At 59.8% G+C, this 114,465-nt stretch carries 111 protein-coding genes and 1 tRNA gene (2 of these 112 only partly in view); 62 read left to right on the top strand and 50 right to left on the bottom strand.

Going from position 1 to position 114,465, the window contains the following annotated elements:
- Positions 1-1,160, bottom strand: partial view of a sensor histidine kinase gene (locus tag JFT85_RS21860; RefSeq protein ID WP_069553474.1) — the 5' portion only. It extends 877 nt beyond the left edge of the window; only the first 1,160 of its 2,037 coding nucleotides appear in the window; its start codon is at positions 1,158-1,160; the stop codon falls past the left edge of the window.
- Between the two features lie 46 nt (positions 1,161-1,206).
- Positions 1,207-2,124, bottom strand: coding sequence for a putative 2-dehydropantoate 2-reductase (locus tag JFT85_RS21865; RefSeq protein WP_069553481.1), 918 nt, complete (start codon positions 2,122-2,124; stop codon positions 1,207-1,209).
- Positions 2,125-2,246: 122 nt separating this feature from the next.
- Here JFT85_RS21865 and JFT85_RS21870 point away from each other — a divergent pair, with 122 nt between their 5' ends.
- Together JFT85_RS21870 and JFT85_RS21875 are read left to right on the top strand one after the other, a co-directional pair.
- Positions 2,247-2,732 (top strand): YajQ family cyclic di-GMP-binding protein, encoded by a 486-nt coding sequence (locus JFT85_RS21870; protein WP_053257767.1) that lies wholly within the window; start codon positions 2,247-2,249, stop codon positions 2,730-2,732.
- 136 nt (positions 2,733-2,868) lie between these two features.
- The gene (locus tag JFT85_RS21875) at positions 2,869-3,711 is read left to right on the top strand and encodes a mechanosensitive ion channel family protein (protein WP_053257766.1); all 843 of its coding nucleotides are present in this window, start codon (positions 2,869-2,871) and stop codon (positions 3,709-3,711) included.
- Between the two features lie 190 nt (positions 3,712-3,901).
- On the opposite strand, the gene JFT85_RS21880 is transcribed toward JFT85_RS21875, so the two are convergent.
- Entirely contained in the window at positions 3,902-5,200 is a 1,299-nt protein-coding gene (locus JFT85_RS21880) for an OprD family porin (RefSeq protein WP_053257765.1), read from the bottom strand.
- 743 nt (positions 5,201-5,943) lie between these two features.
- Here JFT85_RS21880 and JFT85_RS21885 point away from each other — a divergent pair.
- Together JFT85_RS21885 and JFT85_RS21890 are read left to right on the top strand one after the other, a co-directional pair.
- Entirely contained in the window at positions 5,944-6,369 is a 426-nt protein-coding gene (locus JFT85_RS21885) for an HIT domain-containing protein (protein WP_053257764.1), read from the top strand.
- 3 nt (positions 6,370-6,372) lie between these two features.
- On the top strand, positions 6,373-6,579 hold the full coding sequence (locus tag JFT85_RS21890) for a SlyX family protein (RefSeq protein WP_053257763.1): 207 nt from the start codon (positions 6,373-6,375) through the stop codon (positions 6,577-6,579).
- Positions 6,580-6,648: 69 nt separating this feature from the next.
- On the opposite strand, the gene JFT85_RS28560 is transcribed toward JFT85_RS21890, so the two are convergent.
- Positions 6,649-7,251, bottom strand: a complete 603-nt coding sequence (locus JFT85_RS28560) for a cold-shock protein (protein WP_053257762.1) — start codon at positions 7,249-7,251, stop codon at positions 6,649-6,651.
- Between the two features lie 440 nt (positions 7,252-7,691).
- Between JFT85_RS28560 and JFT85_RS21900 the strand changes: the two genes are divergently transcribed.
- From JFT85_RS21900 to JFT85_RS21990, 20 genes are all read left to right on the top strand, one after another.
- Positions 7,692-8,165, top strand: coding sequence for a Dps family protein (locus tag JFT85_RS21900; protein ID WP_053257761.1), 474 nt, complete (start codon positions 7,692-7,694; stop codon positions 8,163-8,165).
- A 181-nt stretch (positions 8,166-8,346) separates the two neighbouring features.
- Positions 8,347-8,688 carry a ribbon-helix-helix domain-containing protein gene (locus tag JFT85_RS21905; protein ID WP_053257760.1) on the top strand — a complete coding sequence of 114 codons (342 nt, stop codon included), beginning with the start codon at positions 8,347-8,349 and terminating at the stop codon, positions 8,686-8,688.
- 171 nt (positions 8,689-8,859) lie between these two features.
- The gene (locus JFT85_RS21910; RefSeq protein ID WP_017139808.1) at positions 8,860-9,081 is read left to right on the top strand and encodes an FmdB family zinc ribbon protein; all 222 of its coding nucleotides are present in this window, start codon (positions 8,860-8,862) and stop codon (positions 9,079-9,081) included.
- Between the two features lie 107 nt (positions 9,082-9,188).
- Positions 9,189-10,964, top strand: a complete 1,776-nt coding sequence (aspS, locus tag JFT85_RS21915; RefSeq protein ID WP_078827235.1) for an aspartate--tRNA ligase — start codon at positions 9,189-9,191, stop codon at positions 10,962-10,964.
- A 136-nt stretch (positions 10,965-11,100) separates the two neighbouring features.
- Positions 11,101-11,847 carry a YebC/PmpR family DNA-binding transcriptional regulator gene (locus JFT85_RS21920; protein ID WP_053257758.1) on the top strand — a complete coding sequence of 249 codons (747 nt, stop codon included), beginning with the start codon at positions 11,101-11,103 and terminating at the stop codon, positions 11,845-11,847.
- A gap of 157 nt (positions 11,848-12,004) precedes the next feature.
- Entirely contained in the window at positions 12,005-12,529 is a 525-nt protein-coding gene (gene ruvC / locus JFT85_RS21925) for a crossover junction endodeoxyribonuclease RuvC (RefSeq protein WP_016975450.1), read from the top strand.
- Positions 12,530-12,596: 67 nt separating this feature from the next.
- The gene (gene ruvA, locus JFT85_RS21930; protein ID WP_053257757.1) at positions 12,597-13,208 is read left to right on the top strand and encodes a Holliday junction branch migration protein RuvA; all 612 of its coding nucleotides are present in this window, start codon (positions 12,597-12,599) and stop codon (positions 13,206-13,208) included.
- Entirely contained in the window at positions 13,209-14,267 is a 1,059-nt protein-coding gene (gene ruvB, locus JFT85_RS21935) for a Holliday junction branch migration DNA helicase RuvB (RefSeq protein WP_053257756.1), read from the top strand.
- A gap of 151 nt (positions 14,268-14,418) precedes the next feature.
- Complete coding sequence (gene ybgC, locus JFT85_RS21940) at positions 14,419-14,874, top strand: tol-pal system-associated acyl-CoA thioesterase (protein WP_201230401.1); 456 nt, start codon at positions 14,419-14,421, stop codon at positions 14,872-14,874.
- A 1-nt stretch (position 14,875) separates the two neighbouring features.
- Positions 14,876-15,571 carry a protein TolQ gene (gene tolQ, locus JFT85_RS21945; protein ID WP_024077143.1) on the top strand — a complete coding sequence of 232 codons (696 nt, stop codon included), beginning with the start codon at positions 14,876-14,878 and terminating at the stop codon, positions 15,569-15,571.
- 23 nt (positions 15,572-15,594) lie between these two features.
- Positions 15,595-16,047, top strand: a complete 453-nt coding sequence (gene tolR / locus JFT85_RS21950; protein WP_161793227.1) for a protein TolR — start codon at positions 15,595-15,597, stop codon at positions 16,045-16,047.
- Entirely contained in the window at positions 16,047-17,120 is a 1,074-nt protein-coding gene (gene tolA / locus JFT85_RS21955; protein WP_053257754.1) for a cell envelope integrity protein TolA, read from the top strand. Before tolR ends, tolA begins: the two co-directional genes overlap by 1 nt.
- Before the next feature lie 17 nt (positions 17,121-17,137).
- A complete protein-coding gene (tolB, locus tag JFT85_RS21960) occupies positions 17,138-18,418 on the top strand; it encodes a Tol-Pal system beta propeller repeat protein TolB (protein ID WP_169875597.1) in 1,281 nt (426 codons plus the stop codon).
- 55 nt (positions 18,419-18,473) lie between these two features.
- Positions 18,474-18,974, top strand: a complete 501-nt coding sequence (pal, locus tag JFT85_RS21965; RefSeq protein ID WP_003209827.1) for a peptidoglycan-associated lipoprotein Pal — start codon at positions 18,474-18,476, stop codon at positions 18,972-18,974.
- 6 nt (positions 18,975-18,980) lie between these two features.
- Positions 18,981-19,817 carry a tol-pal system protein YbgF gene (ybgF, locus tag JFT85_RS21970; protein ID WP_201230403.1) on the top strand — a complete coding sequence of 279 codons (837 nt, stop codon included), beginning with the start codon at positions 18,981-18,983 and terminating at the stop codon, positions 19,815-19,817.
- 164 nt (positions 19,818-19,981) lie between these two features.
- The gene (gene queE, locus JFT85_RS21975) at positions 19,982-20,629 is read left to right on the top strand and encodes a 7-carboxy-7-deazaguanine synthase QueE (RefSeq protein WP_053257751.1); all 648 of its coding nucleotides are present in this window, start codon (positions 19,982-19,984) and stop codon (positions 20,627-20,629) included.
- A 1-nt stretch (position 20,630) separates the two neighbouring features.
- Entirely contained in the window at positions 20,631-21,308 is a 678-nt protein-coding gene (queC, locus tag JFT85_RS21980; protein ID WP_096236742.1) for a 7-cyano-7-deazaguanine synthase QueC, read from the top strand.
- Positions 21,309-21,371: 63 nt separating this feature from the next.
- Positions 21,372-21,447, top strand: a tRNA-Lys gene (locus JFT85_RS21985).
- A gap of 501 nt (positions 21,448-21,948) precedes the next feature.
- On the top strand, positions 21,949-22,419 hold the full coding sequence (locus tag JFT85_RS28505) for a hypothetical protein (protein WP_242486548.1): 471 nt from the start codon (positions 21,949-21,951) through the stop codon (positions 22,417-22,419).
- 23 nt (positions 22,420-22,442) lie between these two features.
- Entirely contained in the window at positions 22,443-22,853 is a 411-nt protein-coding gene (locus JFT85_RS21990) for a hypothetical protein (protein ID WP_242486549.1), read from the top strand.
- Between the two features lie 148 nt (positions 22,854-23,001).
- Here JFT85_RS21990 and pstB read toward each other — a convergent pair whose 3' ends face one another.
- From pstB to JFT85_RS22025, 7 genes are all read right to left on the bottom strand, one after another.
- Positions 23,002-23,781 (bottom strand): phosphate ABC transporter ATP-binding protein PstB, encoded by a 780-nt coding sequence (pstB, locus tag JFT85_RS21995; RefSeq protein WP_053257749.1) that lies wholly within the window; start codon positions 23,779-23,781, stop codon positions 23,002-23,004.
- Positions 23,781-24,653, bottom strand: coding sequence for a phosphate ABC transporter permease PstA (pstA, locus tag JFT85_RS22000; RefSeq protein ID WP_053257748.1), 873 nt, complete (start codon positions 24,651-24,653; stop codon positions 23,781-23,783). The genes pstB and pstA overlap by 1 nt, the downstream gene beginning before the upstream one ends.
- Positions 24,650-25,618, bottom strand: a complete 969-nt coding sequence (pstC, locus tag JFT85_RS22005; protein ID WP_371850818.1) for a phosphate ABC transporter permease subunit PstC — start codon at positions 25,616-25,618, stop codon at positions 24,650-24,652. Before pstC ends, pstA begins: the two co-directional genes overlap by 4 nt.
- Before the next feature lie 82 nt (positions 25,619-25,700).
- Entirely contained in the window at positions 25,701-26,717 is a 1,017-nt protein-coding gene (gene pstS, locus JFT85_RS22010; protein WP_078827231.1) for a phosphate ABC transporter substrate-binding protein PstS, read from the bottom strand.
- Positions 26,718-26,888: 171 nt separating this feature from the next.
- Positions 26,889-31,832, bottom strand: coding sequence for a hemagglutinin repeat-containing protein (locus JFT85_RS22015; RefSeq protein ID WP_201230405.1), 4,944 nt, complete (start codon positions 31,830-31,832; stop codon positions 26,889-26,891).
- A gap of 105 nt (positions 31,833-31,937) precedes the next feature.
- Positions 31,938-33,653: a ShlB/FhaC/HecB family hemolysin secretion/activation protein gene (locus JFT85_RS22020; protein ID WP_073638171.1), complete on the bottom strand. Its 1,716-nt coding sequence runs from the start codon at positions 33,651-33,653 to the stop codon at positions 31,938-31,940.
- Between the two features lie 303 nt (positions 33,654-33,956).
- Positions 33,957-35,915: a hybrid sensor histidine kinase/response regulator gene (locus tag JFT85_RS22025; RefSeq protein ID WP_169875665.1), complete on the bottom strand. Its 1,959-nt coding sequence runs from the start codon at positions 35,913-35,915 to the stop codon at positions 33,957-33,959.
- A gap of 430 nt (positions 35,916-36,345) precedes the next feature.
- On the opposite strand from JFT85_RS22025, the gene JFT85_RS22030 reads away from it, so the two are divergent.
- Both JFT85_RS22030 and nadA read left to right on the top strand, forming a co-directional pair.
- Positions 36,346-37,923 (top strand): lactate dehydrogenase, encoded by a 1,578-nt coding sequence (locus JFT85_RS22030; protein ID WP_242486550.1) that lies wholly within the window; start codon positions 36,346-36,348, stop codon positions 37,921-37,923.
- 230 nt (positions 37,924-38,153) lie between these two features.
- On the top strand, positions 38,154-39,212 hold the full coding sequence (nadA, locus tag JFT85_RS22035; RefSeq protein ID WP_053257742.1) for a quinolinate synthase NadA: 1,059 nt from the start codon (positions 38,154-38,156) through the stop codon (positions 39,210-39,212).
- A gap of 138 nt (positions 39,213-39,350) precedes the next feature.
- On the opposite strand, the gene JFT85_RS22040 is transcribed toward nadA, so the two are convergent.
- The 12 genes from JFT85_RS22040 to arcD (JFT85_RS22095) form a co-directional block, all read right to left on the bottom strand.
- Positions 39,351-39,839, bottom strand: a complete 489-nt coding sequence (locus tag JFT85_RS22040) for an RDD family protein (RefSeq protein ID WP_053257741.1) — start codon at positions 39,837-39,839, stop codon at positions 39,351-39,353.
- Positions 39,840-39,933: 94 nt separating this feature from the next.
- Positions 39,934-40,146, bottom strand: a complete 213-nt coding sequence (locus JFT85_RS22045) for a cold-shock protein (RefSeq protein ID WP_017139143.1) — start codon at positions 40,144-40,146, stop codon at positions 39,934-39,936.
- A 391-nt stretch (positions 40,147-40,537) separates the two neighbouring features.
- Positions 40,538-41,662, bottom strand: coding sequence for a glycine cleavage system aminomethyltransferase GcvT (gcvT, locus tag JFT85_RS22050; RefSeq protein ID WP_053257740.1), 1,125 nt, complete (start codon positions 41,660-41,662; stop codon positions 40,538-40,540).
- 39 nt (positions 41,663-41,701) lie between these two features.
- Complete coding sequence (locus JFT85_RS22055; protein WP_053257739.1) at positions 41,702-43,078, bottom strand: L-serine ammonia-lyase; 1,377 nt, start codon at positions 43,076-43,078, stop codon at positions 41,702-41,704.
- A 162-nt stretch (positions 43,079-43,240) separates the two neighbouring features.
- Positions 43,241-46,081, bottom strand: coding sequence for an aminomethyl-transferring glycine dehydrogenase (gene gcvP / locus JFT85_RS22060; RefSeq protein WP_053257738.1), 2,841 nt, complete (start codon positions 46,079-46,081; stop codon positions 43,241-43,243).
- A gap of 10 nt (positions 46,082-46,091) precedes the next feature.
- Positions 46,092-46,475, bottom strand: coding sequence for a glycine cleavage system protein GcvH (gcvH, locus tag JFT85_RS22065; RefSeq protein ID WP_053257737.1), 384 nt, complete (start codon positions 46,473-46,475; stop codon positions 46,092-46,094).
- Between the two features lie 404 nt (positions 46,476-46,879).
- A complete protein-coding gene (locus JFT85_RS22070; RefSeq protein ID WP_053257736.1) occupies positions 46,880-48,388 on the bottom strand; it encodes a sigma-54-dependent transcriptional regulator in 1,509 nt (502 codons plus the stop codon).
- 180 nt (positions 48,389-48,568) lie between these two features.
- Positions 48,569-48,931, bottom strand: a complete 363-nt coding sequence (locus JFT85_RS22075) for a DUF5064 family protein (protein WP_053257735.1) — start codon at positions 48,929-48,931, stop codon at positions 48,569-48,571.
- Between the two features lie 18 nt (positions 48,932-48,949).
- Complete coding sequence (gene arcC, locus JFT85_RS22080) at positions 48,950-49,879, bottom strand: carbamate kinase (RefSeq protein WP_053257734.1); 930 nt, start codon at positions 49,877-49,879, stop codon at positions 48,950-48,952.
- A 169-nt stretch (positions 49,880-50,048) separates the two neighbouring features.
- On the bottom strand, positions 50,049-51,059 hold the full coding sequence (locus tag JFT85_RS22085; RefSeq protein WP_015885593.1) for an ornithine carbamoyltransferase: 1,011 nt from the start codon (positions 51,057-51,059) through the stop codon (positions 50,049-50,051).
- Positions 51,060-51,128: 69 nt separating this feature from the next.
- Positions 51,129-52,385, bottom strand: a complete 1,257-nt coding sequence (gene arcA / locus JFT85_RS22090) for an arginine deiminase (protein ID WP_053257733.1) — start codon at positions 52,383-52,385, stop codon at positions 51,129-51,131.
- A gap of 23 nt (positions 52,386-52,408) precedes the next feature.
- Complete coding sequence (gene arcD, locus JFT85_RS22095) at positions 52,409-53,836, bottom strand: arginine-ornithine antiporter (protein ID WP_053257732.1); 1,428 nt, start codon at positions 53,834-53,836, stop codon at positions 52,409-52,411.
- Between the two features lie 447 nt (positions 53,837-54,283).
- Here arcD (JFT85_RS22095) and arcD (JFT85_RS22100) point away from each other — a divergent pair, with 447 nt between their 5' ends.
- A complete protein-coding gene (arcD, locus tag JFT85_RS22100) occupies positions 54,284-55,711 on the top strand; it encodes an arginine-ornithine antiporter (RefSeq protein WP_053257731.1) in 1,428 nt (475 codons plus the stop codon).
- The gene (locus JFT85_RS22105; RefSeq protein ID WP_201230407.1) at positions 55,708-56,571 is read left to right on the top strand and encodes an AlkA N-terminal domain-containing protein; all 864 of its coding nucleotides are present in this window, start codon (positions 55,708-55,710) and stop codon (positions 56,569-56,571) included. Before arcD (JFT85_RS22100) ends, JFT85_RS22105 begins: the two co-directional genes overlap by 4 nt.
- A 114-nt stretch (positions 56,572-56,685) precedes the next feature.
- On the opposite strand, the gene JFT85_RS22110 is transcribed toward JFT85_RS22105, so the two are convergent.
- From JFT85_RS22110 to JFT85_RS22140, 7 genes are all read right to left on the bottom strand, one after another.
- Complete coding sequence (locus JFT85_RS22110) at positions 56,686-58,035, bottom strand: CoA transferase (protein WP_201230415.1); 1,350 nt, start codon at positions 58,033-58,035, stop codon at positions 56,686-56,688.
- A gap of 40 nt (positions 58,036-58,075) precedes the next feature.
- Positions 58,076-59,419 (bottom strand): sensor histidine kinase, encoded by a 1,344-nt coding sequence (locus JFT85_RS22115; protein WP_053257728.1) that lies wholly within the window; start codon positions 59,417-59,419, stop codon positions 58,076-58,078.
- A gap of 67 nt (positions 59,420-59,486) precedes the next feature.
- Positions 59,487-59,951 carry an LTXXQ domain protein gene (locus tag JFT85_RS22120; RefSeq protein WP_053257727.1) on the bottom strand — a complete coding sequence of 155 codons (465 nt, stop codon included), beginning with the start codon at positions 59,949-59,951 and terminating at the stop codon, positions 59,487-59,489.
- Positions 59,952-60,096: 145 nt separating this feature from the next.
- The gene (locus JFT85_RS22125; RefSeq protein WP_053257726.1) at positions 60,097-60,774 is read right to left on the bottom strand and encodes a response regulator transcription factor; all 678 of its coding nucleotides are present in this window, start codon (positions 60,772-60,774) and stop codon (positions 60,097-60,099) included.
- Positions 60,775-60,781: 7 nt separating this feature from the next.
- A complete protein-coding gene (locus JFT85_RS22130) occupies positions 60,782-61,189 on the bottom strand; it encodes a translation initiation factor 2 (RefSeq protein ID WP_053257725.1) in 408 nt (135 codons plus the stop codon).
- Between the two features lie 120 nt (positions 61,190-61,309).
- The gene (locus JFT85_RS22135; RefSeq protein ID WP_073638163.1) at positions 61,310-61,609 is read right to left on the bottom strand and encodes a YciI family protein; all 300 of its coding nucleotides are present in this window, start codon (positions 61,607-61,609) and stop codon (positions 61,310-61,312) included.
- 1 nt (position 61,610) lies between these two features.
- On the bottom strand, positions 61,611-62,207 hold the full coding sequence (locus JFT85_RS22140; RefSeq protein WP_053257723.1) for a septation protein A: 597 nt from the start codon (positions 62,205-62,207) through the stop codon (positions 61,611-61,613).
- 87 nt (positions 62,208-62,294) lie between these two features.
- On the opposite strand from JFT85_RS22140, the gene JFT85_RS22145 reads away from it, so the two are divergent.
- The 6 genes from JFT85_RS22145 (at position 62,295) to rluB (ending at position 67,312) form a co-directional block, all read left to right on the top strand.
- Entirely contained in the window at positions 62,295-63,158 is an 864-nt protein-coding gene (locus JFT85_RS22145; RefSeq protein WP_073638162.1) for a PHP domain-containing protein, read from the top strand.
- Positions 63,159-63,171: 13 nt separating this feature from the next.
- Positions 63,172-63,801, top strand: coding sequence for an L-threonylcarbamoyladenylate synthase (locus JFT85_RS22150; RefSeq protein WP_053257721.1), 630 nt, complete (start codon positions 63,172-63,174; stop codon positions 63,799-63,801).
- Between the two features lie 120 nt (positions 63,802-63,921).
- Positions 63,922-64,620, top strand: a complete 699-nt coding sequence (locus tag JFT85_RS22155) for a segregation and condensation protein A (protein WP_169875663.1) — start codon at positions 63,922-63,924, stop codon at positions 64,618-64,620.
- A 12-nt stretch (positions 64,621-64,632) separates the two neighbouring features.
- A complete protein-coding gene (gene scpB, locus JFT85_RS22160; RefSeq protein ID WP_053257719.1) occupies positions 64,633-65,607 on the top strand; it encodes an SMC-Scp complex subunit ScpB in 975 nt (324 codons plus the stop codon).
- Positions 65,608-65,734: 127 nt separating this feature from the next.
- Entirely contained in the window at positions 65,735-65,926 is a 192-nt protein-coding gene (locus tag JFT85_RS22165) for a DUF1289 domain-containing protein (RefSeq protein WP_005790815.1), read from the top strand.
- Positions 65,927-66,070: 144 nt separating this feature from the next.
- Positions 66,071-67,312, top strand: a complete 1,242-nt coding sequence (gene rluB, locus JFT85_RS22170; RefSeq protein WP_053257718.1) for a 23S rRNA pseudouridine(2605) synthase RluB — start codon at positions 66,071-66,073, stop codon at positions 67,310-67,312.
- A gap of 194 nt (positions 67,313-67,506) precedes the next feature.
- Here rluB and JFT85_RS22175 read toward each other — a convergent pair whose 3' ends face one another.
- Positions 67,507-68,466: a leucyl aminopeptidase gene (locus JFT85_RS22175; protein WP_187601446.1), complete on the bottom strand. Its 960-nt coding sequence runs from the start codon at positions 68,464-68,466 to the stop codon at positions 67,507-67,509.
- Between the two features lie 73 nt (positions 68,467-68,539).
- Positions 68,540-68,677 (bottom strand): hypothetical protein, encoded by a 138-nt coding sequence (locus JFT85_RS22180; RefSeq protein WP_003175756.1) that lies wholly within the window; start codon positions 68,675-68,677, stop codon positions 68,540-68,542.
- A 647-nt stretch (positions 68,678-69,324) separates the two neighbouring features.
- Here JFT85_RS22180 and JFT85_RS22185 point away from each other — a divergent pair.
- From JFT85_RS22185 to arfB, 3 genes are all read left to right on the top strand, one after another.
- Positions 69,325-70,746: an amino acid permease gene (locus tag JFT85_RS22185; protein ID WP_069552076.1), complete on the top strand. Its 1,422-nt coding sequence runs from the start codon at positions 69,325-69,327 to the stop codon at positions 70,744-70,746.
- Between the two features lie 106 nt (positions 70,747-70,852).
- A complete protein-coding gene (locus JFT85_RS22190; RefSeq protein ID WP_053257715.1) occupies positions 70,853-71,536 on the top strand; it encodes a pentapeptide repeat-containing protein in 684 nt (227 codons plus the stop codon).
- Between the two features lie 12 nt (positions 71,537-71,548).
- A complete protein-coding gene (gene arfB / locus JFT85_RS22195) occupies positions 71,549-71,962 on the top strand; it encodes an alternative ribosome rescue aminoacyl-tRNA hydrolase ArfB (RefSeq protein ID WP_053257714.1) in 414 nt (137 codons plus the stop codon).
- Here arfB and JFT85_RS22200 read toward each other — a convergent pair.
- From JFT85_RS22200 to JFT85_RS22210, 3 genes are all read right to left on the bottom strand, one after another.
- The gene (locus JFT85_RS22200; RefSeq protein ID WP_053257713.1) at positions 71,959-73,155 is read right to left on the bottom strand and encodes an MFS transporter; all 1,197 of its coding nucleotides are present in this window, start codon (positions 73,153-73,155) and stop codon (positions 71,959-71,961) included. The genes arfB and JFT85_RS22200 overlap by 4 nt on opposite strands.
- 102 nt (positions 73,156-73,257) lie before the next feature.
- Positions 73,258-73,452, bottom strand: a complete 195-nt coding sequence (locus JFT85_RS22205; protein WP_073638157.1) for a hypothetical protein — start codon at positions 73,450-73,452, stop codon at positions 73,258-73,260.
- A gap of 397 nt (positions 73,453-73,849) precedes the next feature.
- Positions 73,850-74,161, bottom strand: a complete 312-nt coding sequence (locus JFT85_RS22210) for a DUF962 domain-containing protein (RefSeq protein WP_053258034.1) — start codon at positions 74,159-74,161, stop codon at positions 73,850-73,852.
- Positions 74,162-74,321: 160 nt separating this feature from the next.
- Between JFT85_RS22210 and JFT85_RS22215 the strand changes: the two genes are divergently transcribed.
- Positions 74,322-75,380 (top strand): AraC family transcriptional regulator, encoded by a 1,059-nt coding sequence (locus JFT85_RS22215; RefSeq protein WP_169875586.1) that lies wholly within the window; start codon positions 74,322-74,324, stop codon positions 75,378-75,380.
- On the opposite strand, the gene JFT85_RS22220 is transcribed toward JFT85_RS22215, so the two are convergent.
- The 7 genes from JFT85_RS22220 to JFT85_RS22250 form a co-directional block, all read right to left on the bottom strand.
- Positions 75,337-76,791 carry a TrkH family potassium uptake protein gene (locus JFT85_RS22220; protein WP_053257710.1) on the bottom strand — a complete coding sequence of 485 codons (1,455 nt, stop codon included), beginning with the start codon at positions 76,789-76,791 and terminating at the stop codon, positions 75,337-75,339. The two genes, JFT85_RS22215 and JFT85_RS22220, sit on opposite strands and share 44 nt — an antisense overlap.
- A 248-nt stretch (positions 76,792-77,039) precedes the next feature.
- Positions 77,040-78,374: an imelysin family protein gene (locus JFT85_RS22225; protein WP_053257709.1), complete on the bottom strand. Its 1,335-nt coding sequence runs from the start codon at positions 78,372-78,374 to the stop codon at positions 77,040-77,042.
- A gap of 127 nt (positions 78,375-78,501) precedes the next feature.
- Positions 78,502-80,553 carry a putative bifunctional diguanylate cyclase/phosphodiesterase gene (locus tag JFT85_RS22230; protein WP_053257708.1) on the bottom strand — a complete coding sequence of 684 codons (2,052 nt, stop codon included), beginning with the start codon at positions 80,551-80,553 and terminating at the stop codon, positions 78,502-78,504.
- A 172-nt stretch (positions 80,554-80,725) separates the two neighbouring features.
- The gene (locus tag JFT85_RS22235) at positions 80,726-80,974 is read right to left on the bottom strand and encodes a hypothetical protein (protein WP_146100458.1); all 249 of its coding nucleotides are present in this window, start codon (positions 80,972-80,974) and stop codon (positions 80,726-80,728) included.
- Positions 80,975-81,050: 76 nt separating this feature from the next.
- Positions 81,051-81,647 (bottom strand): superoxide dismutase, encoded by a 597-nt coding sequence (locus JFT85_RS22240; protein ID WP_003212997.1) that lies wholly within the window; start codon positions 81,645-81,647, stop codon positions 81,051-81,053.
- A gap of 178 nt (positions 81,648-81,825) precedes the next feature.
- Positions 81,826-82,425 carry a LysE/ArgO family amino acid transporter gene (locus JFT85_RS22245; RefSeq protein WP_069552070.1) on the bottom strand — a complete coding sequence of 200 codons (600 nt, stop codon included), beginning with the start codon at positions 82,423-82,425 and terminating at the stop codon, positions 81,826-81,828.
- Positions 82,426-82,430: 5 nt separating this feature from the next.
- Positions 82,431-82,832, bottom strand: a complete 402-nt coding sequence (locus JFT85_RS22250; protein ID WP_053257706.1) for an ACT domain-containing protein — start codon at positions 82,830-82,832, stop codon at positions 82,431-82,433.
- A 100-nt stretch (positions 82,833-82,932) separates the two neighbouring features.
- Here JFT85_RS22250 and JFT85_RS22255 point away from each other — a divergent pair, with 100 nt between their 5' ends.
- The 10 genes from JFT85_RS22255 to JFT85_RS22300 all read left to right on the top strand — a co-directional run bounded on the left by JFT85_RS22255 (position 82,933) and on the right by JFT85_RS22300 (position 93,977).
- Positions 82,933-83,826, top strand: a complete 894-nt coding sequence (locus tag JFT85_RS22255) for a LysR family transcriptional regulator ArgP (RefSeq protein WP_053257705.1) — start codon at positions 82,933-82,935, stop codon at positions 83,824-83,826.
- 52 nt (positions 83,827-83,878) lie between these two features.
- A complete protein-coding gene (locus JFT85_RS22260; RefSeq protein ID WP_053257704.1) occupies positions 83,879-84,877 on the top strand; it encodes an NAD-dependent epimerase/dehydratase family protein in 999 nt (332 codons plus the stop codon).
- 127 nt (positions 84,878-85,004) lie between these two features.
- Entirely contained in the window at positions 85,005-85,829 is an 825-nt protein-coding gene (locus JFT85_RS22265) for a hypothetical protein (protein WP_053257703.1), read from the top strand.
- Positions 85,830-85,944: 115 nt separating this feature from the next.
- Positions 85,945-87,204: a D-mannose isomerase gene (locus tag JFT85_RS22270; protein WP_069552069.1), complete on the top strand. Its 1,260-nt coding sequence runs from the start codon at positions 85,945-85,947 to the stop codon at positions 87,202-87,204.
- Between the two features lie 104 nt (positions 87,205-87,308).
- Positions 87,309-88,595 carry an ABC transporter substrate-binding protein gene (locus tag JFT85_RS22275; protein WP_053257701.1) on the top strand — a complete coding sequence of 429 codons (1,287 nt, stop codon included), beginning with the start codon at positions 87,309-87,311 and terminating at the stop codon, positions 88,593-88,595.
- A gap of 92 nt (positions 88,596-88,687) precedes the next feature.
- Positions 88,688-89,596 carry a carbohydrate ABC transporter permease gene (locus JFT85_RS22280; RefSeq protein ID WP_053257700.1) on the top strand — a complete coding sequence of 303 codons (909 nt, stop codon included), beginning with the start codon at positions 88,688-88,690 and terminating at the stop codon, positions 89,594-89,596.
- The gene (locus JFT85_RS22285; protein WP_069552068.1) at positions 89,589-90,434 is read left to right on the top strand and encodes a carbohydrate ABC transporter permease; all 846 of its coding nucleotides are present in this window, start codon (positions 89,589-89,591) and stop codon (positions 90,432-90,434) included. The genes JFT85_RS22280 and JFT85_RS22285 overlap by 8 nt, the downstream gene beginning before the upstream one ends.
- Positions 90,435-90,436: 2 nt before the next feature.
- Positions 90,437-91,597 (top strand): ABC transporter ATP-binding protein, encoded by a 1,161-nt coding sequence (locus JFT85_RS22290; protein WP_053257698.1) that lies wholly within the window; start codon positions 90,437-90,439, stop codon positions 91,595-91,597.
- A gap of 85 nt (positions 91,598-91,682) precedes the next feature.
- Entirely contained in the window at positions 91,683-93,029 is a 1,347-nt protein-coding gene (locus JFT85_RS22295) for a carbohydrate porin (RefSeq protein WP_053257697.1), read from the top strand.
- Between the two features lie 102 nt (positions 93,030-93,131).
- A complete protein-coding gene (locus JFT85_RS22300) occupies positions 93,132-93,977 on the top strand; it encodes a D-hexose-6-phosphate mutarotase (RefSeq protein ID WP_053257696.1) in 846 nt (281 codons plus the stop codon).
- Positions 93,978-94,107: 130 nt separating this feature from the next.
- Here the strand turns inward: JFT85_RS22300 and JFT85_RS22305 are convergent, their stop codons facing one another.
- Positions 94,108-94,968 carry a MurR/RpiR family transcriptional regulator gene (locus JFT85_RS22305; RefSeq protein ID WP_169875662.1) on the bottom strand — a complete coding sequence of 287 codons (861 nt, stop codon included), beginning with the start codon at positions 94,966-94,968 and terminating at the stop codon, positions 94,108-94,110.
- Between the two features lie 219 nt (positions 94,969-95,187).
- Here JFT85_RS22305 and zwf point away from each other — a divergent pair, with 219 nt between their 5' ends.
- From zwf to JFT85_RS22320, 3 genes are read left to right on the top strand one after another with little or no spacing between them, the layout of a single operon-like run.
- On the top strand, positions 95,188-96,654 hold the full coding sequence (gene zwf, locus JFT85_RS22310) for a glucose-6-phosphate dehydrogenase (RefSeq protein ID WP_069552067.1): 1,467 nt from the start codon (positions 95,188-95,190) through the stop codon (positions 96,652-96,654).
- Positions 96,641-97,354 (top strand): 6-phosphogluconolactonase, encoded by a 714-nt coding sequence (pgl, locus tag JFT85_RS22315; RefSeq protein ID WP_053257694.1) that lies wholly within the window; start codon positions 96,641-96,643, stop codon positions 97,352-97,354. Before zwf ends, pgl begins: the two co-directional genes overlap by 14 nt.
- Before the next feature lie 17 nt (positions 97,355-97,371).
- Positions 97,372-98,037 carry a bifunctional 4-hydroxy-2-oxoglutarate aldolase/2-dehydro-3-deoxy-phosphogluconate aldolase gene (locus JFT85_RS22320; RefSeq protein WP_201230417.1) on the top strand — a complete coding sequence of 222 codons (666 nt, stop codon included), beginning with the start codon at positions 97,372-97,374 and terminating at the stop codon, positions 98,035-98,037.
- A 218-nt stretch (positions 98,038-98,255) separates the two neighbouring features.
- Here the strand turns inward: JFT85_RS22320 and JFT85_RS22325 are convergent, their stop codons facing one another.
- Both JFT85_RS22325 and JFT85_RS22330 read right to left on the bottom strand, forming a co-directional pair.
- A complete protein-coding gene (locus tag JFT85_RS22325; protein WP_069552066.1) occupies positions 98,256-99,431 on the bottom strand; it encodes an aminotransferase class V-fold PLP-dependent enzyme in 1,176 nt (391 codons plus the stop codon).
- 11 nt (positions 99,432-99,442) lie between these two features.
- Complete coding sequence (locus tag JFT85_RS22330) at positions 99,443-99,679, bottom strand: DUF3820 family protein (protein WP_003213031.1); 237 nt, start codon at positions 99,677-99,679, stop codon at positions 99,443-99,445.
- A 204-nt stretch (positions 99,680-99,883) separates the two neighbouring features.
- Between JFT85_RS22330 and JFT85_RS22335 the strand changes: the two genes are divergently transcribed.
- Positions 99,884-100,351 (top strand): ferritin-like domain-containing protein, encoded by a 468-nt coding sequence (locus JFT85_RS22335; protein WP_053257692.1) that lies wholly within the window; start codon positions 99,884-99,886, stop codon positions 100,349-100,351.
- Between the two features lie 149 nt (positions 100,352-100,500).
- Here the strand turns inward: JFT85_RS22335 and JFT85_RS22340 are convergent, their stop codons facing one another.
- Complete coding sequence (locus JFT85_RS22340; protein WP_024077080.1) at positions 100,501-100,971, bottom strand: MaoC family dehydratase; 471 nt, start codon at positions 100,969-100,971, stop codon at positions 100,501-100,503.
- Positions 100,972-101,042: 71 nt separating this feature from the next.
- Positions 101,043-101,987 (bottom strand): alpha/beta hydrolase, encoded by a 945-nt coding sequence (locus JFT85_RS22345; RefSeq protein ID WP_069552065.1) that lies wholly within the window; start codon positions 101,985-101,987, stop codon positions 101,043-101,045.
- A gap of 222 nt (positions 101,988-102,209) precedes the next feature.
- Here JFT85_RS22345 and fadD2 point away from each other — a divergent pair, with 222 nt between their 5' ends.
- Both fadD2 and fadD1 read left to right on the top strand, forming a co-directional pair.
- Complete coding sequence (gene fadD2 / locus JFT85_RS22350; RefSeq protein ID WP_069552064.1) at positions 102,210-103,898, top strand: long-chain-fatty-acid--CoA ligase FadD2; 1,689 nt, start codon at positions 102,210-102,212, stop codon at positions 103,896-103,898.
- 383 nt (positions 103,899-104,281) lie between these two features.
- Entirely contained in the window at positions 104,282-105,973 is a 1,692-nt protein-coding gene (gene fadD1 / locus JFT85_RS22355; protein ID WP_053257689.1) for a long-chain-fatty-acid--CoA ligase FadD1, read from the top strand.
- A gap of 104 nt (positions 105,974-106,077) precedes the next feature.
- Here fadD1 and JFT85_RS22360 read toward each other — a convergent pair whose 3' ends face one another.
- Positions 106,078-106,455, bottom strand: coding sequence for a hypothetical protein (locus tag JFT85_RS22360; RefSeq protein ID WP_053257688.1), 378 nt, complete (start codon positions 106,453-106,455; stop codon positions 106,078-106,080).
- A gap of 199 nt (positions 106,456-106,654) precedes the next feature.
- On the opposite strand from JFT85_RS22360, the gene JFT85_RS22365 reads away from it, so the two are divergent.
- The 3 genes from JFT85_RS22365 (at position 106,655) to def (ending at position 108,514) form a co-directional block, all read left to right on the top strand.
- The gene (locus tag JFT85_RS22365; RefSeq protein WP_069552063.1) at positions 106,655-106,840 is read left to right on the top strand and encodes a CsbD family protein; all 186 of its coding nucleotides are present in this window, start codon (positions 106,655-106,657) and stop codon (positions 106,838-106,840) included.
- Positions 106,841-107,020: 180 nt separating this feature from the next.
- Entirely contained in the window at positions 107,021-107,971 is a 951-nt protein-coding gene (locus tag JFT85_RS22370) for a YihY/virulence factor BrkB family protein (RefSeq protein WP_053257686.1), read from the top strand.
- Positions 107,972-107,974: 3 nt separating this feature from the next.
- On the top strand, positions 107,975-108,514 hold the full coding sequence (gene def / locus JFT85_RS22375; protein ID WP_201230418.1) for a peptide deformylase: 540 nt from the start codon (positions 107,975-107,977) through the stop codon (positions 108,512-108,514).
- A gap of 138 nt (positions 108,515-108,652) precedes the next feature.
- Here def and JFT85_RS22380 read toward each other — a convergent pair whose 3' ends face one another.
- Positions 108,653-109,471: a class I SAM-dependent methyltransferase gene (locus JFT85_RS22380; RefSeq protein WP_201230421.1), complete on the bottom strand. Its 819-nt coding sequence runs from the start codon at positions 109,469-109,471 to the stop codon at positions 108,653-108,655.
- Positions 109,472-109,537: 66 nt separating this feature from the next.
- Positions 109,538-109,969 carry a GNAT family N-acetyltransferase gene (locus JFT85_RS22385; protein ID WP_078827215.1) on the bottom strand — a complete coding sequence of 144 codons (432 nt, stop codon included), beginning with the start codon at positions 109,967-109,969 and terminating at the stop codon, positions 109,538-109,540.
- A gap of 301 nt (positions 109,970-110,270) precedes the next feature.
- Between JFT85_RS22385 and JFT85_RS22390 the strand changes: the two genes are divergently transcribed.
- The 5 genes from JFT85_RS22390 to JFT85_RS22410 form a co-directional block, all read left to right on the top strand.
- A complete protein-coding gene (locus JFT85_RS22390) occupies positions 110,271-111,200 on the top strand; it encodes a fatty acid desaturase (protein WP_053257682.1) in 930 nt (309 codons plus the stop codon).
- Between the two features lie 9 nt (positions 111,201-111,209).
- Entirely contained in the window at positions 111,210-112,001 is a 792-nt protein-coding gene (locus JFT85_RS22395; RefSeq protein ID WP_053257681.1) for a phosphate/phosphite/phosphonate ABC transporter substrate-binding protein, read from the top strand.
- A 108-nt stretch (positions 112,002-112,109) separates the two neighbouring features.
- Positions 112,110-112,619 carry a sigma-70 family RNA polymerase sigma factor gene (locus JFT85_RS22400; RefSeq protein WP_053257680.1) on the top strand — a complete coding sequence of 170 codons (510 nt, stop codon included), beginning with the start codon at positions 112,110-112,112 and terminating at the stop codon, positions 112,617-112,619.
- Positions 112,620-112,680: 61 nt separating this feature from the next.
- Complete coding sequence (locus JFT85_RS22405; protein ID WP_053257679.1) at positions 112,681-113,694, top strand: ABC transporter substrate-binding protein; 1,014 nt, start codon at positions 112,681-112,683, stop codon at positions 113,692-113,694.
- Positions 113,694-114,465, top strand: partial view of an aliphatic sulfonate ABC transporter substrate-binding protein gene (locus JFT85_RS22410; protein ID WP_053257678.1) — the 5' portion only. Its footprint extends 155 nt past the window's final position; 772 of the gene's 927 nt are visible here — the first part of the coding sequence; the start codon lies at positions 113,694-113,696; the stop codon falls past the right edge of the window. The genes JFT85_RS22405 and JFT85_RS22410 overlap by 1 nt, the downstream gene beginning before the upstream one ends.

Below are 114,465 nucleotides of genomic sequence, written 5' to 3' on the forward strand. Positions count from 1 at the left end.
ACGCCGCGCCCGGCGCCGCCCATCAATGGATAGAAGGTCAGGGCGTAATGCTTGGGCTCGTCATCCTTGATCCACGTGACGCGCTCAATGCGTTCCACCGTGTGTTGCTCGACCGTCGCCTTGATTTGCGGCAGGTACGGCTTGAGCGGCTGGAAGGCGAGGAAGATCGGCTGATTCAACGCTTCATCCAGGCGCGTGCCGGAAAGGGCCGTCGCTTCCTGGTTCCACTGGGTGACATACAGCTGTTCGTCCAGCGCGATCAATGCCGAGGGCATCGAGTCGATGATGCTGTTGAGGTAGTTCTGGAACCCGGTGAGTTTTTTCTCGATCTTGCTGCGAACCTGCACTTCGAGTTCCAGCTTGCGGTTGGTGTGACGCGTCTCCTCAGCCAGGCCTTGGGCCTGATCGTACGCAGCCTGTGAGTCATCGCGCGCGCGTTTGAGCTGCTGCTCGCGAGCCTCGATACGCGACAACATGGTATTGAACGCTTCGGCCAGGCTGCCGATTTCATCATGGTTGCCGCGTCCGGCGCGCAGGGCGTAGTTCTCCTCGCGGGTCACCTGGCGCGAGAGTTCTTCCAGTTCATGGATTGGGCGCGTGATCAGGCGTTTGATCTGCCGAGCGATGACCAGCCAGAGCAGCACACTGAAAATCAGAATGCCCAAGCTGGCGGTCAGCGTGCCGGTATAGAAGGCCACCGGCAGCTCACTGCTGGCCACCAGCAGTAAATGCCCGGAGGGCTGGCCGGCGCGGGGCAGGGTGATGACCTGGTTGCTGCGAAATTCGGTCAGGCGCCACGCCTCGATCTGCCGGTAGTTGTCTGGCAGATGCAGGCGATTGCCGTGTTGCATCTGCGCCAGGCGGGTGCCCTCGCCGTCGTACAGCGCCGCCGCGCGCAACGGCGAATAGCTGGTCAGCTCATTGAGCAGGGCGTCGGCCTTGGCTGGCGACTCAAGGGCTTCGGCGGCAAGTGACGGGCTGGAAACCAGCCGACCAATGGCCTGCAATGCCTGCGGCGCCATGCTTTCCTGGGAGATCCAATAGGCGGCACTGATAAACGTCAGGTTGGCCACCAGCAATACCGTGGTCAATAGCACCAGCAGGGCGGCCAGCAGTTTCTGCCCTACCGGTAGGTTTTCAAGACGCTGGCGCAGTGGCATCAGGGTTTTTCCAGGTGATAGACAGGTAGGCAGGGTAGCGCGTGCCTCAGTCGCTGGCCAATCCGCGTGCTTGCAAGTAGTCGACCAGGCGCGCCTGCACCTGTTGCAGATGCGGCAGTACCAATTGATGGCGGGCAGCGGCCAGGCAGGCATAGCCCAGCAGGTAGCTGATTTCAGTGCGCCGGGCGTTGGCCACGTCCTGATACATGGAGGAGTAATTGGCGGCAGTGGCCTGGATCACCCTTTGCACTTCGCTGTGCAGATCCTCGGCGGCGGCCGGTTGACCGCAGCACTCAAGCAACTCGGCCAACTCGGCGCACAGGGTTGCGACTTCACACTGATGGGCTTGCAAGCCGCCGTTGCGGCACTGGTAAAGCACGGTCAACGGGTTGATCGCGCAGTTAAGGGCCAGCTTGCGCCACAGCCGAGTGAGGATGTCAGTGCTCCATTCGTGGGGGATGCCGGCGCTGTGCAGGTCTTCCAGCCATAGCGGCGCAGTCGGGTGGCCAACGTCCCCCAGCCAGGTGTAGCCATGGCCGGCAAACACTACGCGCCAGTCGCCATCGCGAAATGCGCCCTCGGTGCTGGAGGCAAAGACGCAGCGCGCCTGGGGCAGTTGCGCGGCCACCGCGTCCTGGCTGCCGAGGCCGTTTTGCAGCAGGATCAGTTCGGCGTCTGGCACCAATCGGTGTTGCAACTGTGCGATGGCGCTCTGGGCATCGTAGGCTTTGCACGCCACCAGTAGGCGATGAATCGGCTCGGGGCTGTCAGGTGTTTCGCCGCTCACTGGGTAGGTGCTTTCTATTCCTTGCTCCACCAGGGTCAGGCCTTTCGCCGTCTGATAGCTGGCCAGGCGCGTTGTGTCGCGCAGGATCAGCCTGACCGGCACGCCCGCGCGCGCCAGGCGCGTGGCCCAGAGTGTGCCCAGGCTGCCGGCGCCGAGAATGTGCCAGGTGGTCGACATGAGTTTGTGCTCCGTAGGGTCGCTCACGGTGAACGGGGCGAAAGAACCGCTATAATGCCAGCGCATTTTAGCTCGGGCGCGCTCCATCTCTACTGAGCCCCCCCTTATATTGGAGAAATGACATGCCTTCGTTCGACGTGGTATCCGAACTGGACAAACACGAAGTCACCAACGCCGTCGAGAACGCCGTCAAGGAACTGGACCGTCGCTATGACTTGAAAGGCAAGGGCAGCTTCGAATTCAAGGAAAAGGAACTGACCGTCAACCTGACCGCTGAAGCCGATTTCCAGCTGGAAGCGATGATCGAGATCCTGAAGCTGTCTTTGGTCAAGCGCAAGATTGATGCGCAATGCCTTGAAATCAAAGAGGCCTACGCGTCCGGCAAGCTGATGAAGCAGGAAGCGGTCCTCAAGGAAGGTATCGACAAAGAGCTGGCGAAGAAGATCGTTGCCCATGTCAAGGATGCCAAGCTGAAAGTCCAGGCCGCCATCCAGGGTGAGCAGGTTCGCATCACTGGCAAGAAGCGTGATGATTTGCAGGAGGCAATTGCTGCCCTGCGCGCGAAGACCTTCGACATGCCGCTGCAGTTCAATAACTTCCGCGACTGATGGCACTTTGGGGAACCTGTGGGCGTTTTTGACGTCCCACGCCCCAGACTCTGTGCCTACACTTGAGCCCTACGGGGCTCATTTGCGTTTTTAGGCAGTCAATAAAGCCGCACATCCGCGCAACAGGAGAAGATAGATGGATTTAAACGCTGAAGTGGATCACCTGGTCAAGGCCTCGCAGACCTGGATCCCGATGATTATGGAATACGGCAGCCGCGTATTGCTGGCGGTGGTCACCCTGGCCATCGGCTGGTGGTTGATCAATAAATTGACCCATAAGATGGGTCGTCTGTTGGCCATGCGTAACGCAGACCTGGCGCTTCAGAGCTTTGTTACCAGCATTGTGAACATCGTGCTCAAGATCATGCTGGTGATCAGCGTGGCGTCGATGATCGGGGTGGAGACCACGTCGTTCGTTGCGGCGATCGCAGCGGCAGGCTTTGCCATCGGCATGGCACTGCAAGGCAGCCTGACCAACTTCGCTGGCGGCGTACTGATTCTGTTGTTCCGTCCGTTCCGCATCGGTGACTGGATTGAAGCCCAGGGCACTTCCGGTACCGTCGACAGCATCCAGATCTTCCATACCGTGTTGCGTACCGGTGACAACAAAACCGTGATCGTGCCAAACGGCATCCTCTCAAACGGCATCATCACCAACACCAACCGTCAGCCGACCCGTAAGGTGGTGTTCGACGTGGGTGTCGACTATGAAGCTGACCTGCAGAAAGCCCGTGAAGTGCTGCTGGAACTGGCGAAAGACCCACGCGTGCTGGCTGACCCGGCGGCTGTCGCCGTGGTGTCGACCCTGGGCGATAGCTCGATCACCGTGTCTTTGCGTTGCTGGACCAAGACGGCTGATTACTGGGACGTTATGTTCATGCTGAATGAACTGGCGCGTGACCGCCTGAAAGGCGCGGGAATTGATATTCCGTTCCCGCAGCGAGTGATTCGCGTGATGCAGGAACCGGTTGCGAAATAACTAAGTGGCGGGGCGTCGAACTTGGCCGACAGGTCAGGTTCGATGCAAGCATTTAATCTCGTTAGTTAGCTTGCTAGTTATTTCGTCATTGAAATAAAACTGCAATAAAAAAGCCGCTCCTTTGCATGCAAGGGAGCGGCTTTTTATTTAAGGCCGAAGCCTTAACTCATCGTTGTAATCAAACTGGCGATTACAAGATGTTCAGCGGGTATTGCGCGATCAGACGCAGTTCGTCGATAGACGCCGAACCGTAGTACACGCCGTCAGACGAACGATAGGTCGCTTGACGTACGCGCAGGCTCAGGTCTTTCGCTGGGCCGCTCTGGATCACGTATTTGGCTTCGATATCACGTTCCCATTCTTTGGCATTGGTCGTGGTGCCGTTGTCGGCGCCGCTGCCAGTCACATAGCGGGTCATGAAGCTCAGGCCTGGAATGCCGAATTTGGCCATGTTCAGGTCGTAGCGAGCTTGCCAGGATTTTTCACCCTCGGCGTTGAAGTCGGAACGTGCAACGGAGTTAGCCAGGAAGATCGAACCGCCGCCGTCTACGCCGTAGCCGTAGTCGCCATCACCGCTAACCTTCTGGTAGGCCAGGGTAAAGGTGTGAGCGTCGACGGTGTACGCGCCTTGCAAGCTGTAAGCACGGTTGTCGAGCTTGGTGGTGTTGTCTTTTTCAGCACGTTGCAGACCGGCGCCATCGCTTTTGGTGTCGTAGATGTTGAAGTCTACGGCGACCGACTGGTTGTCGGTAAGCGCGTGGGTCCAGTTCACGTTGGCGTAGAGTTTCTTCCAATAGTCTTCGACTTTCGAGTAGTAGAGGCTAGTGGTGAGCTCTGGGGTCCAGGCGTAAACGCCGCCCACGAAGTTAGCCGCTCTCAGGCCGCGACCGGTGTTGGGTTCGGAGCTGCTGATACTGTCTTTGTAGGTGTGATCCTGGGCAACGATCGAGGTGAAGTGACCGGCCTCAAGTTTCAGGTCTTTGATTTCGTTGCTGGTCAGCGAGAAGCCTTGCGGCAGCTCTGGAAGCAGACGGCTGTCATCGGAGGCGAACACCGGTGCGGTGGTGTATTGATCACCGACTTTCAGCACAGTGTTGGAAATACGGAACTTAACCGCAGCGCCGCCTTTGGAGTAGTCGTCTTCCGAGCGACCGTCAGAACCGGTAGGGAACAGACCGGTACCGGCGCGGCCCTTGCCGCTGTCGAGCTTGACGCCCAGCAGGCCAATGGCATCAACACCGAAACCAACGGTGCCTTGGGTAAAGCCGGATTGGTACAGGCCGTTGAAGCCCAGACCGGTTTCTTCGCTGCGGCTTTGGCCGGTGTCGTTATTGCGCTTGTCACGGCTGAAATACAGCAACCGGGTGTTGATGCTGAAAGTGCTGTCTTCAACAAAACCCTTGGCGTCGTCTTGTGCGGACGCCATTGCGTATTGCGAGGTGCCTGCTGAAACAGCCAGGGCGATCATGCTCCACTTCATCACGCGCATCGTGATTTGCTCCTTTGGTTTTAGGAAGAGTACTGCCGTCCCACCTGTATTTTTATCTGGGCGGCTCTTTCTTTTTTGTGTCGGCGCAAAGTTATATCACGCAGACCCTATTGACGATACTTACCCATCTATCCTTTCAGCTTCTTTACGAGGCTGTCGTAAATTGCTAGTTCCATGTCGCAAATTCACAGCCCGATGTAACAGGGCTGACAACTTAAGTGCTGTTTTCAGACCGCTTTCGAAGTTTGAAGTCGTCCTTGGTGCGCACTCAAACGCTGCTGTTTTTTATCGCGAAACACCTGCTTCCAGGCGGGTGCCCTTGTCGACTATACGAGTGTCAATGCAACAAGCGTGCACAAAGCGGTAACCGAATGTCATTTTTTCGTGAAAACCGTTACGGCAGTGTAAAAACCGCATAAGCACGGGCTTCTTACGTCGTTTACTTTGGGCTTGACGCCCGGGTGTGTCACCTGTGGGGTGGTACACAAAACCTGTGCCAGGGTAAAACGTTACCGGTTCACCCCCTTGAGTGGGTAGTTGGCGGATCTCTTTGAAGCACAGGTGGGTCATTTTGGTGCATCCCGTTCAGGCCCGAATCAGCGTAGCTCAAATATTCGGCTGCCTCGAAAAGGTGCAGCTTTTTTATCCGGTTGCCTCACGGCTCCCCTGCATTGGCCGTGAAGCCTCACGCATTCAAAGGTATGCTGGGCACCTGATATCGACCTGCCGAACGGAGTGCCCGCGTGTTCGCCTTAGATCAACGCCTGCAACAAGACACACTGGCCATTGGGGACTTTCCGCTCTGTCGCCTGCTGCTGTCCAACGACTCGAACTACCCCTGGTTTATCCTGGTGCCGCGCATCAAGGGTATCAGTGAAGTGTTTCAACTGGATGTCGCAGATCAACAAACACTGTGGAAAGAAACGACGGCCTTGGCGCAACTGCTTAATGAAGGCTTCGTGGCCGACAAGATGAACATTGGCGCTTTGGGTAACGTTGTCAGCCAGCTGCATGTGCATGTGATCGTGCGCAAACGGGATGACGCTGCCTGGCCCGCACCGGTCTGGGGCAAACACCCGGCCCAGCCTTATACCGAGGAGCAAGTGGCGGCGATCCGCAGCCGACTGCGCGTGTTATTGCCTGCCGGCTTCATCTTTACCCAGGACTGAATCATGGACCTGCAAGAACGCGTCACCGACCTGGAAAGCCGTCTGGCCTTTCAGGACGACACCATCGATACCCTCAATGGCATCCTCGTCGCCCAGCAGCGTGCGGTTGAACGGCTGCAACTGCAGATGATGGCGCTGCTCAAACGCCAGGAAGAAATGGGTGGCCAGTTCGAGTCATCCGAAGAAGAGGCCCCACCGCCTCACTATTAATGAGCACGCAATAAAAAACCGCGACCCAGCCAAGCTGGATCGCGGTTTTTTTTGCGCTGCGGGTGGGAATCAGCGACGCGGCAATGCCGCGATCACGTCTTCGGCCTGCAGGCCTTTGTCGCGGTTCATGACGGAGAATTCCACGCGCTGGCCTTCGACCAGGACGCGATGGCCTTCGCCACGGATAGCCCGGAAGTGGACGAAGATATCGTCGCCCGAATCGCGGGAAATAAAGCCGAAGCCTTTAGAGGTGTTGAACCACTTGACGGTCCCGGTATCCCGGTTGGTCATGTCGTAGCTTTGCGACGCGGCGGCGGGGGACGAACGGTAGAAGCTGATGGCCAGGTGAAGAACGATGGCGACCACAGCAATCACCAGGCTGAGCAGTATGGCTGGGTGGCCGCCTACTTCAGGCATCGGTGCCAGGAGGGTGAGGGTTTGAACGACAACGGTCAGCACCAGCAACGCACTGACCAGGTTTTGCAGTTGATGACGCGTGCCTTTGTTCCAGTAAGGGATTACCGGTACCAGCGTCAGGTTAAGAAGGCCGAACAAGGCCAGGTACAGAGCGTCGTGTTGTTCCAGGTAGGGAGGGCTTCCCTGTTGCAAGCTCGGTATAAAGGACAGCAGCAAAGCTGCAACGCCCGTTAGCAGGTGGACGATTTTCAACATTTTGATTAACTCACGTTAAGAAGGATCACAAGGAAGAGCTGACTGGCACGGTTCGCTTCTGAACAATGGGAGGCGTTGAGCACGTGCGCGGGTATCAGCCTATGTGGCGGCCGCAGAAATAAACGGCGAACCACACGATGTCTATTTAACAGCAAAGGCTGTGCCTACTCAAATCAAGCATTTCGGGGCGTTAAAGCCAGCAGGGCATTTCTGCATCAAACGCTTGTCCTAGACAGGTGCGGGCTTTTCGGGCGACATTTTGAATGTTTTCTGACCTGCGCAAAGCTTGTCCGCCGGTCGCGGGCGAGTGACAGCCTTGGGGGAGAGCGGGGCGATTTGTCGCATGGCACCTGCGTGAGGCGGGCTGCACACCGGCGGCACTCTTGCTAGAGTGGTCCTGCACCTGATCAATGAATATTCGTCAATTGAAGGGGAAAAACATGGCAATCGATATTGGTATCAGTGAAGAAGATCGTAAATCCATCGTCGATGGGCTTTCACGGCTTCTGTCCGATACCTATGTACTGTATTTGAAAACCCACAACTTCCATTGGAACGTCACGGGCCCCATGTTTCGTACGCTGCACTTGATGTTTGAAGAGCAGTACACCGAACTCGCCCTGGCAGTGGACTCCATTGCCGAGCGCATCCGCGCCCTGGGCTTCCCGGCACCGGGTGCCTATTCGATCTACGCCCGCCTGTCGTCCATCAAGGAAGAGGAGGGTGTGCCAAGTGCCGAAGAAATGATCAAGCAATTGGTGGCAGGCCAGGAAGCGGTGACACGTACCGCGCGCGGGATCTTCCCCTTGCTCGACAAGGTCAGCGATGAGCCGACGGCGGACTTGTTGACCCAGCGCATGCAAGTCCACGAGAAAACCGCGTGGATGCTGCGTTCCCTGCTCGAAAATCAATAAGCTTCGTGCCTGAGCGGCGCCTTCCTGGCGCCGCTCGCTTGTTTCTCTGCGCTTCCTGGCGTTGTCCTACGATTATCGACTCCCCGTCTTCTGGCTGCCCCTCTCGTCCTGCTGTTTTATAGGCCTACTGTCCAATGGGAGAAACCCATGGGCTGCTGTTTGGCAATGGAGTGTCAGGTGTATGTCACGTGGAGTGAGTAATGGAGTGATGGAAACCTGTGGTTTTCATAAGATAAAGGTCGACCCCTTTGCAAAAGGGTTCGACATGGGGCTGGCCAAGCCGTTGTCCCGGTCGGTCAGGCTCAATGGGTTCTCGACCTGCCTGCGGCTTGAACAGATCTATTGGAATATCCTTACGGAGATAGCCGGGATCAATGCCTGCTCAGTCAGTGCGTTGCTGTCTTACGTCGACCGGGAAGTGCATTTAAGGTACGGAGGGGTGAAGAACTTCAGTGGGCTGGTCAGGGTGGTGTGCGTGGTTCACGTACTAAAAGGACGTATCAGCGCCCTTAACCCCGATTAATCCGGCAGTTGCGAAGCGGGCCCTCCGTCAAGGCGGGCCAGGCTTCGGGCAGAAAGCCGGCTGCACTGCCTCGATTTACCAGATATAATCCCGCGCTTTGCTGCGCACGCCTTGGGTTTATCCACAGGGCCGGGCGTGGCGCAGTAACGATCTGATCGCCGAGACATCTCCATGCCCATGTACGACTATCAATGTGCTTCCTGTGGTCATCAGTTGGAAGCCATTCAGAAGATCAGCGCAGCGCCGCTGGTCGATTGCCCTGCCTGCCAGGCTCCTGAGCTGAAGAAGATGTTGTCCATGCCGGGCTTCCGCCTGAGCGGCGGCGGCTGGTACGAGACCGACTTCAAGACCGGCGCCAAGAAAAACCTGGCGGGCGGCGACAAAGCAGACTGAGTTGAACTCTACGCGCAGGCTCCTGCATTATCCGTCCCCTGCTTAACTGTACGGTGACGAGGCGAGCCTCCACCGAATTTCGAATTACGAGAAGTGAAACCACTACCATGATGCGCAGCCACTATTGCGGCCAACTGAACGAGACCCTGGATGGTCAGGAAATCACCCTTTGCGGATGGGTTCACCGTCGCCGCGACCACGGCGGGGTGATTTTCCTCGATATCCGTGATCGTGATGGTCTGGCCCAGGTGGTGTTCGATCCGGACCGCGCCGAGAGCTTCGCCGCCGCCGACCGTGTGCGCAGCGAGTACGTTGTGAAGATCACCGGCAAGGTTCGCCTGCGTCCGGCCGGTGCCGTGAACGCCAACATGGCGTCCGGCGCAATTGAAGTGCTGGGTTACGAGCTCGAAGTGCTGAACGAGTCGGAAACCCCGCCGTTCCCACTCAACGAGTATTCCGACGTTGGCGAAGAAACGCGCCTGCGCTACCGCTTCCTCGACCTGCGTCGCCCGGAAATGGCCGAGAAGCTGCGTCTGCGTTCGCGCATGACCACCAGCATCCGTCGCTTCCTCGACGAGAACGGCTTCCTCGACGTCGAAACGCCGATCCTGACCCGGGCCACCCCGGAAGGCGCGCGTGACTACCTGGTGCCGAGCCGTACCCACGCCGGTTCCTTCTTCGCCTTGCCGCAATCGCCGCAGCTGTTCAAGCAACTGCTGATGGTGGCTGGCTTCGACCGTTACTACCAGATCGCCAAGTGCTTCCGCGACGAAGACCTGCGTGCCGACCGCCAGCCAGAATTCACCCAGATCGACATCGAGACCAGCTTCCTCGATGAAAAAGAGATCATGGGCCTGACCGAGCAAATGATCCGCAACCTGTTCAAGGAAGTGCTGGATCTGGAATTCGGCGAATTCCCGCACATGACCTTCGAAGAAGCCATGCGCCGCTACGGTTCCGACAAGCCAGACCTGCGTATTCCGCTGGAACTGGTGGACGTGGCCGACCAGCTCAAAGCAGTCGACTTCAAGGTGTTCAGCGGCCCGGCCAACGACCCTAAATGCCGTATCGCTGCCCTGCGTGTACCCGGCGGCGCGAGCATGCCGCGCAAACAGATCGACGACTACACCAAGTTCGTCGGCATCTACGGTGCCAAAGGCCTGGCGTACATCAAGGTCAACGAACGCGCCAACGGTGTTGATGGTCTGCAATCGCCGATCGTGAAAAACATCCCGTTGGACAACCTGAACGCGATCCTGGATCGCGTTGGCGCGGTCGACGGCGACATCGTGTTCTTCGGCGCCGACAAGGCCAAGATCGTCAGCGAAGCGCTGGGCGCACTGCGCATCAAGCTCGGTCACGACCTGGACCTGCTGACGTGCAAGTGGGCGCCGATGTGGGTCGTCGACTTCCCGATGTTCGAAGAGAACGACGACGGCAGCTTCAGCGCCTTGCACCACCCGTTCACCGCGCCGAAGTGCTCGCCTGAAGAATTGGAAGCCAACCCGGCCGGCGCTTTGTCCCGTGCCTATGACATGGTGCTCAACGGCACTGAGTTGGGTGGCGGTTCGATCCGTATCCACCGCAAAGAGATGCAACAAGCGGTCTTCCGCCTGTTGGGCATCAACGAAGCGGAACAGGAAGAGAAGTTTGGCTTCCTGCTCGACGCCCTGAAATACGGCGCGCCGCCGCACGGTGGCCTGGCGTTCGGTCTGGACCGTCTGGTGATGCTGATGACCGGCGCCCAGTCGATCCGTGAAGTGATTGCCTTCCCGAAAACCCAGAGTGCTGCGGACGTGATGACCCAGGCTCCGGGCGTGGTGGATGCCAAGGCGCTGCGCGAGCTGCATATCCGTCTGCGCGAGACGCCTAAGGCTGAGTAAGGCTGCGGCGTGAAAGCGCAATAAGGTTTTACGCAGTCAAAAAGGCGCATCTTCGGATGCGCCTTTGCGTTTAAAAGAGGGAATTCCTGCCTGGGGCGGGATTGATAAGGTTTCTAGAGAATTTCGGAGTTGTGTTATGGCTGGCCATTCCAAGTGGGCGAACATCAAGCACCGCAAAGAGCGTCAGGATGCCAAGAAAGGCAAGATCTTCACCAAGTGGATTCGCGAACTGACCGTCGCCGCCCGCCAAGGCGGTGGTGACCCAGGCTCCAACCCGCGTCTGCGCCTGGCGCTGGACAAGGCCTTGGGCGCCAACATGAGCCGCGACATCATCGACCGCGCTGTGGCCCGTGGTGCCGGTGCGGCCGACACCGACGACATGGTCGAGCTGAGCTATGAAGGCTATGGCCCAGGTGGGGTGGCGGTAATGGTCGAGTGCATGACCGACAACCGCAACCGTACGGCGGCAGCGGTGCGCCATGCATTCAGCAAATGCGGCGGCAACCTGGGCACCGACGGTTCGGTGGCCTACCTGTTCGAGCGCAAGGGGCAGATCTCCTTCGCGCCCGGTACGGATGAAGACGCGTTGATGGAAGCCGCCATGGAAGCGGACGCCGACGACGTAGTCACCAACGAAGACGGTTCCATCGATGTATTCACCTCGTTTGCCGGGTTCTATGCCGTGCGTAATGCACTGGAAGCGGCCGGTTTCAAAGGCACTGACGCGGAAATCGTGATGCTGCCGACTACCAGCGCCGAGCTGGACCTGGACGGCGCGCAGAAAGTGCTGAAGATGCTCGATATGCTCGAAGACCTGGACGATGTGCAGAACGTTTATTCCAATGCCGACATTCCAGAAGAAGTCGCAGCACAGCTAGTCTGAAGAATGATGTAAATCAACATGTGGGAGCTGGCTTGCCTGCGATAGCATCACCTCGGTTTAGAAGACGCACCGAGGTGCCTGCATCGCAGGCAAGCCAGCTCCCACAGTTGATCGATGTTGGCCGCAAGAATTGTGTTCCCCCCAACCCGCAGGCGTTATGACTTTAATCCTAGGTATCGACCCCGGTTCGCGCATTACCGGTTTTGGCGTGGTGCAACAGACCCCGCGTGGCTGCGTCTACGTCGCCTCGGGCTGCATCCGCACCGGCGCGGGCGAGTTGGCCGAGCGCCTGCAGATCGTCTATCGCGGCGTGCGTGAAGTGATCCAGACCTACGGGCCGGTCACGATGGGCATCGAAAAGGTCTTCATGGCCAAAAACGCCGACTCGGCCCTCAAACTCGGCCAGGCCCGTGGCGCCGCCATTGTCGCCGGTGCGGAGGAGGGCATGGAAATCGCCGAATACACGGCGACCCAAGTCAAACAGGCCGTAGTGGGCACCGGTGCGGCAAACAAGGAGCAGGTGCAGATGATGGTCATGCACATGCTCAAGCTCACCTCAAAACCGCAAATCGACGCCTCCGACGCCCTGGCTATTGCCATTTGCCATGCCCACACGCGCTCCAGTCTGTTGCCGCATGGCCTGGGCACGGCACGCAGTCGTGGCGGGCGGCTGCGTCTCTGATAGCATCAGCGCAATCGTAATTTCCGGTCAGGCCGTGTTCTGACCCCAAGCTTTAAGGATCTGAACCGTGATTGGACGCTTGCGCGGCACCCTGGCTGAAAAACAGCCGCCGCACCTGATTCTGGATGTAAATGGGTTGGGGTATGAGCTGGAAGTGCCCATGACCACCCTCTATCGCCTGCCATCGATCGGAGAGCCGTTGACCCTGCACACTCACTTGGTGGTGCGCGAAGACGCGCAATTGCTCTATGGTTTCATTGGCAAGCGTGACCGCGACTTTTTCCGCGAACTGATTCGCCTCAATGGCGTGGGGCCCAAGCTTGCCTTGGCGTTGATGTCGAGCCTGGAAGTGGATGAATTGGTACGCGCTGTTTCGGCCCAGGACACCTCCGCGCTGACCAAGGTGCCGGGGGTCGGCAAGAAAACCGCTGAGCGCCTGCTGGTGGAGCTCAAGGACCGCTTCAAGGCCTGGGAAGTCGTGCCGAGCATGTTTGCCCTGGTGCCGAACCAGCCGGATATGCCGGTGGGGCAGCTTGCAAGTGCCGAAAGCGATGCCGTCAGCGCGTTGATCTCCCTGGGCTACAAGCCGCAGGAGGCCAGCAAGGCAGTGTCGGCCATCAAGGACAAGAACCTGAGCAGCGAAGACATGATCCGCCGAGCCCTGAAGGGAATGATTTAAGTGATTGAAGCAGATCGTCTGATTGCGGCCACCGGCCCGCGCGACCGTGAAGAAGTCCAGGACCGGGCCATCCGCCCGCTGAGCCTGGCTGAATATATCGGCCAGCCGACCGTACGCGAGCAGATGGAGTTGTTCATCCAGGCCGCGCGCGGGCGCAATGAGTCCCTGGACCACACGTTGATCTTCGGCCCGCCGGGGCTGGGTAAAACCACCCTGGCCAATATCATCGCGCAGGAAATGGGCGTGTCGATCAAGTCCACCTCCGGCCCGGTGCTGGAGCGTCCGGGTGATCTGGCGGCGCTGCTGACCAATCTTGAGCCCCACGACGTGCTGTTTATCGACGAGATTCACCGGCTGTCGCCGATCGTCGAAGAAGTGCTGTACCCGGCCATGGAAGACTTCCAGCTCGACATCATGATCGGCGAGGGCCCGGCGGCCCGCTCGATCAAGCTCGACCTGCCGCCTTTCACATTGGTCGGCGCAACGACTCGCGCGGGCATGCTGACCAACCCGCTACGAGACCGTTTCGGCATTGTTCAACGTCTAGAGTTCTATAGCACCGCTGACCTGGCGACCATCGTCAGCCGGTCGGCGAGCATTCTCGGCTTGCCCCTGGACCCGGAAGGCGCCTTTGAAATCGCCCGCCGGGCCCGTGGCACGCCACGGATCGCCAACCGTTTGTTGCGTCGCGTACGCGATTTTGCCGAGGTGCGGGCCAAGGGGCATATCACCAAGGCCGTGGCCGACCTGGCGTTGAACCTGCTGGATGTGGACGAGCATGGCTTCGATCATCAGGATCGACGTCTACTCTTGACCATGATCGAAAAGTTCGACGGTGGGCCGGTGGGCGTGGACAGCCTGGCGGCCGCCATCAGTGAAGAGCGCCATACCATTGAGGATGTGCTGGAGCCGTACCTGATCCAGCAGGGCTACATCATGCGTACGCCACGGGGGCGAGTGGTGACGCGCCACGCCTATTTGCACTTTGGGTTAAACATTCCGTCACGATTGGGCGAGATGCCTGTAGTAGACGAATTCCTCGATGCAGTGGACGATTAAAAAGATCACGCCAGTCGATTTATCTTAAGTTTGTGCTGTCCTAGTGGCTGGTGTCGTCATTCAGTCGTTATAAATATTCTCGAGAACCCAGAGCGAGAATGAAAAAACAGTTGCGAGCCGGATTGGCAACCTGAGGAGTAAGCACTAGAGTATGCGCGCGCAAAACGGGGATCAGTCGTTCGCACATCGCTGTCGCGTTTATTACGAGGACACCGATGCTGGCGGCATCGTGTATTACGTCAACTACCTCAAGTTCATGGAGCGGGCTCGAACCGAGCGGCTACGGGAGTTGGGCTTTGCCCAATCGACGCTTGCGGGGGAGGACCTGTTGTTTGTCGTGCATTCCAGCGAGGCGCGTTACCACGCGCCGGCGCGGCTGGACGATGAACTGCTGGTCAGCGCGGAAGTAATCGAATTGAACCGTGTCAGCCTGCGCTTTAAACAGCAAGTCAGGCGGGCAACGGATGCAACGCTGCTCTGTGAGGGGCAGTTCCTGGTGGCGTGTGTGCGCACCGATAGTTTGAAACCCCGGGCCATTCCCGAAGCTCTACGTGCGGCCTTTGCCGGCGTAAGCGGCGCGGGTAAACAATCAAAGCAGGAGATTTAGCGTGGAACCTACCGTCGTCGACCATTCCTCCATGTGGAGCCTGGTCAGCAATGCCAGTGTTGTGGTTCAACTGGTGATGCTGATCCTGGTAGCCGCATCGGTTACCTCTTGGGTCATGATTTTTCAGCGCAGCAACTTGCTGCGTGCCGGTCGACGTGCCCTGGAGAGCTTCGAAGAGCGCTTCTGGTCGGGTATCGACCTGTCCAAGCTGTACCGTCAGGCGGGCAGCAACCCGGACCCGGATTCGGGCGTCGAGCAAATCTTCCGCGCCGGTTTCAAGGAGTTCTCGCGCCTGCGTCAGCAGCCGGGCGTCGACCCTGAAGCGGTCATGGAAGGTGTGGCCCGTGCCATGCGCGTCGCGATTTCACGCGAAGAAGAGAAACTCGAGCAGAGCCTGCCGTTCCTCGCTACCGTCGGCTCCGTCAGCCCGTACATCGGTCTGTTCGGCACCGTGTGGGGGATCATGAACTCCTTCCGTGGCCTGGCTCAGGCCCAGCAAGCCACCCTGGCCACTGTGGCCCCGGGTATCGCCGAAGCCCTGGTCGCTACCGCGATCGGCCTGTTCGCTGCTATTCCAGCAGTAATCGCTTACAACCGTTTTGCCGCACGCGGCGAAACCTTGATCAGCCGTTACTACACCTTCGCCGACGAGTTCCAGGCGATCCTGCACCGTAAAGTGCACACCAGCGAAGAATAAGCAGGTATTTCCCAATGGCTTTAATCGCTCGAGCTCGCAAAAAGCGCAAGCCGGTCGCCGAGATGAACGTAGTGCCCTACATCGACGTGATGTTGGTGCTGCTGGTCATCTTCATGGTGACCGCGCCGATGCTCAATCAGGGCGTGAAGGTTGATCTGCCCAAGGTTTCCAGCGAAGCCTTGCCGCAAGACAACAACACTCAGGTCCTGACCATTTCGATCAAGGCTGACAAGACCTATTACTGGAACCTTGGCAGCGAAGTCGACACTCAGAAACAGCAGGACAAGGCCTTGACCTTGCCGGCCATGACTGACGCGGTGACCAAGATCATTCGCTCCGGCAATGAAGGCGGCAAGCACACCCAGGTCTTTATTCGCGGCGACAAGTCGGTTGACTATGGCTCCGTCATGGGCGCCATGGGCGGGCTGCAGAAGGCCGGCGTCGGTAACGTTGGCTTGATCACCGAGGCGCCCTGATGCACCAACAGCGAGAGCCGTCCGCCTCGGAAAGCTACTTCTGGCCTAGCGTCTGGGCAATTGCCCTGCACGTCCTGGTGTTTGGCATGCTGTTCGTCAGCTTTGCCATGACACCGGACCTGCCGCCAGCCAAGCCGATCGTGCAGGCGACCCTGTATCAGCTGAAATCGAAAAGTCAGGCCACCACCCAGACCAATCAGAAGATTGCGGGTGAGGCCCAGAAGTCGGCTGCGCGCCAGACCGAAGTCGAGCAGATGGAACAGAAGAAGGTCGAGCAGGAAGCGGTGAAGGCTGCTGCGGAACAAAAGAAAGAAGAGGCGGCTCAAAAGGCCGAGGAATCGAAAAAGGCTGACGAAGCCAAGAAAGCTGACGAGGCGAAAAAGGCTGATGAAGCCAAGAAAGCCGAGAAAGCTGCCGAAGCCAAAAAGGCCGAAGAGAAACAATTGGCTGATATAGCCAAGAAGAAGTCTGAAGAAGAAGCCAAAAAAGCTGCCGAAGAAGAGGCCAAGAAAAAGGCCGCTGAAGAGGCCAAGAAAAAGATAGTCGAAGACGCGAAGAAAAAAGCCGCCGAAGACGCCAAGAAAAAAGCTGAAGCAGACGAGGCGAAGAAAAAGATCGCCGACGACGCGAAGAAGAAAGCTGCCGCCGATGCCACCAAGAAAAAGGCCCAGGAAGCAGCACGTAAGTCCGCCGAAGAGAAAAAGGCCCAGGCCTTGGCAGATTTGCTTTCCGACACGCCGCAGCGTCAGCAAGCCTTGGCCGATGAGCGTGGTGATGAAGTCGCGGGCAGTTTCGACGACCTGATTCGGGCACGGGCAGCGGAAGGTTGGACGCGTCCACCTTCGGCACGTAAAGGTATGACAGTAGTGCTGCAGATCGGCATGTTGCCGGACGGCACGGTGACTTCGGTCAGCGTTTCCAAGTCCAGTGGTGACGGTTCGTTCGACAGTTCGGCGGTTGCCGCGGTCAAGAACATTGGCCGGTTGACCGAGATGCAGGGAATGAAACCAAGCGACTTCGCTCCCTATCGTTCATTCAAGATGACATTCACACCTGAGGATCTAGCCTTGTGAGAAACCTTCTTCGAGGAATGCTTGTCGTTATTTGCTGTATGGCAGGGATAGCGGCGGCGGATGAAAAGAACATCCTGGTCACCAGCGGTAGTGATCGGGCCACCCCGATCGCGGTTGTACCGTTCGGCTGGCAGGGCGGCAGCGTGCTGCCGGACGACATGGCCCAGATCGTCAGCGACGACCTGCGCAACTCCGGTTACTACGCGCCGATTCCGAAAGGCAACATGATCAGCCAGCCGAACCAGGCCAGCGAAGTTGTGTTCCGTGACTGGAAGGCCGTCGGCGCCCAGTACCTGATGGTCGGCAACATCGTGCCGGCCGGCGGTCGCCTGCAAATCCAGTACACGTTGTTCAACGTGGCTACCGAGCAGCAGGTCTTGACCGGCAGCGTATCGGGCACCGCCGAACAACTGCGGGACATGGCGCACTACATCTCGGACCAGTCGTTTGAAAAACTCACCGGTATCAAGGGTGCGTTCTCGACACGCCTGCTTTATGTAACGGCTGAGCGTTTCTCCGTAGACAACACGCGTTACACGCTGCAGCGTTCGGACTACGACGGCGCGCGCGCCGTGACCTTGCTGCAGTCCCGTGAGCCCATCCTGTCGCCGCGCTTCGCGCCGGACGGCAAGCGTATTGCCTACGTGTCGTTCGAACAGCGCCGTCCGCGTATCTTCGTCCAGCACATCGATACTGGCCGTCGTGAGCAGATCACCAACTTTGAAGGCCTCAACGGTGCGCCAGCATGGTCACCGGATGGTTCGCGCCTGGCATTCGTACTGTCCAAGGATGGCAACCCGGATATCTACGTGATGAACATGGCTTCGCGCCAGATCAGCCGTGTTACCAGCGGCCCGGGCATCAACACCGAACCGTTCTGGGGTAAGGATGGGTCGACCATCTACTTCACCTCCGACCGTGGCGGCAAGCCTCAAATCTACAAAACAAGCGTAGGTGGCGGTGGCGCAGAACGCGTGACCTTTATTGGTAACTACAATGCCAACCCTAAGCTTTCGGCTGATGAAAAGACGTTGGTGATGATTCACCGTCAGGATGGTTTCACTAATTTCCGGGTTGCGGCCCAGGATTTGCAGCGTGGAACGGTAAAAATCCTCACAGACACCAACCTTGATGAGTCAGCTACTGTTGCGCCCAACGGCACCATGGTAATCTACGCCACCCGCCAGCAGGGCCGGGGAGTCTTGATGCTCGTGTCCATTAATGGACGCGTAAGGCTCCCGCTTCCTACCGCACAAGGCGAAGTCAGAGAACCGTCCTGGTCCCCTTACCTGAACTGACGCGGCGCTACAAAAAGATTTGCTTAACACACTGGGGTTCATTAGGAGTTTCACGATGGAAATGCTGAAGTTTGGTAAGTTTGCTGCTCTGGCTCTGGCTCTGTCCGTAGCCGTTGGTTGCTCGTCTAAAGGCGGCGACAATGCCGGTGAAGGCGCAGCTGTTGATCCAAACGCTGGTTACGGCGCTAACACTGGTGCAGTTGACGGCTCCCTGAGCGAAGAAGCTGCTCTGCGCGCTATCACCACTTTCTACTTCGAATACGACAGTTCGGACCTGAAGCCAGAAGCCATGCGCGCTCTGGACGTTCACGCGAAGGACCTGAAAGCTAACGGCGCTCGCGTTGTTCTGGAAGGTAACACTGACGAACGTGGTACTCGTGAGTACAACATGGCACTGGGCGAGCGTCGTGCGAAAGCCGTTCAGCGCTACCTGGTACTGCAAGGTGTTGCTCCAGGCCAACTGGAACTGGTTTCCTACGGTAAAGAGCGTCCAGTTGCTACTGGCCACGACGAGCAGTCCTGGGCTCAAAACCGTCGCGTCGAACTGCGTAAGTAATTCGTCATGCGAACGTGCCGTCGTGCTCTAACTGTATTGGCTCTCAGCTTCGCACCGCTTGCGGTGTGGGCTGCGGTTCCTGTGGAAGATAGCAACTCTGGCTATAACAATAGCGGGAGCAGTTATCCGCCAGCGGGTTATGGCACGAACGGCGCCTATGCTGGGGGGGCGGCTACGTCCGCCCCCTCGGCACAGGGCGAACTGTTCAACCAGCTGCAACGCATGCAGGATCAATTGTCGCAGCAACAAGGCACGATTGAAGTACTGCAGAATCAAGTGAACCAGCTGAAGCAAGAAGGCCTGGAGCGTTACCAGGATCTTGATCGACGCATTGGAGCCGGCGTAACACCTGCCGCAACTCCTGATAATTCTTCTGCCGGTGGTGCGCCAAGCGCTGCCGCCGGTGTTGCCGCAGCAGGGGCAGCGGCGGCTAGCCAAGCCCCTGCCGCCAGCAGCGAACCGGGTGATCCAGCGAAGGAAAAACTGTATTACGATGCAGCCTTCGACCTGATCAAAGCCAAGGATTTCGATAAGGCCAGCCAGGCTTTTACCGCATTCCTGCGCAAGTACCCAAACAGCCAGTACGCGGGCAATGCCCAGTACTGGTTGGGTGAGGTCAACTTGGCCAAGGGTGATTTACAAGCAGCAGGCCAGGCTTTTGCCAAGGTCAGCCAGCTGTACCCAAAGCACGCCAAGGTGCCTGATTCCCTGTACAAATTGGCCGACGTAGAACGCCGCCTGGGTCATACCGACAAGGTCAAAGGCATTCTGCAGCAAGTGGTTGCCCAGTATCCGGGTACCTCTGCTGCTCAGTTGGCCCAGCGGGATCTGCAACGCTTGTAAGCGATGTCGCCCGTTTAGAAGAAACCCGCGCCTGGCGCGGGTTTTTTCGTTAGAATCCACGCCCTTTTATGAAACACGCTCCTTGGGGTTGACGCGTTGGCGCAATCCCTTGAAGTGCCTGACGGAGGCGGACAGCCTGTTTAGCTGTTACGCCCGTGGCGACTATGCAAGACACATTACGTATTACCGAAGTTTTTTACTCGTTGCAGGGTGAAACGCGAACCGCTGGCCTGCCCACCGTATTTGTACGGTTGACCGGTTGCCCTTTGCGTTGCCAATACTGTGACAGCGCCTACGCCTTCAGTGGCGGCACCGTGCGCACGCTCGACGACATCCTTGAGCAGGTTGCCGGCTTCAAGCCGCGCTACGTCTGCGTGACCGGTGGCGAGCCTCTGGCCCAGCCCAATGCCATCCCGTTGCTCAAGCAACTGTGTGATGCAGGTTACGAAGTCTCGCTGGAGACCAGCGGAGCGCTGGACATCTCTGCCGTGGATTCGCGCGTAAGCCGAGTGGTCGATCTGAAGACCCCAGGCTCCAAGGAAGCGCACCGTAACCTGTACGAGAACATCGATCTGCTGACGGCCAACGACCAGGTCAAGTTCGTGATCTGTTCGCGCGACGATTATGACTGGGCGGCTTCCAAGCTGATCCAATACGGCCTCGACCGTCGTGCCGGCGAAGTATTGTTCTCGCCGAGCCATCATGACTTGAACGCCCGCGACCTGGCCGACTGGGTCGTGGCGGACAACCTGCCGGTGCGCCTGCAATTGCAGTTGCATAAATACCTGTGGAATGACGAGCCGGGGCGCTGACATGACGGGTCAAAAGCGCGCAGTCATCTTGCTGTCCGGCGGCCTCGACTCCGCCACCATGGTTGCCATGGCACAAGCGCAGGGCTACCTCTGTTACACGATGAGCTTCGACTACGGTCAACGCCACCGCGCCGAGCTGGACGCCGCCGTGCGTGTCGCCCGTGACTTGAGTGTGGTCGAGCACAAGGTGATCGGACTCAACCTCAATGGCATCGGCGGGTCAGCCCTTACCGACAGCAGCATCGAGGTGCCCGAGGCGCCCAGCGAAGGCATCCCGTTGACCTACGTGCCGGCGCGCAACACCGTGTTTCTGTCCCTGGCTCTCGGTTGGGCCGAAGTACTCAATGCCCGTGACATCTTCATCGGCGTCAACGCACTGGACTACAACGGTTATCCGGACTGCCGTCCAGAGTATGTCGAGTCATTCGAGCGCATGGCCAACCTGGCGACCAAGGCGGGTGTGGAAGGGCAGGGCTTTCGTATCCAGGCCCCGCTGCAGAACATGACCAAGGCAGACATTGTGAGGGCTGGCGTAGGACTTGGCGTGGATTACGCGCTGACTGTTTCCTGCTACCAGGCAGACGATGCTGGCCGTGCTTGTGGGAAATGTGACGCTTGCCGACTGCGTGCAGAAGGCTTCCAAACGGCCGGAATTACAGACCCAACGCGTTATTTCTGATTTATTTCAAATAAGGTGTTGAATAATCCTTAGAAATCAGTATTATACGCGCCACCACACAGCGGGTCGTTAGCTCAGTTGGTAGAGCAGTTGGCTTTTAACCAATTGGTCGTAGGTTCGAATCCCACACGACCCACCATTTTTGGCGGTTTAGAAAATCCGGAAGGCCCACGCAAGTGAGGATTTCCGGGTTTTTTTTTGCCTGGGATTTGGTTGAGAAGTAGAGCCTGGGTGAGGGGTTACCACTAAAGCCGGTGCAGGGGGCGTGCCGTCGCGGCGTTCGCTACGCGAGGTTTCAATAGAATGTCTTGAGTGATGGGCAACTCAGATATATCTCCCGCAATTGTCAGTTATAGACCTTATCTGCTTTAGGAAAAGTCCACGCCGTCCGAGCGCTCTTTCTGATAGCGCGGTTTGGTGTCAGCCATTTACTGTCATATCGTGAAATGTGCGTACAAGTCGTCAGTTGCCTTGATCGAAATCAGCAATTATTTACAGCCGACAATGACGCCTTTCAGACCGCTAGGGCATTCATCGGTGTCAGCACTATTGATGCGTGTGAGGCCTTATAACCATGGCTATGAACGGGCATTGCATTGATGCCTATTGATGGCTATTCCAAAAGAGGGCTGTGGTTGTTATGAATATCTACCGTTCGCAACTTTCTCCACAAGCAATACATGTTCAACTGCCAACACAATCGCCAGCGAGTGTGACGGTAATAAAATCTGAAGACAGTGCTTCACCTACTCCGCTTATTTCCGATGCCTCAGTGCTCAATAAAGTAAGCGATCCAAAATTTGAAATGAAGAAAGAGTTCACATCTCCCAACGGATTGTTTGGTGTGAAGTACTCGCTTGCCGCTCCGAGCCCTGGGTTGAGCAACATTACGTTCCCTATCATTATCGACGAAGGTCTTCAAAAAAAGGCTGATAAGGACGCAGGGATTTACTACGCGATGATGTTCGGCGTCAATACTGAGAAAGGTACAGCCCTTGGTCGTGGCTATATCGGGATGCAACCCCGAGGGGATGGCAAGGCGCTGATTATTTTTCCGGATATGGCCCGCATTTCAATGCGCCCAAAGGGCGTGCTGAATTTGATGGGGTAACAGGCGCGAGCAATAGCACCTTGGTGGACTTTAAGTTTGGCAATAAGTATGAACTTACTGTCGAACGAGACCCCGCAGACCCGCGAATTTTGAGCGCCTATGTTCAGGATGTTACGGATCCTGATAACCCTGGGCCAAAACAACATGTCAAAGATATACACGTCGATCAGAATGTTGCGCTAGCGGGTAGTGACGCTGGCTTCGTCGAACAATACGGCGCGAAAATAAATAAAAGCTCGCAGATAGCGCCTACCCGCGGTAGTTTTTTTGCACCCTTTACTACTGATGACAAGGGGGATGTAAAGGTGGGTGAAATCATGAGCACAGGTCTGTACGGCAGGTATAAAAATTCGACGGTAGGTAAACAGCATATTGTCAAAGAACAGGGCGTAGGTAAGGAGTTGGAGTTCTCTTTGCAAGGTGTTGGCTCTTAGGCGCAAACTGACGGCTGGCAGTATAGGTAGTGTTTTCGAAGGGCCTGTAAAACTTTATTCCCACCGCCTTATGGCGGTTTAGAAAATCCGGACGGCTCGCGCAAATGAGGCGTTCCGGATTTTTTGGTTAAAGAGTATTGGCGTCCGCTCAACCAAACCGCCCGGTAATATAGTCCTCCGTTTGCTTCATCTGCGGCTTGGTGAAGATCTCGTCCGTATTCCCATACTCAATCAATTCCCCCATGAACATGAACGCGGTGTTGTCCGACACCCGCGCGGCTTGCTGCATGTTGTGGGTCACGATAATCACCGTGTATTGCGCCTTCAACTCTGTAATCAACTGCTCGATACGCCCGGTCGAGATGGGGTCGAGTGCAGAGGTCGGTTCGTCCAGCAGCAATACCTGCGGTCGCAGGGCAATCGTGCGCGCGATGCACAGTCGCTGTTGCTGGCCACCCGAGAGGCTCTGTGCGCTCTGGTTGAGTTTGTCTTTCACTTCATCCCACAGGGCGCCGCCGCGCAAGGCTTGCTCGACGCGGTCATTCATTTCGCGCCGGGACAATTTTTCATGGTGACGCACCGCGTAGGCGATGTTGTCGAAGATCGACATCGGAAACGGCACGGGCTTCTGGAACACCATGCCCACATGGCTGCGCAGGCGGTTCATCGAATAGCCGGGGGCGAGAATGTTTTCGCCATTGAGCAGCACTTCGCCACGCGCTTCTTGCTTGGGGTACATCGAGTAGATGCGGTTGAACACCCGCAGCAAGGTGGACTTGCCGCAGCCTGAGGGACCGATGATGGCCGTGATGCGCTTTTCCGGAATGTCGATGTCGATGGATTTCAGGGAACGTTGATTGTTGTAGAAAAACTCCAACCCGCGCACCTGGATTTTGGTTTTTTCGTGAGCAATGCCGGTGGCGTCCATCAGTGAGACCTATTGCGTAAAAGAATCAGGCGGGATGCCAGGCTGAGTACCAGCACGAACAGCGTGAGCACCAATGCACCGGCCCACGCGAGCGCATGCCAGTCGTCGAACGGGCTCATGGCGTACTGGAAAATAACCACCGGCACGCTGGCAATCGGCTTGAGCAGGTTGCTGCTCCAGAACTGATTGCCGAAGGCGGTGAACAGCAGCGGCGCCGTTTCCCCGGTAATCCTGGCCAGCGCGAGCAGGATGCCGGTGACCACGCCGGCTTTGGCCGCCCTCAACACGATCTGCAGTGTCAGCTTCCACTGCGGCACACCCAGTGCCAGGGCCGCTTCGCGCATGGTCGAGGGTTGCAGCTGGAGCATTTCATCGGTGGTGCGTACCACCACCGGGATTACCAGCAGGGCCAAGGCCAATGCCCCCGCGATGGCAGAAAATCCGACCTGGTGATTGGTCAGCAGGTTCAGCGGCAGAATGACGCCGGTGTAGATGAACAGCCCCAGCACAATGGATGGCGCGGACAGCAGGATGTCGTTGATGAACCGCACGGTAGTACCCAGGCGCGAGTGTCGTGCGAACTCTGCCAGCCAGATGCCCGCCATCAGCCCGATGGGGGTGCCGATCAGCAATGCGATAGCGGACATCAGTGCGCTGCCATAAAACGCATTGGCCAGGCCGCCTTCAGTGCCGGGCGGTGGGGTCATCTGGGTAAACAGGCGCAGGTTCAACGCCTGGAAGCCATTGACGATGGTCGTCACTAATATCCATGCCAGCCACAGCAGGCCAAAGGCCGTAGCGCCGCAACTGAGGCACAGGGCTACGCCGTTTTTAAGCGCGCGTTTTCGGTAGAGGCGTTCGTTGGCGTTCATAGCCCTTCCTTACGCGACAGGCGCATCAGCATCAGCCGCGCCAACGCCAGCACGACGAAGGTCACGATAAACAGCAGGAAGCCCAGGGCGATCAGCGCCGAGCGATGCAGATCGGTGTAGGCCTCGCTGAACTCGTTGGCGATGACCGACGCGATCGAGCTGCTGGGCATCAGCAGTGAGGCGGAAAACTGCTGGGCGTTACCCAGTACGAAGGTCACGGCCATGGTCTCGCCGAGGGCACGACCCAAGCCGAGGAAGATGCCGCCGACCACCGCCGAACGGGTGTAGGGCAACACGATGTCCCACACCACTTCCCAAGTGGTGCTGCCCAAGGCGTAGGCGGATTCTTTCAACTGTGTCGGCACACTGCGAAACACCTCATGCATCACCGACGTGATGAACGGCATGATCATCACCGCCAGCACGATGCCGGCGGTCAGCATGCCAATCCCCAGTGGCGGGCCCTGAAACAGCGAGCCGACCAAGGGCAGGGCGCCCAGGTAGTCATTGATCAACGGCGACAGGTGTTCGGCCATAAACGGCCCGAACACGAACAGGCCCCACATGCCATAGATGATCGATGGAATACCGGCGAGCAATTCAATCGCTGATGCGACCGGCATCTTCAGCCAGGGCGGCGCGACTTCGGTGAGAAAAATCGCGATGCCGAAACTGACCGGGACTGCAATCAGCAAGGCCAGAAACGAGGTCACCAGGGTGCCGTAGATCGGCACCACGGCGCCAAAGTGGTTATTGACCGCATCCCACTCGGTGCTGGTGATGAAGTCGAAACCAAAGGTCTTGAACGCCAGCCCGCCGCCCCAAAGGGTCGAGGCTGCAATGGCTGCCAGCAGCAGTAGCACCAACATGGCTGCGCCGAACAGTGTGCGTTTGAACCACAGATCGTGGCGTTGATCGCGGGCCGCGCGGCTGTCGCTGCGTGTGTCGCCCGCGTGAGTTGTCATAACCAGGGTTTGGACGCTGTCGTTCATATCAGATGTGCTCACCGCCTTCCTCAAGCGATGAGGAAGGCGGTCATAAGGCGAATCAGTTGGTGAAGTCAGACTTCCAGTAACCTTCGATTCGCGTCACCAGAGAGTCCGGCAATGCTACGTAGTCCAGTGCCGCAGCCTGTTGCTGACCTTTTTCCAGTGACCACTTGAAGAAGCTGAAGGCGGCCTGGCTTTGCTCCGCGTTCTTGGGCTGCTTGTACATGATGATCCAGGTGGTGGCTGTGATCGGCCATGCGCCTTCGCCTGGCGCGTTGGTCATGATCAGGTTGAAGTCTTTGGCGTGGGCCCAGTCGGCGGTGTCAGCGGCGGCCTGGAACGCTTTGGCGTCAGGTTTGACGAATTTCCCCGAAGCGTTCTTCAACTGGGTGTACGTCATCTTGTTCTGCAACGCGTAGGCGTATTCCACAAAGCCAATGGAGTTTTTGATCTGCTTCACGTAGGCAGAAACCCCTTCGTTACCCTTGCCACCCACGCCGACCGGCCAGGGCACGGTGGTGCCGAAGCCGATCTTGGTTTTCCAGCTATCGCTGACTTTGGACAGGTAGTTGGTGAAGTTGTACGAGGTGCCCGAGCCGTCGGAGCGGTGCACTACGGTGATGTTCGCCACCGGCAGGTTCAAGCCGGGGTTGAGCGCGGCGATTGCCGGGTCGTTCCAGGCCTTGATGTCACCGAGAAAGATCTTCGCCAGCACATCACCGTCGAGTTTCAACTGACCTGCGGCCACACCTTCGACGTTCATCACCGGCACGATGCCGCCAATTACGCTGGGGAACTGGCCCAGGCCGCCGGCTTTGAGTTCATCGGCGGACAGCGGCGCGTCCGAGGCGCCGAAGTCAACGGTGGCTGCCTTGATTTGGGCGATACCGCCGCCGGAGCCGATGGACTGGTAGTTGATGCGGTTGCTGGAGTTCTTACTGTAGTCCTGTGACCACTTGGACAGCACCGGGTAGACGAAGCTCGAACCGGCACCGGTAACGTCAGTGGCGTGGGCCACACCGCTCAGGCACAGGGCGGTCAACAAAACGGACAGACTTTTTTTGCTCGGCAACATCACGACAACACCTCAAGGAAGGGGTAAGTGGATAGGTCCACCTGTCTAAGACGTGACGATTTAATTCCTGAGATGTGTCGGTTTAATGACGGTTTGGGTTTATGAAGAAACATTTAGAAATGATTGCCCCGGTGGAAATCGACTGACTCGTTTCCACCGGGGCATGACTGCTTAGTTGATCTCCTGATCAATTCCCGCCTGCCATTGCTGGCTGTCACTGTGCCCGCCTACCCGCAGCGGCCCGAGGTTGAAGGCTTGATCCTGACGGGTCGCGTCGTCCTGTTTCTGGGTTAATTCGTCCTTGGCGCCCAACACCAGGTTGACCGGCGATTTTGAAACGTTCAGCCCGACATCGACGCGATAATCGCTGCCTGCCAACGTCGTGGCCTTCACCTCGGAACCGCCCAGCTCGACGGTGCCCCCCTGCGCGCTGATCCGTGCGCCGGTCAGATGCGTTGCACCGCTTACCTGCAGATTGACGCCCTGAGTACCCTGGATGCCAGACGCTTGAGTAACGCTGTCTTTGGCGACACGGCTGACATCCAGGTTCAAGGTCGGGGTGTAGCTGGTTTTACCGCTCTTGTCACCGAACAGCACGCTTTCTGCGGTATCCGCCACCGAGCTGCCGGTGGTGTGCTTGCCGCTGACGGCAAGGTTGTCACTGGTTTTTGGCCAAACCTTATCCTTGAGGTTTGACAGGTGAGTGCCCAACGCATCCTTCTTGTCCGCGAGGTACGTCCTGGCCTTGTCGACGCGGGTACCGAAGGCGCCACGCGGCTCCGGGTTCACCTCATAGCTGGCGCTGCGGGTGAGTTTCTCGCCCAGGCGCTCCTTGGCGCTGGCCAGGTTTTCCTTGGCCGAAGCGAGGTGTTCGGTGCCCTTGTCGACAGCGTTCTCGAGCTTTTCACGGTGCTTGTCGAAGGCGCCCTCGGCCTTGGCTTGCACTTTGTCCTTGAGCGGGCCGGTGGTTTTGGCCAGTTTGTTGACCACGCCGGGCTGGTTTTTCTCGACGTCGAGCTTGGCATCGACGTTGACCTGGGTGCTGCTGATGTGGTCCTGGCGACTTTCAACCACCAAGTCCCCGCCCACCTTGCCGCTCACCTGATCCGCTTCGATCCGTGCGCCAGCCAGGTGGGTATCGCGGGCACTGTTGAGCGTTACGCTGTCTGCCTTGATCAGGCTGTCGCGCTGCGCAGTGCTTTGCAGGTGATCCACGTCGACCTTGGCCCGGGCATTGATGCCAAGTTGGGTCTTGGGTGTGTCGTGCTCCCCGGCATCGGCCAGGGTGGTCTTGCCGCCACTGCCGCCCGCGCCGAGGGTGACGCCCCAGCTGTCATGGGCCTGAGTGGACTGCGCCGACTCTTGCAGGATGCCGCCTTGTTGCGCGTCGAGTTTGACGCTGGCAGCGGTGACCTGTGTGCCTTGCAAGTGGATGGCATCCTTCGCATCCGCGCCGCTGGCGAGGCTGACCTTGCCGTTGCTGTGCAACTGCCCAACGACGGCGGCCTGATCGTTTTCGGCGACCTTGCCGATGTTGAAGTTGGCGCTCAGGCTGCCGGTCTTGCCGCTGCTTTCGGCACTGCTGGTCTTGCCGGCACCGACGGTCAGGCCGCCGCCCAGGTTGCTGCCGTTACTGACGTGGGTATCGGTTGCCGCTTGCAGGTCCAGCTTGCCGCCGGAAGTCAGGCTGATATCGCCGGTGTTGGCGGTGCGGCTACCGACCTGAGTGCCTTGCAGGGTCATGTCGCCGCCGCTGCTGAGCGCGATGGGCCCGCTGCCCTGAAGCGTCGCGACACGCGCCTGGCTGTCGCGGGTGTCCAGTTGCTTATGGTCCAACTGTGCACCGGCACCGAGGTTGACGTTTGTGCCGTTCGCGCCGGGCGCCGTGCCCACGGTCAATGAACCATTGCCGCGCAGACTGCTGCGGGTGTCGCTCTGGGTATCGTTGGCCTGATTGAGCGCCAACTCACCCCCCGCCTTGAGGTGGATGCCTGCCTGGCCACCGTTGAACTGGCTGCCCTCATAACCTGCATCGCCCTTGGCCTGGAAGTTCACGCCTTGGGTGGCGGCGTAACTGCCGACCACCGCCGTGCTGGCGGTTTGGCGCACGTCGCTGCTGCCGCCCGTGCCGCTGCCACGTACGTTGAGGTCTTCACCGGTGTTGGTGTAGACCCGCACGCCCGCCTTGGCGTCCACGCCTTGCTCGCTGCTGCTGTGGGTGTTGGCCGCCGCCGTGGCGAGATGCTCGCCGGCAGCGATCTTCAGGCCGCCATCGGTGGCGCGGTATTGACTGCCTGCATCCTGCAACGTGCCAGCGACATTGACCTGCACCGTGGCACCACTGAACTGGCTGACCACCGCCGTGCTGTCCTGCTGTGTGCGACTTTTTTTGGTATGACCGACCTCCACATCCAACCCGACATTGGGTTGCTCGAAGGCATCGAGCAAACCTGGCTGATGGAATTTGGCTTGGGCCATGCCTTCGAGCGCTTTTTCGATTGGCCGGGTGACGCCTTTGTATTCGACATTGGCGCCGACATCGGCGGTCCAACCATTCTCCTTGTGGGTGCTGGTCTCGCTGTTATGCGTCGCCTGGTTATCGACCTGACCCGCATTGACCTGTAACTCGCCACCCGCCTGGACCTGCGCGCCCTGGCTGGTGAGGGTGTTGCCGGCGTTGAGGGTCAGTTTGCCGGCCGCCGCGACGTGGCTGGTTTGTGCGGTGGTGGTACTGCGGGTGTCGTGACTGTTCTGGTGGCTGAACTGCGCGCCGTTGCCAGCGCGGTCAAGGCCTGCGGTGTAATAGACGCCGCCGCCGGTGGTGGTTTTGTCAGTGTCGCTGTGACTGCTGTCATGGGCCGACAGCAGTTCGACGTTTTTGCCGCTCAAGGTCGCATCGCCCTCGGTGGCCTTGAGGTCGGAGCCCTTGAAGCTTACGTCGCCACCGGCCGTGACGGCCACGCTGCCGCCGCTGAGGCTGGACGCCTGCTGTTGCGTGGTGTCGGTCTTGTTGGTGTGCTGCTGGTCTTCGTAGCTCACGCCCGCGCGGTACTGGCGGGTGCCATCGGCGGTTTCCCTGGCGTAGCCCTCGAAGCCTCGGGTGTGGGTGCTGGTGGTGTTGTGGAAGGTGTTTTCAGCAGCAGTGACCTTGATATCACCCTTGGCATCCGCCTGCAGTTCACCGGTGGCGGACACCTGTGAGCCGCTGACGTGGATGTCCTTGGCGCTTTGCAGCTTGAGGTTGCTGTCCGAGCGCAGGTTGCTGGCAACCACGGTACTGTCCTTGAGGTTCTGGCGGCTTTCATCCTTGGCGATGCCGAAGAATTTGCTGTCCTTGCTGTAGCTATTGTCGTGGGACGTGTCTTGTACGCCGTCGATCACCAGCGAACCTTTGTCGCTGATCACGCTGGCCTGTTTGCCGCCACGGGCCTGGCTGCCGCTGATGCGCACCTCATCCGCCTGGACGATCAGCTTGCCGTCGGCGTTGACCTTGCTGCCGGTATTCAAGGTGTTGCCTTTATCCCCATCGCCGTTTTTGCCGAAGAAGCTGCCACCTGTCAGGTCGCCGGAGTACGCCGTATGACTGCTGCGCTGAGTGCGGCTGGCGCTGCTGATATCCACTTGGCGGGCGGCCAGTTGGAGGTCACCCGGTGTGTTCAGCTCGGCGCCCTGCAGGTGCAGTTGCTGCTGGCTGGTCAGCTCCAGGGTCTTGCCGGCCTTGAGGCTGCTGGTGATGCTGCGCTGTTCGCTGCTGGAGGTGTCCCAGTTGGCTTTCCACAGGTGCTTGCGATGATTGCCCTGATCGCGGGTTTCGTGGGTTTCGGTGGCTGCGAGCACCTGAAGGTCGGCGCCGCTATTGACGTGCAGACCGGCCCCGGCTTCCACGTTGCTGGCCTTGATCTCGGTTTTGGCGCCGGACGACAGTGCTGCGTCCTGTTGCGCGACCACCTTGTTGCCGTGCTGGCGCGCGTCCTGGTCAGTGGTGGTGCGGTCATAGGTTTCGTAGGTGAACAGGAAGTTGCTGTTGTCCCATTGCTCACGTTTTTCCTGGAGCTTGCGGCTTTCCAGGCTGCCAAGTGTCAGGTTGCGGCCGGCGTCGAGTTTGACGTTGCGCGCGCTGACGTCGGTGGCGGCGAGGCTCAGGTCCTTGGCGCTGTGCACGTCGACATCGCCCTGGCGGCTGTGCACGCTGGCGCGGGTCGCGTCGAGGCTGTTGGCGTGGACCTGGCCGCTGATATCGAGGTCGCCGGCCGAACTGATCTTGACCCCGTCACGCCCCTGCACGTTTACGGCACCCACGCGCACGCCGGCGCCATCGGCGGTGCTGATGATGTTGATGCGCCCGGCCTGCATCGCCCCGAACAGACGGGCGTCGATACGCTGCTCCTGGGTTTTGCTGGCTGGGTCTACCTGGCGCACCTGGCCGCTGGCGTAGTCGACTTGGTTGCGGCCGACGGTGAGGTTCAATTGATCACGCGCACTCAGGTGACCGTCGCTGTCGATGCGCGGCGCGATCAGGTTGATTGAACCTTCGCGGTTGTGCAGGCCCTGGCCTTGTACCGTGAGTTGGCCGCGCGCATCGCGGGTGTTCAAGGCTTGCAGCTTGCCGTCGTTAAGTTCAGGGCGGCCCACCACCAGGCTGGCATTCGGGGTGTTGATAAAACTGCCGCCGTTGACAGAGATGCCATTAGGGTTCGCCAGCACATAGTCGGCCGACCGGCCAAAAATCTCCTGGGCGCCGTTGACGGTTGAGGCGTTGCGGCTGATCACTTCGTTAAGAATCACGCTCGCCGCCTGGCCCTGGAACTGCGGGTTGGCTGCCAACTGCCCGGCGAGCTGGGATTGACCGGCCTGCAAGGCGTTGTTCAGCACAACGCCCTGGCGGTCGACGTTGTAGTCCAGAAACTGGTTGTGGGACAGGCCGCCAGCATTCGGCGCGACGATGTTGATGATGGGCACGCCACCCTGGTTTTGCAGTTGCGGTGTACCGCCGGGCCCTTCGACCACGGTCAACCCAGCGGCCAGCGCCAGTTGTGGCAGCAGAAACAGGCTGGCGATGGCCCAGCGCAGTTTGCCTTGAGGTGAAAGGTGAAACGGATGTGTGTCTGTCGGCATAAATAATTTCGCTCTGTGTTGGCTGATCCGCGACGTGCGTTGTTCGTTGCAACGCTGCTGTGGTGGTCAGGAATTGCGGTTATTTCAGGCTAAACAGATATCGGCTCATAGTTGCAGGCTCAGGCGCGTCAGCCATACATCCGGCTCCTGGGCAAAACCTGCGGGGGTGTTGAGGTTGTGTTGGTAATCGACATCAAGCTGCACGTTCTTCCAGCTCAGGTTGAGCCCGGCACTGGCCGCGCTCAGGCGTTGGCTTTGGGCACCGTGTTCGCGCTTGACCCAGCCGTTGTCCAGGCCCAGGCGTGGCGTGATCTTGACCGCGAGGTCGCTGTTGAGCGGCAAGCGCAGGGTATTGCGCCATACCGCGCCGATCGCACCCGACGCGCTGTTGTCGCGATAGCCACGCACGGCTGAGTCGTCGGTACCGAGCAGTTGTTCGATGGCGGGCAGCGTGTCCGGGCTGTATTGCGCCGACAGCTGGCTCTGCCACTGCCACGGCTGCCCCAGCCATTGGCCGTTGCGCCATTGAGTCAGGTTGGCGCGGTACTTGTGGAATTGCGCCTGGGGCAGGTTTTTCTGTACGTGGTCGGCATCGCGATCGGCGCCGAACCAGGTCAGGCCTTGGGCGTAATTGACGTCGAGGTTCCACACCGCACTGTTGAGCCAGAACAGATTTACGCCGGCCTCGGCCACCGTCAGCGTTGGGCTCTGGATGCCCAGGCGAACCTTTTGCAGATAGCTGTCGACGTCCTTGTAGGCCAGTTGCAGGTTGGCGCTGAGTTGATGGCCTTGGTCGCGCCATAACACCCGATCGGTGCGCACGCTGACCTGATCGGTGCGGCCGCTGTTATAAAACGTCGCGCTGCTGAGCGTGAAGGGCGAGCGGTATTCGGCGTGGCTGGCGAACAGGCTGTAGGTCCAGTAGCCGTAAGGGATGGAATAAAACAGGCTGTTGCTGCGGCTGTAGCGCGGGCCGTGGTTGAGCGTGTCGCTGAAACTCAGGTTGAGCGAATCGTTGAGTTCCAACGGGCTGTCCAGGCTCAGGCTGATGGCATTGCGATCACGGCCGGTGCCGGCGCTGCCGAGGTTGTCCACCCCAAGCCCCAACCCCCAGCGCGAGGCCGTGCTGCGCGAGTGCAAGATGATTCGCGACGCACCAGGTTCGCTGCCAGGTGCGATGTCGGCGGTGAGGTCCACCGAGCGCAGGCGATTGAGCTGGTCCAGGCCTTGCTCCAGGTCGCGCAGGTTCAGCGGCTTGCCGAGCATCCCGGGAAACGCTCCGCGTAACGACACCGGCAGGCTCTGGTCAGTCAATTCGATGGCTTCGACATAGCCTTCTTCGACGTGAATATCCAACGGGTGCCCAGCCGCCGGCGTGCTGATCAGGTACGGACGGCTGGCGATGTAGCCGGCCTCAACGTACAGGCGGGTAATCTCGGCCAGCAGGCGGTTGATCTGGGTGACGCCCATGCAGGCGGCCACGTAGGGTTTGATGTGTGTGCTCAGCTCAGCATTGCTGAACAAGGTCACACCGGCCACGCGTGTACCGCTCAAGAGCCAGCAGCGTTCGTCGTGGCCGCCGCCCTCAGGCACGGTTGGCGTCGCCGGTTGCGCGCCGAAACTGCCTCTTTGTAGCTGCCGCTGGCGCTGCTCCAGTTGTAATTGTTGCAAGTCGCGCTGCTGCTGTTGCTGCAAACGCAGGGCTTCCTGACCGAGCTGCGGCCCCTCGGCGCCGGCCGCCGGCAGCGCACACAGGCAGAGCAGGGCGGCGCCTAGTTTCTGAATACAACAAAGACGCTTGGTTGAGGGCTGATTCGGCACTCGACATCCTTAACGTAGAAATCCACACGATTCATGCCCATCGAGCCAAGCCATGCACTCGGGAGGGGGCTTGCCGCACTTGAGTCATCAATAAACGGTTTGTTACATCGGCTGTAGGATTTATTACGTAAAACGTGAGGAATGCCGCGTTATTCAGCAAAAAAATGCACAAAGGTGGTGCGCAGGTGCCCTGTGGGCACCTGTTGAGGGTTGTTTTTGCGGGGGTTTGCGTATTAACGGATGGGGGCGGGTTTTCTGATTGTTGCGTAATAACCGTTTAATCGGCGTGTTTATACAAGCGGGTCAGCCTGGAGAAATCAGATTCAGGCGGCTCTTGACGACTTTGTGCAGTTGCACTGCCAACGCTTCGGTGGAGTAGGGTTTTTGCATCAGCACAAAGCGCTGCCCTTCTTCCTGGGCGATGCGCGCGTATTCGTCGTTGTAGCCGGTGGTCAGCACCACGGGCAGCCACGGGTAGAGGGCTTCGATCGCGTCGAGCAACTCCAGCCCGCTCATGCCTGGCATCGAGATGTCGGAAAACACCACCTGGAAGCTCTCCGGGTTGGGCGCCAGGGCGTCGAGTGCACTGCTGGCGTCGGGCACCCATAGCACTTTAAAACCCATTTGCTCCAGGGTCTGCGAGGTGTAGAGACCGACATCGGTGTTGTCTTCGACCATCAGCACGCACAGGTTGGAGGCAATCGGGTCGCTTTGGTGTTCCGAGATGGCTGTCGTCACACCGGCTTCGACTTCCGGCAAGTACAAAACGAACTGGCTGCCCTTGCCGCATTCGCTCTTCACCAGGATTTCACCGCCCGATTGTTTGGCAAAACCGTACACCTGCGACAACCCCAGGCCGGTGCCCTGGCCGATACCCTTGGTGGTGTAGAACGGTTCGAAAATGGCGTCGAGCTTTTCCGGCGCAATGCCTGAACCGGTGTCACTTAATTCGATGGTCACGTAGTCGGCGACGCGCACTGGATGGGCCCGCACTGAAGGCAGCCAGTTGGCCGTGGCCACTTTGATCGCCAAGTCGCCAGTGCCGGCCATGGCATCCCGTGCGTTGACCACCATATTCACCAGAGCGGTATCGAACTGGCTTTCGTCGGCGTTGATAAAGCACGGTTTCTGCGGCACCTCGATGGTGACCTTGATGCGCGAACCGGTCAGGCTGTCCATCATTTCGCCCACCCGCAATACGCTGTCGCCAACGTTGAAGACTTCCGGGCGCAGGGCCTGGCGGCGGGCGAATGTCAGCAATTGCGCGGTCAGACGGGCAGCACGGTCCACGGTACTGGCGATGGCTTCCACATACTTCATGCGCCGTACTTCGCTTAGCGAAGGCGTTTTGAGCAAGTCAGCACAGGACTTGATCACTGTCAGCAGGTTATTGAAGTCGTGTGCGACGCCGCCGGTGAGTTGGCCAATCGCTTCCAGTTTCTGCGATTGACGCAGGGCGTCTTCCGACAAACGCAAGGCTTCCTTGGCTTCTTCCTCGGCCTGGATATCACGGCCCACCGCGTGGATGTAGTCGCTGTCGGGCACGGCGGTCCAGGCGATCATGCGGTAGCTGCCATCCTGGTGGCGGTAACGATTCTTGAAGTTGGGAAAGTTCTTGCCATCCCCCAGGCGGCTGACCGCCGATGACGAGACGGCCAGGTCGTCCGGGTGCACCAGGGCCAGCAACTGACTGCCCACCAGGTCGTGTTCGGTATGGCCGAGCATGCGTGTCCAGGCCGGGTTGACGGCAGAGATCACACCGTCGAGCTGAGCAACCAGCATCAAGTCCGGCGACAGACGCCAGATACGGTCACGATCACGGGTACGCTCCACCACCCGCTGCTCCAGCGACTCATTGAGTTTACGCAGCGACTCTTCGGCTTCACGCAGGGCGGTGATATCACGGGACACGCAGAGGATTTGCTCCGGTCGGCCATTACCGTCCAGGATCGGACTGACCTGCACATGCCACCACTTCAGGTTGCCGGCCAAGGTTTGCGCAGGCCCGATAAAGCTCGCGCTTTCACCGTTTTGGGCGGCCTGCACGGCGGCCTTGGCGTCCAGGTTTCCCTGTTCCTGCCAGAAGTCGGGCCAGGGGCAGCCGCGGATGCTGTTGAAGTCACTGACTTCCATGATTTTCTGACCACCTTCGCTCATGAAGGTGAGGCGGGCGTCGAGGTCCAGGACTTTGATGCAATCGTTGATGCTGGCCAGTACGCGCTCGGTGAACGCTTCATTTCTACCCAAGCCAGTCGCGGCCAGCTCGCTTGCGCCGCCTGTGAGGGGATCGGGCGTGTGACTTGTCTCGGGGCCCATCCCGACGGTGCTATTCATTTGGATCTGACCGAATATGTTGAATGGACTTTATCATGTCATTACGATAACTATCTCACCAGCGAGTTCAGCGTAATTGCACCGGCACGTGCACAATAAACCGTTGGCGGGCTTGAAAAACCAACCTATCAAGGTTCGCCAGACCCAACCCGCATTAACACCGACTTACGATGCCTGGCATGAAGACAAAGCCAATGGTTTTGGTGGTTCGGTGACTTACCGGTTCTGACTTGCGCAATACGGCAAAAAGCCAGTTTTTTGGCAGCACGCGTTGGTCATCATTTTGGCTTCAATGCTGTCAATCCCGTCACGTGTTGGTTAAATTGAAAGCTACTCAGCTTTCAAGACACGGACTGTCATGACGACGCTAACGCCTATCATCGCTACCCATCCCCTCATCGTTCGCGCGCCCGCGACGCCTTTGCCGGTCGCCGTGGCGAATACCGTCGATGTCTCACCGGTTCGGCCGTCTTCGCTGGTCAGTCTCGGTAGTCCTGCGGCCGATGTCGTCGATATCTACTCTCGAGACGGGCAGTTGCCCGGCCAGGAAACGCTGCGGGCCTGGGAAAACAGCAGCCAGGATGCCGTTACCAACGCCATCAACAGCCGCTTTAATTCGATCTCCACGGCGAGTCGCTACAGCGGCCTGGGCGCGGCGTTGGTGGATCAATTTACCCAGGGCGGCGGCGTCGGTATTTCACAGTCCGTGCTCAATACAACGGCAGCCCGGGCCGGGGATGCCGGCGCGATCAAGACCGACCAGACGCTGCTGCACAACAAGGCCGACAACCAGGTCAGCCTGAGCATCAAGACCACCAGCGGCAAGACCGTCACCTTCAGCCTGTCCAGCCAGAAGGATGGCTTGGGCGTGCAGGCCACCGTAGAGGGCGGCGACTTGACGGCTGATGAACTCAAGGCCGTCGGCCAATTGGGCAGTGCCTTCCAAGCCTCGGTGGACGGGCTGACCGCCGTGCCGCCCAAGCTCGACCTGGGCAAGTTGACCCAGTTTGATACCCAGGTGCTGGCTTCCGTCGACCTCAATGCCAGCCTCAAGGCCCTTGATGGCAAGGACGTTAGCCTGGCTTTCCACGCCGACAGTCAGAGCCGTACCACGCGCATGAGTGGCCCGGCCGGTAACATTGACCTGGCCGTCGACCTCAAAAACGCGGCAATCCTCGGCGATGCCAAACAGCAAGCCAAGGCGCTGAAAACCTACCTGGCCCAATTTGACCGGGTGGCGCAACGCGGCAGTGCGGATGCGGACCTGATGGCGATGTTCAAGGATGCGTTCAGCGCCATGAACAGCAACTATCCACAAGGCGTTACCGCTCCAGTCGCCCTGAGCAACAACCCCAGCGACAAAGGCCTGTTGACTGGCCTGGCTGATTTCAAAGCTTCGATCAAACAGTCTGTGGACGCTAGCAACCCAATGCGCCCGTCGGAAGTCGACAGTTTTTCCTACACCGTGTCGCAGAAGACCCAGGTCAACGGTCGCAGTAGCGCAGATCGCAGTGTTACCCAGCACCAGCAGTCGGCGCTTTCTGCGAGTTTCCACACAAGCCTCAATGGCGGTAAACCACCGGTTTTGGACGGCAACCGTGAATCGCAGAATTACCTGTATGTGCAAGTGCAGGACAAGGCCAGCAGTACGGCAAGCTTCGCCTATAAAGACGGCCAACTGGCCAGCGCGTCAGTCTCGCAGACGGCTGTACAGAGCACCCATACGCAGAAGTATGTGATGGCCAAGCTGGTTGAGGACACGGTGGTGCCGAAGGAGGGCGCATCCAAGCGCGATTACCTGGCGCTGCTTGAGCACGCGGCCCAGGCAAGCAAAAAATCCAAGGATGCGCTGGAGCAGTCAACGCTAAAGGATGCGTTGGCGAGCATGCATGACTCGGTGATGCTGCAGCAAGACCCTGCCGCACTGCAGCGCTGACACCGGTTGGAAAACGGGAAACCCCTGCGTTGGGTTTCCCGTTTTTTTTGCCCGACAGACGCACCCGGGAATGCCAGATTAGGCTTTTGAATCCATTCGATATTCTGTAGCCTTGCGCAGCTTCACCCGTGCTTGATGAACACAATCACTTCGTCCGGCGGCGCCCGAAGGGCTCCAGAGCCGGTGGTACACTCGACTTTCGCGCAACTGCGCTTGCAGGTCTTGCGAACATGACGCAAATTTCCGAACGCCTACTGGTTCAAGCTCACCTCGACGCCAAGCAGCCCAAGGCCCTCAGCGCCGAAGAAGAGGCGAGCCTGCGTGTCGCCATCGCCGCCGAGCTCAAGGCTCAAGACGCGGTGCTGGTTGCCCACTTTTATTGCGACCCGGTGATTCAGGCCCTGGCCGAAGAAACCGGCGGCTGTGTCTCCGACTCCCTGGAAATGGCCCGCTTCGGCGCTGCCCACCCGGCCAAGACCGTGTTGGTTGCCGGTGTGCGTTTCATGGGCGAGACCGCCAAAATCCTCACCCCCGAAAAACGCATCCTCATGCCCACCCTGGAAGCCACGTGCTCGCTGGACCTGGGTTGCCCGGTGGAGGAGTTCTCGGCGTTCTGCGACCAGCATCCCGAGCGCACCGTGGTGGTTTACGCCAACACCTCGGCGGCGGTCAAAGCCCGGGCGGATTGGGTCGTGACCTCCAGCTGCGCACTGGAAATCGTCGAAAGCCTGATGGACAACGGCGAAACGATTATCTGGGGCCCGGACAAGCACCTGGGCACCTACATCCAGCGCCAGACCGGTGCGGATATGTTGCTGTGGGACGGGGCGTGCATCGTCCACGAGGAGTTCAAGTCCAAGCAGCTTGAAGACATGAAGGCACTCTACCCGGACGCGGCGATTCTGGTGCACCCAGAGTCGCCGACCTCGGTGATCGAGCTGGCGGACGCGGTGGGCTCCACCAGCCAACTGATTGCCGCCGCACAGCGTTTGCCGAACAAGACGTTCATCGTGGCGACCGACCGCGGCATCTTCTACAAGATGCAGCAGTTGTGCCCGGATAAAGTCTTCATTGAGGCGCCTACTGCCGGCAACGGCGCGGCGTGCCGCAGTTGCGCGCATTGCCCGTGGATGGCGATGAACACGCTGGAGCGCACGCTGCAGTGCCTGCGTGAGGGCAGTAACGAGATCTTCGTTGAGCCGTCAGTGATCCCGCATGCCGTGCGCCCGCTCAAGCGCATGCTGGATTTCACCCAGGCTGCGCGCTTGAAGCTCGCCGGCAACGCCTGACCCAAGCTGTAAATACGGTCAAAATTGTGGGAGCGGGCTTGCTCGCGAATGCGGTAGTTCAGACACCAGATATATCAACTGACACTGCGCATTCGCGAGCAAGCCCGCTCCCACATTTGAACCTCCACTATTCAGCGTTTATTTCTTCTGCTTCGGAATCCGCACCAGTTGGGTATCCGAATAAATGTCATGCCAGCTGCGTTTCTGTTTATCAAACAGCGACCAGATAAACCCCAGCCCCACACACAACCATGACGCAATCGACACCACGAACCGCAGCAGCGCTTGCCACAGGCTGATCCGCGAACCGTCAGCGTTCTGCACGCGCACGCCCCACACTTGCATGCCCAGGGTCTGCCCTGAATAAGTCCAGAACATGGCGAAAAAACCAAACAGCACAAAAAACAGAATCGTTGACAGCAGCGGGTCGCCGTCCAGCGCGCCGGACTCGGTGAGCGTGCGCATCCTGGCTTCGCCGATAAACGCCATCCACACCAGCTTGTAGATAAACGCGGTGACGATCAGCAGCGCGGTGCACAACAGGAAGTCATAGAACATCGCTGCCAGACGACGGCCCAGGCCAACGGCGGGGAATTCGCCTTGGGGGCTCAACAAAGGTTTGGGCATGGCCGTCTCTCTTGAGAAAAAAGCCATTTTACGAGCAAACGCACATAAAAAAGCCCCTGATGTCACCATCAGGGGCTTTTTGTCGCAGTAAGGATCAGCCTTCTGCTTGTACTTCGTCAGCCTGCATGCCTTTCTGGCCTTGCACGGCGATGAAAGACACTTTCTGGCCTTCTTTCAGGCTCTTGAAGCCATTGCCCTGAATAGCGCGGAAATGCACGAACAGATCCGGACCGCTTTCTGGAGTGATAAAACCAAACCCTTTCTCGTCGTTAAACCACTTGACGGTACCGCTCTGACGATTCGACATTTCTTATTTCCTTTGACGCTAAAAATTAATGACAGCCCCTTTCACATGAAAGAGTACTGGGCTGGGTTGCAGGAAAGTAAGAGACGTCGAACGGGTTGTAGCAAACTTATGGCTACTGCCCAGGTCCAGGTTCAAAGCGACCCATGCAAACACAGTGGCTAAACTCTACGTCAACTAATATGGAAAAAACAAGCCCCGGAGAATCCCCAGGTTTTGCTCGGCCATATGACACTTCGTTGACTAAAAGTGGATCCCACATATTCGATAGCGTTGCTCACTTGTTATAGGTTTGCGCCTATTAAAATGACTATCGTCAATGCACTCTTTTATGGCGGTTGCGTTACAAATTAGTGCGCGTTAACGCAACCGCGTTACTTATAGGAACAGTCAATCAGCCGCGGAAGTAACGTTGCGGTACAAATGGCATTTTACTTACACGCAGCGGCACCTTTTTCCCACGTACCAACGCAGACACTTCGGTGTCCAGTGCAATAAATGCGCTGTCCAGGTAACCCATGGCAAGCGGGCCGCCCAGCGTCGGGCCAAAGCCACCGCTGCACACGCTGCCGATCACGGTGCCGTGCTCATCGACGATTTCGGCGCCTTCACGCACGGGCGTACGTTCCTGTGGCAGCAGGCCGACACGCTTGCGGCTCACACCGGCTTGCTGTTGGCTGAAAATGCGCTCGGCACCCGGGAAGCCACCGGCACGTGCGCCGTCGGCACGGCGGGCCTTGGAGATCGCCCACAGCAGGCTGGCTTCGATGGGGGTGGTGTCGGTGTTCATGTCGTGGCCGTACAGGCACAGGCCAGCTTCCAGGCGCAGCGAGTCGCGGGCGCCCAGGCCGATGGCGTGTACTTCGGCTTCGGCCAGCAGGCTGCGCGCAAGGCTTTCGGCGTTGGCGGCCGGCACCGAGATTTCAAACCCGTCTTCGCCCGTGTAACCGGAGCGGCTGACGTAGCAGTCCACGCCCAACAGGCGCAGGCTGGCGAACTGCATGAACGTCATCTTGGTCACTTCAGGTGCCAGGCGCGCCAAGACTTTCACGGCCGCCGGGCCTTGCAGGGCCAGCAAGGCGCGCTCTTCGAACAGTGGCTCAATGCTGCACTGGTCGCCGATATGTTGGCGCAGGTGCGCCAGGTCCTGATCCTTGCAGGCGGCGTTGACCACCAGGAACAGTTCGTCGTTACCCAGGTTGGCCACCATCAGGTCGTCGAGAATGCCGCCCTGGTCATTGGTGAACATGGCGTAGCGCTGCATGCCGACCGGCAGGTCGATGATGTCGACGGGTACCAGCGTTTCCAGGGCTTTGGCGGCATTGGCGCCGGTCAGGCGGATCTGGCCCATGTGGGACACGTCGAACAACCCGGCGTGTTCACGGGTGTGCAGGTGTTCCTTCATCACGCCCAGCGGGTATTGCACCGGCATGTCGTAGCCGGCGAAGGGCACCATGCGCGCGCCCAGTTCGAGGTGCAGGGCGTGCAATGGGGTTTTCAACAGGGTTTCGGTGGACATGTTCAGCTCCTGAAAAACGTGCGGACGCGCTTGTAGGCGTCAGCACTCGATAATGTTGACCGCCAAACCGCCACGGGCGGTTTCCTTGTATTTACTTTTCATATCGGCGCCGGTCTGGCGCATGGTGCGGATGACTTTATCCAGCGAGACGAAGTGCTGCCCATCACCGCGCAAAGCCATACGCACCGCATTGATCGCCTTGACCGAGCCCATGGCATTGCGCTCGATGCACGGCACCTGCACCAGCCCGCCAATCGGGTCGCAGGTCAGGCCGAGGTTGTGCTCCATGCCGATCTCGGCGGCGTTTTCCACTTGGGACACGCTGCCGCCCAGCACTTCGCACAGCGCGCCGGCTGCCATCGAGCAGGCCACGCCGACTTCACCCTGGCAGCCGACTTCGGCCCCGGAGATCGAGGCGTTTTCCTTGTACAAAATGCCGATGGCGGCGGCGGTGAGCAGAAAACGCACCACGCCGTCCTCGTTCGCGCCGGGGATAAAACGCATGTAGTAATGCAACACGGCCGGCACAATCCCGGCGGCGCCGTTGGTGGGCGCGGTCACTACGCGGCCGCCATTGGCGTTTTCTTCGTTGACCGCCAGCGCGTACAGATTGACCCAGTCCAGCACCGACAGCGGGTCACGCAGCGCCGATTCCGGGTTCTTGCACAGCTGGCGATGCAGGGCAGCGGCGCGGCGCTTGACCTTCAAACCACCGGGCAAAATCCCTTCGTTGCGACAGCCGGCGTCGACGCAGTCCTGCATCACTTGCCAGATTTTCAATAGACCGGCGCGGGTTTCCGCTTCCGGGCGCCAGGCACTTTCATTGGTCAGCATTACCTGGCTGATCGACAGCCCGTAGGTAGCGCAATGCCCCAGCAAGTCTTTGGCGTGCTTGAACGGAAAGGTCAGCGGCGTGGTGTCTTCGACAATCCGGTCGGCGCCGGCGGCATCTTCATCGACGACAAAACCGCCGCCGACCGAGTAGTACTCGCGGCTGCGAATCTGGATGCCCGCCGCATCGAAGGCACGAAAAATCATGCCATTGGGATGGTAGGCGAGGGGTTTGCGAATCATCGCCAGGTGTTCTTTCTCGTTGAACGCAATGCGGTGTTCGCCAAGCAGGTTCAAGCGACCGTCGCTGCGCATTTGCGCGAGGCGTGCAGCCACGGTTTCAGTATTGACGGTGTCCGGGTGTTCGCCTTCCAGGCCCAGCAGCACGGCCTTGTCACTGCCGTGGCCTTTACCGGTGGCGCCCAGCGATCCATAGAGTTCCACCTTGATGCCGGTGGTGGCGCTCAGCAGGTTGTCGCGCTTGAGGCCTTCGACGAATCGGGCCGCAGCGCGCATCGGGCCGACCGTGTGGGAGCTGGAGGGGCCGATGCCAATCTTGAACAGGTCGAACACGCTAAGGGACATGGTTGTTCTCCGGTTTCTTATTATTTATCGGATGAACGCGGTCACATGTGGGCGCCGGCTTGCTCGCGAAAGCGGAGTGTCAGTTGATGCATCCAGTGACTGATCCCCCGCATTCGCGAGCAAGCCCGCTCCCCCATGTTTGACCGCATCCCTCCAGTCAGATCAGGCGTAGCTCTCGATCGACGGGCACGCACACACCAGGTTGCGATCGCCAAACACGTTGTCGACCCGGCCAACCGGCGGCCAGTACTTGCCTTCGATCAACGACGCAACCGGGTACACCGCTTGTTCACGGCTGTACGGGTGGCTCCATTCGCCCACCAGTTCGGCCGCGGTGTGCGGGGCGTTTTTCAGGGGGTTGTCTTCCTTGTCCAGGGTGCCGTTTTCCACCGCGCGGATCTCTTCGCGGATGGCAATCATCGCGTCACAGAAGCGGTCCAGTTCTTCCTTGGATTCGCTTTCGGTCGGCTCGATCATCAGCGTGCCCGCTACCGGGAACGACATGGTCGGCGCGTGGAAGCCGAAATCGATCAGGCGCTTGGCCACGTCATCAACGCTGATGCCGCTGCTGTCCTTCAATGGGCGCAGGTCCAGGATGCACTCGTGCGCCACCAGGCCATTGCTGCCGGTGTAGAGCACTGGGTAGTGCTCTTCGAGGCGACGGGAAATGTAGTTGGCATTCAGGATCGCCAACTGCGAAGCGCGCTTGAGGCCCGCGCCGCCCATCATGCTGATGTACATCCAGGTGATCGGCAGGATGCTCGCGCTGCCGAAGGGCGCCGCGCACACCGCGCCTTCCTTGCGTTCCATGGCCGCGTGGCCAGGCAAGAATGGCGTGAGGTGCGATTTGACGCCAATCGGGCCAACACCCGGGCCGCCACCACCGTGGGGAATGCAGAAGGTCTTGTGCAGGTTCAGGTGGGACACGTCGCCGCCGAACTTGCCCGGTGCGCACAGGCCGACCATCGCGTTCATGTTGGCGCCGTCGATGTACACCTGGCCGCCATTGTCGTGAATGATGCCGCAGATTTCGCGGATGCCTTCTTCGAACACGCCGTGGGTGGACGGGTAGGTGATCATCAGTGCCGCGAGGTGGTCGCGGTGCTCGATGGCCTTGGCGCGCAGGTCTTCGATGTCGACGTTGCCACGTGCGTCGCACGCGGTGACAACCACGCGCATGCCGGCCATGTTGGCGGTAGCGGGGTTGGTGCCGTGGGCCGACGATGGGATCAGGCAGATGTCACGGCGTTCTTCGCCACGGCTCTGGTGGTAGGCACGGATGGCCAGAAGGCCGGCGTACTCGCCCTGGGAACCGGCGTTCGGTTGCAGTGAGATTGCGTCATAACCGGTGGCTGCGCAGAGCATGGCTTCCAGTTCGGAGGTCAGTTGCAGGTAGCCGGCGCTTTGCTCGGCCGGGGCGAACGGGTGCAGGGCACCGAACTCGGCCCAGGTCACCGGGATCATTTCGCTGGCGGCGTTGAGTTTCATGGTGCACGAGCCCAGCGGGATCATGGTGCGGTCCAGTGCCAGGTCCTTGTCGGCCAGCTTGCGCAGGTAGCGCATCAGCTCGGTTTCCGAATGGTAACGGTTGAACACCGGGTGACTGAGGATCGGCGATTGGCGCAGCAGCGCGGCCGGCAGGGTGCTTTCCACGTTAGCGGCGAAGTCCGGCAGGGCTTTGCCATCGGCGAAGAGCGACCACAGGGTTTCGATATCGGCCTGGGTGGTGGTTTCGTCGACCGACAGGCCCAGACGCTGGGCGTCGACCACACGCAGGTTGATGCGCTGGGCGCGGGCCTTGTCGTGCAGGGCGGCCGTGTGGGCGCCAGTGTTGAGGGTCAGGGTGTCGAAGAAATGGTCTTGCTCGACCTTCACGCCCAGGGCGGTCAAGCCCTTGGCCAGGATCGCGGTCAGCTGGTGAATGCGCTGAGCGATCTGGGTCAGTCCTTTGGGACCGTGGTACACGGCGTACATGCTGGCGATGTTGGCCAGCAGTACCTGGGCGGTGCAGATGTTGCTGGTGGCTTTCTCGCGACGGATATGTTGCTCGCGGGTCTGCATGGCCAGGCGCAGGGCCGGCTTGCCGAAGCGGTCAACGGACACCCCGACCAGACGGCCCGGCATGTCGCGCTTGAACGCATCCTTGGTGGAGAAGTACGCCGCGTGCGGGCCACCAAAGCCCAGCGGCACGCCGAAGCGTTGCGCGCTGCCGATGGCCACGTCGGCGCCGAACTCACCCGGCGGGGTCAGCAGGGTCAGGGCCAACAGGTCGGCAGCCACGGCGACCAGCGCGTTGGCGGTGTGGAAGCGTTCGGTCAGCTCGCGGTAATCAAACACGTCACCGTTGCTGGCCGGGTATTGCAGCAGGGCGCCGAAGAACGGGCTGACGTCGGTCAGTTCGCGCTCATCGCCCACCACCACATCGATGCCCAGCGGCTCGGCACGCGTGCGTAGCACGTCGAGGGTTTGCGGGTGGCTGTGCACGGAGGCGAAGAAGGCGTTGCTGCCTTTGTTCTTGCTCAGGCGTTTGCAGAAGGTCATGGCTTCGGCAGCGGCGGTGGCTTCATCGAGCAGGGAGGCGTTGGCGATCGGCAGGCCGGTGAGGTCGCTGATCAGGGTCTGGAAGTTCAGCAGCGCTTCCAGACGGCCTTGGGAAATCTCTGGCTGGTACGGGGTGTAGGCGGTGTACCAGGCCGGGTTTTCCAGCAGGTTGCGCAGGATCGGCGACGGCGTGTGGCAGTTGTAGTAACCCTGGCCGATGTAGGTCTTGAACAGCTGGTTCTTGCCGGCGATGGCCTTGATCTTGGCCAGGGCCTCGGCTTCGCTCAGGCCGTCTTCCAGGCCGAGCACGCTGGTGCCCTTGATGCTTTCCGGAATGACGCTGGCGCTCAAGGCTTCCAGGGAGTCAAAGCCCAGGCTGGCAAGCATGTGCTGCTCATCTTCCTGGCGCGGGCCGATATGACGGGCGATGAATTCGTTGGCGGTGCTGAGATTGATCGTCATGGCGCGCTCCTCAGGCTTCAGCGTTGGCTTTGATCAGGCGGTCGTACGCATCCTGATCCAACAGCTTAGCCACTGCATCGGCATCGGCGGGTTTAAAGCGGAAGAACCAACCTTCGCCCGTCGGGTCTTCGTTGACCAGCTCCGGGCTGCCATCGAGTTGCGCGTTGACTTCGAGGACTTCGCCGTCCAGCGGCATGTAGACGCCGCTTGCGGCCTTGACCGATTCAACGGTGGAGGCTTCTGCGCCCTTCGCGTAGGACTGCAACTCCGGCAGTTGCACGAAAACCACATCACCCAACGCGTTCTGCGCGAAAGCGGTGATACCCACGGTGACGCTGCCATCGGCTTCGGCGCGCAGCCATTCGTGATCTTCAGTGAAACGCAACTCGCTCATGGAAACTCCTCAGGGCCAGATTCGTCTGGTGGACGGGATTGGAATAATGGGGAGTTGCTTAGCAATATCGCGGCCAATCTCATTAAATCGTTAAAAATCAATGAGTTGATAAAAATGGTTATGAGCTTATGTGTTCTGGCTGTAGCGATTTCGCTACAGCTGGGTGCGCGAAAAAAAGCCTATGTGGATCAAAGCCTTGCATGGCGCGCAAAAAACAGGGTTGTAGCGATATCGTTACGCTGTAGCGCTTTCAGTACAGCGGATGTCGTTCTCAGACCACACTTGCAATGCAATCCAATGTGGGAGGGGGCTTGCTCCCGATTGCGGTGGTTCAGTCACCAGCTGTGTCAGCTGACACGGCGCATTCGCGAGCAAGCCCGCTCCCACATTGAGATCGAGTGCCGTCAGGGCTTGTTGGGGATGCCGTATTTGCGCAGTCGATGGGCAATGGCGGTATGAGAGGTTTGCAGGCGGCTGGCCAGTTGGCGGGTCGAGGGGTAGCTGGCGTAAAGCTTTTCGAGCAGGCTGCGTTCGAAGTCTTCCACCGCCTGTTCCAGGCTGTCGACCTCGGCGTCGTTTTGGCGGGCCACCGAGGTGCCGGCGATGTCCAGGTCGCCGATGTCTACCAGGCTGCTTTCGCAGATAGCGGCGGCGCGGAAGATCACGTTCTGCAACTGGCGCACATTGCCTGGCCAGCGGTTGCCCAACAGCGCCGGGTAAGTGCCGGGTGCCAGGCGGCACACAGGGCGCTGGATCTGTGCGCAGGCCTGCTGCATGAAGTAGCGGGCGAGCAGCAGAATGTCCTGGCCGCGTTCACGCAGCGGCGGCACTTCGACGTTGAGCACATTGAGGCGGTAGAACAGGTCTTCGCGAAAGGTGCCCTCGCTGACCATCTTTTCCAGGTCGCGGTGGGTGGCGCTGAGAATGCGCACATTGACCTTCACTTCGCGGTCACCGCCCACGCGGCGAAAGCTGCCATCGTTGAGAAACCGCAGCAGCTTGGCCTGCAAGTACGGCGACATTTCGCCGATTTCATCCAGGAACACGGTGCCCTGGTTGGCCAGTTCCATCAGCCCCGGTTTGCCACCCCGTTGCGCCCCGGTAAAGGCACCCGGGGCATAACCGAACAGCTCGCTCTCGGCGAGGTTTTCCGGTAACGCCGCGCAGTTCAGGGCCAGGAACGGCGCACTGTGGCGGGCGCTGATGGCGTGGCAGGCACGTGCCACCAGCTCTTTGCCGGTGCCGGTTTCGCCCTGGATCAACAGCGGGGCATCCAACGCCGCCACCCGTTGCGCGCGCGCCTTCAGGGTGCGAATTGCTGGTGACTCGCCCAACAGCGCATCAAACCCTTCGGCATGGTCGTGGTGCAGCGCCGACAACTGTTCGCCGATCCGGTTGGGTGGGTACAGGGTGAGCAGGGCGCCGGCGTCGGTGATCGGCGTGGCATCGAGCAGCAAGGTCTGACCGTTGACGCTGATCTCGCGCAGCGGCAGGCGAAAGCCTTGCTCCAGCAAGGTGTCCAGCAGCGCCGGGTCGTTGAACAGTTCGCTGATGCTTTCCCCGGCCGGCTCGCGACCGTACAGGGCGATCAGCGCCGGGTTGGCCAGCAGGATCTTGCCCGCGCTGTCCAGGGCCAGCACCGGGTCGGTCATGGCGGCCAGCAGGGCATCGAGTTGCAGGTGGCGGCGTTGGCCGGGGAGGATATCCACCACGGTGACCGCTTGGACCCCGTGCACGCTGAACAACGCGTCGCGCAGTTCTTCCAGCACCTCGGCGCTGAGGGTCGGCGCATCGATATAGACGTTGGGCGGCACCATCTCCACCGCATCCAGGTTGAGATTGCGCCCACCGAGCAGGGCCAGGACTTCCTGGGTAATGCCGACGCGGTCGATGAAGCTGACGTGGATACGCATGGGTGGATCTTGATTCTGGAGTGCGGAGGGTGGCCAGTATGCCTTGGCGTTGATGGAGATCAAAATGTGGGAGCGGGCTTGCTCGCGAATACGCTGTGTCAGCTGACACAACGGGTGACTGAACCAGCGCAATCGGGAGCAAGCCCCCTCCCACATTCAGGGGGGGGCAGTGCAAGGGGCTTAGCCCAGGTGCTCAGGCTTGATGGGGTCTCCCGCCTTCACATCCAGCTGATGCCGCACATCTTCAAACATCAAATCGTACTGTTTATGCATGGTGCCATTGAGCGTCGCAACCTTCGGCATTCCATATTTCTGCGCGATGTTCATCGCATGCCGGGCAAAGTCGAAGGCCTGATCCTTGGGCAGAAAGAACTCCTCCTTGAGCTCCTTGCCTTGTACCGAGCCGTGCATCTTGAAGAGCATTCCCTTGCCTTCCTCTGGATCCTGGCTGACCTCGTAGTCGATGCACAGGTTGTAGCTGTAGTCGTCCTTGTTGAGCGCGTGGCGTTCGATGTGCAGGTGACCAGGTTCAAAGGTGGCCATAGGCATTTCTCCTCTACTTCACAGGTAACTGATCCCGGGTTTGGCCGTGCTGATGCGTGTGCCGGCGCGGCCCTGGACGATGGCTTCGATGTCCGAGAGTGAACCGATGACGGCGGTTTTGCCAGTCTGGCGGGCGAACTCACAGGCCGCTTGCACCTTCGGCCCCATGGAGCCGGCGGCGAAGCCGAGTTTTTCCATTTCGTCAGGGTGAGCCTGGGCGATGGCCTTCTGGGTTGGCTTGCCGTAGTCGATAAAGGCCGCGTTGACGTCGGTGGCGATCACCAGCAAATCGGCGTCCAGTTGCGCGGCCAATAGCGAGGAACACAGGTCTTTGTCGATGACAGCTTCAATGCCGCGCAGTTTGCCGTCTTCGCCATACATCGTTGGAATCCCGCCGCCACCGGCGCAGATCACGATGGCGCTTTTTTCCAGCAACCACTTGATCGGGCGAATTTCGAAGATGTGTTTCGGGCGCGGGCTCGCCACCACGCGGCGGTATTTATCGCCATCGGGGGCAATGGCCCAGCCTTTTTCGGCGGCGAGCTTTTCGGCGTCGGCTTTGGAGTAGACCGGGCCGATAGGCTTGGTGGGGTTCTTGAAGGCCGGGTCGTTGGGGTCCACTTCTACTTGGGTGAGCAGCGTGGCAAACGGCACTTCGAAATCCAGCAGGTTGCCCAATTCCTGTTCGATGATGTAGCCGATCATGCCTTCGGTCTCAGCGCCCAGCACGTCCAGCGGGTAAGGCGAAACCTGGGTGTAGGCCGCCGCCTGCAACGACAGCAGGCCGACCTGCGGGCCATTGCCGTGAGCGATCACCAGCTCGTTGCCGGGGTAAATCTTGGCGATCTGTTCGGTGGCGATTCGGATATTGGCGCGTTGGTTGTCCGCGGTCATGGGTTCACCACGGCGGAGCAGGGCGTTACCGCCCAGTGCAACGACGATACGCATAATAAATGTCCTTCTGAAAATCATCGTTGTGAACACAGGAGAAAATGTGGGGGCGGGCGTGCTCGCGAATAGGGTGGATCAGTTGATACAGAGGCTGACTGACACGCCGCTTTCGCGAGCAAGCCCGCTCCCACATTGGCTGTGTTCCGACAGTGGGAGCGGTGTTGGATTAGATATCCGCGAGCGCCGACACCAGGATCGCCTTGATGGTGTGCATGCGGTTTTCCGCCTGCTCAAACGCGATGTTGGCTGGCGACTCGAACACCTCCTCGGTCACTTCAACGCCATTGGCCAGGTTCGGGTAGCGCGCGGCGATGTCCTTGCCGACTTTGGTTTCGCTGTTATGGAACGCCGGCAAGCAGTGCATGAACTTCACGCGAGGGTTGCCCGAGGCCTTCATCATCTTGGCGTTGACCTGGTACGGCAGCAGTTGCTCGATACGCTCGTCCCACGCTTCCACCGGCTCGCCCATGGACACCCAGATATCGGTGTGGATGAAGTCGACGCCTTTGACCGCCTCTTTCGGGTCCTCGGTGATGGTGATGCGTGCGCCGCTTTCTTCGGCAAACGCCTGGCACTGCTTGATGAAATCTTCATGCGGCCACAGCGCTTTCGGCGCGCCGATGCGCACGTCCATGCCCAGCTTGGCGCCGATCATCAGCAGCGAATTGCCCATGTTGTAACGGGCGTCGCCCAGGTAGGCGTAGCTGATGTCATGCAACGGCTTGTCGCTGTGTTCGCGCATGGTCAGGGTGTCGGCGATCATTTGGGTCGGGTGGAATTCGGCGGTAAGGCCGTTGAACACCGGCACGCCGGCGAACTTGGCCAGCTCTTCGACGATTTCCTGCTCGAAACCACGGTACTCGATGGCATCGAACATGCGGCCCAAGACGCGGGCGGTGTCTTTCATGCTTTCTTTGTGGCCGATTTGCGACGACACCGGGTCGATATAGGTGACGTGGGCACCCTGGTCATGGGCCGCCACTTCGAATGCGCAGCGGGTGCGGGTCGAGGTTTTTTCGAAGATCAGCGCGATGTTTTTGCCCTGCAGGTGCGGACGCTCGGTGCCGGTGTATTTGGCGCGCTTGAGGTCGCGGGACAGGTCCAGCAGGTAGTTGAGCTCGCGAGTGGTGTGGTGCATCAGCGAGAGCAGGCTGCGGTTGCGCATGTTAAAAGCCATGATGGATCTCCTTAGGTTTCGGTTATCCCCCTGGCCGCTGCTGGATAAGCAGCGGCCAAGGCCAAAAAATCAATAGTCGATGGGGTCGCGGATGATCGGGCAGGTCATGCAGTGGCCGCCGCCACGGCCGCGGCCGAGTTCACCGGCGCTGATGGTGATGACTTCCACACCGGCCTTGCGCAACAGGGTGTTGGTGTAGGTGTTGCGGTCGTAACCGATCACCACGCCAGGCTCCAGGGCCACCACGTTGTTGCCGTCATCCCACTGCTCGCGCTCGGCGGCGAAGCTGTTGCCGCCGGTCTCGACCACACGCAGCGCCTTGAGGTTGAGCGCTGCGGCGACGGTTTCGAGGAAGTTGGTTTTCTCCCGTTGGATATCGATGCCGTGCGGCTTGCTGTCATCGGGGCGCAGGGTGAAGGGAATGATCTGGTTGACCACTTCGGGGAAGATGGTGACCAGGTCGCGGTCGCAGAAGCTGAACACGGTGTCCAGGTGCATGGCAGCGCGGGATTTCGGCAGGCCGGCAACGATCACGCGTTCCACGGCGTTGTTTTTGAACAGGTTACGCGCCAGTTGGCCAATCGCCTGGTGGGACGAACGTTCACCCATGCCGATCAGCACGACACCATTGCCAATCGGCATGACGTCGCCGCCTTCCAGCGTGGCGGCACCGTGTTCCTGGTCGGGGTCGCCGTACCAGATCTGGAAGTCTGCGTTGGTGAACTCAGGGTGGAATTTGTAGATGGCGGAGGCCAGCAGGGTTTCCTGGCGTCGCGCCGGCCAGTACATCGGGTTCAGCGTTACGCCGCCGTAGATCCAGCAGGTCGTGTCGCGGGTGAACTGCGTGTTCGGCAGCGGCGGCAGAATGAAGCTTGCGTGGCCGAGAAAGTCGCGGAACATCTCGATGGTCTTGCCACCGAAGCTGTTTGGCAGGTCATCGGCCGACACGCCACCAATCAGGAATTCGCTGATTTTGCGCGGCTCCAGGCTGCGCAGCCAGGCGCTGACTTCATCGATCAAACCCAGGCCAACTGTATTTGCGGTGATCTTGCGTTCAAGGATCCAGTCCAGCGCTTCGGGAATGGTGACGATATCGGTCAGCAGGTTGTGCATTTCCAGCACATCAATGTCCCGCTCGCGCATTTTGGTGACGAAGTCGAAATGGTCGCGCTTGGCCTGGGCGACCCACAGCACGTCATCGAACAGCAGTTCATCGCAGTTGTTGGGGGTCAGCCGCTGGTGGGCCAAACCTGGGGAGCACACCATGACTTTACGCAGTTTGCCGGCTTCGGAATGTACGCCGTACTTCACTTTTTCCGTGGTCATTACAGATCCTCCAGTGAGAACAATTACAGTGTCAGGAAGCCGGCGTAGAGCCCGTAGGCTGCCACCAGGGCGCCAACGACTACCGCGGCGAATATCAGCTTCTCGACGTTGGTGAAAATCGGTTTGCCCAGCTCATGCTTGGCCTTGGCGAACAGGATCACGCCGGGGGCATACAGCAGGGCAGAAAGCAGCAGGTACTTGGTGCCACCGGCGTAGAGCAGCCAGACCGCGTAGATCAACGCGATAGCGCCGATGAACAGGTCTTTCTTGCGTTCGCGCAGGGCGTTTTCGTAAGTCTCGCCGCGTACTGCCAGCAGCAGGGCGTACGCCGCCGACCACAGGTAAGGCACCAGGATCATTGAGGTGGCGAGGTAGATCAGTGACAGGTAGGTGCTGGCGGAAAACAGCGTGATCACCAGGAAAATCTGCACCATGGCGTTGGTCAGCCACAGGGCGTTGGCCGGCACATGGTTGGCGTTTTCCTTACGCAGGAAGGCCGGCATGGTGTGGTCTTTGGCGGCGGCGAACATGATTTCCGCACACAGCAGCACCCACGACAGCAGGGCACCCAGCAGGGAAATCACCAGGCCGACGCTGATCAGCACCGCGCCCCAGTGGCCCACCACATGCTCCAGCACGGCGGCCATCGACGGGTTCTGCAGCTTGGCCAGTTCCGGTTGGGTCATGATCCCCAGGGACAGTACGTTCACCAGCATCAGGAACAGCAGCACGGTGATAAAACCGATCACGGTGGCCTTGCCGACGTCGGTGCGTTTTTCGGCTCGCGCCGAGAAGATGCTCGCGCCTTCAATGCCAATGAACACCCACACGGTGACCAGCATCATGTTGCGCACCTGGTTCATCACGCTGCCCAGGTCCGGGTTTTTCAGGCCCCAGATGTCGGCGGTGAAAATGTCCAGCTTGAACGCGAACACAGCGATCAACACGAACAGCACCAGCGGCACCACTTTGGCGACGGTGGTCACCAGGTTGATGAACGCCGCTTCCTTGATGCCGCGCAGTACCAGAAAGTGCACGGCCCACAACAACACCGAGGCGCCAATCACGGCTGCCGGGGTATTGCCTTCACCGAAGATCGGGAAGAAGTAACCGAGGGTGCTGAACAGCAACACGAAGTAACCGACGTTGCCCAGCCAGGCGCTGATCCAGTAGCCCCAGGCGGACGAGAAACCCATGTAGTCGCCGAAACCGGCCTTGGCATAGGCATACACCCCGCCGTCGAGGTCAGGCTTGCGATTGGCCAGGGTCTGGAACACGAACGCGAGGGTCAGCATGCCGATGGCGGTAATTACCCAGCCGATCAACACCGCGCCGACATCGGCACTGGCCGCCATGTTTTGCGGCAGAGAGAAAATTCCGCCACCAATCATTGAGCCCACGACCAGTGCGACCAGTGCGCCTAATCGGAGTTTTCCGGGAGTGTCAGACATTGCGTGACTCCAATGCAGGAGAAGAGAGACCACAGAATAAATCTGTGCGCTGATCAAACAGCTGACTTAGATCACGTCATTGGCACATTCCATTGTGAATTAATGACTTAAGGAGGAAACGCCTGAGCAGGTGTATGCTCGGAAAGACGCTTTCTAGAGCGGTCTCTCCGTTATGAATAATGATTTGGCCCATGGCGTGGACGTTTGAAGCTAGTCCGTTTTGCAGAATGTGCAAACTTTTCCACTTAATGCCGGAAAACGCGCTAAATGGGAGGCCAAAGGTTGGCGTGTTTAAATTTTAAATAAACCTAAACTTTACAAACTGTCATGCCGTTATGGTATGAGCCTGGGAGTTTTATTGCCGTCTTAAATAAACGCTGCACTCGCTGAATTAATTAGTTGAGTACACGGTTGTTCGCTCAATTTATTATTTGTGTAGGAGTTGTGATGTCTGAATCGGTCGAGAAACTCCGCCTCAGCGCGCTGATCGCCCTGGTGGTGGGCTCGATGATCGGTGGGGGGATTTTCTCCTTGCCACAAAACATGGCCGAGCGCGCGGGAGTCGGCGCCGTGTTGATCGGCTGGGTGATCACCGCCGTCGGCATGCTGACCCTGGCCTTTGTGTTCCAGACCCTGGCCAATCGCAAACCCGAACTGGATGCCGGCGTGTATGCCTATGCCAAAGCCGGGTTTGGCGACTACATGGGCTTCTCATCCGCCTGGGGCTACTGGATCAGCGCGTGGATGGGCAACGTCGGTTACTTTGTGCTGCTGTTCAGCACCCTCGGCTATTTTTTCCCGATGTTTGGCCAGGGCAATACGCCGGTCGCCATCGGCTGCGCCTCGCTGTTGCTGTGGGCCGTGCATTTTCTGGTGCTGCGCGGCATCAAGGAGGCAGCGTTCATCAACCAGATCACCACCGTGGCGAAAATCGTGCCGCTGCTGATGTTTATCGTGATTGCGGTCGTGGCATTCAAGGCCGATATCTTCACCCGCGATATCTGGGGCCTGGGCAACCCGCAGTTCGGCAGCGTGGTCGATCAGGTGCGCAACATGATGCTGGTCACCGTGTTCGTATTCATCGGCATTGAGGGCGCCAGCGTGTATTCGGCGCGGGCCGAGAAGCGCTCGGATGTCGGCCGCGCCACGGTGATCGGGTTCCTTGGGGTGCTGGCGCTGCTGATGCTGGTCAATGTGCTGTCGTTGGGGGTCATGAGCCAACCGGAACTGGCGCAATTGCAGAACCCATCCCTGGCAGGTGTGCTGGAACACATCGTCGGTCCGTGGGGCGCGGTGGCGATCAGCATCGGCCTGGCGGTGTCGTTGGTGGGGGCTTTGCTGTCGTGGGCGCTGCTGTGCGCAGAAATTCTTTACGCCACGGCCCATGACAACACCATGCCGGCCTTTCTGAAAAAGGAAAATGCCAACCAGGTGCCGGTCAACGCGCTGTGGCTGACCAATCTGATGATCCAGGCGTTCCTGGTCATCACGCTGTTCTCCCAGAGCACTTACACCAACCTCATCTACCTGGCCTCGTCGATGATTCTGGTGCCCTACCTGTGGTCGGCGGCCTACGCGCTGCTGTTGAGTGGGCGCGGCGAAACCTATGACGGCGCCCCCCGCCAGCGCTGCAAGGATGTGCTGGTCAGCCTGATTGCCCTTGGTTACGCGGTATGGCTGCTGTACGCCGGAGGCTTGAAGTACCTGCTGCTTTCAGCACTGCTGTACGCGCCCGGAGTGATTCTATTTGCCCTGGCCAAGCGCGAGCAGGGCCAGCCCTTGTTTACCCACATGGAAAAAGGCATTTTCAGCTGCGTGGTCGCGGGCGCTGGGCTGGCGGCGTATGGGCTGTACAGCGGGGTGTTGTCGTTGTGAGACTGGCGTATCAGCCTCCCTATGATTGGGCGGCGATGGTGGGCTTTTTATCCCGGCGGGCAATCAGCGGGTTGGAGATCGTCGAGGCCGGGGTGTATCGGCGCAGCATCAGTGTTGCGGGTTCCCATGGCTGGATCAGTGTGGCGCCGGGCGTCGGGGATTGGCTGGAGGTCGACGTCGAGTTTCCTGACACCGCCGCGCTTGCCGAGATTGAGCGGCGCTTGAGGGCGATGTTCGATGTGGATGCCCAGCCGCAGTTGATCCAGGCGCAACTGGCCACCGACCCGTTGATGGCGCAGCTGGTGGCTGGCCGTCCTGGCCTGCGGGTTCCAGGGGCGTGGGACGGCCTTGAACTGGCGATTCGCGCGGTGCTGGGCCAACAGATCAGCGTGGTAGCGGCAATCCGTCTGGCAGGTAAATTGGTGGCGCAGTATGGCCAGCCGCTGCACACGCCACACGCCGGTATCACCCATGTGTTCCCAACGCCTGACGTGTTGGCAGCGGCGGACCTGGCGACGTTGGGCATGCCCAAGGCCCGCGGGCGCACCTTGTCGGGTGTGGCCCAGGCTTTATTGGATGACCCGCAGTTATTTGCCCCCAAAGCCAGCCTCAAGGAGGGCGTGGCGCGGCTGGTGGCGTTGCCGGGAATCGGCGACTGGACCGCGCAGTACATCGCCATGCGCCAGTTGCGCGAGCCGGACGCGTTTGCCTCGGGGGATATCGGGTTGATCAATGCGCTGGCGGCGTTGGAAGGTGGGCCGGTCACCGCGCGCGCGTTGTTGGCGCGGGCTGAGGCGTGGCGGCCGTTAAGGGCGTATGCCGCGCAGCATTTGTGGACGTCGTTGAGTCGGGCGGATTGAGGGTGGCCGCCAGGGCCTGTTCGCGAGCAAGCCCGCTCCCACAGTGACCGCGTACATCCATTGGACTACGGTCAAAATGTGAGAGCGGGCTTGTTCGCGAAAGCGCTTTTCAAATCACCACTGCGGCCGGTGCGAGCCCAATTCCCCCGCCGGCAGGTCCCACTGTAACGGTGTGCCACTGATGGTCACCGGCGCCAGCAAACGATGGGCCTGGCCCCAGGCCGTTTGCTCCACCACCACGCCCTGATCACCCGCTTCTTCAGCCCGCAACCCCGGTTGCTCCGGCACTTGGCCGGCTTCCACCAACAACTTCGCGGTGCGCGCCAACGACAACCGTGCCGAACCGCCACGCCCGGATTTCAGCCGCTCGCTCAACGCCTGAATCGCACTGGCCGCCATCAAGTACCCGGTGGCGTGATCCAGCGCCTGCAACGGCAGCGGCACCGGTATATCCGAGTGTTTCCAGGCCATGCCCGCGTTGGCAATCCCGCTGCTCATCTGCACCAGGCTGTCGAAGCCGCGACGATTACGCCACGGGCCGCTCCAGCCGTAGGCATTGAGGCTCACGTCGATCAAACCGGGCGCGAGGGTTTGCAGGTCATCGGCGCAGTAGCCGAGCTGCTCCAGGGCATCGGCGCGGTAGCCGTGGAAGAGGATGTCGGCCTCTTTGAGCAGGCGTTCGAAAATCTGCCGGTCTGCGGGGCGTTTCAAGTCAAGGCGAGCGCAGCGTTTGCCCAGGGTCATTTCCGGCACCACGCCCGGCTCGTTCCAACTGGGTGAGTCGATGCGCAGCACATTGGCGCCAAGGCCAGCGAGGAAACGACTGGCCACGGGGCCCGCCAGTACGCGGGTCAGGTCCAGCACCTTGATGCCGGCCAACGGCCGCGCCACGGAGCCGAGCCAGGGTTTGTCGGCCGTGGCGTCGAAGGTCCGGCGCTGCACCAGGTCCTCTGCATTGACCGCGAGCCCCTGCGGATGAGTCTGCCAGGCCTGCCACGAACGCATCTGCGCTGCGCAGCCGCCTTCATCGACAATCGCCTGTTCCAGTTCTGCCGCGTTCCACGGCGCGACATGGTTGGCCATCTTGGCGCGGTCATTGACCTTGCCCAGCACGCGCTCGGCGGCGGCACGGTGATGGGGCGCATTGGTGTGTAGACGAATCCAGCCATCGGCGCAGGCATAGTCGCCGGCCACGGGGTCCCAAAGCGGCGGCAGTTGCCAACCCACCGGGCGAATCGACGACGAGAACCAGAAGGAAGCGAGGCGTCGGTCCACGCTGACGCTGGGCAAGCGCCCGGTCTGTTGCTGGATAAGTTGGGCAACGGCTTGGCCGGCGGCACCGAGGCTGGCGCAGGCCAGTTCGGTCACGGCGAACGTCGAGGGCAGGGCGCCGGCTTCGGTGAAGGTCAGCGCGACGTGCGGTAAATCGAGTGCGGCTTGGATGGGAGTCAGCAGGTCAGTCATCAAAGGCCCTCCGTAAGAGAAGGGCCACTATAGAAGATCCTCACACGGGTGTGACAACCCCGGGCACCAGCGGCAGGTCGATGCTGGCGATAAACCCGCCGTCGGGGTGATTGGCCAGTATCAGGCTGCCACCATGGCGCTCTGCCGCACGACGGGCAATCGCCAGGCCCAGGCCGTGGCCTTGGGTCGTCTGGCCGGGCGCGCGGTAGAACGGTTCGCCCAGTTGGCTCAGGTGTTCGGCGTCCACGCCTTGGCCATGGTCGCGCACGCTGATCAGAATGCGCTCGCCCTGGCGTTGGGCCTTCAACTCAATCGGCTGGCCCGGCGGGTTGAAACGTTGGGCGTTGCGCAGCAAGTTATCCACTGCGCGTTCGATCATGGTTGGCCAGCCCTTGAGGTGCAGCTCGTTGTCGGCCGACAGCTGCACCACCTGGTCGGGCGCACCGAGCTGGGCGTCCTTTTGCAGGGTTTTGAGCAGGGGGTTGAGGTCCACCTCTTCGGCACTGGCGTTGTCGGCATCGACGCGGGCCAATACCAGAATTTCGCTGATCAGCGCTTCCAGGCGGTCGCATTCGCGGGTCAGGCGTGGCCAGAGTTTTTCGCGTTCTTCGGGGCTGGCGCGCTCGGCCAGGGCCAGGGCGATGCGCAAGCGGGCCAGGGGCGAGCGCAGTTCGTGGGACACGTCCCGCAGCAACTGACGCTGGCTGCCGATCAGGCTTTGCAGGCGCGCGCCCATGCGGTTGAAGTCAGTGGCCAGTACGCCGAACTCATCGCGCCGGTTAGCCAGCCGCGCCAGGCTGTTTTGCTGGTAGGTGGCCTGGCCAAGGTCATGCACCGCGCCGCGCAGTCGGCTGAGCGGGCGGGTAATGGACAGTGTCACCAGCAAACTGAAGAGCGTCAGCACCACCAGCGCAATTGCCAGCGCGCTCAACGGCCAGGTCAGGCTGTTGCGGTGCCATTCGTCGAGTTCCGGGTGCGGGATGCGGTAGATCAGCAGGTAGGTGTCGCCGGTTTTTTCACTGGTGTACTCGGCGGTCAGCCGGCGCCAGGGCAGGTGGCCGTCCTTGCTGTCATTCTGCCGAGCTTCGAAGGCGGCGGCGCGCTTCGGGAAGGTGCCACGCACTACCGGCTCGCCGCTTTCATTCAGCACTTGCACGTCGATGTGATACTGGCGCTTGCGCTGTTGCAGTAAGTCCTGGGCGGCGTCTTCGCCTTGCGCTTCGTAGAGTTGGGTCCACTCTTCGGCCAGGTTGTTGAGGCCGGGGTGGCGGCTGAGAATCCAGGCATCCTGGTTGAGCATATGCCCAAGCAGGATCGACAACCCGGCAACCAAGGCGATGGCCAGCCAGAAACTGGCCAGGATGCGCCAGAACAATGAACGCACAGGAAACCCTCAAACAGGAAAAGCCCAGCGGCGAGGGCCACTGGGCTGGGGAGGTAACGCTAGAGCATTATTGCGCTTTTTGCGGCTGTTGCGCTTTCCAGGCCTGGAATTCCTTCCACTCGGCACGGCGCTCGGCCTGTTTCTTGACGATCTCGTCGAATTTCTTCTGTTGATCGGGTTTCAGCACGGCACGGATGTCTGCCTGGGTTTTCTGTTTGCCGGCGGCGATTTCATCCTGCATGGCTTTCTGGTCAGCGGCCGGCAGCTTGTCCAGGTACTTTTTGACCAGGTCTTTGCGGGCGTGCCATTGGTCACCCATCAATTTGCCGATTTGCTCGCGCTGTTCCTTGGTCAGGTCCAGTTGGCTGAAGGGGCCGCCTTTGCCACGCGGACCGTGTTCACCGCCGTGGCCCGGGCCACCCATCATGTGGCCTTCCGGGCCGCCCATCGGGCCTGGGCCTTCTGGCATTGCGGCCATGGCAACGGTCGGCAGGGCAGCGGCGAACATCAGAGCGATAAGGGTCTTGCGCATGGTGATTCTCCTGTCTCTATTCCGGTGAGTCCGGATGTGAGTAGATTACGGAGATCAAGGTCAGCGGCGGTCAGGGGACGGTAAAGCTTGGGTAAAGAGGGGTTTGGGGTGAACTGACAAAACCGGGAGCCCCAGGCTCCCGATTTCAGCGGCTGTAGTAATAGCCCCGGCTGCGCAATGCCACGATGCGCGGCCGGCCATCCGGGTGCGGGCCGATTTTCTTGCGCAGGTTGCTGACGTGCATGTCCAGGCTGCGATCGTAAAGGGTCAGCTTGCGGCCGAGGGCGATCTGCGCCAGTTCCTGCTTGTCCAGCGGTTCGCCGGGTTGGCGCAGCAAGGCTTCCAGCAGGCGGCTTTCGGAAACGGTCAGGGCAAACTCCTGCTCATCGATGGTGACCACGCCACGTACCGGGCTGAAGCACAGATCACCCAGTTCCAACTGGCTCGACACGGCAGCCGGGTGGCTGCGGCGCAGCACGGCGCGCAGGCGGGCGGTCAGCTCGCGTGGGTCGCAGGGCTTGGCCAGGTAATCGTCCGCGCCCAGTTCCAGGCCGAGGATCCGGTCCAGCGGCTCGCCACGGGCCGAGAGCATCAGCACGGGCAATTCCGGGTGGTCACTGCGCAATTGTTTGAGCAGCTCCAGGCCACTGCCATCGGGCAGCATCACGTCGAGCACCACCGCCGCGGGGGCGCTGTCGGCCAAGGCTTTGCGGGCGCTCAAGCCGTCATGGCAGGCGCGCACCTGGAAACCTTCCTGGCTTAGCCAACTGGTCAGCAGCTCACAGAGCTCCTGGTCATCATCTATCAGTAACAGCTCGCTCATGACTCACTCAATTTAGCCATTGTCGACGGCGACGGTGCCCACCACTGGCGAAGATCCCGCACAGCAACGCGATCAGTGCAACGGCGCCGCCGGTGACAAACCACTGCTGTTGCTCGGTCAGCCATCGGTTCAAGGCGCCGCCTTGTGTTTCTTTGAGTTGCTGGGCCAGGCGTTGGTTCTCCTGACGCAAGCGACTCAGTTGGGCGCTTTCACGAGCAGTATCCGCGCTTTGCAGTTGTTTGCTCAGTTCTTCACGCAGTCGTTCGCTTTCTTTCAAGCGTTGCTGCAACTCGGTGATCTGGCTGCCGGCACTCAAGGACAGGGGCGTGGAGCTGCCGGTGTTCGAGGTCTCTTCAGCGTGGGCGGTTGCCCCGATCATTAACACTGCCAACAAACCCAACTGACGTAAGCGCATCGGAACTCCTGATTCCACACGAATATTCAGAACGTTGTCGGCAGGTTACCGAGAATAATGAGCCATTAGGAGCGCGCCGAACGCAATTGGTTCGGCGCGCTCGGGCTCAAGAAAGTTTGGTTAAGGCAGGACTTGCTTGAACGGCTTTATCACCACGTCAGCGTAGACGCCCGCCGTCACATACGGGTCGGCTTTGGCCCAGGCCTGGGCCTCGGCGAGCGACGCGAACTCGGCGACGATCAGGCTGCCGGTAAAACCGGCGTCGCCCGGGTCATTGCTGTCCACTGCCGGGTGCGGGCCGGCCAGCACGATACGGCCTTCGGCTTGCAGCTGTTTCAGGCGTTCAACGTGGGCCGGGCGCACGGAGAGGCGTTTTTCCAGCGAGTTGGCAACGTCGGTAGCAATGATGGCGTAGAGCATGTCAGTCCTCGGTTTTTGGCGTGGTAGGGTCGGTGTCATGCAGATGGCGCGACAGGTAGATACCCTGGCCGACCAGGAACAAGACGGTCATGCCCAGGCTGCCGAACACCTTGAAGTCGACCCAGTAGTCCTGGAAGGTAAAGGCGACAAACAGGTTGGCGGCGCCGCAAAACACGAAAAACACGATCCAGGCCACGTTCAAACGTGTCCACACCGGTTCCGGCAGGGTCAGTGCGTGGCCCATGATCCGCTTGATCAACAGGCGGTCACCGATGAAATGGCTGCCGATAAACGCCAGGGCGAACAGCCAGTTCACCACCGGGGCTTTCCATTTAAGGAAGGTTTCGCTGTGGAAGGCGAGGGTCAGGCTACCGAAGACCAGGCAGGCGACCAGGGTCAGCCATTGGCTTTTTTCGAGTTTGCGTTGGGAGATGAAGATGGCGCCGTAGACCACGACAGAGCTGATGATCAACACGGCGGTGGCACTGTAGATGCCCCCGACTGTCAGCTCATGGCCGGCGAGATCGATGACCCTGGGGTCGAGTTTGTAAACGATGAAAAACAGCAACAGCGGGATGAAGTCGATGAATTGTTTCACAGTAAGAGCCAGAAGCTGGATGTGGCGGCATAATAACAAACATCCTTGGTAGCGAAAGCGCCAGCTGACTTGAGGTTACACACTCCCGTGAATGTTGATTTGCACTGCCACAGCACGGCCTCCGACGGCGCCCTGGCGCCCGCGGTACTGGTTGCGCGTGCGTTTGAAAAAGGCGTGCGAGTCCTGTCGTTGACTGACCACGACACCCTCGAGGGCCTCGATGAAGCCCGCGAGGCGGCTCATGCACTGGGCATGCAACTGGTCAATGGCGTGGAATTGTCCTGCACCTGGGGCGGCGCCACCATTCATGTGCTCGGCTACGGTTTCGATCAGAGCGCCCCGCCGTTGGTCGAGGCCATCGCCCAATTGCACGATGGCCGTTGGCTGCGGTCCGAAGAAATAAGCCGCAAGCTCGGCCTTAAAGGCATGCCCAATGCACTGGACGGCGCCCGCGCCATCCAGCAAGAGCTCGGCGACAGCGGTAATGCACCGGCTCGGCCGCATTTTGCCGATTGGATGGTGCGTGAAGGTTTTGTCAAAGATCGCGCCGAAGCCTTCCGCAAGTGGCTGGGGGCCGGCAAGTTGGGTGACGTCAAGCAACACTGGCCGACCCTGGAAGACACCGTTGCAACCCTGCGGGCCTCTGGAGCCTGGGTCAGCCTGGCGCATCCCTGGCATTACGATTTCACCCGCAGCAAGCGCCGCAAGCTGATTGCCGACTATATTGGAGCGGGCGGCCACGCAATTGAAGTGGTCAACGGCCATCAACCCGCCGAACAGGTGGGTAGCCTGGCGATTCTTGCCCGCGAATTTGGTCTGCTGGTCAGCGCCGGCAGTGATTTTCATGGCCCAGGCGGTTGGTCCGAGATTGGCGAATATCGCCCCGTCCCGGACGACCTGCCGCTCTTGTGGGGGCGATTCAAGCATGACCCCATTATTGCCACCGTCTGAACAGGTAGAACACGTGAGTCAATTCTTCCAGATTCATCCGGAAAACCCTCAAGCGCGCCTGATTAAACAGGCAGTGGAGATTATTCGCGCCGGTGGCGTGGTGATCTACCCAACGGATTCGTCCTACGCCATTGGTTGCCAGATCGGCGACAAAAGCGCGGTTGAACGGGTCAGGCGCCTGCGTGACCTCGACAAGAACCACAACTTCGCGTTGATCTGCAGCGACCTGTCCCAGTTGGGCCTGTTCGCCAAGGTCGACACCGGCACGTTCCGCCTGCTCAAGGCCCACACGCCGGGGCCTTACACATTTATTCTAAATGCCACCCGCGAAGTGCCGCGCCTGCTGTTGCACCCGAAGAAGCGCACCATCGGCTTGCGGGTGCCGGAGCACCCGATTGCGCTGGCATTGCTCGCTGAGCTGGGCGAGCCGTTGATGAGTGTGTCGTTGATCCTGCCCGGTGAAACCGAGCCGCTGTACGACCCTTACGAAATGCGGCGCCTGCTGGAAAAACACGTCGATCTGATCATCGATGGCGGCTACGGCGGCAACAAGGCCTCCACTGTGATCAACCTGGCTGACGGCGAACCGGAAGTGGTGCGTGTCGGCTGTGGCGACCCGACGCCCTTCATGGTCGAGGCCTGAATGGCGGTCGTGGAAACCGTCGACAGCCAGGCCGGTGCCCAGCAGGAACTGCCCTTCGCCATGGTCTACGGCCAGGCGGTCATGGAAATGCCGCTGGATTTGTATATCCCGCCGGACGCCCTGGAGGTCTTCCTGGAAGCCTTCGAAGGCCCGCTGGACTTGCTGCTGTACCTGATCCGCAAGCAGAACATCAATATCCTCGACATCCCGGTGGCGGAAATCACTCGCCAATACATGGGCTATGTCGAGCTGATGCAGTCGGTGCGCCTGGAGCTGGCCGCCGAATACCTGGTGATGGCCGCTATGCTGGCCGAGATCAAGTCGCGCATGCTGTTGCCGCGTTCGGAAACCATCGAAGCGGAAGAAGACGACCCGCGCGCCGAACTGATCCGCCGCCTGCAGGAGTACGAACGCTTCAAGGCCGCCGCCGAAGGCATCGACGGCTTGAGCCGCGTCGGCCGTGATGTGGTGGTGCCCAAGCTTGATGCCCCGGAAGCGCGGGCGCGCAAGCTGTTGCCGGACGTGAGCCTGGAAGAGTTGTTGATGTCGATGGCCGAGGTATTGCGCCGTGGCGACATGTTTGAAAGCCACCAGGTCAGCCGCGAGGCCTTGTCGACCCGTGAGCGCATGAGTGATGTGCTTGAACGCCTCAAGGGCGGCGGCTTTGTGCCGTTTGTTGAGCTGTTTACCAAAGAAGAGGGGCGCCTGGGGGTCGTGGTGACATTTATGGCGATCCTCGAACTGGTCAAGGAGTCCTTGGTCGAGCTGGTCCAGAATGAGCCTTTTGCGGCTATCCACGTGCGGGCGCGAGCCGAATAAAGAGCTGAATCGATGAATTTGACTGAACCCCGCGAACTGGCCCCGTTGCTGGAAGCCTTTCTTCTGGCCTCGGGTAAACCGCAATCCCTGGAGCGCTTGTTCGAACTTTTTGAAGAGGCCGAGCGGCCCGAGCCGCCGGTGTTCAAGAAGGCGCTGGAGATTTTGCGCAAGTCCTGCGACGGCCGTGCCTTTGAGCTGCGCGAAGTGGCGTCGGGTTATCGCCTGCAGATCCGTGAGAAGTTTTCCCCGTGGGTCGGCCGTTTGTGGGAAGAACGCCCGCAGCGTTATTCGCGGGCGATGCTTGAGACCATGGCGCTGATTGCCTATCGCCAGCCGATCACACGCGGCGAGATCGAGGATGTGCGTGGCGTGGCGGTCAACAGCCATATCGTCAAAACGTTGCTGGAGCGCGAGTGGATCCGCATCGTCGGCTACCGTGATGTGCCCGGCAAACCGGCGATGTTCGCCACCACCAAAGTGTTCCTCGACCACTTCAACCTGAAAAACCTCGATGACCTGCCGCCCCTGGCTGAGCTGCGCGAGATGGAGCCGGACCCGGTGCTGGACTTCGACGACGCGCCGGTGCCCGCCAGCCTGCAGGAACTCGCCGACGCCACGGCCGAGCCGGAGGAACCCAAGGACGAAACCAGCTTCCATACCTTATTGCTGGAACTGGACGACATGGAGCAGGGCATCAAGACCGACTTCGACGACTTGCTGCGTGATGGCGCTGCCGAGCCTGAAACCCAGGTGAACGTTGAAACGGTGCCTGAGGTCGACATTGAAGTTGAGTCTGAGCCCGGGCCTGAGGTCGACATTGAAGTTGAGCCTGAGCCTGAGGAAGACATCCTCGGTGTCGCTGAGGCCCGTGAGAAACTCCTGGCTGCCGTCGCCGCCCTTGAACAACCGCCGTTGAGCGACGAGGAAGACGAAGCCCGGGCGTTGGCTGAGGCCATCGAGGCCGAGCGGCGTCAGTTCGAAGACTGACGCCGCATCAAAATGTGGGAGCTGGCTTGCCTGCGATACAGGCGACTCGGTCTTTGTGTTTCACCGAGGTGACGCCATCGCAGGCGAGCCAGCTCCCACAGAAAACCCGTTGCCTGGGAGGATTCAAATGAGTTCAACCAAAGACCCCTGCATCAGTATCTGCAAGTTCAGCGATGACATCTGCGTCGGGTGCGGCCGCAGCAAGCGTGAGATCCGCGCCTGGAAGAAACTCGACAAGGTCGACAAACGCACGGTTCTGGCCGAAGCCGAGCTGCGCTTGCTGGCGCTGGGCGCCACCGGTCGGCGGAAAAGCAAATGACAACGGCTTAATCGACTAGTCTCTGATGCGCAACGCGCGCCATGCGCGTATGATTCGCGACCCTTTGGCGAGGTATTCGCCCAAAGCCCCGCTTTCAACACTCTTCAGGCCACGCCTGAATCGACCCACCGGGAGGTGCTTAAGATGAACGACCAAGACCAGAACGACAGCCAGGAAATCGGCCCAGCAGGCGAAAAACTGCAAAAGGTGCTGGCACGTATCGGCGTGGGCTCGCGCCGCGACGTCGAAGCCTGGATCACCCAGAAGCGCATCAAGGTCAACGGCGTTGAAGCCACCCTTGGCCAGCGCGTCGACCTGCACGATGCAATCACCATTGATGGCAAGGTCATCAAGCGTGAAGAGGCCGCCGAATCGGTGCGCCGCGTCATCATGTACAACAAGCCCGATGGCGAGATCTGTACCCGTGACGACCCGGAAGGCCGTCCGACCGTGTTCGACAAGATGCCCAAGCCCAAAGAAGGCCGTTGGATCAACATCGGTCGTCTGGACATCAACACCACCGGCTTGCTGATGTTCACCACCGACGGTGAGTTGGCCAACCGCCTGATGCACCCGTCTTACGAGATGGACCGTGAATACGCGGTGCGTGTACGTGGGGAAGTCGATGACGAGATGATCGAGCGCTTGAAAGCCGGTGTTGTTCTTGAAGACGGCCCGGCCAAGTTCACCGACATCAAGCAGGCGCCCGGCGGCGAAGGTTTCAACCACTGGTACCACTGCGTGGTGATGGAAGGCCGTAACCGTGAAGTCCGTCGCCTGTGGGAATCCCAGGGCCTGGTGGTCAGCCGCCTGAAGCGCGTGCGTTTCGGCCCGGTGTTCTTGAACTCCGACCTGCCGATGGGCCGCTGGCGCGAAATGAGCCAGTACGAAGTCGACATCCTCAGCGCTGAAGTTGGCCTGACGCCGGTCGCGATGCCGCAGATGAACGCCAAGAGCAAAGACAAGCTTGAGCGTATGCAGCGTAAATCGTCGCGCCCTGTGGCGCGTACCGAACGCGTTGCCCGCACCTTGCGCCCGGCGCTGAATGCGCCGGCCACCGGCGGTCGTATCTCCCGTGAGCCGCACATCGAAGGCGAGCGTCGCCCAACCGCGCCATCGCGTCAGGAAGGCGAGCGTGCACCGCGCACTCCGCGTCCAGCCCGTGGCGAAGCGCCAAGCGGTGGCCGTAGCAACCGTGGCGAAGGCCGTGGTGCTCCGGCATCCGATCGCCCAGCCGACAGCGCCAGCACCAAGCGCCCAGCCAAGCCGGCGGCGAACAAGCGCCCCGGCCCGAAACTGGTCGCCGACGAGCCGTCGGGCAAGCGCCGTGGCGCCCCGGCCGGTTCCGGTCAGCGCCCGGGTTTTGGTCGCAAGAAGCCGCAGTGATGTAAGTGCTGCACAAAAACGCCAACCTTAGGGTTGGCGTTTTTTTTTGCTCTGAATTTGCAATGCGATCAACTGTGGGAGCGGGCTTGCTCGCGAATACGGTGTGTCAGTTGATGCATGTGCAAGCGGATACACCGCATTCGCGAGCAAGCCCGCTCCCACATTTAGATCTCTGTTGATTTCGAAATCGGCTTTCAGAACGCAAAAGTACCGTCAAACACCGGCTTGTCATCCAGCGCCAACACCCCGCTGGCAAAGATCAGGTCCAGGTGATGGCTGCCTTTCTGTCCGCCACCCAAGCCCAGGTGCAGGCCGCAATGGCGCTCCTCGAAGCCGGCATTGCGCGCATACAAGTCTTTCACGCCTTCATTGGTGCCAATCCCCAATTCCTCCACGCGCCGGTTGGACGGGTTGGCATTCAGGTATTTGTTGAAATCATCCGCCAACCCCGGCACGTCGCTGGCCACGCTGCATATCGTCGAATTCTCGATCCACAGTTCGAGCGGTGACTGCAGCACGCCGTATTTGCGTGCAAACGGGATGGTGCTGAGGAAGGTGCCGACAAACCGCACCTGGCCATTGATGGCTTCGCTGTGGGTGGCGATCTCGCCCGGTGCCAGGTCGTGGTTGCCGACGCCGTTGATGTTGGTCCACTTCTTGATGCTGCTCATCGGCGCTTCCAGGCGTGAACCGTGTTTGTCGGTAAAGCTCAGCACGTTGGCTTGGGACATGCGGCGGATCAGCGTGGCGTTGAGGTCGGCAATGCGCTGCGGCTCGACGCTGAAGGTGTCGTAGAAGTAGTCGCCGTAATCCTTGAACAGCAGGGATTTCTTCCAGTGCTCCGCCATCACGCCTTGCAGGGCGCGGATAAAGTCCGGGCCTTCGGCGCGTGGGTTGGGCAGGGTCGAGGAATCGTAGAGAAACAGGTACAGGTCGCAGGCTTCGATGGCCTGGGCCAGGGTGTCGCTGGCGGCCAGGTCCAGGCGCTGCACCTGGAAATTGAATCGGGCGGCACTGCCGTGGGTGATTGCCTGGGCGATGGCGTCGTAGCGTTCGGTATGGCCCAGTAGCACGGTAGGGCGGCTCAGGCCGTTGAGGGCCGGGTGGTGCGCGAGGTAGTAGAGAAAGTGTTCGACGGCGCGGGCCTTGTCCATGACGGGTGTCCTTCTGTGCCTTGGGTAAGGGGGCAGGTGCCGTGCACAGCACCTGCCGGATGCCTGCCGGGTGTTAGAAAGGCCACATCGCGGTGCCAAAGGGCACAACGGCATCGGCTTGCATCATTTCAACGGCGGCCTCATGGGTCGGCGCTTCAAACCAATCGTCGAGTTGCAGTTCGGTTTCCAGGTCGTTTTCCAGTGCTTGCATGGTGTATCTCCTAGAGGACGTTGTTTGAGAACGGCTTGCCAACGGGCTTCGCTGGCAAGTGAAAGAACCTAGGAGAGAGTGTTTCGGAATGCAAAATATTTATTGACACGGTCTCATTTGGATTTTTTCTTCTGTTTTTTTAGCGCTGTCTTTTTTTCAGAAAAAACAACGGACTGGAGCGGGTAACCAACCGTAAATTTCCGACTGACATTTTTCCGTTTTCAGACAGCCCGCGCTTGGCTGTAACGCTTATTTTCCGTGCTGTAACGATTAATTTACGAGAAAGCCGCGCAAAACTTGACGAGTAAGAGGCTGTAAGGAATGCCTGACAGATTGTCACAGGCGTCTTGCGGGGTCGGCCCGAAGCTGTCGAGCGGTGTACAATGCGCCGCGTTTTACTGTGACCCCCTTGCGTACCTACGCAAAAGGCCAAGACCTCGGGGTTTACCCACCCTGATCACTCCGCCTGGCCACGAGCCGGACGGGTTCGATTTCGTCACAGATAAAAACAAACAGGTGACGCATGACCGTTAGAAAGACGCTGTACTCCTGGTGCCTGCGCTGGGGTTTGAGCAGCGCTGCTTGAGTCGAGACTCAAGGCAGCAACGTGCATTCAACATCATCAAACCTTGCGTGAGACCCTTTTCATGAGTGGACCCCATTCCTCTTCAGGCGAGCTGAAACGCGGCCTGAAAAATCGGCATATCCAGTTGATCGCCCTCGGGGGCGCCATCGGCACCGGCCTGTTCCTGGGCTCGGCCGGGGTGCTCAAATCCGCCGGACCGTCGATGATCCTGGGCTATGCCATCTGCGGCTTTATCGCCTTCATGATCATGCGCCAGCTCGGCGAAATGATCGTCGAAGAGCCGGTCGCCGGCTCCTTCAGCCATTTTGCCCACAAGTACTGGGGTGGTTTCGCCGGCTTCCTGTCGGGCTGGAACTGCTGGATTCTGTACATTCTGGTCGGTATGTCGGAGCTGACGGCCGTCGGCAAATACGTGCACTACTGGTGGCCGGAGATCCCGACGTGGGTGTCGGCGGCGGCGTTCTTCGTGTTGATCAACTTGATTAACCTGGCCAACGTCAAAGTCTTCGGTGAGGCCGAATTCTGGTTCGCCATTATCAAGGTTGTGGCCATCGTCGGCATGATCGCCCTGGGCAGCTATTTGCTGGTCAGCGGCAGCGGCGGCCCGCAAGCCTCGGTGAGCAACCTGTGGGACCACGGGGGGTTCTTCCCGCACGGTGTGGGCGGATTGGTGATGGCCATGGCGATCATCATGTTCTCGTTCGGCGGCCTGGAAATGCTCGGTTTTACCGCCGCCGAAGCCGACCAGCCACGCACCGTGATCCCCAAAGCGATCAATCAGGTGATCTATCGCATCCTGATTTTCTACATCGGTGCCCTGGTGGTGCTGTTGTCGCTCACGCCGTGGGACAGCCTGCTGGCAAGCCTCAACGCGTCCGGCGATGCCTACAGCGGCAGCCCGTTCGTGCAGGTGTTTTCGATGCTGGGCAGCAACACTGCCGCGCACATCCTCAACTTCGTGGTGTTGACCGCCGCGCTGTCGGTGTACAACAGCGGCACCTACTGCAACAGCCGCATGTTGTTGGGCATGGCTGAGCAGGGCGACGCGCCTCGTGCGCTGGCGAAGATCGACAAGCGCGGTGTGCCGGTGCGTTCGATCCTGGCCTCGGCGGCTATCACGCTGGTGGCGGTGTTGATGAACTACCTGATCCCGCAACATGCGCTGGAACTGCTGATGTCCCTGGTAGTGGCCACGCTGGTGATCAACTGGGCGATGATCAGCTTCTCCCACTTCAAATTCCGCCAGCACATGAACCGCACCGGCCAGGTGCCGTTGTTCAAGGCGCTGTGGTACCCCTACGGTAACTTCATCTGCCTGGCATTCGTCGCGTTTATCCTGGTGATCATGCTGATGATTCCGGGGATTCAGGTGTCGGTGTACGCGATCCCGGTGTGGGTGGCGTTCATGGGGCTGTGTTACTGGATCAAGAACAAGCGCAAGGCACAAACGGTTCAGAACACCGTGCGGACGGTTCTGGAGTAGGACGTTTCCCGTAAACAGAAAACCCGGCATGTTGTCGGGTTTTCGGTGGGCGTGGGCGGGTTAGACTCGCTGCCTGTTTTTACTTAGACCCCTGCCCGGAGGCTCCATGCAGCACACTGACATCGACGGCGGCACCTTGCAGCGTTCCGAGCTGGAAGACCTGATTGACCAGCACAGTGGGCCGTTGCGGTTGATTGACGTCGACTTGAGCGGCGCCGATTTGTCGCGGATGGCGCTGGACCATTGGGTGTTCGAACGCTGCATGCTGGTCCAGACTTCTTTTCTTGGCTCGCGCCTGGAAGGCACGCAATGGACCCGTTGCCGCGCGGCCCACGCCGTATTCGAAGCGGCGAACCTGCTGGAAGCCCAGTTCAGCAGCTGTGACCTGAACAACACCCGCTGGCAGCGCAGCAAATTGTCCCAGGCGAGTTTTGCCCACTGCAAGCTGACTGGCGCCAACTTCACTCACTGTGCCTCGCTGGGGCTGAGCTTCAGCGAAACCCGGCTCAACAGCGCATTTTTGTCCGGCCTGTCGTTTGCCCGAACCGTGCTGAATAACCTGGACTTCTCCGACAGCGACTTGTCGGATGCAGACTTTCGCAAGGCTGAACTGATCGATTGCAGCCTCGCTCACGCCCGTATCAACGGCGCCAATTTCGCGGGCGCCGACCTGCGCGGCGCGGATTTGAGCGGCTTTCGCCTCAATGATGCCAAACTGTTCAAAGGCGCCGTGATTTCCAAAGCCCAGGCGTCGATGTTGTTGTCCGAGTTGGGCTTGTCCGTTGCCTAAGGTTTTTGAGTGATGCTGGTAATTTCCAACACTGTGCACCTGCCCGATGCCGAGATCGAGCTGACCGCCATTCGCGCCCAGGGCGCCGGTGGGCAGAACGTCAACAAGGTGTCGAGCGCGGTGCACCTGCGGTTTGATATTCCGGCGTCATCGTTGCCGGAGTTTTACAAGGAGCGGCTGCTGGCGCTGCGCGACAGCCGCATCACCAGTGACGGCGTGCTGGTGCTCAAGGCCCAGCAATACCGGACTCAGGAACAGAATCGCGCGGATGCGCTGGAGCGCCTGGTGGAGTTGATCCTCAGCGCCACCAAGGTCGAGAAAAAGCGCCGCCCGACCAAGCCCACCCTGGGCTCGAAAAAGCGTCGCCTGGAATCCAAGACCAAGCGCGGCAGCATCAAGGCCGGGCGCGGCAAGGTGGATTTCTAAGCGTCGCGTGCTTCGCGGGCCCTGGGTGCTTGCCGGTACAAATACACACTCAGCAGCAAACCGCCGAAGGCGGCGAGGGCGGCGAACAGGAAGATCGACGCAAAACCGAAGCCTGCCGCCACAGCTCCCGCCAGCGGGCCGGTGATACCCAGCGACAAGTCGATAAACAGTGAATAAGCCCCGACCGCCGCACCGCGGCTGGAGGCTGGCACCAGGTTGACCGCCTCCACCCCCAGCGCCGGAAACACCAGGGAAAAACCAAAGCCGCTCAACGCCGCACCGGCCAAGGCCAGGTGGGCGTCAGGGGCGAGCCACAGCAGCAGCAGGCCGAAGATCTCCACCGACAGGCAGGCAATCGCCACGCGAAAGCCGCCGATACGGTTGATCAAATTGCCGAACAGCAGGCGTGCACCGATAAAACTCGCGCCGAACAGGCTCAAGGCCCATACCGCGTTGTCCCAATGTTGGGTGGTGTAATACAGGGTGATAAACGTGGCGATGGTGCCAAAGCCGATCGAGCCCAGCGCCAAGGCACAGCCGTGGGGCAGCACCCGGCCCAGTACGTTCATGAACGGCAGGCGCACGCCGGCCACGATCGGTGCCGCCTCCTTGTTCCAGGCCAGCAGCACGCCGACGACCGCCAGCAGAATAATGCTGACGCCCATGCTCCACAGCCCGAAGTGACTGACCAGCAGCACCCCCAACGGTGCGCCGACGGCCAGCGCGCCATAACTGGCGATGCCGTTCCACGAGATAACCTTGGCCGTGTTGGCGGCGCCGACGCGGCCGATTCCCCAGCCGATGGCGCCCGAGCCCACCAGGCTTTCCGCGCTGCCGAGGACCAGTCGCCCGATGAGCAGGCAGACCAGGCTGAAGGCCGGCAAGCTGGAAAACCACGCCGCCAGCAACATGAACACGCCACTCAGGCCGCAACCGACCAGGCCGATCAGCACCGCGCGCTTGCTGCCCAGGTTATCGATGATTTTTCCGGCATACGGGCGGCTGAGCAGCGTGGCCAGGTATTGCACGCTGATCACCAGCCCGGCAATCACGGCGCCATAGCCCAGCTGGCTATGGACATAGCCCGGCAAAACGGCCAGGGGAATACCAATGTTCAGGTAGCCGATAAAGGTGAACAACACGATAGAAACAACTTGCAGCGTGACCGCCATGGGGCGCTGGGTATCTGGCATGGGAGAGGTCCACTGTCGCAGCAGGTAAAGATAGGCTGCTAATGATACCGGCGCTGGGGCCGGGCGGGGCGGCAAAACCTCAAAAACTTCAGCTCATCGCCATCAGGATTTGGCGGGCGCGAGCATTTGCGTGGTCACCAGGGCGGCCAAGGCATTTTCCTGGGTGCCGAAACGTTTGAGCAGCAGGGCTTGTTTGTCGGTGCTGAGACGGTTCCAGACTTCGATCATCTGCAAGGCAGCGTCGAGCACAGCAGCATCCGGGGTATCGGCAGGGGGGTTGGGGGCGTCATCGGTCATCGCGGGTATCTCATCATTCAGGCAGTGTGGAAAGCGCTTGAAGGGGCGCTTTCCACACGGTCTGGTACGGCGTCAGTCCTGGCGTTTGCTGTCGACTGGTTTTGCTTCTTTGGCCTCAGGCTGTTTATTGCTGGCCTGCTGCGGTGTTGGCTGCTGTGTTGGGTGCAGGCTTGGGAAGGGGAGATTAGGTATCTCGTGCATCGTCGTCGCTCCTCGCAAGATCTGTTTTTTCAATCGCAGGTGATTCCGCGCTCTCAAAAAGCCTTGGCAGGATACAACACTGAAAATGACAAAAAGAATTTTATGTCCGCTGATGTACGAATTTTCATGCTTTCACACAAGTGACAAGAGGTCACACCTTGAAATGGCGCCGTATTCAAGACGGCACCGTGAAAGGTTAGAAAGGCACCTTGCCCAAAATCATGTCGCGGTACATCACAAAATCGCCCAGCAAACTGTAGAGCGGGTGTTGAAACGTGGCCGGGCGGTTCTTTTCGAAGAAGAAATGGCCGATCCAGGCAAAGCTGTAACCCGCGATGGGCAACGCCAGCAGCAGGCCCAATGAACCGCGGCCGATGGCATACGCCAGAATGCCGATCACCAGGGTCGTGCCGATAAAATGCAGGCGCCGGCAGGTGCTGTTGCCATGTTCGCTCAGGTAGTAAGGGTAGAATTCGGCAAAGCTATTGAATTGTTTGATGTTTTCCACGATGGCCGGCCCTTGGGTGGTTGTGCCGCCCAACAGATGTTCGGCGGGGAGCTTATTTGAGTCTAGAGTGAGCAGTGGTAACAGCCAGTGACAATAGATGCCACTTTAGTATCCTTGGCTTCCTGGCTGCCGTTTAAGCCTGCTTTTTTAAGAAGACGCCATGAGCGAACGAACAACTTCTGCAAGCTGGGCGATGGGGATAGTCAAGGCGTTGGAAATGGACGGGCTGGACTGCCGCGTCTTGTTCAAGCAACTCGGCCTGGACTACGCCGCCCTCAGTGACCCCGATGCGCGTTTCCCCCAGGACTCCATGACCCGTCTCTGGCAACGTGCGGTGGAGCTGTCGGGGAACCCGGCGATCGGCCTGAACATGGGCAAGGTGGTGCGCCCGGCGTCGTTTCATGTCGCCGGTTATGCCTTGATGTCCAGCAACACCCTGGCGGAAGGCTTTATGCGCCTGGTGCGTTACCAACGGATCATTGCCGAAAGCGCCGACCTGAGTTTCCGACTTTTACCTGAAGGCTATGCGCTGATTTTGACGGTGCACGGCGATCACCTGCCGCCTACCCGACAAAGCACCGAAGCCTCGCTGGCCAGCGCACTGGCGCTGTGCGGCTGGTTGACCGGGCGCACCCTGCACCCGCGCAAGGTGATGTTACAAGGTGAGCCACCGGCGGACCTCGCGCCCTACAAGCAAGCCTTCCACGCCCCTTTGGAGTTCAGTGCGCCGTATGACGCGCTGATTTTCGACCAGGCTGACATGGATGCACCGCTGCCCACGGCCAACGAGGCCATGGCGCTGTTGCACGATCGGTTTGCCGGTGAGTACCTGGCACGGTTTTCCGAGAGCCGCGTGACCCACAAGGCGCGCCAGGTGTTGTGCCGTCTGCTCCCTCAGGGCGAACCCAAGCGTGAAGTGGTCGCCCAGACCTTGCACTTGTCCCAGCGCACCTTGCAGCGGCGTTTGCAGGAAGAGGGCACCAGTTTCCAGACGTTGCTCGACGACACGCGCCGCGAACTCGCCGAGCAGTACCTCGCGCAGCCGAGCATGACGTTGCTGGAGATTGCCTACCTGTTGGGGTTTGCCGACCCAAGCAATTTCTTCCGCGCGTTTCGCCGCTGGTTCGACACCACGCCCGGCGAGTACCGGGCGCGGTTGCTGGAAGCGCCGACTGTCAGTGGCGCCAAAACGCCGGGATGCACAGAACAAAGACTGTAATAATCTCCAGTCGCCCCAGCAGCATGCCGAACGACAAGATCCACTTCGCGGCGTCCGGCAGGCTGGCGAAGTTACCGGCCGGGCCGATGGTTTCGCCCAGGCCCGGGCCTACACCCGATACGGTACTGGCGGCGCCGGTCAACGCGGTCATCCAGTCCAGCCCCAGCAGCGAAAGGGCCAGTGCGATTGCACAGATGGTGATGGCGAAGAAAAACGAGAAAGTCAGAATCGAGCGCACGATCTCTTCGTCGAGACGGTGGCCGTTGTACTTCTGCTTGATCACGGCGCGCGGGTGAATCAACTGATTCAAGTTGGCCTTGAGCAGGATATACGCGACCTGGAACCGGAAGATCTTGATCCCGCCCGCCGTAGAACCCGAGCAGCCGCCGACAAAGCCCAAGTAGAAAAACAACATCAGTGAGAAGTTGCCCCAGATGCTGTAGTCCCCCAGCGCAAAGCCGGTGGTGGTGACCACGGAGGTGACGTTAACCGCCACATGGCGCAGGGCGTCGAGCCAATGCAAATTGGTCGTCCACCAGTACCAGGTGCCGAGGACCAGCCAGGTCACGATCAATAGCCCGAGCAAGCCTTGCACCTGCTGATCCTTGATCAGCGCCCGGCGATTGCCGCGCAAGGTGGCGACGTACAGCGTGAACGGTAAGCTGCCGAGGATCATCACGACCACGGCAACCCAGTGCACAGCCGGTTGTTTCCAGTGGGCCAGGGATTCATCGGAGGTCGAAAAACCACCGGTGGAGATCGCCGACATCGCGTGGTTGATTGCATCGAACAAGCCCATCCCGGCCCACCAGAACGCCAGGCTGCCAAGGATGGTGATGCCGACATACGTTGCCACGATCAGCCGCGCCACCATGTGCGAGCGCGGCATGACCTTTTCCGAGCGGTCCGACGATTCGGTCTGGAACAGGCGCATGCCACCGATGCGCAGCAGCGGCAGGATCGCCACCGCCATGCCGATAAAGCCGATGCCACCAAGCCAGTGCAGCAGCGAGCGCCACATCAGAATGCCGGGGGACATGCTGTCCAGCCCGCTCAACACGGTGGAGCCGGTGGCGGTGATGCCCGACATGCTTTCAAAAAACGAGTCGGTGTAACTGATGTGTTGGGTCAGCAAAAACGGCAGCGCGGCGAAGATGCAGACCACCAGCCAACTGCTGACGGTCAGCAGGTACATGTCCCGAGGGCGCAGGTGTATGTGTTCGGGGCGGCCGGGGATCACCAGGGCCAGGCCGGCGAGGAAGGTAATCAGGCTGGCCCAGAGGAACGAGGGCAGGTCGCTGGTGCGTTCGAATATCACCAGGGTGGCCATCGGGACGACCATGGCGATCGCGAGTGTGATCAGGAAGATGCCGATGATGAAACCGATGATGCGTAGGGTCGGCAACGCCATGAAATGTGCTCGGGGTGACGATTAAAGGCGCCATTCTACCTGCGTAATTCGAGGGCTCAAAGGCGACGCGGTAAAATGTGGGAGCGGGCTTGCTCGCGAAGGCGGTGGTTCAGTGAGCAATCCATTGGCTGACACGCCGTATTCGCGAGCAAGCCCGCTCCCACACAAGCTCTGTGGCGTTTTACGAGGCCTGGAAGGCAGGCACAAAAAAGGCGACCCGAAGGTCGCCTCATTTAATCCAGCACTGATCAGAACTCGTGATCAGCACTGTCCGGGTTCAAGTCGCTGATCCCCAGTTTGCCCGCCGCTGTTTCAATCGCCCCGGTCTGCTTGACCAGTGCCGCAATCGCGTCACGCACGATCTGGTTGCCCGCATCGTTACCCGCAGCAATCAGTTGGTCGTAATGCTCACCGTTATTGGCGTGATCCACCATGACCTGAATCTTCGCTTCAGTGGCCGCAAGGTCAGCTTTCAGCGCCGCGTCGGCCGCCGGGTCAGCCTTGGCCACCAACGACGACAGGCTTGGGCCGGTCATCTTGTTGCCGTCGGTGCGGGTGTACTCGCCCAGGTAGACGTTGCGGATGCCCTTGGCGTCGTAGAAATGCGAGTTGTGGGTGTTGTCGCTGAAGCAATCCTGTTCGTCTTCCGGCGAGTTGGCTTCCAGGGACACCTTCATGCGTTCACCGGCCAGCTCGCCCAGGGACAGGCTGCCCATGCCGAACAACATTTTGCGCAGGCCGTCGGTGGCAGGTTCTGCCTCCAGGGTGGCGCGGTAGTTGTCTTCGACGTTGGGCTTCCAGTTGCCGACCATTTCTTCCAGGTCGCTGACCAGCAGCTGAGTCACCGCGCGCAGGTAGGTGCGACGGCGCTCGTTGTGACCGCCGGTTGCACCGTCGCCGGTCATGTAGTCCGACGCCGGGCGATTGCCCGCGCCAGGGCCGGTGCCGTTGAGGTCCTGGCCCCAAAGCAGGAATTCGATGGCGTGGTAGCCGGTGGCGACGTTGGCTTCGGAACCGCCCAGCTCATTGAGGCTGGCGAGTTTTTCCGGGGTGATGTCTTTGACGTCGACCTTGTCTTCGCCGACCTGGATCTCGTTGTTGGCAATGATGTTGGCGTTGGCGCCAGGGTTGCCCAGTGCGTGCTCGTAGGATTTGTCGACGTAATCGATCAGGCCTTCGTCCAGGGGCCAGGCGTTAACCTGGCCTTCCCAGTCGTCGATGATGGTGTTACCGAAACGGAACACTTCGCTTTGCAGGTATGGCACGCGAGCGGCGATCCAAGCGGTACGGGCGGCTTTCAGGGTTTGCTCGTCCGGGTTGGCGAGGAAGGTGTCGATCGCGGTTTGCAGGGTTTTTGCAGTGGATTGCGCGTCGCTGTACACCGCGAACACCATGTCAGCGTAATGCGCGACCACAGCCTTGGCGGCCGCTTCGTCGACCTGGCCGGCAGGCGTGGCAGCGGCTGGAGCGGTGGTGCTGGCAGCCGGGGTCGGCGCGGCGGCCTTGTCTTTACCTTCGCCGCAACCGGCGAGAGAAATGGCAATGGCCAGCAGACTGGCGGTGGCCAGGGGCATACGAATCATGGCGAACATCCTGCTTCGGTTGTTGATAGGGCGCGCGGGGGAGCGCAAAAACTGCGACATAATGCGAAAGATTTGCATTTTGTGTAAAGGTTTATACGAGGGAAATATTTGGTATCGTTTTGCCGGGTCAGAGAATCGCCGCGTTGTTGCGTTCGGACTGCTTCAAATAAGCCGCTAACTCGCGGGCTTGCAGCGGTTTGCTGTAGTGGTAGCCCTGGCCCTCATGGCAGCCCTCGGAAATGATGTAAGCCTCCTGCTCGGCGGTTTCCACGCCTTCGGCAATCACCTGCATGCCGAGGCTTTTGCCCAGTTGGATGATGGCGCGCACGATGGTTGCATCGTCGTCGTCATCGAGCAGGTCCTGAACAAAGCTCTTGTCGATCTTGATCTTGTCCAGCGGCAGGCTTTTCAGGTAGCTCAGGGATGAGTAGCCGGTACCGAAGTCATCAATGGCGATCAGCGCCCCGGAACGACGCAGGCTCAGCAAGTGTTGGGCAGCGGTGCTGATGTCTTCCATCAGGCCGGTCTCGGTCACTTCCAGCTCAAGGCTGCGGGGTGGCAGGCGGTAGATCTGCATCAGGTTGTTGACCACCCGCGGCAACTCGGTGTGGTGCAACTGCACGGTCGACAGGTTGACCGCCATGCGCAACTCGGTGAAGCCCAGGTCATGCCATTCGCGCAACTGGCGGCAGGCCTGGTCGAGCACCCATTCGCCAATCGGGATAATGGTGCCGTTCTGTTCCGCCAGCGGGATAAACAAGTCCGGCGGCACCAGGCCGTGTTCCGGGTGCTGCCAGCGAATCAGCGCTTCCACACCGACCACGCGGTGGTCGCGGTAGCTGATTTGCGGCTGATACACCAGGTGGAACTGGTCACGGCTCAGGGCGTCGCGCAGGTCTTTTTCCAGCTCGCGGCGTCGGCGCATTTCACTGTCGACGCTGGCGATGTAGAACTGATAGCGGTTGCGTGAGCGGCTCTTGGCCAGGGTCATGGTCTGTTCGGCTTTTTGCAGCAGCTTTTCGGTGCTGTCGCCGTCTTCCGGAAACAAGGTGATGCCGATGGTGGCGCGCAGGCGAATATGGTCCTGATCGAGGGCGAATTCCGCTTCCAGGTCGTCCAGGATGCTTTGCGCCAGTTCGGCCGCCTCGTAGGGCTGGTCGATATCGGCCTGCACCATGGCGAACTGGTCGCCGCCGAGGCGGGCGAGGGCGCCGAGACGACCGCTGTGAGCACGCAGACGGTCGGCCAAGGCCAGCAATAATTTGTCGCCGGCCTGGTAAGTGAACTGCTCATTGACGCTTTTGAAGTCGTCCAGCCCGACGCATAACACCGCCACACGGCGTTGCCGGCGACCGGCGTCGATCAGGATCTTGTCCAGTTGCTCCTGCAGCTTCTGGCGGTTGGGCAGGCCGGTGAGAAAGTCATACTGGGCCATGCGCAGCAGGCTGGATTCCGCCTCATGGCGCAAGTGGGTATTGCGCTCGATGGATTCGAGCAACTGGTTGGCAGTGTTGATCCACAGCCCCAGTTCGTTGCGTTCGTGACCCTTGATCTGCGGGATCTTGTGCTCGCTGGGCCGGTCCGGGTTGATCGCGGTCAAGTGCTCGATAATCCGCGACAACGGCTTGGTCAGCAGCCAGTGATAGACCAGGTACAGCACCAGGCCCATGGCAAGGGCGCGCAGCACGCCGGAAATAAAGATGATCACCGAACTGACAATGAAGCTTTTGCCGTAGGTGGCCGTGTCCAGGGTAATGCTCAGGTCGCCGTAATATTCGCTATAGGGGCCCTTGCCGACCAGCGCGGTGGTAAATGTACGCTCCTGGTCAAGAATCAGGTCGGTTAACCAGCGGGTGGGCGATTGCTGCAACGGGCGGCTTTTTTCCGCGAGCATGGTTTCGTTGGGGTGGCCGATGGAAGCCATGCGCACGGCGTCGTCCTGAAACAGGCCTTCAATCACCTGCATGCCCATTTCGCGGTCCAGGCTGTACACGGCCTGGGTAGACGGGTCGCGAAACATGTCGAGGATGCGCTGGGCATCACCGGCCACGGCCTGGCGCGTCTTGTAGGCATCAAACACGATCTGCGCCACGCTCAGCGCAACGCCCACGATCAATGCCGACAGCAGCACAACCCGTAGCAACTTCACCGACAAGCTGTTTTTGAGTTCCAGCTTCAAAGGGGCATTCCTTGTTCCATGCGGGTGGCCTCAATATGCCATGAGTATTGGCAATCTGGTGATGGCAGTCAAAGGGACATTGATGGAGAAGAGGGCGAGGGTGTTGGCGGGGGTTGTTGGAAGGGCGACGGATCGGTGTCCGCCGCTCTGGTACCGATGGGGGTCGTACGGCTTAAAACGTGATCTGCGAGCCTTGGTTTACCGCTTCCTTGGCGAATTCCACCGTTTTACTCGCTACGTCGCTTGCGACCTTGATACCGGCCTCTGCGGCTTTTGCGGCCAGTGGCAGGGCGGTTGCGGCGACGGGGGCCAGGGCACCCAATGCTGCTAATTCGATCATGCTGAAATCTCCGAAGTGGATGGAAAAGGAGGCGACGGGCCTCTCGATACCTGAGTGGCGAAGCCTGCTGGCCAGTTCCATGTGTCCTTGGCGGTTAGCGGAAATCTCCCATAAAAAAGCCCGGCAATTGCCGGGCTCTTTCTACTGCAAGCGCTACTTAGGCAGTGAAGGTCTTGCCTTCGAACTGCTCAGCCACGAACTTCCAGTTGACCAGGTTCCAGAACGCTTCCACATACTTTGGACGCACGTTGCGGTAGTCGATGTAGTAAGCGTGTTCCCAGACGTCGCAGGTCAGCAGCGGGGTGTCGCCGCTGGTCAGCGGGTTGCCGGCGCCGATGGTGCTGGCCAGGGCCAGGGAACCGTCAGCTTTTTTCACCAGCCAGCCCCAGCCGGAACCGAAGGTGCCGACGGAAGTCTTGGTGAACTCTTCTTTGAACTTGTCGAACGAACCGAAAGCCGCGTTGATCGCCTCAGCCAGTGCGCCGGTCGGTTGACCGCCAGCGTTTGGCGCCAGGCAGTTCCAGTAGAAAGTGTGGTTCCAGACCTGAGCGGCGTTGTTGAAGATACCGCCTGAGGAAGACTTGACGATCTCTTCCAGGGTCTTGCCTTCGAACTCGGTGCCTGGCACCAGGTTGTTCAGGTTCACGACATAGGTGTTGTGGTGCTTGTCGTGGTGGTACTCCAAGGTTTCCTTGGAGATGTGCGGCTGCAGGGCATCGTGTGCGTAGGGCAGCGGCGGCAATTCGAAAGCCATGATGATTCTCCTAATCAGGTCAGTTGCGGTGAGCGCAAGGCCGATCACGGGCGGCCAAACAAGCGCCGGGGAGTTTGTACTCTTTGCGGCGCAGGGTCCGGATCATAGCACCGGGGTTGCGGCAAAACCACGCAACAACTGTGTGGGATAGAGGTTCCAGAGCGTTTTGGAATATTCATCAAGCACTGATCAGTTGGTAGGCCACGCTGAACATCATCACCGCCACCAAGAGGTCCAGCAGGCGCCATGTTGCCGGGCGTGCCAGCCAGGGCGCCAACCACGCCGCGCCGAACGCCAGCGTGGCAAACCACAGGAACGAAGCGCTGGCGGCACCTGCCACGTAAGCACCGGGTTCGGTTTGTTGAGCCCCCAGCGAGCCGATCAACAACACGGTGTCCAGATAGACATGGGGGTTGAGCAGTGTCACCGCCAGGGCGCTGAGCAGCACGGCGCGCAATGAACGCACCTTGAGGTGTTGCCCGTGTTCCAGGCTTTGCCTGGAACACGCCCGACGCAGCGCCAGGGTGCCATACCACAACAGGAACGCCGCGCCGCCCCAGCGGGCAATCGCCAGCAACAGTGGGTTTTGCGCCAGTACGGTCGCCAGGCCAAATACCCCGGCCGCCACCAGAATTGCATCGCACACGATGCACAATGCCGCGACCGGCAGGTGATGTTCACGGCGCAGACTCTGCGCCAGGACGAAGGCGTTCTGCGTGCCGATCGCCATGATCAGGCCCAGGGCCACCAGCAGTCCGTTCGTATAGCTTTGCCACATAGGATTTACTCCGCGTCCGCTGCCAGTTGGCGCAATACATTCATGGCCCGCTCGGCATCGGCGCGGCCGACAAACAGGTGGTCGTGGTAATAGCCGGCAATCACGTTGCAACTGATGCCGGCGTTGCCCAGTGCACTGGCGAATGCCGCCGTCAGGCCTACGGCTTCCAGGGCGGAATGCACCTTCAGAGTGATCCAGGCGGCAACGTAATCGAACGCCAGACCGGCCTGCTGCGCCTGCTGACGCTCCAGAATCAGCGTCAGGCCTTCCTGCTCGCGAAAGCTGCCAATCACCTCGCAACCTGCCGGAATGCGGTGGTCGGGCAGGGTGCAGAACACATAATCGCCGTCATTGAGTTGCGGGCTCATGCTGCGCAGCAGGGTTGCCAGGGCGGTTTCGCCAGCCATGTGAAAGATCCTTAATAAAGAGAGAAGCCATGCTGGTCATTCTTACCGGGCAGGCTGTATAAGAAAAACAAATATTGCTGATCGCCCATTAGAGAAACTGATGTTCGACTATAAATTGCTTTCTGCCCTCGCGGCGGTGGTGGAACAGGCTGGCTTCGAACGGGGTGCCCAGGTACTGGGCCTGTCGCAGTCGGCAATCTCCCAGCGCATCAAGTTACTCGAGGCGCGCATTGGCCAGCCGGTGCTGGTGCGGGCTACTCCACCGACACCCACCGATATCGGTCGGCGCCTGCTCAACCATGTGCAACAAGTACGCTTGCTTGAGCGCGACCTGCAAAGCCAGGTGCCGGCGCTGGACGACGAGGGCATGCCCGAACGCCTGCGCATCGCCCTGAATGCCGACAGCCTTGCCACCTGGTGGGCCGAGGCGGTCAGCGGCTTTTGCGCCGAGCAGCATTTGTTGCTCGACCTGGTGGTGGAAGACCAGACCGTCGGCCTCAAACGCATGCGCGCCGGGGAAGTGGCCGCCTGCATCTGCGCCAGTGAACGCCCGGTGGCCGGCGCGCGTAGTCTGTTGCTCGGCGCCATGCGTTATCGGGCGCTGGCCAGCCCGGCGTTTATTGCTCGGCATTTTCCGCAGGGTGTGCGTGCCGATCAATTGGCCCGAACGCCGGCGCTGGTGTTCGGCCCGGATGATTTCCTGCAGCACCGTTACCTGGCTTCGCTGGGGGTGGATGGTGGTTTCGAGCACCATTTATGCCCGTCGTCTGAAGGCTTTATTCGTTTGACTGAAGCCGGTCTGGGCTGGGGTCTCGTGCCCGAATTACAGGTGCGCGACCAACTGCAAACCGGCGTTTTGGTGGAGTTATTGCCAGATAAGCCCATCGATGTGCCGCTGTACTGGCATCATTGGCGCAGCGGCGGGCAATTGTTGGGCCTGTTGACCGACCATTTGGCCCAGGCGTGTGGCCAGTGGTTGGTGCCGTTGGAGTGATGGCGTGCGTCAAGGCAACAGCGATGAAAAACGAAAGAACACGGAGTAATACATGAAGATTCTGGTCACCGGCGCAAGCGGCTTCATCGGCGGACGCTTTGCGCGTTTCGCCCTGGAGCAGGGCCTGGACGTGCGGGTCAACGGGCGACGCGCCGAGGGTGTAGAGCACCTGGTACGGCGCGGCGCCGAGTTTATCCAGGGTGATTTGAATGATGCCGACCTGGTGCGCGAACTGTGCCGTGATGTCGAGGCCGTCGTGCATTGCGCCGGTGCCGTCGGGTTGTGGGGCAAGTATCAGGACTTCCATCAGGGCAACGTGCTGGTCACCGAAAACGTTGTCGAGGCCTGCCTTAAACAGCGGGTCGGGCGCCTGGTACACCTGTCGTCGCCGTCGATCTACTTTGACGGCCGCGACCACGTGGGGCTGACCGAAGAACAGGTGCCCAAGCGCTTCAAACATCCTTACGCCGCGACTAAATACCTGGCGGAACAGAAGGTGTTCGGTGCCCAGGAGTTCGGCCTTGAAGTGCTGGCCCTGCGCCCGCGTTTTGTCACCGGGGCCGGAGACATGAGCATCTTCCCGCGGTTGCTGAAAATGCAGCGCAAGAACCGCCTGGCCATCGTCGGCGACGGCTTGAACAAGGTCGACTTCACCAGTGTGCATAACCTCAATGAGGCCTTGCTCAGCAGTTTGCTGGCGACCGGCTCGGCGTTGGGCAAGGCCTACAACATCAGCAATGGCACCCCGGTGCCGGTGTGGGATGTAGTGAACTACGTGATGCGCCAAATGGACATGCCCCAGGTTACTCGTTATCGGTCCTACGGCCTGTCCTACAGCGTGGCTGCGCTGAACGAGGCATTCTGTGCGATGTGGCCGGGGCGTCCGGAGCCAGCCTTGTCGCGGCTGGGCATGCAAGTGATGAACAAAGATTTCACCCTCGATATCAGCCGCGCGAGGCATTATCTCGACTATGAGCCCAAAGTCAGCCTGTGGACTGCCCTCGACGAGTTTTGCAGTTGGTGGAAAGCTCAGGACCCGGGGCTTAAGTAAGCTCACAACCGGCAACACATCGGGAACCGAATTCGCGGTTCCCGGTCGATCAGTGCGGTGCGAACGGGGTTTATACTCCGCTCGCTCGGCTTTTCAGGTCGCCATCTCACCGATTCAGGGTTGATTCATGCGTAACGATGCTAAAGACGATTTCGACAATGTTCCCAGCCTGCGGGCCGATCTCGGGGACGACGATGATTTCGAGCCGTCTCCCGCCACGTCCGTGCGCTCGCGCACTACGCCGGTGGTCAAGGTCAAGAGCGCCAGCACTGGCCCGCTCTGGGCCTTGGTCGGCGCACTGCTGATCGCCTTCGCGGGCCTTGCCTGGTGGAGCTTCCAGCAAATTTCCTTGATGGGTCAGCAGTTGGTCGCCACCCAGGAAAGCTTTGCGCGTATCAGCGAAGAAGCGGCAGGGCGCCTGCAGGACATTTCCGGCAAGGTAGTGGCCAGCGAAGCCAGCGTGAACAACGGCAGCGAAGCGCTCAAGCAGCAGATCAAGCAGTTGGAGACCCAGTTGCTGGAGCAAGGCAAGCAACAGGTCGGCGTCGCCGGTCAGGCAACCGTGCTCGATCAACGCCTGGCGCAGATGAGCGCCAGCACTACCGAACTGTCGAGTGCGAACGCCAAGCTGCAGGGCCAGGTGCAGGCCCTGACGGACGCCGTGGCCAGCCTCAAGGCGGCACAAGGCGACGTCAAGGAGTTGTCCGCCGACGTGGCGGCCCTGAAGAAGCAGGGCAATCCGAGCGCCGCCATTGCGCGCCTGGAGCAGGACCTTGTGGTCCTCAAGAGCGCGCAGGACAACCAGCCTGCCAATAGCGATGCGCCGACCAATAAAGAGTTCGACGTGTTCCGTATCCAGACCACCCGTAACATCACCACGTTGCAGAGCCAGGTGCAGAACCTGAATCAGCGCCTGAATGCGCCGGCAGCCGTTACGCCGCTCGGTCAGTAAGCGCTGCACCGGAAATGTCACCGGATGGTGACATTTCCCATCCCCTTCGTTACTTGCCCCTACCTCGCCCTTGTTTAGACTCCGGTCATCCCACAAAAAATAAAAAGGGCTACCCATGACCACGCAACCACTGCCTGCCAGCAGTTGGCTGAACGCACCTGCCCATCACGCCTGGCTTGCCAGCGAAGGCCAGCGCCTGCTGTCATTCGCCAAAGCCTCGCGCCTGCCGGACGGCTTCGGCAATCTGGACGACAAAGGCCACTTGCCGGCCGACGCCCACGCCGAAACCATGAACACCGCCCGCATGACCCACAGCTTCGCCATGGCCCATGCCATGGGCTTGCCCGGCTACGCCGAGCGGGTGGCGCATGGCGTTGCGGCCCTCAGCGGCCCGTTGCGCGATCCTGAGCACGGCGGTTGGTTCGCTGCCCCCAATGCCCTGGATGGCAACCGTGGCAAAGCCGCCTACCTGCACGCTTTCGTGGCCCTGGCCGCGAGTTCTGCGGTGGTGGCCGGCGCGCCCGGTGCACAGAGCCTGTTGAACGACGCCGTGCACATCATCGACCAGTTTTTCTGGAGCGAGGAGGAGGGCGTAATGCTCGAATCGTTTGCCCAGGACTGGAGCGCTGTCGAGGCCTATCGCGGCGCCAACAGCAACATGCACGCCACCGAAGCGTTTCTGGCCCTGGCTGATGTGACCGGCGACACGCGCTGGCTGGACCGCGCGTTGCGCATCGTCGAGCGCGTCATCCACACGCACGCTGCCGGTAACCGGTTCATGGTAATCGAGCATTTTGACGCGCAGTGGAAACCCTTGCTCGGCTACAACGAGGACAACCCCGCCGACGGTTTTCGCCCCTATGGCATCACCCCAGGCCATGGCTTTGAGTGGGCGCGCTTGGTGCTGCATTTGGAAGCGGCACGCCTGCAGGCCGGACTGGCAACGCCGGAGTGGCTGTTGAACGACGCCAAGGGCTTGTTCGCCAGCGCCTGTGAGTACGCCTGGGCCGTGGACGGTGCTCCCGGCATCGTCTACACCCTGGATTGGAACCATCGCCCGGTGGTGCGCGAGCGCCTGCATTGGACTCACGCCGAAGCCAGCGCCGCTGCCCAGGCGTTGCTCAAACGTACGGGCGAACGGCATTACGAAACCTGGTATCGGTGCTTTTGGGAGTTTTGCGAAACGCACTTTATCGACCGTCTACACGGCAGTTGGCACCACGAACTTAGCCCGCGCAACCAGCCCAGCAGCAAGATCTGGGGTGGCAAGCCGGACCTGTACCATGCCTGGCAAGCGGTATTGCTGCCTGCGCTACCCTTGGCACCCAGCATGGCCAGTGCCATCGGAGCGGGCATGAATGTCACCAGCTGGTGACATTTGTGCGTCCCTTTGTTACCTGCGCCTTAAAAATCCATGTTTAAACTCCGTGCAGCGCAAGCTCTAGACTTGCATGCATAACAACAAGAAAAGGTACTCAGATGAACGCGATTAATCGCCTCGCCGTTGCTATTTCCATTGCCTCGTTGTTTCCCCTCAGTGCATTTGCCGCCGACTCGAAAGGGACGGTTGAAGTTGTGCATTGGTGGACCTCTGGCGGTGAGAAAGCGGCAGTAGATGTCCTGAAGGCCCAAGTTGAGAAAGACGGCTTCACCTGGAAAGACGGTGCCGTTGCAGGTGGCGGTGGCGCCACTGCCATGACCGTACTGAAAAGCCGCGCAGTGGCCGGCAACCCGCCAGGCGTTGCCCAGATCAAAGGTCCGGACATCCAGGAATGGGCGTCCACTGGCTTGCTCGACACTGACGTGCTCAAAGACGTCGCCAAAGAAGAAAAGTGGGACTCGCTGCTCGACAAGAAAGTCTCCGATACCGTGAAGTACGAAGGTAACTACGTTGCCGTACCGGTCAACATCCACCGCGTGAACTGGCTGTGGATCAACCCGGAAGTCTTCAAGAAAGCCGGTATCACCAAGAACCCGACCACCCTCGAAGAGTTCTACGCAGCGGGCGACAAGCTCAAGGCCGCAGGCTTCATTCCGCTTGCCCACGGTGGCCAGCCTTGGCAGGACAGCACCGTATTTGAAGCCGTCGTTCTGTCGGTGATGGGTGCCGATGGCTACAAGAAAGCCCTGGTCGACCTGGATAACGATGCGCTGACCGGCCCGCAAATGGTCAAGGCCCTGACCGAGCTGAAGAAAGTCGCGACCTATATGGACGTCGATGGCAAAGGCCAGGACTGGAACCTCGAAGCCGGCAAGGTCATCAACGGCAAGGCCGGTATGCAGATCATGGGTGACTGGGCCAAGTCCGAGTGGACCGCCGCCAAGAAAGTCGCCGGCAAAGACTACGAGTGCGTAGCCTTCCCGGGCACCGACAAAGCCTTCACCTACAACATCGACTCCCTGGCGGTGTTCAAGGTGAAAGACAAGGGCACTCAGGCCGGTCAACAGGACATCGCCAAAGTCGTGTTGGGTGAAAACTTCCAGAAAGTCTTCAGCATCAACAAAGGCTCGATCCCGGTTCGTAACGACATGCTCCATGAAATGGACAAGCTCGGCTTCGACTCCTGCGCCCAGACCGCCGCTAAGGACTTCCTTGCCGACGCCCAGACTGGCGGCCTGCAGCCAAGTATGGCGCACAACATGGCCACTACCCTGGCGGTCCAAGGTGCGTTCTTTGATGTCGTGACCAACTTCATCAACGACCCGAAAGCCGACCCGGCCGACACCGCCAAGAAACTCGGCGCTGCGATCAAGTCTGCCAAGTAACGGTTAGCACGGCTGGTCCTTGTGAGGGGAAACCCCCTGACCCCTCACAAGGCAGGCTCTTGTAGTCCTTTTTCCCTGTACTGGATTTTCCCATGAGTTCTGTTGCTGTGTTCAGCAAGGCCTCGCCGTTCGATGCACTGCAGCGCTGGCTCCCTAAACTGGTGCTGGCGCCCAGCATGTTCATCGTGCTGGTGGGCTTTTATGGCTACATCCTGTGGACGTTCGTGCTGTCGTTCACCACGTCCACGTTCCTGCCAAGCTACAAATGGGCAGGCCTTGCGCAATACGCGCGGTTGTTCGACAACGACCGCTGGTGGGTAGCGAGCAAGAACCTGGCTGTTTTCGGCGGGATGTTTATCGGCATCACCCTTGTGATTGGCGTGACCCTGGCGATTTTCCTCGACCAGAAAATCCGCCGCGAAGGTTTTATCCGCACCATTTACCTGTACCCGATGGCGCTCTCGATGATCGTGACCGGTACCGCCTGGAAATGGCTGCTCAACCCGGGCATGGGCCTGGACAAACTCCTGCGTGACTGGGGCTGGGAAGGCTTCCGCCTGGACTGGCTGATCGACCCCGACCGTGTCGTCTACTGCCTGGTGATTGCTGCTGTATGGCAAGCCTCCGGGTTCATCATGGCGATGTTTCTCGCCGGCCTGCGCGGCGTTGATCAGTCGATCATCCGTGCCGCCCAGATCGACGGTGCCAGCCTGCCGCGCATCTACTGGAGTGTGGTGCTGCCAAGCCTGCGTCCGGTGTTCTTCAGTGCGGTGATGATCCTGGCGCACATTGCGATCAAGAGCTTTGACCTGGTTGCCGCAATGACGGCCGGTGGCCCGGGCTACTCGTCCGACCTGCCTGCCATGTTCATGTACTCGTTCACCTTCAGTCGTGGCCAGATGGGCATGGGCTCGGCCAGTGCAATCCTGATGCTCGGCGCGATCCTCGCGATCATCGTGCCTTACCTGTACTCCGAGCTGAGGACCAAGCGTAATGACTAGTCTCGCTTCCAAACCTTCCATCAGCCTGAGTCGCATCGCGATCTACACGGTGCTGATCCTCGCTGTGTTGCTGTACCTGGTACCGCTGGTGGTGATGCTGCTGACCAGCTTCAAGACCCCGGAAGACATCAGCACCGGCAACCTGCTGAGCTGGCCGACCGTGGTCACCGGCATTGGCTGGGTCAAGGCCTGGGCCACTGTAGACGGCTACTTCTGGAACTCGATCAAGATCACCGTACCGGCCGTACTGATCTCCACCGCCATCGGTGCGTTGAACGGCTATGTGCTGTCGTTCTGGCGCTTCAAAGGCTCGCAGCTGTTCTTCGGCCTGCTGTTGTTTGGCTGCTTCCTGCCGTTCCAGACCGTGCTGCTGCCCGCGTCGTTCACCCTCGGCAAGATGGGCCTGGCCAGTACCACCACGGGCCTGGTGTTCGTGCACGTGGTCTACGGGCTTGCATTTACCACACTGTTCTTCCGTAACTACTACGTGAGCATTCCAGATGCATTGATCAAGGCAGCGCGACTGGACGGTGCAGGTTTCTTCACCATCTTCCGGCTGATCATTCTGCCGATGTCGACGCCGATCATCATGGTCTGCCTGATCTGGCAGTTCACCCAGATCTGGAACGACTTCCTGTTCGGTGTGGTGTTCTCCAGCGGCGACTCGCAGCCCATCACGGTGGCGCTGAACAACCTGGTCAACACCAGCACCGGGGCCAAGGAATATAACGTGGATATGGCGGCGGCGATGATCGCCGGGCTGCCGACCCTGCTGGTCTATGTGATCGCAGGCAAGTATTTCGTGCGCGGCCTTACGGCCGGCGCGGTCAAGGGGTAATCATGGCTACGCTTGAACTTCGCAATGTAAACAAGACCTATGGCGCCGGCCTGCCCGACACCTTGAAGAACATCGAACTGTCGATCAAGGAAGGCGAATTCCTGATTCTGGTCGGCCCTTCGGGGTGTGGTAAATCCACGCTGATGAACTGCATCGCCGGTCTGGAAACCATTACCGGCGGCGCCATCATGATCGGCGATCAGGATGTGAGCGGCATGAGCCCCAAGGACCGTGACATCGCCATGGTGTTCCAGTCCTACGCGCTGTACCCGACCATGAGCGTGCGCGAGAACATCGAGTTCGGCCTCAAAATCCGCAAGATGCCTCAGGCGGACATCGACGCCGAAGTGGCGCGCGTGGCCAAGCTGCTGCAGATCGAACACCTGCTTAACCGCAAGCCAGGCCAACTGTCCGGTGGCCAGCAACAGCGTGTGGCCATGGGCCGTGCCCTGGCCCGTCGGCCGAAGATCTACCTGTTCGACGAACCGCTGTCCAACCTCGACGCCAAGCTGCGGGTCGAGATGCGCACCGAAATGAAATTGATGCACCAGCGCCTCAAAACCACCACCGTCTACGTCACGCACGACCAGATCGAAGCGATGACCCTGGGCGACAAAGTGGCGGTGATGAAGGACGGCATCATTCAACAATTTGGCACGCCGAAAGAAATCTATAACGACCCGGCCAACCTGTTTGTGGCAAGCTTTATCGGTTCACCACCAATGAACTTCATTCCGCTGCGCCTGCAACGCAAGGATGGCAAATTGGTGGCCCTGCTCGACAGCGGCCAGGCCCGTTGCGAGCTGCCGCTGGGGATGAGTGATGCTGGGCTTGAAGATCGTGATGTGATCCTGGGTCTGCGCCCGGAGCAAATTGTTCTGGCCACGGGTGAAGCGAATGGGGCGTCGAGCATTCGTGCCGAAGTCCAGGTCACTGAGCCGACCGGTCCGGACACGTTGGTGTTTGTGCAACTCAACGACACCAAGGTCTGCTGCCGCCTCGCGCCGGACGTTGCACCGCAGGTCGGTGAGACCCTGACCCTGCAATTCGACCCGGCCAAGGTATTGCTGTTCGACGCCAAAACCGGCGAACGCTTGGGCACTGCTGCCTCATTGCCTGCACACGGGCATGCCGACAACGTGGCCCAATTCAAAGGCCGCTGAAGCAGATAACTTGTTGTTTTGGTTAAAAAAAGTAACCCGCGTTAGATAAAAACAGTTAAATAACAATAAAGACGAGGATGTAGGGATGAAAAAGCAACACAACAACACTCGGCTGATCTGCCAACTGTCAGCAGCAGCAGCCCTGGTATTGTCCGCCAATGCGATGGCGGCCGATGCATTCAGCGCCGACTCCAAGTGGATGACCGGTGATTGGGGTGGCGAGCGTACCAAGCTGATCGAGCAAGGTATCGACATCAAGGCTGACTACGTAGGGGAAATGGGCGCCAACCTGCACGGCGGCTATAACGACGACAAGACCGGCCGTTACTCCGACCAGTTCGGGCTGGGCGTAGCGCTCGATCTGCAAAAGCTGTGGGGCTGGGACAACACCCAGGCCAAGATCCAGTTGACCAACCGTAATGGCCAAAACATCTCCAACGACCGTATCGGTGACCCGCGTGCCGGCACGCTGAGTTCGTCGATGGAAGTCTATGGTCGTGGCCACATGGTGCGTCTGACCCAGTTCTGGATTCAGCACCAGATGTTCGATAACAAGCTGGACGTGAAACTCGGTTACTTCGGTGAAGGCGAAGACTTCAACACCTTCCCATGCGACTTCCAGAACCTGTCGTTCTGTGGCTCGCAGGTGGGTAACTATGTAAACACCTGGTACAACTGGCCGGTCGCCCAGGCCGCTATCCGCGTGAAGTACAACATCACGCCTGAGCTGTATGCGCAGATTGGTGCGTACAACCAGAACCCGTCGCAGCTTGAGCACGGCAATGGCTTCAAGCTCAGCGGCAGCGGCACCAAGGGCACCGTGATTCCGGTGGAGTTGGTCTGGTCGCCGAAGGTCAATGGCCTGCCGGGCGAATACCGTGTGGGTTACTACAAGAGCGCCGCGGATGCCAGCGACGTACGTGACGACGTTAACGGCAACGATGCTGCCACCACAGGCTTGGCTTACCGTACCCGCAGCAGCAAAAGCGGCTATTGGGGCGTTGTGCAGCAGCAACTTACCACCCATAACGGCGACGCGTCGCGCGGTCTGAACATCGCGGCCAACGCCACCTTCCACGACAAGGACACCAACCTCGTCGACAACTATCAGTCGTTGATGCTGGTCTACAAAGGCCCGTTCGATGCGCGTCCAAAAGATGACGTCGGTATCGGCTTCTCCCGCATCCATGTCAACCAGGACGTGAGGAAAAACGCAGAGTTGCTGAACGCAGCCGGTGGTTTCACCGACTACGATCAGGTGGGCTACGCGCCGCTGCGTGACACCGAGTACAACACTGAAATCAACTACGGCTTCCACGTCACCAACTGGCTGACCGTGCGTCCTAACCTGCAATACGTTACCCACCCAGGTGGCGTCGATAAAGTCGACAACGCGCTGGTAGCGGGCCTGAAAATTCAGTCTACGTTCTAACGCTGTTGCGATAAGCTCCTTCTCTCTGTGCGCATTTTGCGGGTAGCCATGGCTACCCGCTTTTTTTGGGGCGCGCTGTGATGATATTCAGGACCGTGGCACATGCATGAGCATCCGCTGCAACGCTTTTTCAAATCCCTGCGTGAACAACCGGTGTTCGCCTGGGAGCGCTTTCAGATGCGCGATGTGTTGGTGATCGACCATCCGCTGTGCCAGGCGGTGTTCAGCCGTCAGGGCGCGCAATTGCTGCACTTTCAGCCCCGCGGCCAGAAACCCTGGCTATGGTGTGCGGCCAAGTGGCCGCAAGTCGGCGCCATCCGTGGTGGGGTGCCGGTGTGCTGGCCGTGGTATGGGCGCCATCCGAGCGAAAACGCGTGGCCGTCCCATGGCTGGGCGCGGCTGATCGACTGGAAGCTGCTCGACAGCAGCACCGACGACGACGGTGTGCGCCTGCACTGGCAATTGCAATTGTGCGACTGGCAAGTCGACCTGCACGCGCACCTGGGCGAGACCCTTGAGTTGCGCTTGAGCACCGAGCACCAGGACGAGTTGCCGTGCCAGTTGAGCCATGCGTTGCACGCTTATTGGCGTATTGGTCACGTCGACGAGATAGCGCTGTCTGGGCTTGACGGTGCGCAAGGTTATGACCAGCTCAGCCGTCAGGTTTGCCAGCAGGAAGGTGAGCTGCGAGTGGATGGCGGCTGCCAGCGGGTGTTCCAGCATGAGGGTGAATTGCAGCTCAAGGACCACGCCTGGCAACGCGAACTGTGCATCGACACCGGCGACAGCGCCGACACCGTGGTATGGCATCCGGGCAGCCGGCCGTTACTGGGCGTGAGCTTTAACGAGGCGTCAGGGTTTGTGTGCGTGGAGTCGGCGATGGCCGGGGCGAGCCTGGCGCCGGGGGAGAGGGCGCACTTGAGTCTGCAGGCCCGGGCCGGGGTTTAGCGCTGTTGCTGATGGCGCCATCGCGGGCAAGCGCGCTCCCACATGTTGACCGGGTCCCACCTTGGCATACGGTCGAATGTGGGCGCGGGCTTGCTCGCGAAAGGGCCGGTACTGCTGGTAGAGATTCCTGCTAGTTAAACTCATCCCCCACCGGGTACCGGCTGTCATTCAAGCTCTCTTTGATCTTGCGCAAATGCGGCTGGAAATCCACGCCACGGCGCAGGGTCATGCCGGTTGCCAGCACATCCAGCACGGTCAGTTGAATGATCCGCGAGGTCATCGGCATGTAGATGTCGGTGTCTTCCGGCAACGGAATGTTCAGGCTCACCGTGCTGGCTTTGGCCAGCGGCGAGTTTTCGGCGGTCACGCCCAGCACCGACGCGCCGTTTTCCCGCGCGATACGCGCCACTTCCACCAACTCACGGGTACGCCCGGTGTAGGAAATGATCACGAACAGCTCGCCGGTATGCGCCACCGACGCGATCATGCGTTGCATCAGTACATCGGCATGGGCAGTCACGGACAGGTTGAAACGGAAAAACTTGTGCAGCGCATCCATGGCGACCGGCGCCGATGCGCCCAGGCCGAAGAAGTGGATCTGCCGCGCCTGGATCAACAGGTCCACGGCCTTGCTGATCAGCGCCGGGTCGAGGGCCTGGCACGCACTGTCCAGGGAGGCAATGGCGCTGCCAAAGATCTTCTGCGTGTAGGCCTCAGGGTTATCATCGGCTTCCACGGCACGGCTCACATACGCCGCACCACTGGCCAAACTTTGCGCCAGCTGCAATTTAAGTTCAGGGTAACCGCTGACACCGAACGAACGGCAGAAACGGTTGACCGTCGGTTCACTGACCGAGGCGGCTTGGGCGAGGGCGGCGATAGAGAAGCGGGTCGCCTGCTGCGGGTTGAGCAGGATGACCTCGGCGACTTTTTTCTCAGCCTTGTTCAATTCTTCGAGGCGGTTCCGGATTTGTTCCAGAAGATTTCGCACGCGGTCCATTCAGTCTTTCCTTCGGGCGACGATGCAAATAAAGGGCGGTAACCCATCGACGAGTGGCCCTTTGCGGTGGCCTATCCTACTGAGGGTAGCTGAACACCACCACTCGGAATGCGTATTTTGGGAAAATGTTGTGGTTATTACTACATTTTTCCTTGAGTGATGCCTTGAAAAAAGGTATTTGTAGCTTAACTTGATAAAAGAACAAACATCATGCCTTTGATAACCGTAGAACCCTGCACCTTTGCCCTGTTTGGCGCCTTGGGTGATCTGGCGCTGCGCAAGTTATTTCCTGCACTTTACCAACTCGATGGCGCCGGGCTCCTGCACGACGACACGCGCATCCTGGCATTGGCCCGTGAAGCCGGGTCCGAGCAAGAGCACCTGGCCCATATCGAAAAAGAACTGCGTAAATACGTCGGCAAGGAACTGGATGAGGCCGTGGCAGCGCGCTTCCTCGCACGCCTGGCCTACGTGCACGTCGATTTCATAAACGCCGATGACTACGCCACCCTGGCCGCCAACGTCGGTGTCGAACAACGCCTGATCGCCTATTTCGCCACGCCTGCGGCGGTGTATGGCGCCATCTGCGAAAACCTGGCCAAGGTCGGCCTGGCGGAAAACACCCGTGTAGTGCTGGAAAAACCCATCGGTTCGGACCTGGAATCCTCGCGCAAGGTTAACGACGCCGTGGCGCAGTTTTTCCCGGAAAACCGCACGTACCGCATCGACCACTACTTGGGCAAAGAGACCGTCCAGAACCTGATCGCCCTGCGTTTCGCCAACAGCCTGTTCGAAACCCAGTGGAACCAGAACTACATCTCCCACGTGGAAATCACCGTGGCCGAGCAAGTCGGTATCGAAGGCCGTTGGGGTTACTTCGACAAGGCTGGCCAGCTGCGGGACATGATCCAGAACCACCTGCTGCAACTGCTCTGCCTGATTGCCATGGACCCGCCGGCCGACCTGTCCGCCGACAGCATCCGTGACGAGAAGGTCAAGGTGCTCAAGGCCCTGGCGCCGATCAGTCCGGAAGGGTTGACCACTCAAGTGGTACGCGGCCAATACATCGCCGGTTACAGCGCCGGCAAACCGGTGCCGGGTTACCTGGAAGAAGAAAACTCCAACACCCAGAGCGACACCGAAACGTTCGTCGCCCTGCGTGCCGATATTCGTAACTGGCGTTGGGCCGGGGTGCCGTTCTACCTGCGCACCGGTAAACGCATGCCGCAAAAGCTGTCGCAGATTGTCATCCACTTCAAGGAACCGTCCCACTACATCTTCGCGCCCGAGCAGCGCCTGCAGATCAGCAACAAACTGATCATTCGCCTGCAGCCGGACGAAGGTATTTCCTTGCGTGTGATGACCAAGGAGCAGGGCCTGGACAAGGGCATGCAACTGCGCAGCGGCCCGCTGCAACTGAATTTTTCCGACACCTATCGCAGCGCGCGGATCCCCGATGCCTACGAGCGGTTGTTGTTGGAAGTGATGCGCGGCAATCAGAACCTGTTTGTTCGCAAAGATGAAATCGAAGCCGCGTGGAAGTGGTGTGACCAGTTGATTGCCGGGTGGAAAAAATCCGGTGATGCGCCCAAGCCTTATGCGGCGGGGTCCTGGGGGCCGATGAGCTCGATTGCACTGATCACGCGGGATGGGAGGTCTTGGTATGGCGATATCTGAATTGAAACTGCCTCAGGGTGTAACAGCCCATGAGTACCGCTCGCCCACGTTGCTGGCGGACGGCTTGGCCAATGACGTGGCCGGGCAATTGCGCACGGCCATCAGCGCCCGTGGCGCGGCCACGTTGGTGGTGTCCGGTGGCCGCAGCCCCGTGGCGTTTTTTCAGAACCTGGCCAAGCAAGACCTGGACTGGTCCAACGTCACCGTCACCCTGGCCGATGAGCGCTGGGTGCCGGTGGAACATGCCGACAGCAATGCCGGCCTGCTGAAGAAATACCTGCTGCAAGGCCCGGCGGCCAAGGCCACGTTCCTGAGCTTGTACAACGTTGCCGCGAATCTGGAAGACGCCGCCGAATTGGCCGATCGCCAGTTGGCCGAGCTGCAAGCCATTGATGTGCTGGTACTGGGCATGGGCGATGACGGTCACACCGCATCGCTGTTTCCCAACAGCCCGAACCTGGGCGAAGCATTGAAAGCTGACGGCACCCGCCGTTGCTGGCCGATGCTGGCGCCGACCGTGCCGCACCAGCGCCTGACCATGAGTCGTGCACTGCTGGCCTCGGCCCACTACACCGTGCTGTCGATTTCCGGCAGCTCGAAATTGACCACCTTGAGCGCCGCGCTGGCCAGTGACGATGTTGCTGCCATGCCGATTCGCGCGTTTTTGCAACCTACTTTAGAGATTTACTGGTGCCCATGAGCCAAGGATCAGCCGCTATGAAAAGCCCTCAACCGACCGTGTCCATGGCGGATAAAGTTGCCCTGATCGACAGCCTCTGCGCCAAGGCGCGGATCCTGCCGGTGATCACCATCGCCCGCGAACAGGACATCCTGCCGTTGGCCGATGCCTTGGCTGCCGGTGGCTTGACCGCATTGGAGGTGACCCTGCGTTCCGAGTTCGGCCTCAAGGCCATTCAGGTGCTGCGTGAGCAACGCCCTGAGCTGTGCACCGGTGCCGGCACCGTACTCGACCGTCATATGCTCGAAGCGGCCGAAGTGGCCGGCTCGCAATTCATCGTCACCCCCGGCATCACCCGCGACCTGCTTGAAGCCTCGGGGCACAGCCCGATCCCGCTGCTGCCAGGCATCAGCAATGCCTCCGGCATCATGGAAGGCTACGGTCTGGGTTATCGCCGCTTCAAGCTGTTCCCGGCTGAAGTCAGCGGCGGCGTGGCGGCCATCAAGGCGCTCGGCGGCCCGTTCGGCGAAGTGAAGTTCTGCCCGACTGGCGGCGTGGGGCCGGCCAACATCAAACACTACATGGCGTTGAAAAACGTCATGTGCGTGGGCGGTAGCTGGATGCTGGACCCGGAATGGGTCAAGAACGGCGACTGGGCACGCATCCAGGAAGTCACCGCACAGGCGTTGGCGCTGCTGGACTGATCTGATTTACCGAATCGTTGTTGCTGTGCTTAACGGCATTTTTGCGGTGCACTTGGTCGGTGTACCGCTTTTTTTTGCCTGAAAAAAACGCGCATCCGACACCGATTAATGTGGGAGCGGGCTTGCTCGCGAATGCGGTGGTTCAGTTGGCATATTCGTTGACTGACACACCGTATTCGCGAGCAAGCCCGCTCCCACACAAGCCCGCTCCCACATTTTTAATCCGCGTGTAGTTCAGTGATCGCTTTGACCAGTACACCGATATCCGCCGCCGACGTCACCAACCCCGGCGTCACCCGAATACAGGTGCCAAACACCGCACCCGTGCGCGTGGTGGTAAACAGGTCGTACTCCTTGAGCAACCGTTGCGCCATCGCCGCTTGATCCCGGCCCGTAAACTTGAAGGCCGTGATCCCGCAATACAGCCGTGGATCGTCCGGCGTCAGCACTTCAATCCCCGGCAGCTGCCGTACCTGGCTAACCCATAAGTCGCGCAGGTAATTGACCCGCGCGCCCTTGGCCGCCGAGCCGCCCAGTGCGCGATGTTCTTCGAGCACCAGCGGCAAGGTCATCAATGCCGGAAAGTTCGGCGTGCTGTAGGGCGTGCGTGCGCGCACGTCAGTGGCGGGGTAGTGGAACTCGCCCATGTCCGGGTCGATATCGGCCAGGCGTTCCGGGGCTATATAGAGGAAGCCAAGCGTCAACGGCGCGCCGATCCATTTGTGCAGGTTGAAGCCGGCAAACTGAATGCCGAGCGCCGCCAGGTTGAACTCGATCTGGCCCAACGCGTGGGCACCATCAAGGATGACGTCGATGCCATGCTCGCGCGCGGCCCTGGCAATGGCCTCGACGGGCATCACCAGGCCGGTGCGGTGGGTGACATGGGTCAACGCCATCATCTTCAGGCGCGGGTACTGCGCGAACGTCTCACGATAAGTCTGCAACAGGCTGTCGAAACTTGCCGGGTGGGCATGGGAGATTTCGATCACCTCGACACCCCGATAACCGGCCAGCCAGCGCATGGCGCCTTTGACTGTGTCGTACTCCAGGTCGCTGATCAGCACCTGGTCGCCCGGTTTCAGGCCGTTGTAGTTGCGGATCAGTGACTGCAAGGCTTCGGTGGCATTGCGGGTGAACGCAATCGCCTCCGGGGCGGCCTCAATCAGCCCGGCCAGTTGGCGAAGGATATCGACGTTTTGACCTTGCTCGAACCGCTGGCGCACATACAACGAGTTGCTGCGGTTGATAAATGCAACGTGCTCCAGGTACTGCGCTTGGACCGCGCGGCTCATGCGCCCGAAGTAGCCATTCTCCAGATTGATCGGGCCAGATTCCAGCGCATAGCGCTCGGCAATGGCCTGCCAGTGACGTTCGTTATCGGCATTCCGTGGCATGGCGTGGGCTCTTAATGGCGAGGGGCGGGTTTACCGTGTTTTGCGCGTAGAGGTTCCAATAATTCGGACAGGCCGTTGTGATCGATTTCCTGCATCAAGGCCAGCAAACCGCCCAGCTCGCCGTGGGGGAAACCTTCACGGGCAAACCAGTTCAGGTAGGGGCCGGGCAGGTCGGCGATGATCCGTCCCTTGTATTTGCCGAAGGGCATTTCTCGGGTGATCAGCAGTTCGAGTTTTTCGGGGTTCATGGGCTTCAGTGTTTGAGTCGAGACCTTGGAAAATACAGGCATTCTGCATGAAGGCCAAATGACAGATCATGCAAATAACGTAAATACAGATGGTTCATTAATTTTTAAATCATTGAAAAATAAAGAAAAATACTTTTTCAAAAACTTGGCACGGGCGCTGCAATTACTAAGACACCTTTCTTAACCCGCACAAGGAATTGAAAAATGACTGACATCAACAAAGAATCGATCTCCGTACTGAACGACCTGATCGAGACCAGCAAAGACGGCCAGAAAGGCTTCGCTACCTGTGCTGAAGACATCAAGCACCCAGAGCTTAAAGCCCTGTTCGTCAAGCGCTCCACCGACTGCGCCACCGCTGCCGCCGAATTGCAAACCGCTGTGAAAGCCCTGGGCGGCGACCCGGAAAATTCCGGTTCGGTTGCCGGCGCCTTGCACCGTGGCTGGGTTGACGTGAAGTCCCTGGTGACCGGTAAAGATGAAGAGGCTGTCCTGAACGAAGCCGAGCGCGGTGAAGACCACGCACTGAAGGCTTACAAGGAAGCGATCGAGAAGATCAACAAGCACAACCTGCTGGGTATTCGTGACCTGGTTGAGCGTCAGTTCCACGGCGCACAACGCAACCACGACCAGGTGAAAGCCCTGCGTAACCAGGCTCGCGCTCAGTCGTAAGGCCTGTTGTGTAGCAACTGCTGTGTAACAAATGTGGGAGCGGGCTTGTTCGCGAAAGCGGTGTATCAGTGACCGAGAGGTGACTGACCTACCGTCTTCGCGGGCAAGCCCGCTTCTACATGTGCCTGGTATTCACCTTGACGCTGCAATCAGCCGATGCTGATCGGCGGCAGCTCGGTCAGGGTCACGACCTGCTGCTTGCGTGGCGCGAGGATTTCCGCCTCGCCATCGACCACCAGCTCATCGCGCTGGTTGAAGACACGGGTGGCAATGCGGACGCGAAATTTTGGCAGCTTTTCGAGGATTTCCAGACGCACGGTCAGGGTGTCGCCGATTTTTACCGGCTTCTGGAAGGTCATCTGCTGGCCGATATAGATGGTGCCCGGCCCAGGCAACTCGCAGGCAACGGCCGCGCTGATCAGGGCGCCGCTGAACATGCCGTGGGCGATACGCTCCTTGAACATGGTCGCCTTGGCGTACTCGGCATCCAGGTGCACGGGGTTATGGTCACCGGACATGGCGGCGAACAGCTGGATGTCGCGCTCCTCGACGGTCTTGCTGTAACTGGCGGTCTGGCCAACTTCGAGGGCTTCGTACGGGGTGTTGGTAACCTGAGTCATCTAAAGGTACATCCTGTGGCTAATCGGTAATTAAATTGGCTGATGATAAGCGTTTGATTTTAGGCGAAAAATCATTCGCAGCGGGTCGGGCTGTGCAGCGCCAGCGTCTGGTCTAGCCACGTCAGTACATCCGCAGTGACTTCATCGCGGTTGGTTTCATTGAACACTTCATGGCGTGCCTGCGGATAAATATTCAGTTGCAGGTTCTGGCAGCCGGCTTCGCGCAATGCGTGGGCCAGGTTTTTGAGACGCTTGCCTTCACTCACCGGATCACATTCTCCGCCCATCACCAGGATCGGCAGGCCCGGGACGATCTGTTCGAGATTGGACGCTTTGCTGATTTGCTGCAAGCCGCCCAGCAAGTCGATCCACAGCTGGTTGGTGCAGCGGAAACCACACAGCGGGTCGTTGATGTATTTATCGACTTCATTCGGGTCGCGGCTGAGCCAATCAAACGCCGTGCGGTTGGGCTTGAACGCTTTGTTGAACGAGCCGAATGACAGGAACTCGATCAGTGCACTGCGCCCACGCAAGCCTTGGCGTGCGCGTTCGAGGCGGGCGATCACGGCGGCCGCGCGGTACAGCGCCACCGGCTGGAAATTCGAACCGCTGAGAATCACGCCCTTCAAGCTGGCGCTGTGATGCACCAGGTAGGCCTGGGCGATATAGCTGCCCATGCTGTGCCCCAGCAGAATGATCGGCAGCCCCGGATGCTGTTGGCCAATGTGCTGGTTCAGGCTGGCAAGGTCGCCGACCACCTTGTTCCACCCATCCTTCTCGGCGTAGAGGCCCAGCGTGCCCTCATCGGCGGTGCGGCCATGGCCGCGCTGGTCCAGCGCATACACGCCATAGCCGGCGGCGCACAACGCGTCGGCCAGGCGCGCATAACGCCCGCTGTGCTCGGCCATGCCGTGGGACAGCATGATCATGGCCTTGGCCGGGCCTTCCGGCAGCCATTGATTGACGTACAGGCGGCTGCGGTCATTCGCGGTCAGCCAGAAGGTGCGGTGGTTCATGGCGCTTCCTTTGCTCGAGGTCGTTGCAGTGTATAGCTCATCCCCAGGCGTGCGTTTGATCTGTGCAGGCCCTTGTACGAAGATTCACGCAATTGATGACGCTGTTTCCTGTATTTGCCTGATTGGCCATAGCTGCTACCGTCCTCAAAGCTCCGCTTTTTATCGCAGCCGGCTTTTTACAGCTGCAGCGGCCGGACACACTCAGGTAAGAGGACAAGAATAATGCAACCTGATTTCTGGAATGACAAACGCGCGGCGGGCGTTCCCCATGACATCGACCTCACCACCTACAAGTCGGTGATCGAAGTCTTCGAGCGTTCCTGCAAGGCTTTTGCCGACCGTCCGGCATTCAGCAACATGGGCATCACCCTGACTTACGCCGAGCTTGAGCGCCAAAGTGCGGCGTTCGCCAGCTACCTGCAACAGCACACCGACCTCAAGCCTGGCGAGCGCATAGCGGTGCAGATGCCCAACGTGCTGCATTACCCGATTGCGGTGTTTGGCGCGTTGCGTGCCGGGCTCATCGTGGTCAACACCAACCCTCTGTACACTCCGCGTGAGATGCGCCACCAGTTCAAGGACGCCGGTATTCGTGCGCTGGTCTACCTCAACTTGTTCGGTTCGCGTGTGCAGGAAGTGTGCGCCGATACCGAGATCGACTACCTCATCGAAGCCAAGATGGGCGACTTCATGCCGGCGGCCAAGGGCTGGCTGATCAACACCGTGGTCGACAAAGTCAAGAAAATGGTCCCGGCCTACCACCTGCCACGGGCGGTATCGTTCAAGCGCGCGCTGCGCATGGGCGCAGGGCAGGGCCTGATTCGGCATCCGGTGACCCTGGATGACATCGCTGTGCTGCAATACACCGGCGGCACCACCGGCCTGGCCAAGGGCGCGATGCTCACCCATGGCAACCTGGTCGCCAATATGCAGCAGGCGCGGGCGTGCATGTCCCAACTCACCGACGACGGCCAGCCGCTGGTGAAAGAAGGCCAGGAGGTGATGATCGCGCCGCTGCCGCTGTACCACATCTATGCATTCACGGCGAACTGCATGTGCATGATGGTGACCGGCAACCACAACGTGCTGATCACCAACCCGCGGGACATCGGCGGCTTCATCAAGGAACTGAAAAAGTGGCGGTTCTCCTGCCTGTTGGGGCTGAACACGTTGTTTGTGGCGCTCATGGACCACCCGGATTTCAAGACCCTGGATTTTTCCCATCTCAAGATCACCAACTCCGGCGGCACGGCACTGGTCAAGGCCACGGCCGAGCGTTGGAAAGCGTTGACTGGTTGTTCCATCGGCGAAGGCTACGGCCTGACCGAAACCTCCCCGGTGGCCAGCACCAACCCCTATGGCAGCCAGTCGCGCCTGGGGACCGTGGGTGTGCCGGTGCCGGGCACGGCGATGAAAGTTATCGACGACGAAGGGCGCGAGCTGCCGTTCGGTGAGCGCGGCGAGCTGTGCATCAAGGGGCCGCAGGTGATGAAGGGCTACTGGCAGCAACCGGTGGCCACCGCCGAGACACTCGACGCCGAGGGCTGGCTGAAAACCGGTGACATCGCGGTAATCGATGCCGATGGGTTCGTGAGCATTGTTGATCGCAAGAAAGACCTGATCATCGTCTCGGGCTTTAACGTGTACCCCAACGAGATCGAAGACGTGGTGATGGCCCACCCGGCGGTAGCCAACTGCGCCGTGATCGGCGTACCGGATGATCGCACCGGTGAGGCGGTGAAGCTGTTTGTGGTGGCGCGTGCGCAGGGCGTGAGCCTTGAAGAGCTGAAAGCGTACTGCAAGACCAATTTCACCGGGTACAAGGTGCCCAAGCATATTGTGTTGCGCGAGTCGTTGCCGATGACGCCGGTGGGCAAGATCCTGCGGCGGGAGCTGCGCGACATCGCTTGATGTGCAATGCACTTAAAAATGTGGGAGCGGGCTTGCTCGCGAATGCGGTGTATCAGTCACCAGATGTATCGACTGAAGCACCGCATTCGCGAGCAAGCCCGCTCCCACATTGGTATTTATTGTGCTGAAAGGCCCATTCCAGAGCGCTATCCAGGCTTATAGAATCTTTGCTCTAAAAATGACCATTAGATATTCTTGAGTCATGTTTATGACTGTAGGGCCCTCTTTTGGCTCTAGTCGGCCTTTGGCAAAGCTGCTACTCTCGGCGCGCTTTGTGACTTCTCGGCCTGCTTGAAAGCGCCAGACTCACCTAAAAAAACATACACCAATAATAATCGCATCAAATGCGATGATGAATTCGCGTCGCTGAGGAGTGGGCTTCCATGAACGAAGACTTTTGGAAGGATAAGTACCCCGCCGGGATTGCTGCAGACATCAATCCAGACGAGTATCAAAATATTCAGGCGGTACTTAAACAGTCCTGCCAGCGCTTCGCCAACAAACCGGCTTTCAGCAACCTGGGCAAGACACTCACCTACGGTGAACTGTACGAATTGTCCGGCGCTTTCGCCGCCTACCTGCAACAGCATACCGACTTGAAGCCTGGCGATCGAATCGCCGTGCAACTGCCCAATGTCCTGCAATACCCGGTCGCCGTGTTCGGCGCCATTCGCGCGGGCCTGATCGTGGTCAACACCAACCCGCTGTACACCGCGCGGGAAATGGAACACCAATTCAATGATTCCGGAGCCAAGGCTCTGGTTTGCCTGGCCAACATGGCGCACCTGGCTGAAAAAGTCGTGCCCAAGACCGCCGTCAAGCACGTGATCGTCACCGAAGTCGCTGACCTGCTGTCGCCGTTCAAGCGCCTGCTGATCAACAGCGTCATCAAGTACGTGAAAAAAATGGTCCCGGCCTATCACTTGCCCAAGGCGGTCAAGTTCAACGACGTGCTGGCCAAGGGGCACGGCCAACCGGTCAATGATGCCAGCCCGGCCAGCGGTGATGTTGCCGTGCTGCAATACACCGGCGGCACCACCGGCGTGGCCAAGGGCGCGATGCTCACCCACCGCAACCTGGTTGCCAACATGCTGCAGTGCAAGGCGCTGATGGGCTCCAACCTCAATGAAGGTTGCGAGATCCTGATCACGCCGCTGCCGCTTTACCACATCTATGCCTTCACCTTTCATTGCATGGCGATGATGCTGATCGGCAACCACAACATCCTGATCAGCAACCCGCGCGACCTGCCGGCGATGGTCAAGGAACTGTCGAAGTGGAAGTTCAGCGGCTTTGTAGGCCTGAACACGCTGTTTGTGGCGCTGTGCAACAACGAAGCGTTCCGCAAGCTGGATTTCTCCGCGCTCAAAGTCACCCTGTCCGGCGGCATGGCCTTGCAACTGGCGGCTGCTGAACGTTGGAAGGACGTGACCGGCTGCAATATTTGCGAAGGTTACGGCATGACCGAAACCAGCCCGGTGGCGACGGTCAACCCGATCCAGAACATCCAGATCGGCACCATCGGCATTCCGGTGCCGTCTACTGTGTGCAAAGTCATTACCGATGACGGCGTTGAACTGGCCCTGGGCGAAATCGGCGAGCTGTGCGTCAAAGGCCCGCAGGTGATGAAAGGCTACTGGCAGCGCGAAGACGCTACCGCCGAGATCCTCGACAGCGAAGGCTGGTTGAAGACCGGCGACATCGCGATTATCCAGCCGGACGGCTACATGCGGATTGTCGATCGCAAGAAAGACATGATTCTGGTCTCCGGTTTCAACGTTTACCCGAACGAGCTGGAAGACGTGCTGGCGACCCTGCCGGGCGTGCTGCAGTGCGCGGCCATTGGCGTGCCGGACGAAAAATCCGGGGAGCACATCAAGATCTTCATCGTGGTCAAGCCAGGGGCTACCCTGACCAAGGACCAGGTGATGGAACATATGCGCGCCAATGTCACCGGCTACAAGGTGCCCAAGGCCGTTGAGTTCCGTGATGCGTTGCCGACCACCAACGTGGGCAAGATCCTGCGCCGTGAGTTGCGCGATGAAGAGCTGAAGAAGCTGGGCCTGAAAAAGTAACCGAATAAAAAACCCCGCCATGCGGGGTTTTTTAATGCCTGGGTTGGGATGCGATCCACGGTGGGAGCAGGCTTGCCAGCGCCCACCGTATTTGACCGAGTGTGCTACACGGCAAACTGCGCGAAGCTCACGCCCGCACCGGCCGGGCGCACGTCTTTGAGGAACGAATCCTTGTCGGCGCTCAGCTCCAGAGTGATCTCCGGCTTGCGCTTGTTCGCATTGCGCACCACCAGCCCTTCGAGCTTTTCACGCAGGAACGCCGTCGGCACCTTCAAGTGCAGCAACTGGTCAGTCTCGGCGTTGTGCATCAACAGGTGAATCCACTCGTACTGCCCCACACCAATACGCACCACCGGCAGGTCGAACCACCAGATGTTGCGTTTGCTGTCCAGGTCAGTGAAGTGGCAGTTGTTGACGCCGAGTACGGCACCGCCCAGTTCCTGGTTTCTGCGGGCGATGGCCTGTGCTTTATTGAGTTTCATAACCTTCCTACGGGATCTGTTATTCAGCGTTATAGCCTGAATGTGCCGGGCATTCTCGTGGGTTGGCGGCAAAACATAAAGCCAAACCTGTCGCCGGCGATGAAATGCGCGCTGAAAATAATTGAAACTCTGCCGAATGGCCTCGGGTCAATCTTTAGGTAGTGACCAAAACCCTTGATTGTTCTTTCGGAGAAATACCATGAGCAGCACATCGGATAAGGCAAAAGGTTTGGCCAACGAAGCCGTTGGTAACATCAAGCAAGGCGTTGGCAAAGTGACTGGCAACGACAAACTGCGCGCTGAAGGCGTGATTCAGGAAAAGAAAGGCGAAGTGCAGAAAGCCGTCGGCGACACCAAAGATGCGGTAAAAAAAGCCGTCAAGTAACACTGAATCGCCGGCTGGATTCATGCAGCCCGACGGCCATCCACGGATGGCCGTTTTTGTGTAAAGCGTGCAACTAAAGTTTGGAAATTGTTTCAAAGTCGCCAAATGGTCTACTTTGATGTAGAAAACGGCCCCTGAGTCGCCCACGACCTCACCCTTTATGCGGCGAAAGGAGACGCTATGATTTTTCCGGTACTCGACGGCCTCAAGCTCCACAAAGTGTTGGTGCGCACCGTCAAGGAATTCGTCGATGACGAAATGCCTACCTACGCCTCGGCACTGGCCTACCAGATGCTGTTCTCGCTGTTTCCCTTCTTGTTGTTCCTTATCGCCCTGATTGGTTTCCTGCACCTGCCGGACTTCTTCACCTGGCTGCGTATGCAGTCGGAGCTGGTGCTGCCGCCCCAGGCGCTGGAACAGGTCAACCCGGTGATCGACCAGTTGCAGCAATCCAAGGGTGGCTTGCTGTCCGTGGGTATCGTGATCGCCTTGTGGACCGCGTCGGCGGGTGTGCGGCTGATGATGAGCGCGATGAACGCCGCCTACGATGTGGTCGAAGGTCGGCCGATCTGGAAGCGTTTCCCGCTGTCGATTTTCTACACCGTCGGCATCGCCGGCATGTTGCTGGCCGCCGCCGCGCTGATGGTGCTTGGCCCGCAGGTGATGGAGTGGCTCGCCGGGCAGATCGGCATGCAGGAATTCGTGGTGACGCTGTGGACCATCCTGCGCTGGCCGCTGATCGTGATTTTGCTGATGTTCGCGGTGGCCCTCATGTACTACGTGATGCCTGACGTGCAGCAGAAATTCCGCTTCATCACCCCCGGCTCGGTGCTGGCCGTGGTGGTGTGGATTATTGCCTCCCTGGGGTTTGGCTATTACGTCAAAACCTTTGCCGACTACAACGCCATGTATGGCAGCATCGGTGCGATTATTGTCCTGCTGCTGTACTTCTATATTTCCGCCGCCGTGCTATTGCTCGGGGCCGAGATGAATGCCGTGATCGAACACATGTCCGCCGAAGGCAAGGACCCAGGCGAAAAGGATTTTGATGAAAGCACGCACACGGATGAAAAACAGCACGTCTCAGGCCTCGGCCGGGACCACTCCAAGCCCACTACCGACGAAGTCTGATCGATGATCCGTGAAATCCTGAAAATGGGCGACGAACGCCTGCTGCGTATCGCCCCACCGGTTCCGCCGGAAATGTTTGACAGCCCCGAGCTGTGGCAATTGATTGATGACATGTTCCAGACCATGGAGCACGTCGGCGGTGTCGGCCTTGCGGCCCCGCAGATCGGCGTTGATCTGCAACTGGTGATCTTTGGTTTTGAGGCCAGTGAACGCTACCCGGACGCGCCACCGGTGCCGCAGACCATCTTGATCAACCCGTTGATTACGCCGCTCAGTCCCGTGCTGGAAGAGGGGTTTGAAGGTTGCCTGTCCGTGCCCGGTCTACGTGGCGCGGTGGACCGTTACCAGCAGATCCGCTACGAAGGTTTCGACCCCAAGGGCTTGCCCATCGTGCGCGTCGCCGAGGGCTTCCACGCGCGGTTGGTGCAGCATGAATGTGACCACCTGATCGGCCGGTTGTACCCGTCGCGGATTACCGACTTCAGCAAATTCGGATACATCGAAGTGATGTTTCCGGAGATGGACCCGAATGCCGACGAGTAACGCGCAGCCACACTGAAACCGAAAATGTGGGAGCGGGCTTGCTCGCGAAAGCGGTGTATCAGTCACCGAATACATTGACTGACACTCCGCTTTCGCGAGCAAGCCGGCTCCCACATTGGGATAGCATTTCAAACCGAACTATTTGGCGGGTTTAACAAACCGCAACGTCATCCGATCCGACTCTCCAATCGCCACGTACCTGGCCTTGTCCTGCTCGCCCAACTTCAACGTTGGCGGCAACGTCCAGACGCCACCCGGATAATCCTTGGTGTCCTTGGGGTTGGCATTCACCTCACTCTGCCCAGCCAGCTTGAACCCGGCATCGGTCGCCAGTTTCACCACTTGGGCTGTGGTCAGGTAACCACTGTCCTTGATCGCTTCCAGGTCCGCACCGTCTTTGGCCCGGTGATCTTCCACACCCAGCACGCCGCCCGGTTTGAGCACCGTGTAAAACGCACTGAATGTAGCGCCTGCGGTATCGGCCGCCACCCAGTTATGCACGTTGCGGAAGGTCAGCACGGCATCGGCCGAAGCGGGCGTACCAAACACCGGCGCCTTGGGGTCGAACTCCACCACGTGGGCCTTGGCATAGCGCGTCGGGTCGGCGGCGAATTTCTTTTTCAGGTTGTCTTCGGAGGTGCGCGCATAGGCGCTGCTGCTCGCTGCCTGCACGGCGGCGATGTAATGCCCGTGGTCTTTGAGCAGCGGCGCCAGCACTTCGCTGTACCAGCCGGCACCGGGGGTGATTTCGATCACCGTCTGCTTGGCGCCCAAGCCGAAGAACGCCAGGGTTTGCTGCGGGTGGCGATAGCCGTCGCGTGCGCTGTTGGCCGGGTCGCGCCAACTGCCGGCCAGCACACTGGCGTACTGCTCAGCGGTAATCGGCGCATCCGCGGCGTGGCTGAAGGTTGGCGCGAGGAGGGCGGTGAGGGACAGCGCTGCAAGTGTCGTTTTCATGATCATCCTGTAAGGGGCCACTGTGCCATCGAGGCTAGCATGGGCTCCGGACCGGCTGATCACACATTATCCGCGGTCGACCTTTGCGTTGGTTATAAGCCCCATGGCGATCATTGGCTTGTTACGTTTGTAGCGCACCCACCGCTCGCTGAGGGATTGCGGCAGCTGCGTATCCTGGGTGAACCCCATGCGCTGATACACACCTTCCAGGTCGGGATGGCACAGCAGCCAGACGGTCCCCGCCACGTCGTCCACCGCCTGCAAAATCAAACGCGCGGCCAGCCCCTGGCCGCGATAAGCCGGGTCGACAAACACCCCGGTCAGCCACTGCCCTCCCACCACGGGGGAGAGGCACAACCCGGCCACAATCTCGCCGTCGCGCGCTACCCATAAGCGCCCACCCTTCATGGCCTTCATCGACGAATCATGGCTGCGGTAAAACTTGTTCAGCAGCGGCCACAGCGGCTCTGCCAGGGGTTCGATGTGCAGTTCAGGCATGGTGTTTGGGCAACATAATCAAGGGCTGGGGATTATAAGCGCCTTCTGCCGGGCAATAGGTGGTATACCCAGTGTTACATCCCCCGTAAGTGGAGCATGCATCATGGCCAAAGGTATGGATTCAAAGAAAGCCGCGAAGAAGAAACCGGCAAAAACCGCCGATGAAAAACGCGCTGACAAGAAAGCCAAAAAGTCCGATACAGGCCTGTTCGGTCACTGAGTTACACGCTTAGAACCAAACGATCTGCAAGATTTGCGCGCCTCAATGCACAGAGCAGGAAACACCTGCTCTGAGCTGCCGATGGCCTACTACCTTGATCTAACCCAACGCCGGGAAATCGAAGCCCTGGCACGCGGTTTCACCGCAACGACCGAATGGCCGACCTGGCTACTGTTGATCGGCGTGTATAGCGGCTGGTTCGCCGTGATACTCGGCAGCGATTGGCTCGGCCTGTGGCTGAGCACCCTGTTGCTGATTCCTCTGGTGACGCTATGGCTGTCGGTGCAGCACGAGCTGCTCCACGGCCATCCCACCCGTTCCCTGCTGGTGAACAAACTGCTCGGCTACGCGCCCTTTGCCGTGTGGTATCCCTATACGCTGTATCGCAACAGCCATCTGCTCCACCACAACGATCAAGACCTGACCCTGCCGGGCATCGATCCGGAAAGCCGCTATCTCACTCAACAACAATGGGACGCCAGCTCATTGTTTGAACGTGGCGTGCATTGGCTGACCAAAACCGTGCTCGGCCGTTGCGTGTTGGCCGCGCCGCTGGCGATTGGCCGATTGGCGCGCCATGAGTTCCAGCGCCTGGCGCAGGTATGGCCGATGTGGCTGGCCCACGGCGCCGTGACGGCATTGATGCTGAGCTTTATCGCCCACCACAGCGCGCTGCCGGTGTGGCACTACCTGCTGCTGGTCAGTGTGCCGGCCTTGTCCCTGGCGTCGATCCGTTCCTACTATGAACACCGCCCGCACCCGCAGCCGGAACAGCGCACCGTGCTCAACGAAGCGGCGTGGCCGTGGACGTGGCTGTTCCTCAATAACAACCTGCACCTGGTGCACCACGACTTGCCGAAATTGCCCTGGTACTTGCTGCCCACGGTCTACCGCGCCCGCCGTGAACAATGGGTGGCTCGCAGCGGCGGCTTTCTGCTGCAGGGTTACGGCCAACTGATCAGCCGCCACGGCCTCAAGGCCATCGACAGCCCCCGGCACCCTTTTGCTTGAGAGACGACCATGAGTGACCACTACGCCGAGCTGCTGATGTACGTCGCGCCCGAGGCGGTGCAGCACGCCAACCAGCGCTGGCTGACCCGCCTCTTCGAGCGCCTGCAGCTGACCCGCCGCAACGCCGACCACCTTGACCTGCCCAGCCTGTGGCGGGCCCCCGAGCTGCTCGTCACGCAAACGTGCGGCTACCCGCTGATGACTCAACTGCGCGGCCAGGTGCGTGTGATCGGTCGCCCGCACTATGCGCTGGCTCACAGCAGCAATGGCGAGCATTGCAGCCTGCTGCTGACCCGCAACGACAACCCGCGCACCCAGCTGGCCGACTTCTACAACAGCCGCGGCGTGCTCAACGGCCACGACTCTAACAGCGGCATGAACCTGCTGCGCGAACGCCTGGCGCCATTGCAACGCGACGGCCATTTCTTCGCCAGCGTCGGCCTCAGCGGCGCTCACCGTGAAAGCCTGCGTTGGCTGCGCGAAGACCGCGCTGATCTTGCCGCCATCGACAGCGTCACCTACGACTACCTCGCCCGTTTCGCGCCGCAGGAAGTTGCCGGGCTGCGCATTGTCACCCACAGCGCGCCGAGCCCGACCTTGCCCTACATCGGGCCGTTGAGCCTGAGCGATCAGCAGGTCACGCGGATTCGTGAGGCGATGAACCTGGCGTTGCAGGAGTTACCCGACGTGGTCGAAACGCTGGGGATCCAGGCAGTCCTGCCGGCCAGTGAAGATCACTATCAGGTGCTGCTGGACTACCAGCAACGGGCCGCCAGCATCGGCTATTCAAAGCTTCAATAAGGTTATATAAAAATACTTTTTAAATATTATTAAAGAATAAGCAGCCTTGCTAGGATCGCTCCACCGGAACGCCGGACATAACGTGCAACCTACTTAGATGGAGCCACTATGTCCGGCGCCGACATTTCTCACAGCGATTACGTGGGCGGATTGTTCCGCAGTCATTACGACTGGCTGTGCAGCCGTTTGCAGCGTCACCTCGACTCCCGTGCTCACGCCGAAGACATCGCCGCTGACACCTTCACCCAGCTGCTGAGTGCGCCGGGCGTGCTGCCGATTCGACAGCCGCGCGCCTTGCTCACCACCATCGCCCAGCGCCTGATGTACCAAGTGTGGCGGCGCCGCGACCTGGAGCGCGCCTACCTCGACGCCCTGGCTAACGACGAAACGAGCACCGTGCCGTCGCCCGAAGACCTCGCGCAAAGACTCCAGGCCCTGCAAGCCGTTGACCAGTTGCTCGACGGCTTGCCGGCCAAGGTCAAGGCGACCTTCCTGCTGTCGCAACTCAATGGCCTGACCTACCCCGAGATCACCGCCGAACTGGGGATTTCCCAGCGCTCGGTCAGCGACTACATGGCCCGTGCGCTCAACCGTTGCCTGCGGCTGGGCCGGGAATGAACCGCCGCATTGATCGTACCCACGTTGAATATGTGTAAATCGAACCGCCAAGAGGCTACTCATGAGAACCCTAAAAAACCTGCTCGGTGGCTCGCTGCTGGCGCTCGCTGTGCTGACCTCGCCGACCCAGGCCGCCGAAGCGGTCAAACCGATCCACTTCGGCGACATCACTTGGGAAAGCGGCAGCCTGATCACCGAAGTGCTACGCCTGATCGTCGAGAAAGGCTACGGCTTGCCCACCGACACGCTGCCCGGCAGCACCGTGAGCCTGGAAGCCGCGCTGGCCAAGGACGATATTCAGGTGATCGGCGAAGAGTGGGCCGGGCGCAGTCCGGCGTGGGTCAAGGCTGAAGCCGAAGGCAAAGTCTTCGGCCTGGGCGACACGGTCAAAGGCGCCACGGAAGGTTGGTGGGTGCCTGAATACGTGATCAAAGGTGATGCAGAACGCGGCATCAAACCCCTGGCGCCGGACCTCAAATCTGTGGCCGACCTGGCGCGCTACAAGGACGTGTTCCGCGACCCCGAAGACCCAAGCAAAGGCCGTTTCCTCAACAGCCCCACCGGCTGGACCTCGGAAATCGTCAACAGCCAGAAGCTCAAGGCCTATGGCCTGACCGACACCTTCGTTAACTTCCGCACCGGCTCCGGTGCGGCGCTGGATGCCGAAGTGGCCTCGTCGATCCGCCGTGGCAAACCGGTGTTGTTCTACTACTGGTCGCCGACCCCGCTGCTGGGGCGTTTCAAGTTGATCAAGCTGGAAGAGCCGGCGTTCAACGCCGACGCCTGGAAAACCTTGGCCGACGCCAACAACCCGCACCCCATCGGCACCCGCTCGATGCCCGCGCACCTGGCGATTGGCGTGTCGGCGCCGTTCAAGGCGCAGTACCCACAACTGGTCAGGTTCTTTGAAAAAGTCGACCTGCCGATCGACTTGCTCAACGGCATCCTCGCGCAGATGAGCGAGAAGCGTGAACAACCGCGCCAAGTCGCGCTGGCGTTCCTCAAAGAGCAGCCGCAAGTCTGGCAACAATGGGTACCCGCGGATGTCGCGGCCAAGGTCAAGGGAGCGCTCTGATGCTGAAAGTCCTCGCTGCGGTCGTTCTCTCGCTGGTTGCCGGTCACGTGTTGGCAGCCGAACCCTCCACGTTGCGCATCGGCTACCAGAAAAGCTCGGTCAGCATGGTGCTGGCCCGTGAGCACACGTTGTTCGAAGAAGCGCTGCCCGGCACCCAGGTGCAGTGGATCGAATTCCTCGGCGGCCCGCCGCTGATCGAAGCGCTGAATGGCGGCAGCCTGGACATCGGCAATATCGGCGACATCCCGCCGATCTTCGCCCAGGCCGCCGGCATTGATTTGCAGTACTTTGCCGTCGAGCCAAACGACGGCAAGACCGAAGCGGTACTGGTGCCTAAAACCAGCCCGATTCAAAGCGTGGCCGAACTCAAGGGCAAGCGGGTGGCACTGCTCAAAGGTTCCAGCGCCCACAACCTGTTCCTCAAAAGCCTGCTGCGCGCCGGCTTGCAATGGAAGGATGTGAACGTGGTGTACCTGTCACCCTCAGACGGGCGTGCCGCGTTTGAGCAAGGCAAGGTCGACGCGTGGGTGGTGTGGGACCCGTACTACTCGGCCGCGGTAGTGGACGGTTCCGCCCGCGTATTGGGCGACGGCCAAGGCCTCAACCCGGCCGGCAGTTTCTTCGTGGTCAGCCGCCCGTTTGCCCAGCAACACCCGCAGGCCGTCGGGGCGATTATCAACACCCTGGCCAAGGCGCAGCGCCTGTCCCTGGACCAGCCCGAGCAAAGCATCGCGTTGATGGCCAAGACCCTGGGCCTGCCACCGGCCGTGG

Origin of the sequence: Pseudomonas sp. TH04 (genome assembly GCF_016651355.1) — a bacterium.
In the GTDB taxonomy this organism is placed as follows: Bacteria; Pseudomonadota; Gammaproteobacteria; order Pseudomonadales; family Pseudomonadaceae; genus Aquipseudomonas; species Aquipseudomonas fluorescens.

Coding starts and splice junctions, on each gene's coding strand:
- JFT85_RS21865 (WP_069553481.1), bottom strand. CDS start 2,124: ATGTCGACCACCTGGCACATTCTCGGCGCCGGCAGCCTGGGCACACTC.
- JFT85_RS21870 (WP_053257767.1), top strand. CDS start 2,247: ATGCCTTCGTTCGACGTGGTATCCGAACTGGACAAACACGAAGTCACC.
- JFT85_RS21875 (WP_053257766.1), top strand. CDS start 2,869: ATGGATTTAAACGCTGAAGTGGATCACCTGGTCAAGGCCTCGCAGACC.
- JFT85_RS21880 (WP_053257765.1), bottom strand. CDS start 5,200: ATGCGCGTGATGAAGTGGAGCATGATCGCCCTGGCTGTTTCAGCAGGC.
- JFT85_RS21890 (WP_053257763.1), top strand. CDS start 6,373: ATGGACCTGCAAGAACGCGTCACCGACCTGGAAAGCCGTCTGGCCTTT.
- JFT85_RS28560 (WP_053257762.1), bottom strand. CDS start 7,251: ATGTTGAAAATCGTCCACCTGCTAACGGGCGTTGCAGCTTTGCTGCTG.
- JFT85_RS21900 (WP_053257761.1), top strand. CDS start 7,692: ATGGCAATCGATATTGGTATCAGTGAAGAAGATCGTAAATCCATCGTC.
- JFT85_RS21905 (WP_053257760.1), top strand. CDS start 8,347: ATGTCACGTGGAGTGAGTAATGGAGTGATGGAAACCTGTGGTTTTCAT.
- JFT85_RS21910 (WP_017139808.1), top strand. CDS start 8,860: ATGCCCATGTACGACTATCAATGTGCTTCCTGTGGTCATCAGTTGGAA.
- aspS (WP_078827235.1), top strand. CDS start 9,189: ATGATGCGCAGCCACTATTGCGGCCAACTGAACGAGACCCTGGATGGT.
- JFT85_RS21920 (WP_053257758.1), top strand. CDS start 11,101: ATGGCTGGCCATTCCAAGTGGGCGAACATCAAGCACCGCAAAGAGCGT.
- ruvC (WP_016975450.1), top strand. CDS start 12,005: ATGACTTTAATCCTAGGTATCGACCCCGGTTCGCGCATTACCGGTTTT.
- ybgC (WP_201230401.1), top strand. CDS start 14,419: ATGCGCGCGCAAAACGGGGATCAGTCGTTCGCACATCGCTGTCGCGTT.
- tolA (WP_053257754.1), top strand. CDS start 16,047: ATGCACCAACAGCGAGAGCCGTCCGCCTCGGAAAGCTACTTCTGGCCT.
- tolB (WP_169875597.1), top strand. CDS start 17,138: ATGCTTGTCGTTATTTGCTGTATGGCAGGGATAGCGGCGGCGGATGAA.
- pal (WP_003209827.1), top strand. CDS start 18,474: ATGGAAATGCTGAAGTTTGGTAAGTTTGCTGCTCTGGCTCTGGCTCTG.
- ybgF (WP_201230403.1), top strand. CDS start 18,981: ATGCGAACGTGCCGTCGTGCTCTAACTGTATTGGCTCTCAGCTTCGCA.
- queE (WP_053257751.1), top strand. CDS start 19,982: ATGCAAGACACATTACGTATTACCGAAGTTTTTTACTCGTTGCAGGGT.
- queC (WP_096236742.1), top strand. CDS start 20,631: ATGACGGGTCAAAAGCGCGCAGTCATCTTGCTGTCCGGCGGCCTCGAC.
- JFT85_RS28505 (WP_242486548.1), top strand. CDS start 21,949: ATGAATATCTACCGTTCGCAACTTTCTCCACAAGCAATACATGTTCAA.
- pstB (WP_053257749.1), bottom strand. CDS start 23,781: ATGGACGCCACCGGCATTGCTCACGAAAAAACCAAAATCCAGGTGCGC.
- pstA (WP_053257748.1), bottom strand. CDS start 24,653: ATGAACGCCAACGAACGCCTCTACCGAAAACGCGCGCTTAAAAACGGC.
- pstC (WP_371850818.1), bottom strand. CDS start 25,618: ATGACAACTCACGCGGGCGACACACGCAGCGACAGCCGCGCGGCCCGC.
- pstS (WP_078827231.1), bottom strand. CDS start 26,717: ATGTTGCCGAGCAAAAAAAGTCTGTCCGTTTTGTTGACCGCCCTGTGC.
- JFT85_RS22015 (WP_201230405.1), bottom strand. CDS start 31,832: ATGCCGACAGACACACATCCGTTTCACCTTTCACCTCAAGGCAAACTG.
- JFT85_RS22030 (WP_242486550.1), top strand. CDS start 36,346: ATGACGACGCTAACGCCTATCATCGCTACCCATCCCCTCATCGTTCGC.
- nadA (WP_053257742.1), top strand. CDS start 38,154: ATGACGCAAATTTCCGAACGCCTACTGGTTCAAGCTCACCTCGACGCC.
- JFT85_RS22040 (WP_053257741.1), bottom strand. CDS start 39,839: ATGCCCAAACCTTTGTTGAGCCCCCAAGGCGAATTCCCCGCCGTTGGC.
- JFT85_RS22045 (WP_017139143.1), bottom strand. CDS start 40,146: ATGTCGAATCGTCAGAGCGGTACCGTCAAGTGGTTTAACGACGAGAAA.
- gcvT (WP_053257740.1), bottom strand. CDS start 41,662: ATGTCCACCGAAACCCTGTTGAAAACCCCATTGCACGCCCTGCACCTC.
- JFT85_RS22055 (WP_053257739.1), bottom strand. CDS start 43,078: ATGTCCCTTAGCGTGTTCGACCTGTTCAAGATTGGCATCGGCCCCTCC.
- gcvP (WP_053257738.1), bottom strand. CDS start 46,081: ATGACGATCAATCTCAGCACCGCCAACGAATTCATCGCCCGTCATATC.
- gcvH (WP_053257737.1), bottom strand. CDS start 46,475: ATGAGCGAGTTGCGTTTCACTGAAGATCACGAATGGCTGCGCGCCGAA.
- JFT85_RS22070 (WP_053257736.1), bottom strand. CDS start 48,388: ATGCGTATCCACGTCAGCTTCATCGACCGCGTCGGCATTACCCAGGAA.
- JFT85_RS22075 (WP_053257735.1), bottom strand. CDS start 48,931: ATGGCCACCTTTGAACCTGGTCACCTGCACATCGAACGCCACGCGCTC.
- arcC (WP_053257734.1), bottom strand. CDS start 49,879: ATGCGTATCGTCGTTGCACTGGGCGGTAACGCCCTGCTCCGCCGTGGT.
- JFT85_RS22085 (WP_015885593.1), bottom strand. CDS start 51,059: ATGGCTTTTAACATGCGCAACCGCAGCCTGCTCTCGCTGATGCACCAC.
- arcA (WP_053257733.1), bottom strand. CDS start 52,385: ATGACCACGGAAAAAGTGAAGTACGGCGTACATTCCGAAGCCGGCAAA.
- arcD (WP_053257732.1), bottom strand. CDS start 53,836: ATGTCTGACACTCCCGGAAAACTCCGATTAGGCGCACTGGTCGCACTG.
- arcD (WP_053257731.1), top strand. CDS start 54,284: ATGTCTGAATCGGTCGAGAAACTCCGCCTCAGCGCGCTGATCGCCCTG.
- JFT85_RS22110 (WP_201230415.1), bottom strand. CDS start 58,035: ATGACTGACCTGCTGACTCCCATCCAAGCCGCACTCGATTTACCGCAC.
- JFT85_RS22120 (WP_053257727.1), bottom strand. CDS start 59,951: ATGCGCAAGACCCTTATCGCTCTGATGTTCGCCGCTGCCCTGCCGACC.
- JFT85_RS22125 (WP_053257726.1), bottom strand. CDS start 60,774: ATGAGCGAGCTGTTACTGATAGATGATGACCAGGAGCTCTGTGAGCTG.
- JFT85_RS22130 (WP_053257725.1), bottom strand. CDS start 61,189: ATGCGCTTACGTCAGTTGGGTTTGTTGGCAGTGTTAATGATCGGGGCA.
- JFT85_RS22135 (WP_073638163.1), bottom strand. CDS start 61,609: ATGCTCTACGCCATCATTGCTACCGACGTTGCCAACTCGCTGGAAAAA.
- scpB (WP_053257719.1), top strand. CDS start 64,633: ATGAATTTGACTGAACCCCGCGAACTGGCCCCGTTGCTGGAAGCCTTT.
- JFT85_RS22165 (WP_005790815.1), top strand. CDS start 65,735: ATGAGTTCAACCAAAGACCCCTGCATCAGTATCTGCAAGTTCAGCGAT.
- rluB (WP_053257718.1), top strand. CDS start 66,071: ATGAACGACCAAGACCAGAACGACAGCCAGGAAATCGGCCCAGCAGGC.
- JFT85_RS22175 (WP_187601446.1), bottom strand. CDS start 68,466: ATGGACAAGGCCCGCGCCGTCGAACACTTTCTCTACTACCTCGCGCAC.
- JFT85_RS22180 (WP_003175756.1), bottom strand. CDS start 68,677: ATGCAAGCACTGGAAAACGACCTGGAAACCGAACTGCAACTCGACGAT.
- JFT85_RS22185 (WP_069552076.1), top strand. CDS start 69,325: ATGAGTGGACCCCATTCCTCTTCAGGCGAGCTGAAACGCGGCCTGAAA.
- JFT85_RS22190 (WP_053257715.1), top strand. CDS start 70,853: ATGCAGCACACTGACATCGACGGCGGCACCTTGCAGCGTTCCGAGCTG.
- arfB (WP_053257714.1), top strand. CDS start 71,549: ATGCTGGTAATTTCCAACACTGTGCACCTGCCCGATGCCGAGATCGAG.
- JFT85_RS22200 (WP_053257713.1), bottom strand. CDS start 73,155: ATGCCAGATACCCAGCGCCCCATGGCGGTCACGCTGCAAGTTGTTTCT.
- JFT85_RS22205 (WP_073638157.1), bottom strand. CDS start 73,452: ATGACCGATGACGCCCCCAACCCCCCTGCCGATACCCCGGATGCTGCT.
- JFT85_RS22215 (WP_169875586.1), top strand. CDS start 74,322: ATGAGCGAACGAACAACTTCTGCAAGCTGGGCGATGGGGATAGTCAAG.
- JFT85_RS22220 (WP_053257710.1), bottom strand. CDS start 76,791: ATGGCGTTGCCGACCCTACGCATCATCGGTTTCATCATCGGCATCTTC.
- JFT85_RS22225 (WP_053257709.1), bottom strand. CDS start 78,374: ATGATTCGTATGCCCCTGGCCACCGCCAGTCTGCTGGCCATTGCCATT.
- JFT85_RS22235 (WP_146100458.1), bottom strand. CDS start 80,974: ATGGAACTGGCCAGCAGGCTTCGCCACTCAGGTATCGAGAGGCCCGTC.
- JFT85_RS22240 (WP_003212997.1), bottom strand. CDS start 81,647: ATGGCTTTCGAATTGCCGCCGCTGCCCTACGCACACGATGCCCTGCAG.
- JFT85_RS22245 (WP_069552070.1), bottom strand. CDS start 82,425: ATGTGGCAAAGCTATACGAACGGACTGCTGGTGGCCCTGGGCCTGATC.
- JFT85_RS22250 (WP_053257706.1), bottom strand. CDS start 82,832: ATGGCTGGCGAAACCGCCCTGGCAACCCTGCTGCGCAGCATGAGCCCG.
- JFT85_RS22255 (WP_053257705.1), top strand. CDS start 82,933: ATGTTCGACTATAAATTGCTTTCTGCCCTCGCGGCGGTGGTGGAACAG.
- JFT85_RS22260 (WP_053257704.1), top strand. CDS start 83,879: ATGAAGATTCTGGTCACCGGCGCAAGCGGCTTCATCGGCGGACGCTTT.
- JFT85_RS22265 (WP_053257703.1), top strand. CDS start 85,005: ATGCGTAACGATGCTAAAGACGATTTCGACAATGTTCCCAGCCTGCGG.
- JFT85_RS22270 (WP_069552069.1), top strand. CDS start 85,945: ATGACCACGCAACCACTGCCTGCCAGCAGTTGGCTGAACGCACCTGCC.
- JFT85_RS22275 (WP_053257701.1), top strand. CDS start 87,309: ATGAACGCGATTAATCGCCTCGCCGTTGCTATTTCCATTGCCTCGTTG.
- JFT85_RS22280 (WP_053257700.1), top strand. CDS start 88,688: ATGAGTTCTGTTGCTGTGTTCAGCAAGGCCTCGCCGTTCGATGCACTG.
- JFT85_RS22285 (WP_069552068.1), top strand. CDS start 89,589: ATGACTAGTCTCGCTTCCAAACCTTCCATCAGCCTGAGTCGCATCGCG.
- JFT85_RS22290 (WP_053257698.1), top strand. CDS start 90,437: ATGGCTACGCTTGAACTTCGCAATGTAAACAAGACCTATGGCGCCGGC.
- JFT85_RS22295 (WP_053257697.1), top strand. CDS start 91,683: ATGAAAAAGCAACACAACAACACTCGGCTGATCTGCCAACTGTCAGCA.
- JFT85_RS22300 (WP_053257696.1), top strand. CDS start 93,132: ATGCATGAGCATCCGCTGCAACGCTTTTTCAAATCCCTGCGTGAACAA.
- zwf (WP_069552067.1), top strand. CDS start 95,188: ATGCCTTTGATAACCGTAGAACCCTGCACCTTTGCCCTGTTTGGCGCC.
- pgl (WP_053257694.1), top strand. CDS start 96,641: ATGGCGATATCTGAATTGAAACTGCCTCAGGGTGTAACAGCCCATGAG.
- JFT85_RS22320 (WP_201230417.1), top strand. CDS start 97,372: ATGAAAAGCCCTCAACCGACCGTGTCCATGGCGGATAAAGTTGCCCTG.
- JFT85_RS22325 (WP_069552066.1), bottom strand. CDS start 99,431: ATGCCACGGAATGCCGATAACGAACGTCACTGGCAGGCCATTGCCGAG.
- JFT85_RS22330 (WP_003213031.1), bottom strand. CDS start 99,679: ATGAACCCCGAAAAACTCGAACTGCTGATCACCCGAGAAATGCCCTTC.
- JFT85_RS22335 (WP_053257692.1), top strand. CDS start 99,884: ATGACTGACATCAACAAAGAATCGATCTCCGTACTGAACGACCTGATC.
- JFT85_RS22340 (WP_024077080.1), bottom strand. CDS start 100,971: ATGACTCAGGTTACCAACACCCCGTACGAAGCCCTCGAAGTTGGCCAG.
- JFT85_RS22345 (WP_069552065.1), bottom strand. CDS start 101,987: ATGAACCACCGCACCTTCTGGCTGACCGCGAATGACCGCAGCCGCCTG.
- fadD2 (WP_069552064.1), top strand. CDS start 102,210: ATGCAACCTGATTTCTGGAATGACAAACGCGCGGCGGGCGTTCCCCAT.
- fadD1 (WP_053257689.1), top strand. CDS start 104,282: ATGAACGAAGACTTTTGGAAGGATAAGTACCCCGCCGGGATTGCTGCA.
- JFT85_RS22360 (WP_053257688.1), bottom strand. CDS start 106,455: ATGAAACTCAATAAAGCACAGGCCATCGCCCGCAGAAACCAGGAACTG.
- JFT85_RS22365 (WP_069552063.1), top strand. CDS start 106,655: ATGAGCAGCACATCGGATAAGGCAAAAGGTTTGGCCAACGAAGCCGTT.
- JFT85_RS22370 (WP_053257686.1), top strand. CDS start 107,021: ATGATTTTTCCGGTACTCGACGGCCTCAAGCTCCACAAAGTGTTGGTG.
- def (WP_201230418.1), top strand. CDS start 107,975: ATGATCCGTGAAATCCTGAAAATGGGCGACGAACGCCTGCTGCGTATC.
- JFT85_RS22380 (WP_201230421.1), bottom strand. CDS start 109,471: ATGAAAACGACACTTGCAGCGCTGTCCCTCACCGCCCTCCTCGCGCCA.
- JFT85_RS22385 (WP_078827215.1), bottom strand. CDS start 109,969: ATGCCTGAACTGCACATCGAACCCCTGGCAGAGCCGCTGTGGCCGCTG.
- JFT85_RS22390 (WP_053257682.1), top strand. CDS start 110,271: ATGGCCTACTACCTTGATCTAACCCAACGCCGGGAAATCGAAGCCCTG.
- JFT85_RS22395 (WP_053257681.1), top strand. CDS start 111,210: ATGAGTGACCACTACGCCGAGCTGCTGATGTACGTCGCGCCCGAGGCG.
- JFT85_RS22400 (WP_053257680.1), top strand. CDS start 112,110: ATGTCCGGCGCCGACATTTCTCACAGCGATTACGTGGGCGGATTGTTC.
- JFT85_RS22405 (WP_053257679.1), top strand. CDS start 112,681: ATGAGAACCCTAAAAAACCTGCTCGGTGGCTCGCTGCTGGCGCTCGCT.